100 protein-coding genes, 1 tRNA gene and 1 pseudogene are annotated in these 104,761 nt (G+C 33.6%); 77 read left to right on the top strand and 25 right to left on the bottom strand.

The window, feature by feature from the left end; translation table 11 throughout:
- A partial coding sequence (locus tag ACKI44_RS06250; RefSeq protein WP_407422604.1) for an RNA-guided endonuclease InsQ/TnpB family protein occupies positions 1-372 on the top strand: 372 nt, incomplete at its 5' end.
- 233 nt (positions 373-605) lie between these two features.
- Positions 606-797, top strand: coding sequence for a hypothetical protein (locus ACKI44_RS06245; RefSeq protein WP_407422602.1), 192 nt, complete (start codon positions 606-608; stop codon positions 795-797).
- A 17-nt stretch (positions 798-814) separates the two neighbouring features.
- Here ACKI44_RS06245 and ACKI44_RS06240 read toward each other — a convergent pair whose 3' ends face one another.
- Positions 815-1,219, bottom strand: coding sequence for a hypothetical protein (locus ACKI44_RS06240; RefSeq protein ID WP_407422600.1), 405 nt, complete (start codon positions 1,217-1,219; stop codon positions 815-817).
- A 157-nt stretch (positions 1,220-1,376) separates the two neighbouring features.
- On the opposite strand from ACKI44_RS06240, the gene ACKI44_RS06235 reads away from it, so the two are divergent.
- The 6 genes from ACKI44_RS06235 to ACKI44_RS06210 all read left to right on the top strand — a co-directional run bounded on the left by ACKI44_RS06235 (position 1,377) and on the right by ACKI44_RS06210 (position 4,716).
- Positions 1,377-1,766, top strand: a complete 390-nt coding sequence (locus ACKI44_RS06235; RefSeq protein ID WP_407422598.1) for a hypothetical protein — start codon at positions 1,377-1,379, stop codon at positions 1,764-1,766.
- Positions 1,767-1,861: 95 nt separating this feature from the next.
- Positions 1,862-2,320: a deoxycytidylate deaminase gene (locus ACKI44_RS06230; protein ID WP_407422596.1), complete on the top strand. Its 459-nt coding sequence runs from the start codon at positions 1,862-1,864 to the stop codon at positions 2,318-2,320.
- Between the two features lie 126 nt (positions 2,321-2,446).
- Positions 2,447-2,761, top strand: coding sequence for a TfoX/Sxy family protein (locus ACKI44_RS06225; RefSeq protein ID WP_407422594.1), 315 nt, complete (start codon positions 2,447-2,449; stop codon positions 2,759-2,761).
- 127 nt (positions 2,762-2,888) lie between these two features.
- Positions 2,889-3,512 (top strand): TetR/AcrR family transcriptional regulator, encoded by a 624-nt coding sequence (locus tag ACKI44_RS06220; RefSeq protein WP_407422592.1) that lies wholly within the window; start codon positions 2,889-2,891, stop codon positions 3,510-3,512.
- The gene (locus tag ACKI44_RS06215; protein WP_407422590.1) at positions 3,513-4,538 is read left to right on the top strand and encodes a DUF116 domain-containing protein; all 1,026 of its coding nucleotides are present in this window, start codon (positions 3,513-3,515) and stop codon (positions 4,536-4,538) included.
- Positions 4,539-4,587: 49 nt separating this feature from the next.
- Positions 4,588-4,716, top strand: coding sequence for a hypothetical protein (locus ACKI44_RS06210; RefSeq protein WP_407422588.1), 129 nt, complete (start codon positions 4,588-4,590; stop codon positions 4,714-4,716).
- Between the two features lie 57 nt (positions 4,717-4,773).
- Here ACKI44_RS06210 and ACKI44_RS06205 read toward each other — a convergent pair whose 3' ends face one another.
- Together ACKI44_RS06205 and cobQ are read right to left on the bottom strand one after the other, a co-directional pair.
- On the bottom strand, positions 4,774-5,016 hold the full coding sequence (locus ACKI44_RS06205; RefSeq protein ID WP_407422586.1) for a hypothetical protein: 243 nt from the start codon (positions 5,014-5,016) through the stop codon (positions 4,774-4,776).
- A 58-nt stretch (positions 5,017-5,074) separates the two neighbouring features.
- The gene (gene cobQ, locus ACKI44_RS06200; protein ID WP_407422584.1) at positions 5,075-6,604 is read right to left on the bottom strand and encodes a cobyric acid synthase CobQ; all 1,530 of its coding nucleotides are present in this window, start codon (positions 6,602-6,604) and stop codon (positions 5,075-5,077) included.
- 193 nt (positions 6,605-6,797) lie between these two features.
- On the opposite strand from cobQ, the gene budA reads away from it, so the two are divergent.
- Positions 6,798-7,601 (top strand): acetolactate decarboxylase, encoded by an 804-nt coding sequence (gene budA / locus ACKI44_RS06195; RefSeq protein WP_407422582.1) that lies wholly within the window; start codon positions 6,798-6,800, stop codon positions 7,599-7,601.
- Between the two features lie 86 nt (positions 7,602-7,687).
- On the opposite strand, the gene ACKI44_RS06190 is transcribed toward budA, so the two are convergent.
- The 3 genes from ACKI44_RS06190 to ACKI44_RS06180 all read right to left on the bottom strand — a co-directional run bounded on the left by ACKI44_RS06190 (position 7,688) and on the right by ACKI44_RS06180 (position 10,984).
- On the bottom strand, positions 7,688-8,143 hold the full coding sequence (locus ACKI44_RS06190) for a DUF308 domain-containing protein (RefSeq protein WP_407422580.1): 456 nt from the start codon (positions 8,141-8,143) through the stop codon (positions 7,688-7,690).
- A 144-nt stretch (positions 8,144-8,287) separates the two neighbouring features.
- Positions 8,288-10,249, bottom strand: coding sequence for a phage holin family protein (locus ACKI44_RS06185; protein ID WP_407422578.1), 1,962 nt, complete (start codon positions 10,247-10,249; stop codon positions 8,288-8,290).
- Between the two features lie 51 nt (positions 10,250-10,300).
- Positions 10,301-10,984, bottom strand: coding sequence for a hypothetical protein (locus ACKI44_RS06180; RefSeq protein ID WP_407422576.1), 684 nt, complete (start codon positions 10,982-10,984; stop codon positions 10,301-10,303).
- Positions 10,985-11,079: 95 nt separating this feature from the next.
- Between ACKI44_RS06180 and ACKI44_RS06175 the strand changes: the two genes are divergently transcribed.
- The 3 genes from ACKI44_RS06175 (at position 11,080) to ACKI44_RS06165 (ending at position 14,918) form a co-directional block, all read left to right on the top strand.
- Positions 11,080-11,247, top strand: coding sequence for a hypothetical protein (locus ACKI44_RS06175; protein ID WP_407422574.1), 168 nt, complete (start codon positions 11,080-11,082; stop codon positions 11,245-11,247).
- 286 nt (positions 11,248-11,533) lie between these two features.
- Positions 11,534-13,414, top strand: a complete 1,881-nt coding sequence (gene lonB / locus ACKI44_RS06170; RefSeq protein WP_407422609.1) for an ATP-dependent protease LonB — start codon at positions 11,534-11,536, stop codon at positions 13,412-13,414.
- Between the two features lie 82 nt (positions 13,415-13,496).
- Positions 13,497-14,918, top strand: coding sequence for a Mur ligase family protein (locus ACKI44_RS06165; protein WP_407422572.1), 1,422 nt, complete (start codon positions 13,497-13,499; stop codon positions 14,916-14,918).
- Here the strand turns inward: ACKI44_RS06165 and ACKI44_RS06160 are convergent.
- Genes ACKI44_RS06160 through ACKI44_RS06150 form a run of 3 tightly spaced genes read right to left on the bottom strand, consistent with a single transcriptional unit; the run spans position 14,908 to position 16,498 of the window.
- The gene (locus ACKI44_RS06160) at positions 14,908-15,390 is read right to left on the bottom strand and encodes a hypothetical protein (protein WP_407422570.1); all 483 of its coding nucleotides are present in this window, start codon (positions 15,388-15,390) and stop codon (positions 14,908-14,910) included. The genes ACKI44_RS06165 and ACKI44_RS06160 overlap by 11 nt on opposite strands.
- Positions 15,377-16,291: an ADP-ribosylglycohydrolase family protein gene (locus tag ACKI44_RS06155; protein ID WP_407422568.1), complete on the bottom strand. Its 915-nt coding sequence runs from the start codon at positions 16,289-16,291 to the stop codon at positions 15,377-15,379. The genes ACKI44_RS06160 and ACKI44_RS06155 overlap by 14 nt, the downstream gene beginning before the upstream one ends.
- Before the next feature lie 54 nt (positions 16,292-16,345).
- The gene (locus ACKI44_RS06150; RefSeq protein WP_407422566.1) at positions 16,346-16,498 is read right to left on the bottom strand and encodes a hypothetical protein; all 153 of its coding nucleotides are present in this window, start codon (positions 16,496-16,498) and stop codon (positions 16,346-16,348) included.
- A 170-nt stretch (positions 16,499-16,668) separates the two neighbouring features.
- Between ACKI44_RS06150 and ACKI44_RS06145 the strand changes: the two genes are divergently transcribed.
- The 4 genes from ACKI44_RS06145 (at position 16,669) to uvrB (ending at position 20,282) form a co-directional block, all read left to right on the top strand.
- Positions 16,669-17,034 carry a zinc ribbon domain-containing protein gene (locus tag ACKI44_RS06145; RefSeq protein ID WP_407422564.1) on the top strand — a complete coding sequence of 122 codons (366 nt, stop codon included), beginning with the start codon at positions 16,669-16,671 and terminating at the stop codon, positions 17,032-17,034.
- A 74-nt stretch (positions 17,035-17,108) separates the two neighbouring features.
- On the top strand, positions 17,109-18,023 hold the full coding sequence (locus ACKI44_RS06140; protein ID WP_407422562.1) for a ribose-phosphate diphosphokinase: 915 nt from the start codon (positions 17,109-17,111) through the stop codon (positions 18,021-18,023).
- Between the two features lies 1 nt (position 18,024).
- Positions 18,025-18,324: a hypothetical protein gene (locus ACKI44_RS06135; RefSeq protein WP_407422560.1), complete on the top strand. Its 300-nt coding sequence runs from the start codon at positions 18,025-18,027 to the stop codon at positions 18,322-18,324.
- A complete protein-coding gene (uvrB, locus tag ACKI44_RS06130; RefSeq protein WP_407422558.1) occupies positions 18,321-20,282 on the top strand; it encodes an excinuclease ABC subunit UvrB in 1,962 nt (653 codons plus the stop codon). Before ACKI44_RS06135 ends, uvrB begins: the two co-directional genes overlap by 4 nt.
- Positions 20,283-20,288: 6 nt before the next feature.
- On the opposite strand, the gene ACKI44_RS06125 is transcribed toward uvrB, so the two are convergent.
- Complete coding sequence (locus ACKI44_RS06125; RefSeq protein WP_407422556.1) at positions 20,289-21,290, bottom strand: acyltransferase; 1,002 nt, start codon at positions 21,288-21,290, stop codon at positions 20,289-20,291.
- Positions 21,291-21,396: 106 nt separating this feature from the next.
- On the opposite strand from ACKI44_RS06125, the gene ACKI44_RS06120 reads away from it, so the two are divergent.
- From ACKI44_RS06120 to ACKI44_RS06095, 6 genes are all read left to right on the top strand, one after another.
- Positions 21,397-22,041: a YczE/YyaS/YitT family protein gene (locus ACKI44_RS06120; protein ID WP_407422554.1), complete on the top strand. Its 645-nt coding sequence runs from the start codon at positions 21,397-21,399 to the stop codon at positions 22,039-22,041.
- 86 nt (positions 22,042-22,127) lie between these two features.
- Positions 22,128-25,010, top strand: a complete 2,883-nt coding sequence (gene uvrA, locus ACKI44_RS06115) for an excinuclease ABC subunit UvrA (protein ID WP_407422552.1) — start codon at positions 22,128-22,130, stop codon at positions 25,008-25,010.
- A 211-nt stretch (positions 25,011-25,221) separates the two neighbouring features.
- Entirely contained in the window at positions 25,222-26,037 is an 816-nt protein-coding gene (locus tag ACKI44_RS06110; RefSeq protein ID WP_407422607.1) for a DUF368 domain-containing protein, read from the top strand.
- A 150-nt stretch (positions 26,038-26,187) separates the two neighbouring features.
- Entirely contained in the window at positions 26,188-28,770 is a 2,583-nt protein-coding gene (locus ACKI44_RS06105) for a DUF5814 domain-containing protein (protein WP_407422550.1), read from the top strand.
- A 4-nt stretch (positions 28,771-28,774) separates the two neighbouring features.
- On the top strand, positions 28,775-30,325 hold the full coding sequence (locus ACKI44_RS06100; protein ID WP_407422548.1) for a helicase HerA-like domain-containing protein: 1,551 nt from the start codon (positions 28,775-28,777) through the stop codon (positions 30,323-30,325).
- A 5-nt stretch (positions 30,326-30,330) separates the two neighbouring features.
- Complete coding sequence (locus ACKI44_RS06095) at positions 30,331-30,813, top strand: hypothetical protein (protein ID WP_407422546.1); 483 nt, start codon at positions 30,331-30,333, stop codon at positions 30,811-30,813.
- Here ACKI44_RS06095 and ACKI44_RS06090 read toward each other — a convergent pair.
- A complete protein-coding gene (locus ACKI44_RS06090) occupies positions 30,785-31,210 on the bottom strand; it encodes a GIY-YIG nuclease family protein (RefSeq protein WP_407422544.1) in 426 nt (141 codons plus the stop codon). The genes ACKI44_RS06095 and ACKI44_RS06090 overlap by 29 nt on opposite strands.
- Positions 31,211-31,381: 171 nt before the next feature.
- Here ACKI44_RS06090 and ACKI44_RS06085 point away from each other — a divergent pair, with 171 nt between their 5' ends.
- The 4 genes from ACKI44_RS06085 (at position 31,382) to galU (ending at position 33,825) form a co-directional block, all read left to right on the top strand.
- On the top strand, positions 31,382-32,317 hold the full coding sequence (locus ACKI44_RS06085) for a tetratricopeptide repeat protein (protein ID WP_407422542.1): 936 nt from the start codon (positions 31,382-31,384) through the stop codon (positions 32,315-32,317).
- A gap of 15 nt (positions 32,318-32,332) precedes the next feature.
- Entirely contained in the window at positions 32,333-32,749 is a 417-nt protein-coding gene (locus ACKI44_RS06080) for a DUF371 domain-containing protein (protein ID WP_407422540.1), read from the top strand.
- Positions 32,750-32,805: 56 nt separating this feature from the next.
- Positions 32,806-32,889: transfer RNA gene (locus tag ACKI44_RS06075), tRNA-Leu, on the top strand.
- An 81-nt stretch (positions 32,890-32,970) separates the two neighbouring features.
- Positions 32,971-33,825 (top strand): UTP--glucose-1-phosphate uridylyltransferase GalU, encoded by an 855-nt coding sequence (galU, locus tag ACKI44_RS06070; protein ID WP_407422538.1) that lies wholly within the window; start codon positions 32,971-32,973, stop codon positions 33,823-33,825.
- A gap of 46 nt (positions 33,826-33,871) precedes the next feature.
- Here galU and ACKI44_RS06065 read toward each other — a convergent pair whose 3' ends face one another.
- Complete coding sequence (locus ACKI44_RS06065) at positions 33,872-35,002, bottom strand: TIGR04083 family peptide-modifying radical SAM enzyme (protein ID WP_407422536.1); 1,131 nt, start codon at positions 35,000-35,002, stop codon at positions 33,872-33,874.
- 4 nt (positions 35,003-35,006) lie between these two features.
- Entirely contained in the window at positions 35,007-35,213 is a 207-nt protein-coding gene (locus tag ACKI44_RS06060) for a TIGR04165 family Cys-rich peptide (protein WP_407422534.1), read from the bottom strand.
- Between the two features lie 190 nt (positions 35,214-35,403).
- Between ACKI44_RS06060 and ACKI44_RS06055 the strand changes: the two genes are divergently transcribed.
- The 3 genes from ACKI44_RS06055 (at position 35,404) to ACKI44_RS06045 (ending at position 36,397) form a co-directional block, all read left to right on the top strand.
- Positions 35,404-35,547 (top strand): hypothetical protein, encoded by a 144-nt coding sequence (locus tag ACKI44_RS06055; protein ID WP_407422532.1) that lies wholly within the window; start codon positions 35,404-35,406, stop codon positions 35,545-35,547.
- 103 nt (positions 35,548-35,650) lie between these two features.
- Complete coding sequence (locus ACKI44_RS06050) at positions 35,651-35,947, top strand: hypothetical protein (RefSeq protein ID WP_407422530.1); 297 nt, start codon at positions 35,651-35,653, stop codon at positions 35,945-35,947.
- A 108-nt stretch (positions 35,948-36,055) separates the two neighbouring features.
- Positions 36,056-36,397: a hypothetical protein gene (locus ACKI44_RS06045; protein ID WP_407422528.1), complete on the top strand. Its 342-nt coding sequence runs from the start codon at positions 36,056-36,058 to the stop codon at positions 36,395-36,397.
- Between the two features lie 5 nt (positions 36,398-36,402).
- On the opposite strand, the gene ACKI44_RS06040 is transcribed toward ACKI44_RS06045, so the two are convergent.
- Positions 36,403-37,626, bottom strand: coding sequence for an aldo/keto reductase (locus ACKI44_RS06040; protein WP_407422526.1), 1,224 nt, complete (start codon positions 37,624-37,626; stop codon positions 36,403-36,405).
- Positions 37,627-37,977: 351 nt separating this feature from the next.
- Here ACKI44_RS06040 and ACKI44_RS06035 point away from each other — a divergent pair, with 351 nt between their 5' ends.
- The 4 genes from ACKI44_RS06035 (at position 37,978) to ACKI44_RS06020 (ending at position 42,521) form a co-directional block, all read left to right on the top strand.
- Positions 37,978-39,996, top strand: a complete 2,019-nt coding sequence (locus ACKI44_RS06035) for a heavy metal translocating P-type ATPase (RefSeq protein WP_407422524.1) — start codon at positions 37,978-37,980, stop codon at positions 39,994-39,996.
- Between the two features lie 160 nt (positions 39,997-40,156).
- The gene (locus ACKI44_RS06030; protein WP_407422522.1) at positions 40,157-41,059 is read left to right on the top strand and encodes a CBS domain-containing protein; all 903 of its coding nucleotides are present in this window, start codon (positions 40,157-40,159) and stop codon (positions 41,057-41,059) included.
- 9 nt (positions 41,060-41,068) lie between these two features.
- Entirely contained in the window at positions 41,069-41,992 is a 924-nt protein-coding gene (locus ACKI44_RS06025; protein ID WP_407422520.1) for a deoxyhypusine synthase, read from the top strand.
- A 1-nt stretch (position 41,993) separates the two neighbouring features.
- The gene (locus ACKI44_RS06020) at positions 41,994-42,521 is read left to right on the top strand and encodes a hypothetical protein (RefSeq protein ID WP_407422518.1); all 528 of its coding nucleotides are present in this window, start codon (positions 41,994-41,996) and stop codon (positions 42,519-42,521) included.
- Between the two features lie 20 nt (positions 42,522-42,541).
- Here ACKI44_RS06020 and ACKI44_RS06015 read toward each other — a convergent pair whose 3' ends face one another.
- Together ACKI44_RS06015 and pyrF are read right to left on the bottom strand one after the other, a co-directional pair.
- Complete coding sequence (locus ACKI44_RS06015; protein ID WP_407422516.1) at positions 42,542-42,787, bottom strand: DUF5654 family protein; 246 nt, start codon at positions 42,785-42,787, stop codon at positions 42,542-42,544.
- Positions 42,788-42,883: 96 nt separating this feature from the next.
- Positions 42,884-43,522: an orotidine-5'-phosphate decarboxylase gene (pyrF, locus tag ACKI44_RS06010; protein ID WP_407422514.1), complete on the bottom strand. Its 639-nt coding sequence runs from the start codon at positions 43,520-43,522 to the stop codon at positions 42,884-42,886.
- Between the two features lie 221 nt (positions 43,523-43,743).
- Between pyrF and cbiM the strand changes: the two genes are divergently transcribed.
- The 18 genes and pseudogenes from cbiM (at position 43,744) to ACKI44_RS05920 (ending at position 55,828) form a co-directional block, all read left to right on the top strand.
- Positions 43,744-44,421 (top strand): cobalt ECF transporter S component CbiM, encoded by a 678-nt coding sequence (cbiM, locus tag ACKI44_RS06005; RefSeq protein WP_407422512.1) that lies wholly within the window; start codon positions 43,744-43,746, stop codon positions 44,419-44,421.
- Positions 44,422-44,423: 2 nt separating this feature from the next.
- Positions 44,424-44,711, top strand: a complete 288-nt coding sequence (locus ACKI44_RS06000) for an energy-coupling factor ABC transporter substrate-binding protein (RefSeq protein ID WP_407422510.1) — start codon at positions 44,424-44,426, stop codon at positions 44,709-44,711.
- Positions 44,712-44,751: 40 nt separating this feature from the next.
- The gene (cbiQ, locus tag ACKI44_RS05995) at positions 44,752-45,456 is read left to right on the top strand and encodes a cobalt ECF transporter T component CbiQ (RefSeq protein ID WP_407422508.1); all 705 of its coding nucleotides are present in this window, start codon (positions 44,752-44,754) and stop codon (positions 45,454-45,456) included.
- Complete coding sequence (locus ACKI44_RS05990; protein ID WP_407422506.1) at positions 45,456-46,280, top strand: ATP-binding cassette domain-containing protein; 825 nt, start codon at positions 45,456-45,458, stop codon at positions 46,278-46,280. The genes cbiQ and ACKI44_RS05990 overlap by 1 nt, the downstream gene beginning before the upstream one ends.
- Positions 46,281-46,416: 136 nt before the next feature.
- Positions 46,417-46,875 (top strand): riboflavin synthase, encoded by a 459-nt coding sequence (ribC, locus tag ACKI44_RS05985; RefSeq protein ID WP_292874556.1) that lies wholly within the window; start codon positions 46,417-46,419, stop codon positions 46,873-46,875.
- 9 nt (positions 46,876-46,884) lie between these two features.
- Positions 46,885-47,589 carry a glycosyltransferase family 2 protein gene (locus ACKI44_RS05980; RefSeq protein WP_407422504.1) on the top strand — a complete coding sequence of 235 codons (705 nt, stop codon included), beginning with the start codon at positions 46,885-46,887 and terminating at the stop codon, positions 47,587-47,589.
- A 9-nt stretch (positions 47,590-47,598) separates the two neighbouring features.
- Entirely contained in the window at positions 47,599-47,946 is a 348-nt protein-coding gene (locus ACKI44_RS05975; protein ID WP_407422502.1) for a DUF2304 domain-containing protein, read from the top strand.
- Positions 47,947-47,951: 5 nt separating this feature from the next.
- Entirely contained in the window at positions 47,952-48,611 is a 660-nt protein-coding gene (locus ACKI44_RS05970) for a (Fe-S)-binding protein (protein WP_407422500.1), read from the top strand.
- Entirely contained in the window at positions 48,612-49,814 is a 1,203-nt protein-coding gene (locus ACKI44_RS05965) for an LUD domain-containing protein (RefSeq protein WP_407422498.1), read from the top strand.
- Positions 49,815-50,113: 299 nt separating this feature from the next.
- Positions 50,114-50,827, top strand: a complete 714-nt coding sequence (locus ACKI44_RS05960) for a (5-formylfuran-3-yl)methyl phosphate synthase (RefSeq protein ID WP_407422496.1) — start codon at positions 50,114-50,116, stop codon at positions 50,825-50,827.
- Positions 50,828-50,840: 13 nt separating this feature from the next.
- Positions 50,841-52,322, top strand: coding sequence for an IMP dehydrogenase (gene guaB / locus ACKI44_RS05955; RefSeq protein WP_407422494.1), 1,482 nt, complete (start codon positions 50,841-50,843; stop codon positions 52,320-52,322).
- A 187-nt stretch (positions 52,323-52,509) separates the two neighbouring features.
- Positions 52,510-52,779, top strand: coding sequence for a 50S ribosomal protein L37Ae (rpl37A, locus tag ACKI44_RS05950; protein ID WP_292874571.1), 270 nt, complete (start codon positions 52,510-52,512; stop codon positions 52,777-52,779).
- A 3-nt stretch (positions 52,780-52,782) separates the two neighbouring features.
- Positions 52,783-52,908, top strand: a pseudogene (locus ACKI44_RS05945) (DNA-directed RNA polymerase subunit P); the annotation flags it as partial.
- Positions 52,909-53,122: 214 nt separating this feature from the next.
- Positions 53,123-53,503: a ribonucleotide-diphosphate reductase subunit beta gene (locus ACKI44_RS05940; RefSeq protein ID WP_407422492.1), complete on the top strand. Its 381-nt coding sequence runs from the start codon at positions 53,123-53,125 to the stop codon at positions 53,501-53,503.
- Positions 53,496-53,765, top strand: a complete 270-nt coding sequence (locus ACKI44_RS05935) for a KEOPS complex subunit Pcc1 (protein WP_407422490.1) — start codon at positions 53,496-53,498, stop codon at positions 53,763-53,765. Before ACKI44_RS05940 ends, ACKI44_RS05935 begins: the two co-directional genes overlap by 8 nt.
- Before the next feature lie 16 nt (positions 53,766-53,781).
- Positions 53,782-54,138, top strand: a complete 357-nt coding sequence (locus ACKI44_RS05930; protein ID WP_303737637.1) for a prefoldin subunit beta — start codon at positions 53,782-53,784, stop codon at positions 54,136-54,138.
- 24 nt (positions 54,139-54,162) lie between these two features.
- Positions 54,163-54,447 carry a DUF3194 domain-containing protein gene (locus ACKI44_RS05925; RefSeq protein WP_407422488.1) on the top strand — a complete coding sequence of 95 codons (285 nt, stop codon included), beginning with the start codon at positions 54,163-54,165 and terminating at the stop codon, positions 54,445-54,447.
- Between the two features lie 694 nt (positions 54,448-55,141).
- Entirely contained in the window at positions 55,142-55,828 is a 687-nt protein-coding gene (locus ACKI44_RS05920; RefSeq protein ID WP_407422486.1) for a HisA/HisF family protein, read from the top strand.
- On the opposite strand, the gene ACKI44_RS05915 is transcribed toward ACKI44_RS05920, so the two are convergent.
- Positions 55,825-56,004 carry a hypothetical protein gene (locus tag ACKI44_RS05915; RefSeq protein WP_407422484.1) on the bottom strand — a complete coding sequence of 60 codons (180 nt, stop codon included), beginning with the start codon at positions 56,002-56,004 and terminating at the stop codon, positions 55,825-55,827. The genes ACKI44_RS05920 and ACKI44_RS05915 overlap by 4 nt on opposite strands.
- A 182-nt stretch (positions 56,005-56,186) precedes the next feature.
- Between ACKI44_RS05915 and ACKI44_RS05910 the strand changes: the two genes are divergently transcribed.
- The 5 genes from ACKI44_RS05910 to ACKI44_RS05890 all read left to right on the top strand — a co-directional run bounded on the left by ACKI44_RS05910 (position 56,187) and on the right by ACKI44_RS05890 (position 67,903).
- Positions 56,187-57,050, top strand: coding sequence for a cation diffusion facilitator family transporter (locus ACKI44_RS05910; RefSeq protein ID WP_407422482.1), 864 nt, complete (start codon positions 56,187-56,189; stop codon positions 57,048-57,050).
- Positions 57,037-57,867, top strand: coding sequence for a PfkB family carbohydrate kinase (locus tag ACKI44_RS05905; protein ID WP_407422480.1), 831 nt, complete (start codon positions 57,037-57,039; stop codon positions 57,865-57,867). The genes ACKI44_RS05910 and ACKI44_RS05905 overlap by 14 nt, the downstream gene beginning before the upstream one ends.
- Positions 57,868-57,943: 76 nt before the next feature.
- Positions 57,944-65,527 (top strand): DUF3320 domain-containing protein, encoded by a 7,584-nt coding sequence (locus ACKI44_RS05900; protein WP_407422606.1) that lies wholly within the window; start codon positions 57,944-57,946, stop codon positions 65,525-65,527.
- A gap of 9 nt (positions 65,528-65,536) precedes the next feature.
- Positions 65,537-67,288: an excinuclease ABC subunit UvrC gene (uvrC, locus tag ACKI44_RS05895; RefSeq protein WP_407422478.1), complete on the top strand. Its 1,752-nt coding sequence runs from the start codon at positions 65,537-65,539 to the stop codon at positions 67,286-67,288.
- 87 nt (positions 67,289-67,375) lie between these two features.
- The gene (locus tag ACKI44_RS05890; protein ID WP_407422476.1) at positions 67,376-67,903 is read left to right on the top strand and encodes a zinc ribbon domain-containing protein; all 528 of its coding nucleotides are present in this window, start codon (positions 67,376-67,378) and stop codon (positions 67,901-67,903) included.
- Here the strand turns inward: ACKI44_RS05890 and ACKI44_RS05885 are convergent.
- Complete coding sequence (locus ACKI44_RS05885) at positions 67,900-68,199, bottom strand: hypothetical protein (RefSeq protein WP_407422474.1); 300 nt, start codon at positions 68,197-68,199, stop codon at positions 67,900-67,902. The genes ACKI44_RS05890 and ACKI44_RS05885 overlap by 4 nt on opposite strands.
- A gap of 72 nt (positions 68,200-68,271) precedes the next feature.
- On the opposite strand from ACKI44_RS05885, the gene ACKI44_RS05880 reads away from it, so the two are divergent.
- The 10 genes from ACKI44_RS05880 (at position 68,272) to ACKI44_RS05835 (ending at position 77,951) form a co-directional block, all read left to right on the top strand.
- Positions 68,272-69,978 (top strand): ATP-binding cassette domain-containing protein, encoded by a 1,707-nt coding sequence (locus ACKI44_RS05880; RefSeq protein WP_407422472.1) that lies wholly within the window; start codon positions 68,272-68,274, stop codon positions 69,976-69,978.
- Positions 69,979-70,404: a universal stress protein gene (locus ACKI44_RS05875; RefSeq protein WP_407422470.1), complete on the top strand. Its 426-nt coding sequence runs from the start codon at positions 69,979-69,981 to the stop codon at positions 70,402-70,404.
- 125 nt (positions 70,405-70,529) lie between these two features.
- A complete protein-coding gene (locus ACKI44_RS05870) occupies positions 70,530-70,697 on the top strand; it encodes a 4Fe-4S binding protein (RefSeq protein WP_303735777.1) in 168 nt (55 codons plus the stop codon).
- A 4-nt stretch (positions 70,698-70,701) separates the two neighbouring features.
- Positions 70,702-71,880, top strand: coding sequence for an NAD(P)/FAD-dependent oxidoreductase (locus ACKI44_RS05865; protein WP_407422468.1), 1,179 nt, complete (start codon positions 70,702-70,704; stop codon positions 71,878-71,880).
- A 10-nt stretch (positions 71,881-71,890) separates the two neighbouring features.
- Complete coding sequence (galE, locus tag ACKI44_RS05860) at positions 71,891-72,859, top strand: UDP-glucose 4-epimerase GalE (protein ID WP_407422466.1); 969 nt, start codon at positions 71,891-71,893, stop codon at positions 72,857-72,859.
- A gap of 12 nt (positions 72,860-72,871) precedes the next feature.
- Positions 72,872-73,765, top strand: coding sequence for a hypothetical protein (locus tag ACKI44_RS05855; protein WP_407422464.1), 894 nt, complete (start codon positions 72,872-72,874; stop codon positions 73,763-73,765).
- 65 nt (positions 73,766-73,830) lie between these two features.
- Entirely contained in the window at positions 73,831-75,252 is a 1,422-nt protein-coding gene (purF, locus tag ACKI44_RS05850; protein ID WP_407422462.1) for an amidophosphoribosyltransferase, read from the top strand.
- Positions 75,253-75,261: 9 nt separating this feature from the next.
- Positions 75,262-76,503 carry a peptidase U32 family protein gene (locus ACKI44_RS05845; protein ID WP_407422460.1) on the top strand — a complete coding sequence of 414 codons (1,242 nt, stop codon included), beginning with the start codon at positions 75,262-75,264 and terminating at the stop codon, positions 76,501-76,503.
- 2 nt (positions 76,504-76,505) lie between these two features.
- Entirely contained in the window at positions 76,506-77,297 is a 792-nt protein-coding gene (gene cfbC, locus ACKI44_RS05840) for a Ni-sirohydrochlorin a,c-diamide reductive cyclase ATP-dependent reductase subunit (protein WP_407422458.1), read from the top strand.
- A gap of 9 nt (positions 77,298-77,306) precedes the next feature.
- The gene (locus ACKI44_RS05835) at positions 77,307-77,951 is read left to right on the top strand and encodes an HAD family hydrolase (protein ID WP_407422456.1); all 645 of its coding nucleotides are present in this window, start codon (positions 77,307-77,309) and stop codon (positions 77,949-77,951) included.
- A gap of 42 nt (positions 77,952-77,993) precedes the next feature.
- Here ACKI44_RS05835 and cobM read toward each other — a convergent pair whose 3' ends face one another.
- Positions 77,994-78,746 carry a precorrin-4 C(11)-methyltransferase gene (cobM, locus tag ACKI44_RS05830; RefSeq protein WP_407422454.1) on the bottom strand — a complete coding sequence of 251 codons (753 nt, stop codon included), beginning with the start codon at positions 78,744-78,746 and terminating at the stop codon, positions 77,994-77,996.
- A gap of 118 nt (positions 78,747-78,864) precedes the next feature.
- Here cobM and ACKI44_RS05825 point away from each other — a divergent pair, with 118 nt between their 5' ends.
- From ACKI44_RS05825 to ACKI44_RS05810, 4 genes are read left to right on the top strand one after another with little or no spacing between them, the layout of a single operon-like run.
- Positions 78,865-79,260 carry a hypothetical protein gene (locus ACKI44_RS05825; protein WP_407422452.1) on the top strand — a complete coding sequence of 132 codons (396 nt, stop codon included), beginning with the start codon at positions 78,865-78,867 and terminating at the stop codon, positions 79,258-79,260.
- Positions 79,257-79,757, top strand: a complete 501-nt coding sequence (locus ACKI44_RS05820) for a class III signal peptide-containing protein (protein ID WP_407422450.1) — start codon at positions 79,257-79,259, stop codon at positions 79,755-79,757. The genes ACKI44_RS05825 and ACKI44_RS05820 overlap by 4 nt, the downstream gene beginning before the upstream one ends.
- A 25-nt stretch (positions 79,758-79,782) precedes the next feature.
- Positions 79,783-80,166, top strand: coding sequence for a carboxymuconolactone decarboxylase family protein (locus ACKI44_RS05815; RefSeq protein ID WP_303735788.1), 384 nt, complete (start codon positions 79,783-79,785; stop codon positions 80,164-80,166).
- The gene (locus ACKI44_RS05810; RefSeq protein ID WP_407422448.1) at positions 80,166-80,534 is read left to right on the top strand and encodes a hypothetical protein; all 369 of its coding nucleotides are present in this window, start codon (positions 80,166-80,168) and stop codon (positions 80,532-80,534) included. The genes ACKI44_RS05815 and ACKI44_RS05810 overlap by 1 nt, the downstream gene beginning before the upstream one ends.
- On the opposite strand, the gene ACKI44_RS05805 is transcribed toward ACKI44_RS05810, so the two are convergent.
- The 3 genes from ACKI44_RS05805 to mtxX are packed head-to-tail and all read right to left on the bottom strand — an operon-like array spanning position 80,531 to position 82,826.
- Positions 80,531-81,292, bottom strand: coding sequence for a TatD family hydrolase (locus tag ACKI44_RS05805; protein WP_407422446.1), 762 nt, complete (start codon positions 81,290-81,292; stop codon positions 80,531-80,533). The two genes, ACKI44_RS05810 and ACKI44_RS05805, sit on opposite strands and share 4 nt — an antisense overlap.
- 3 nt (positions 81,293-81,295) lie before the next feature.
- Positions 81,296-82,060, bottom strand: coding sequence for a polyprenyl diphosphate synthase (gene uppS, locus ACKI44_RS05800; RefSeq protein WP_407422444.1), 765 nt, complete (start codon positions 82,058-82,060; stop codon positions 81,296-81,298).
- Between the two features lie 49 nt (positions 82,061-82,109).
- The gene (gene mtxX / locus ACKI44_RS05795; protein ID WP_407422442.1) at positions 82,110-82,826 is read right to left on the bottom strand and encodes a methanogenesis marker protein Mmp4/MtxX; all 717 of its coding nucleotides are present in this window, start codon (positions 82,824-82,826) and stop codon (positions 82,110-82,112) included.
- 151 nt (positions 82,827-82,977) lie between these two features.
- Here mtxX and ACKI44_RS05790 point away from each other — a divergent pair, with 151 nt between their 5' ends.
- On the top strand, positions 82,978-83,253 hold the full coding sequence (locus tag ACKI44_RS05790; RefSeq protein ID WP_407422440.1) for a transcriptional regulator: 276 nt from the start codon (positions 82,978-82,980) through the stop codon (positions 83,251-83,253).
- 10 nt (positions 83,254-83,263) lie between these two features.
- Here the strand turns inward: ACKI44_RS05790 and ACKI44_RS05785 are convergent, their stop codons facing one another.
- From ACKI44_RS05785 to ACKI44_RS05775, 3 genes are all read right to left on the bottom strand, one after another.
- Entirely contained in the window at positions 83,264-84,643 is a 1,380-nt protein-coding gene (locus tag ACKI44_RS05785) for a 2,3-diphosphoglycerate synthetase (RefSeq protein WP_407422438.1), read from the bottom strand.
- Between the two features lie 77 nt (positions 84,644-84,720).
- Positions 84,721-85,008, bottom strand: coding sequence for a UPF0058 family protein (locus ACKI44_RS05780; protein WP_407422436.1), 288 nt, complete (start codon positions 85,006-85,008; stop codon positions 84,721-84,723).
- Positions 85,009-85,282: 274 nt separating this feature from the next.
- A complete protein-coding gene (locus tag ACKI44_RS05775) occupies positions 85,283-85,999 on the bottom strand; it encodes a UPF0280 family protein (RefSeq protein ID WP_407422434.1) in 717 nt (238 codons plus the stop codon).
- A 75-nt stretch (positions 86,000-86,074) separates the two neighbouring features.
- Between ACKI44_RS05775 and comA the strand changes: the two genes are divergently transcribed.
- The 6 genes from comA to ACKI44_RS05745 all read left to right on the top strand — a co-directional run.
- Positions 86,075-86,848: a phosphosulfolactate synthase gene (gene comA / locus ACKI44_RS05770; protein WP_407422432.1), complete on the top strand. Its 774-nt coding sequence runs from the start codon at positions 86,075-86,077 to the stop codon at positions 86,846-86,848.
- Between the two features lie 11 nt (positions 86,849-86,859).
- The gene (locus ACKI44_RS05765) at positions 86,860-88,110 is read left to right on the top strand and encodes a methanogenesis marker 16 metalloprotein (protein ID WP_407422430.1); all 1,251 of its coding nucleotides are present in this window, start codon (positions 86,860-86,862) and stop codon (positions 88,108-88,110) included.
- 9 nt (positions 88,111-88,119) lie between these two features.
- Positions 88,120-88,722, top strand: coding sequence for a ferredoxin:CoB-CoM heterodisulfide reductase subunit HdrC (gene hdrC / locus ACKI44_RS05760; RefSeq protein WP_407422428.1), 603 nt, complete (start codon positions 88,120-88,122; stop codon positions 88,720-88,722).
- The gene (hdrB, locus tag ACKI44_RS05755; protein WP_407422426.1) at positions 88,719-89,660 is read left to right on the top strand and encodes a ferredoxin:CoB-CoM heterodisulfide reductase subunit HdrB; all 942 of its coding nucleotides are present in this window, start codon (positions 88,719-88,721) and stop codon (positions 89,658-89,660) included. The genes hdrC and hdrB overlap by 4 nt, the downstream gene beginning before the upstream one ends.
- Positions 89,657-91,966: a ferredoxin:CoB-CoM heterodisulfide reductase subunit HdrA gene (gene hdrA / locus ACKI44_RS05750; RefSeq protein WP_407422424.1), complete on the top strand. Its 2,310-nt coding sequence runs from the start codon at positions 89,657-89,659 to the stop codon at positions 91,964-91,966. Before hdrB ends, hdrA begins: the two co-directional genes overlap by 4 nt.
- A gap of 390 nt (positions 91,967-92,356) precedes the next feature.
- Positions 92,357-104,761, top strand: a 12,405-nt coding sequence (locus tag ACKI44_RS05745; RefSeq protein WP_407422422.1) for an Ig-like domain repeat protein, incomplete at its 3' end; no start/stop codon positions are given.

Raw genomic sequence — 104,761 nt, 5'->3', positions numbered from 1 at the left:
ATTAAAAGCAACCTAAGCAGAAGCATACACGAAATCGGATGGGGAAAACTAGTCGAAATGATAAAATACAAAGCAAAATGGTACAACAGACAATTCGTACAAATCGACAGATGGTTCCCATCAAGTAAAAAATGCTGGGCCTGCGGTGAAATAAATGATGACTTAGAACGTGGAGAAAGAGAATGGGAATGCCCAAATTGTCACGCTCCTTTATTAAGGGATTTGAATGCGGCATTAAATATTTTAGACGAAGGTCTACGCGCCGTTGGTTCACCGGTGCCAAGCTTAGTAGATTTCGTACATATGTTTCCACAAAAATACTTAGAAATATTTCTAAGTAATTGTGAAGTAAAAACTATATGTACGGCCTAAGAATCTCCGGCTTCTACAAAGCCGGAGAGGTTCATTTTTTCAATAGGTAATCATTGAATAACATTCATATTTAAGAAAGGACGACAAAATATTTACAATGAATGAAAAAATTGATATGCATTCACTAGCTAAAAAAATCTTTCCAGTATTCAAGCATGCCAATAATTGATATCACTGATTACAAAAAAATTATTGAGAAATATTTTAATATAAAAAACTGAGGATTTGTTGATATGGGGGATATTAAAGTTTCAATAGTGGTGCCGGTTTATGGGTTCTACATTAACTATCGGATAATATTTGCTAATCTTATTGGAGGAAATATTCTTCAGCTATATGATGTTCATTTACTGCTTGTTATATTGGTAATTCTTACAGTTATCGGCTGTATATTTGCATTTGCAACATTAAAGTTTGATAAGTGAATATGATAATCTATTTTCTAATCAATGAGGTTATCAATCTTATCAAAAAGTTCTCCATAGTTTTTAAAGAGATTTTTCATTTCCTCATCATTTTTAGACATTAAAGTCATGTTCAGTTGTTTATCCGTTTCAGTGATTTGCGACTGACCTTTATCAATAATCAATGATTTAATTTCGTTATATGCATCTTCAGTTAAATTGTATTTTCTGTTGTGGTTTAACATGTCCATTGCATGAAAAAGGCCATTATCCGGTCTGTCAATACATGATGAAAGTTTAATTTTACTGATCATATAATAAGGAGCTTCTATTTTGTCTCGGCGAAGCACAATTGTGATTTTTGATATGATATGCTCATCACTGCAGTTTTCATTAATGATTTTAAGCAGTTGAAACTGTTTAATATTTGCATCACTGTTCATGAAAGTCATGGTAATATATTCTTTTTAAAAATATTTAAATTTTAGATATATAAAAACTATTAAATATTTAAAAATTCTAAAATAATTCATGACTTATATTCTTTACATATATTAGGGGAGTGATAATATTAATGCAAATAAAAATACTTTCAATTTGATGCCTATTATTAAATTTACACTTTTAGCTTTAATCTGTTCATTAGTATTGGGCCTGATATTCTATAATCTGGCTCAGTTTACAGTATTTCAATATAGTTATTATGGAACAACCGGATTAACTATTCTGGCTTTTCCATTTGCAGTCATGATTTCTGTCGGACTATTTTCCGCATATTTGGAAAGTAAAATGGATGCAGTTATAATGGCTTTAATTGTAGCTATATTAACCGGATTTTTACAATTCCATGTCATTTCTCTTGTTATGGGCAATATGGCACTAGGATGGTTTGAAGAGTTTATCGACAATCAGACACTTCTTTTAATAATTTTTGCAATAGTTGGTGCTTATTTGGGCAATGTCTATTTGAAAAAAAGAATTAATAAATGAAAAGTTAATTAACATTAACTCCAATAATATAACAAGGAAGTATGAAAACTATTATGTTTTCACATTTTAATATTATTTTTTAAGGAGATATGGGCATGGAAAATGAAAAATCTATAGATACAAATCGTATGAGTAAAAATGAATATTATCTAGCAATCGCTCTTGCTGTTTCAAAAAGAAGCACCTGTTTAAAAAGGCGCTATGGTGCTGTAATTGTCAACAATGATGAAATAGTCAGTACAGGTTACAATGGAAATCCTAGGGGAGAGGAAAACTGCTGTGATAGAGGGGACTGTCAAAGAATGAACCTTCCATCCAATTCAGGTAACTACAATGACTGTTTTTCAGTACATGCCGAACAGAATGCAATGATTAGTGCAAGCAGAAACGAAATGCTTGGATCAACTATCTTTTTGGCAGGTGAAATGTATGTTGATGGTGAATGGGTAGATATAGAAGATGCCGAACCATGTCCAATATGCTTTAGAATGATAAAAAATTCCGGAATCGATAAAATAGTCAGTAAAAAAGGAGTTTTAGAACTACGCAATTAATTGGTGTAGTTCTTTTCCCAATATTAATCGGAGTTTTAATTCTTAAAAATATCTTAATTTAATTTTCATTGTTCATTTCAATTTATGTTCATAATGGAACTTTAAAAATTTCTTGGGGGAATTAATGTGGCATCAAGCAAGGAATATCTTGAATATATGTTGGAGCAGTTATCTGCTTTGGAAGACATATCCTACAGGGCAATGATGGGTGAATACATTATATACTATCGCGGAAAAATCATCGGAGGCATTTACGATGACCGCTTTTTAGTCAAACCTGTTAAAGCAGCTATGCAGATGATGCCTGACGCAAATATGGAGCTGCCATATGAAGGTGCAAAGGCAATGCTGCTTGTTGATGATGTGGAAAACATGGAGTTTTTAGGGCAACTGCTTGAAGCAATGTATGATGAACTTCCAACTCCAAAAAAACGTAAGTAACAATGGTTTTGACCTTAAATTATTGCTTTTGATAAAAGACCTGATGTAATATTTTCATCTATTTTTTTAGTTACATTTATATGCTTTGAAGTATAATATTTACCTAACGAACGGTAGGTAGGTAATCATGAATACTAAAGAAAAAATATTTAATGTATCACTTGATCTGTTTTCACAAAAAGGTTATGACTCAGTTTCACTTAGAGAAATTGCAGAAGAAGTTGGAATTAAAAAAAGTTCAATTTACAGCCATTATCCATCAAAAGAATCTATATTAATGGATATCTTTGATTATTTTACACAACAATTTGAGTATAATCCAATAGTAAACAATGATAAAATAAAACTGGATGAGAACAATCCCTTTTTAGAAGATCCCATATTATTCTATCACATGGGTTCAGAAGCAATAAAACAGATGGTATTTCAGGAGACAAACTTAAAGATTTGGAAATTGATTCTCATTCAGATGCATCACAATGAAACCATAAAATTGTTTTTCCAAAATGAAATACTCGTAAAGCCTCTGGTATTCTGGAATGGATTTTTCACTCTTTTAAAGGAAAAAGGAATTATTCGGAAAGATTCCAATCCGAAATTATTGGCTAAGCAATATTTCAGTTTCCCCATTTATTTGCTGCTGGAGATTTGTGCAAAGTATGATGACATTCCTCAGGAAGTATTGGAGCATTTCTTTGAAGAGACAGAAGAACATGCCAATTTCCTTTTAGAAAGTGTAAAGGTGAAATAAATGGAGGATATTATTTTTCCTTATATGCTAAATGAGGATTATTATGATAATGTTAAATCTTTCGCCGATGATTTTTTGGATTTTTCTAAAAAATTTAACTTTAAGGATGATGAGGAAACTTTAGCGGCATTATGTATTGGTGTTTACTGGTATCTCTACGGTACCACTGCACTTGATTTAAACAGCAATATCCATCAGGCTTTGGCCAACTTATCAGAATATAGAAGAGCATTTCCGGAAGATAAGCTTTTCATTGATGAATTGAGGGGAAAACTTTTAACAAGATTTCTTTTTAAGCCATTTAAGAAAAATAATGAGAAATTAACTGAGGAAAATTTGGAATTGCTCATTAATTTTTTAGAAGCCACTGGTGATTATGTAGACCAGATTCCGCACTTTAGAAATTTCAGTCATAATCTGGACGATTGTCTTGGCTTGACTAAATGGTTCTGCAAAAATAGCAGTAATTATCTTGGTGAGTATACATCTAACTTGGAAAATTATCTTGAAAAAAACCATACTAATCATTTAATGGAGGAAGATGTGATATTTTTCCATGGTCATGAACTTGAGTATCATTTAAACATGCTTGGAGCTGAGATAATGAATAGGTTATTCAAAGCAGATTTTGAAAAAAGACCAAGAAAAGCAATAATTCTTCCGGGATGCATGTGTTCAAACACTAAGAAATGCAAAGCAAAAGAAGATAGGCTGGGTAATGTCTGCACATTCTGCAATCCTGAATGCAATGTTTTTAAAATAACCAGACAATATGATGATTGTGAAGTGTATATTGTTTCCCATGAATCTACAGCATTTAAAGGTGCAAAAAAAGAGGATATGGACGAATTGGGGATTATTGGTATTACATGTGTGTTGAATTTAATTTCTGGTGGTTGGAAATCAACAAATCTTTCAATACCTCCGCAGTGTGTTTTATTGAATCATGTTGCCTGTAAAAATCACTGGCTTGATGAAGATATTCCTGCCAGTATTAGTAATAATCAGTTAAAAAAGTCAATTTAAAATACCGAGTATGCAAGTCCTTATTTTCCAATTTTCAATGGTATATGATATGCAGTTGGAAGATAATCCTCTTGTTCATTTGCAGGTAATGGGTTATGAAAACGGTCAATGGAATGTATTCGCCGTATATGAAGACGGTTATATGATGGATTGGTGGCTGGAAAATTTGATTTGGTAATTATCCAAAAAAATATTTGTTAAAATAAAAAAAGAGTAAAAAAAGAGCTGAATAAATCTATTCAGCATTAATTTCTATATCGAAAGACATTCTTTCAAGTTCAGCACTTTCACCAGATTTAATGGTGTATAAAGGTGAATCTTGTAAAATTAAAGTATTATTAACTTCTCTGATTTTGTTATCAGCTACTTCTTGCATGTGGGTTCCTTCATAGAAGAATCCTGCTGCAGAATCCCCTTCCAATTTGTATGAAATTACTTCACCATTATGTTTATTTGTTGCTTTTACATTTACAATCATATTTTAAATCTCCATTAATTGGTATATACTATTATTTATGTTAAACTATTATAAATAGTTAATTTGAAAATATCAATTCATCAATAATGTTCATATCGAGATTTTCTTCAACTATTTCAGCTAATTTATTTAATGAGTAACTCTTTTGAGCCTCATATGGATCTTCGCCGGTCTGGAGTTCAAGGCCTTTTTTAGCCCTGATGTAGTTTAAAAATTCCCTTCTGAAGTTATAGTTATTGAATATTCCATGGAAGTATGTTGCAAAGATATTTTCATGACATGCTCCGTCAACATCTCCCTTTTCATCGTTTCCCTGTCCCTTTTCAATTTCCAAAAGGGCTTTACAGTTTATGAGGTTGCTTGTTCCTTCATGAATTTCATATCCTGTTACCTTTTCACCAATAATATTTTTAAACATTTCACCAGCTATTCCTTCCAAATTATCCGGAATAATAGCTTCAGACTGTGTAACGATTTTTTCTTCACGTTTAAATTCAGAAGTTATTGGAAGCAGACCAAGACCTTTGATTGTTCCCTGTTTGGATTCCTTTTTTTCCTCATCGATGATTTCTTCACCGAGTATCTGAAATCCTCCGCATATTCCAATTATCGGTATTTCACAAGCTTTTTCAATAATTTTTTCTGCAAGACCACTTTGGTGAAGCTCATAGGCATCCTGTGTTGAGTTACGTGTTCCCGGAATGATTATTGCATCAACGTCACCAATATCATCGTTGATTCCAATCATTTTTAGTCCAACATCACTTTCAGCTTCAAAGGGATCGATATCTGTGAAGTTAGCTATTTTTGGAAGACGGATTACTCCTATTGTAATGTCTTTTCCCTCATCGAAAACATGTGTAGTAAGGGATGCTGAGTCCTCTTCAGGAAGTCTTAAAGTCTCATCATATGGTAAAACTCCTAAAACTGGTTCGCCGGTAATCTCTTCAATTCTGTCAAGACCTGGCTTTAGGATATCAAGGTTTCCCCGGAATTTATTGATAACTGTTGCTTTTAAGCGTGAACGGTCATAATCATCCAATAGCACATAGGTTCCGGCAATGGCTGCAAATACTCCTCCCATTTCGATGTCAGCTATTAAAATAACGTTGGCATCTGCAAGGTGAGCTATTTCCATATTTGCAATGTCCTGCTCTCTCATGTTAATTTCTGCCGGTGAACCTGCACCTTCAATTATTATTATGTCGTATTCATCATTCAATCTGTTGAAACTGTCTTTTATGGCGTCAAATGCAGTGTCGTGATATTTATGCTGATAATCGTAAAAATTCATGTCTCCAATAGATTTTCCCTGAATGATAACATTTGATGTAAAGTCACCCTTTGGCTTGAGCAAAACTGGATTCATATGGATGCTCGGTTCAATCATTGCTGCTTCTGCCTGAAGCATCTGTGCTATTCCGATTTCCCCATTTTCAAATGTCGTATAAGAATTTAAGGACATATTCTGGGATTTGAAAGGAGCTACCTTATATCCTCTGTTTTTATAAATTCTGCATAATGCTGCTACAAGCATACTTTTTCCAGCATTTGATGATGTTCCCTGAACCATAATACATTTAGCCATAAAAATCACTTTAATTAATTTTAAATATTATTTATAATATTCCTATTATAAGTTATTTTTTGAAAATATTTTCTGATATACTATTGTGCAATATTTTTTATAATATTTGTCTTTAAAAATCAATTAATTTGCATTAAATTTATTTAATATTTTCAATATAAATTTTATTATCAAATTATGGGAGGATAATTCAATGAATAGAAAGATATTGTTTGCATTAATTATTGTGGGATTGCTTGCTGTTTCAGCAGTTAGTGCTCAAAATTTTGGATTTCTAAATAACAATAATGATGATTCAATGTATCAGGTCTCCTTAATGCAGGCTTTCATGCATGGTGAATATAATGGAGTAATTTCTGTAGGTGACCTTAAATCACATGGAGATACTGGTCTTGGAACATTTGAAGGAGTAAATGGTGAAATGATAATTTTAGATGGTGTTGTTTATCAGGCTGCCGCTGATGGAAGCATTAATGTTATGTCAGATAATGAAACAGTGCCATTTGCTACAATCACCAGTTTTGATGAAGATGGAAATATAGCTAATATAACTGCCAAGAACTTTGACGATTTAACCGGTCAATTGGATAAGACAATTGAAAAATATGGTACAAACAACATGTATGTAGTTAAAATCAAAGGTGATTTTTCAAATATTACAGTCAGAAGCGTTGAGAAACAAGAAAAACCATATAAAGAATTCACTCAAGTTGCAGCAGTAGACCAAAAGGTATTCAACCACACTGACCAGACCGGAACAGTTGTGGCAGTATACTTCCCAGAGTACATGAATGAGTTGAATATGCATGGTTGGCATCTTCATTTCTTATCTGATGATAAGACAAAAGGAGGACATGTATTAGGATTCAGTAACCTTAAAGGATCAGCTCAAATTGATGAAATTCATGAATTCAACATGATTCTTCCAACAGATGATACATTTGCAAAAATGAATTTCACTGAAGACATGTCAAGTAAAATAAGTAGTGTGGAATAATTCAAAAAAGAGTTATTTCATTTTTATTTTTTTTCTAATACGTAAAAATTTTTTAAAAAAAATAAAGCAGTCAAAAGACTGCTTGTTTATTCTGAAATGTATAATATTATACCTTCAACGATTAGGCTGATGCCTATAAGGAGTATAGCATAAATTGGGTTGTTAATTGAGAGTCCTCCAAGGATAAATGCTATAATACCTAAGATTATTATCACTACTGAGGATTTTTTGGATATATTGTCTCCTGCAAAGAAACCGGTGACACCGATTAGAACTAATAGAATAGCAATTATGTAGAATTGGAATCCTAAAAGGAATGATAATGCAGAGATGTTTAATATAAAGATTAAACCACATATGATGGATATAATCCCAATAATGATATTAACTGTTGAAAAGTTAATTAATATTGCTGCAATACCTAGGAATATTAAACTTAATCCAATAAAGACAGATACTAATGCGGTACTGAAAATAGGAAAAATCATAAAAATTAATCCTAAGACTATTGATAATATTCCGGCAATTTTATTAACTTCCATATGTTTTCCCTCCAAATTTTGTTATGTTCACTTTTTCAAGTGAAAAATAAAATTGTAAATGCAATTTGCTTTTACATTTTAATTTATCTTTTATATTGTATTTAATATTAACTATGGATTAATTATTGCCATTTATTAAAAATATTATTTTTTTAATTCAGCCAAATTCTCTTTTAAGAGTTTATAGATATTTTCTGCACCAACGATTTCATCATCACTAACTTTCCAGCTTGAAGGGTACAATATGAACGGTTTTGACTGATCTCCGCCTGCTCCACCGTGGCTTCCGACCAATTCTTCAAAAGCACATACCTCATCGGCTTCTTCATCATAAAAACTGTTAACCAGAATATCAGGGGTATGTTCAAATGAACTGGTTCTTTTCAAGTGTCTAGTGATATTTTTTCCAAATCCTTCAAGAGGGTTTTCACCTTCAATTTCACCGCTGTCCAGGTAATAAGTTCCATTTTTGCCGATAGCCAAATCACCGTGTTCTTTGGATTTAACTAAAATAAAGCCTACATATTCATTATTTATAATGCCCGGTATCAATTCGGGGAAATAACTGTTGAGTTCCTCGTATGTTAATCTTTGACTCCATTGTGTCAGATAAATCATTGCAAGGTTACCTGAAGCAAGAACGATGACTTCAGAGTCACTTAATTCCTGTTGTTCTTTTTCTTCTTTTTTCATTTTTTTCTTGTCACTTGAAAATGGAATAGATCCTGTAAAGTGGTCTTCATCTGAACTCATTTTTGCAAACATGTGCATGTCTTCGGGAAGTAATGATTTGACAAAGTCTTCGAATGTCTGACCGTATCTTTGGGTAAACGTAGCACCGTTTGTCTGACCGTGATCTGATTGAATGACAAACTGATAGTCCCTAGGACAGTATTTATTTGCGTCAGTCAAATGTTTTATCTGTTTGTCCATTTCTCTTAAAGCATACCATGCATCATTATCCCTAACTCCGGAGTGGTGAGCTATTTCATCATAACCAAGGTATGTTGAGTATGCAACATCAATATCTCCAACCATCATATCTCCAATTAATGTTGAAGTGTTAATTTCTCTCATAAATACATTTGTAGCTGCTCTTGTTGGAATGTATACTATTCCACGGCTGATTCTTGGTCTAATATCTTTTACTGAATGTATTATTTGTGAGTAGATTTCACGTATAATGTCTCCAATAAACAAAGCGACTATACGTGCAAAATTGCTCGGATTGGAAAATACTGAGTACCATGCCTTATTGTATAGTTTTTTAAAGTCCATGATTTTACTGAATGTAAATATTACATTGTCAGTGTCCCCTGAGAATAAATTTGATCTGCTCGCTCCATTGTCAACAAGCAATCCGTTTCCATCTGAAATTCTATGTTCCAATTCAGGCACTTTGCTGATTCCGGAACATTGCATCATCTGATTATTATTGCTCTTTTCTATCCATCTAAATGCAACAATGCCTTCGTTATTTCCATGAAGGATTCCTGCCTGACTTGCACCGGTCTGTGAAGACAGGTCAGTTTCCCACATTCTGAGATTATAATTGTCACTTTCAATCATTTCTTTAAGGGTAGGCATGTCTCCTCTTTCGACCGCTTCACATAATACTTCATAAGCAAGTCCATCTATTTCAACAATTATTACGCCAGGATAATCTTTAATTTCATCTTTTCTTTTCTTTTCCGCATCTCTTAAAACAGACCGGTAATATGAACTGTCATCTTCGATTGTTATTAGTGATGATAGTATGGTTGTAACTGCAGCCATAGCTAATGGGGCAAGAATTATCGCTCCACCATTAATTTCTATATCAAATGCTGGTCCGAAAAATTGAAGAAGGAGTCCGTTTAATATTAATGCTCCTACACCGAAGGTTAAAACTAAAAATGGCATTGCTATTCTTGTTAAAATAGGCCAGAGTATTGCATTAATTAAACTGATGAATAACACTAAAAGCAATATGTCATCAAAATAACTGAATTTGACTCCCAATCCTAAAAAACTTATTAAGTATATTCCTAAGACATTTCCAATAAATACAATCAAACTTCTTTTTAAACTTCTTTTTGGAGTTTGTTTTTCATTAATAATTTCCATATTGATCACAGGTACTATTATTTCTTTTACAATTAAATTTTCATGAGGATATTAAACATATATCTTTCTGGTGTATTGATCTATTTGGCTTTTAACATTATCTAAATTAACTCCGGTTTTTTCTTCAACAGTGGATTTAATTTGGCTTAAATTGCTATTGTTTAAATAATCATTCGCTTTTGACTGCAAATCTCCAGTTATGTTTTCCAATTTATTATTGTCCGGAAAAACATTTTTGTAGATTACGGATTTGGCCATATGGACTGCCACGTCCTTGTCCTTACAGCAGATTATGATATTGTCGTGACTAGTTTCATTTGATAAAGGAATGCAATAAAATTTGCCGTTATAATTCACTTTAATGAAATCAAATATGTGAACTTCCAGTAATTTGTCAGCATTTACCACATAACATGTTAAACCATCAATTTCTTGCTTTTCTCCATTTTTTACCAGGTTATTCAGTGCATTAAAACCTAATTCAGTAACTTTGATAATACTTTTGTCTTCGTTACTATTGTATGTGACCAATACTCCGTCGTTCCAATTCCATATTTTGGCACCCTCAACATTTCCGTTATATTTGGTTTGATCGGAGGGAACTTCTATGCTTGTTCCGTTTGGCGTAATATCAATTCTATCATAATTCACTGAAGTTAACATTACTAGAATAACTCCCACTATGATGATTAAAAGGATTATTCCAATTATAATTATTATTTTTTTGTTATCCATTGTTCATACCTTTAAAGCATTACTATGTTAATAAGATTGTATTTCCTACTATATTAATAATATGTATATTAAAAAGATAATGTTGTATTGATAAAATGGGAAGCTTTTCTATTTTTAAATTATATTTTGATGATTTTAAAAATGATAATGAATCATTCTTAAAAGGAAAAGATACTAGGGATGCTATAAAATTCATGGAAGCATTCCCTCAAAAAAACTCAAAAGTAGAGGGTATGTTCTTGAGAAGTATTTTCGGATGTTAATTTTTTGATATCAATGATACATTAAAAAATAATTTTTATCTTCATCGATTCGAAAACATAATTCTTTTAGTTACTTTAGTTTACTAAATTAGAAAACTTTTTATATATAATAAAGTCAATATAATTAGTAGTAGGAAAATGATTTTTATATATGTTGAATTTTAATTTAAATAGTGAGGTTTTTTTAATGAAATTTGAAGAACAAGAGCCTATTGGTGATTCATCCAATGATGTTGTTTTGGAACCTGAAATTGCACAGGAAGCTGAAGGTGAAGAAACAAAACCGATGTTGGATTATGATAATATCAAAAGTTCAAAAGACATTGATGTTCCTCCGTTATTAATTGATCAGGTTATCGGGCATGAAGAGTCCATTGAAACAATTAAAAAAGCAGCCAAGCAAAGAAGAAATGTTTTGTTAATTGGGGATCCTGGTGTTGGAAAATCAATGCTTGCAAAAGGAATGGCTCAGATATTGCCACACGAATCTCTACAGGATGTTTTAATTTATCCGAATGTTGAAGATAATAATCATCCGCTTATAAGGACAGTGCCTGCAGGGGAAGGTAAAAAAATAGTAAAAGCAACTAAAGGCTCTGCTCGTGGTCATGAAGAACGTAAAACTCTTATTACCACATTAGCTATAGGGGGAATTTTAGTAATCGGATTTTTCTATGGAAGAATCCTTGAATCAATTATCGCAGCAGCATTAATTTTACTTATTTCAATTCAAATCAAACCAAAAAATAATACAATGTCTCCAAAATTATTGGTTAACAATGAAGAAAACAGATTTGCTCCATTCATGGATGCAACAGGTGCACATGCGGGAGCTTTACTTGGAGATGTACGTCACGACCCATACCAGTCAGGAGGATTGGGAACTCCGGCACACGAACGTGTGGAAGCAGGTATGATTCACAAAGCAAATCGTGGAGTATTATACATTGACGAAATAGGTACAATGTCAATGAAAACCCAACAAGAACTTTTATCTGCAATGCAGGAAAAGCAATACGCAATTACAGGTCAAAGTGAAAACTCAAGTGGTGCAATGGTAAGATCCCAGGCTGTACCATGTGACTTTGTTCTTGTAGCATCAGGTAACATTCAGGTTCTTGAAGGAATGCATATTGCAATGAGATCACGTATCAGAGGTTACGGTTACGAAGTGTTCATGAAAGATTATATGGACGATACAACTGAAAACAGAGAAAAATTAGTCCAGTTCGTAGCTCAGGAAGTTAAAAATGATGGAAGAATACCTCATTTTGCTCCGGATGCATTAGATGAAATTATCATGGAAGCAAAACGTAGATCAGGTAAACAAAATGCATTAACATTAAGATTAAGAGATCTTGGTGGTCTTGTCAGATCCGCTGGTGATGTAGCTATTGAAAAAGGTGAAGATTTAGTTAAATCAGAGCATGTGCTTGAAGCAAAAAGATTTGCAAGAACCCTGGAACAGCAAATGGCTGACAGATCTATTATTCAAAGAAAAGAATACAGTATGGTTAATCCTGAAGGTGGAAGAGTCGGTCTGGTAAACGGACTTGCAGTAATTGGTGACAGAAGCGGAATCGTATCTCCAATTGCAGCTGAAGCAGCACCTTCACAATCCAAAAACGGCGGTCAAATCATAGCAACAGGTAAACTTGGTGAAATTGCATCCGAATCAGTTCAAAACGTAAGTGCATTGATTAAAAAATACACCAACAAGAACTTGGCTGATTATGATATTCACGTTCAGTTCATTCAAACTTATGATGGAGTTGAAGGTGATTCAGCAAGTGTAAGTATTGCTACTGCTGTAATATCTGCTGTTGAAGAAATTCCAATTGACCAGACTGTAGCTTTAACCGGTTCACTAAATGTTCGTGGAGATGTAATGCCTATTGGTGGTGCTACAGCTAAAATCGAAGCGGCAGCTGAATCAGGAATGAAAAAAGTTTTAATTCCAAAATCAAACTTAAAAGATGTTATGATTGAGAAGAAATATGAAGACATGATTGAGATTATTCCAACAGAAACATTAAGTGACGTTTTAGAAAATATCTTAATCAGCGGAAGCAAAAAGGACCAATTGATTGAAAAGATGAAATCCCTCGGTTCAAAAGTTGCTGAAAAAGTTCCTCAATCAACTATAAATAATCCAACTACCAACTAGTTGGTATTATTTTTCTATTTTTTTTAAATTTTTAGCGATTTTTCCAAAATTATTATATATTTTATTAAATAATTATTATATTATGAGTATTAAAGTGAGTATTGCAAAGGCATTAGCAAAAATTGGGGGGCCTGTTTCGAAATTAGGTTCCGGAAGTGGAAAAAGTTTTGCGGGAATTATTTTCTCAAAGGTTGCGGGAATTGACGCAATTTCTGAATTATCTGATGATTTGGCTATTGGTTCAATAATATTGACAGGAACCAATGGAAAAACAACAACCACGACTCTTTTAATCAAATTATTATCTAATGATATTGAAATTAGAAGTAGTTTTGAAAGTAATACAATAAATGCAATAGCTACTGCTTTAATTCAACAGAAAGGAGATATCGGAGTATTTGAATATGGTATCCGTAACATCAAGTATGGAATTCCAGATACCGTTCAAAGGGTTGTAGATCCTGTCGGTGTTGTTTATACAACAATTTCACCAGAACATGCTCAGGTAGCTGGTGTAAAAAATCCTTTTAAAGATTATTATAAGGCTAAGGAATTATTGTCACAAAATATGGATAAAGGATTCATCATTACAAATACTGACGATCCAAGAACTGCTTTTTTAGGATATAAAAAACGTGAGGACGTTAAAGTCCATTATTATGGTCTTGAAGTCGATGATATTCATGACTTTTTCGATGCGGAGACTATAGAATGTCCTTCCTGCGGAAAGGAATTAACTTATGAAAAACGCTTTTTAAATCACAGGGGAGTTTATTCATGTGAATGCGGATTTAAACGTCCTGAACCACATGTAAAATTAACAAATATCGAATTTAGAAATGAAAAATGGATGTTAACAATTGAAGGTAATTTATTTAACTATCCAAACAAGCATGACATTTCCTTTAAGGTTGATTTAACTGTCCCACCATTCGGATTCCACAATATTTACAATACTCTAGCTTCAATTACTACCTATGCAACATTCACTCCAAAAATAGATAATATTGAAAGCACAATTCATGCAGTCTTTGACAATCTGGACATGTCATTTATACCTCCTGGAAGATTTGAAGTGGTAAGGCATGGAAATAAACTGATAGGTTTGGGTCAGGGAGATAACGGTGATGCAGCCAAAATCAATGCGCTATTTATGAATCAGTTCATTGAAGGGCCACTGGAGTTTATCTACACAACACCGGATGTTGATGAGGAAGAAATATTCGATGACCACTTTGAAGTCATTAAAGCGCTGAATCCTGCTCACGTGATTGTTGTTCCTGGAAGAAAATCAATCGAAAAGGCTGAAGAATATTATAATATAATCAAAAAAGAATATCCTGATGCTGAATTTTACCCGTTAAGTTATGATGAAATGACAAAAAGAATTAATAAGCTATATGAACTGGCTATTGAATCAGAATATGATTATGTCATCATGACAGGCTGCGGTGAAGAGCAGGCAATGTGGGAAAATATCAAGCAAAAGTTAATTAAGAGATAATCATTTCACTAATTATCTCATCTAATTTTTTATAAAATCCGCTGTCACTTTTTTTAACCGGTCTGAAAGAGGATCCGACCTTACAGTTGCATAAATCTATAATGCCTATTTGGTATTTATCACTATCTTTTTCAATCAATATTCCGAAAAATACTTCCTGTTCCTCACAGTTTTCATCAAATTCCTCTTGGGTAATTTGGATAGTGTCATCGTTTAATGAAAATATGTCACATTCATTGATAATAGGTATGAAGTTAAGCATTCCGCAGGAAATAAAGAGATTTTCCTTTTTTAGAACTTTCATGAATCTGTCTTCATATGATTCATCATCTGAAAAGTCATAGCCTTCAAGTTCGGCAATGTTATTTTTTCCCATGAAGTTATTTTCATCAATGATCGTAGCCACCAAATCAGGGTCTATGTAATTATCACAAAAAGACCTGATATTTTTAATAGTTTCATAAACATCCATCACAATACGCCTCGTATCTTTCACATAATTGAAGTACCTTGTCAATTTTAGGTATTGCATCAATCCAATATATAGGTATTGCATCAAATCCATAAAAGATTCCTGCCAGTCCACCACAAATTGCACCGACGGTATCTGTGTCAAGGCCTAAATTAACTGCTCTCAAAACAGCATCCTTAAAGTTATCTGTTGTTTTAAGTGAGTAAATGATACTTTCAAAGGTATCTATAACATATCCTCCACTTTTTATAGTGTCAACATCATCCAATTCATCATTGAAAATCCTATTGAAATGATGTAATTCGCCGGAATCTTTATAATAATCTTTTATTTTATCTGATGCCAATTTAATATGTTCATCAATACCCAAATCATTTTCCATCATTGATTTGGCAATTTCTATATAAAAAACGCATGCAATTTTTGATCTTAAGTGTCCGTGAGTTAGTCCGGAGACATTTTCAATCGTTTCATATTCAATATCTGGAATGAATGCAAGAGGCAGTATTCTCATTAATGAACCGTTTCCATTGTCTCTTTCACCTGTTCCTCCGCATTCCAAAGGGTCCATTCCATTTTTATAAGCATAAATTCCATTGGCTGTTGTTATTCCATAATCAAAAGTATCATCATATTGCGTGTATTTTCCATTGTAAATCCATTCAATGAACTCGCACATTAAATCATCGTAGTCAATTGCCTGTTTATTAACGATACTTGCCATGGTAGCTATTGCCATTGATGAATCGTCAGACCAGGTTCCCGGAGGCATATTGTATGTTCCATAACCAATCATATCAGTAACAGGGTCTTCTTCTAGCTCTTCTCTTGAAGTAAACTCTACAGGCACGCCTAAAGCATCGCCTATTATCAATCCAATCATGCCATCTTTAACTTTCATGGTAATATTTTGTGTTAAAAGAGTATATAAAGTCTATCGTTGGTGAGGTTAATGTTAATCTATTTTAAACATTGGAACATCTCTTTTATTTCGAATTCTTTCTTTAATTTCTTTTTCTTCTTCAGTTATGGGACTATTTAAATATTCTTCGAATTGTTTTGCTGCTTCTCCTCTTAAAATAGGTGTTGGTGCTATTGGTGTAGCCATTAAATCACGTCCTTGATAGTTAATTGTTTTAAGTGTGTTAAGTATGTATTATTTTTAATTTTAAATTATATAAAATTAACTTATGACTCAGAGCAATTTTCATTACTCATATCCATTTTTTGTCTTGAAAAATAACTTTTATATAGTTTTAAGAATTAACTAATTAGTGTATGACAAGAATTTGTTCTAATTGTGAATTTGTTAATCAGGATGATTATGATTTCTGTGCTAAATGTGGAACTCCATTAATCGAAGGAGTCCAGCCTAAAAACGTTTTAGTATATAAAGCACAGCCAAGAGTCAATAAAAACGCCATTATACTATCTTATATTGTTACTATTTTTCTTTCATGGAGCGGTTTTATTTTGGCTTTATTGACAAAACGTTCTCCTGTCGGTGTTTTCACGTTTTTCGGATTTTTCTTACCGTTTTATTTAATCCAATCTCCAGTTAAGGAAATTAAACGTCATGGTTATATCCAACTGCTTATTTCCGTTGCGGGAGTAATATCTTCAATATATGTCATGACACATTAACTCTGCCAATACTATAACTTTTTAATGTTGGAAAATCATACTAAATATTGTATAAAAATTTCTTGGTGATATATATGATTATAGGTGGTTCAGCTTCTCAGGATTTGGCTGCACATGTTGCAAAAGAATTGGGAGAAGAATTATGTTATGTGGAGATAAAAAAATTCCCTGATGGAGAAAAATACTTGCGTATTGACGGTAATGTTGAAGATGAGGTAACTGTTATCCAATCCACGGGATATCCTCAGGATGAAAACTTGATGGAGCTTTTGTTTTTAATTTCCACCCTTAAAGATCTCGGCGCTAAAAAGGTTCGTGTAGTCGTTCCATATATGGGATATGCCAGACAGGAAAAGAGATTTAAAGACGGTGAATCTGTTTCTGCAAAGATTATTTGTCAATTGATTGAATCTGCAGGTGCTGATGAATTCATAACATTCAATATTCATGAAGCATGTGTTTTAAACTTCTTCAATATTAAAGCTAGAAACATTTCTGCAATGCCTGCAATTGCCGAATACTTGGATAAGAAATATTTCAGAAAAACTGATGAAAAACCATTGATTATTGCTCCGGATAAAGGTGCTTATGGATTTGCACAGGAAATGGCGGAAATTATCGGCTGTGAATGTACATATTTATCTAAAGTTCGTTTAGGACCGGATAAAGTAGAAACAAGAATTGTTGATGTCAGATGCGAAGGTGCAGGTGAAAACACTGTCAATGTGGACTCCGTAAAAGGCAAACATGCAGTTATCATTGATGATATTATTGCAACAGGGGGAACCATTGTCAATGCAATAAATATTTTAAAACAATACGGTGCAGAAACTGTAGATGTATGCTGCGTACATCCTATTTTAACCAATAATGGTGCTGTCAGAATTTATGCTGCAGGCGCTCAAAAAATCATCGGAACAAACAGTTTATCTTCCGATACTTCACGTGTATCCATTGCAAAAAGTATTGCAGATGCATTGAGGGAATAAAATGCCAATTGATAAAGAAAAAATTAAACTAGAATTAATCAATGAATCAAATACTATTTTAAATAATTGGAATGAGCCTTATGAAGTTGACACTATTTCTGTAATGAACATGCAGGGCAAGGTAACTTTTTTAGGTTCACTCAGAGTTTTTGATGAAAGAAACGCTCCTGCTATAATGCGTGAGGTAGAATCTAAACTGGCCAAATATGGAAAATTGAGCGTTAGGGATGAAAGGGTTGTTCCATGCTGCTCTCCAAAATACACCCATATTAGCTTTAATATTACTGTTGATAATTCATGAAGGAATTTAAACTCAATTCGCAATATAAACCGCTTGGTGATCAGCCAAAGGCTATTGAATCACTCGTAAATGGTATTAATAATAATGTACGTGAACAGACATTATTGGGTGTAACAGGTTCTGGAAAGACTTTTACAATGGCAAATGTCATTGAAAAAGTCCAAAAACCAACTTTAGTTATTTCACATAACAAGACATTAGCTGCACAGTTATATGAGGAATTCAAGGAATTTTTTCCCGACAATGCAGTCGAGTATTTTGTCAGTTATTATGATTATTATCAGCCGGAAGCTTATGTGCCAAGAACAGATACATTTATAGACAAGGAAGCATCCATTAATGAAGAAATTGATATGATGCGACACTCAGCAACACAGTCATTGCTTTCAAGGGATGATGTGATTGTTGTAAGTAGTGTAAGCTGTATTTATGGTATCGGTTCACCTGAAGATTATGGTGAGTTTGCATTCGGAATAGCTGTCGGCGACATTTATGACCGTTCAGAAATCATCAAAAAACTAGTTTTCATGCAATATGAACGTAACGACATTGAATTCGACCGTGGACACTTCAGGGTTCGTGGTGATGTCATTGAAATCAATCCGGTTCATGGAACGCCGCCTATAAGAATTGAACTTTTCGGCGATGAGATTGATGCAATTAGCATTATTGACAAAGTCACAGGTAAAAAGAAGGAAAGTCTTCCAAGATACATGATTTTCCCAGCAAAGCACTTTGTTGTAGGTCAGGACAAGATGGATGTGGCTTTAGCAAACATTAAAACAGAACTTAATGAAAGATTAAATGAATTGAATGCAACCAATAAACTCCTGGAAGCTCAAAGACTTGAGCAGAGAACCCGTTTTGACATAGAAATGCTTCAGGAAATGGGATACTGTCCTGGTGTAGAAAACTATTCAATGCACTTGTCCGGACGTAAATGGGGAGAAAAACCATACTCATTATTGAAATACTTCCCTGATGACTTTTTAACAATCATTGATGAATCACATGTAACTGTTCCTCAAATCAGAGGAATGTATAACGGTGACCGTGCACGTAAGGAAACATTGGTTGAATACGGATTCAGACTGCCGTCAGCTAAAGAAAACAGGCCTTTGAGATTTGACGAGTTTGAATCTAGTGTTGATAAGGTAATTTATGTTTCAGCAACTCCCGGACCTTATGAACTTGCAAAATCCCGTAATGTTGTTGAGCAGATTATTCGTCCGACTGGTCTGGTTGATCCTGAAGTGATAATAAGGCCTGTAAAGGGTCAGGTTGAAGACTTGCTTGGTGAAGTTAAAAAACGTGCTGAAAGAGACGAACGTGTACTTGTAACCACATTAACCAAAAGAATGGCAGAGGATTTAACCGATTACTATGCAAAAATAGGCATAAAGGTTAGATACATGCACTCTGAAATCGATACTCTTGAGAGGATTGACATTGTTGATGACTTAAGAAGAGGAACATTTGATGTGCTTGTAGGTGTAAACCTTTTAAGGGAAGGTCTTGATTTGCCTGAAGTCTCTTTAGTAGCTATTTTGGATGCTGATAAGGAAGGATTTTTAAGAAATGAGACATCATTGATACAGACAATCGGACGTGCTGCAAGAAACGTTAACGGTCAGGTTATAATGTATGTTGATGAAATGACCCAATCTGTTAGAAATGCAACGGATATCACCAAAAAACGCCGTTTCCTCCAGATGAAATATAATGAAGAGCATGGAATTGTTCCTAAATCAACTACAAGAACCCTTAAGGAAAAAACCGAAGCCGAAGAAAAGATTGCATCGGGTGCAGACATCAGCAAGATGCCTAAAGACGAGTTAAGATTATTAATTAAAGACGTTGAAAGTGACATGAAAGAAGCTGCAGCCAGACTTGACTTTGAACGCGCAGCTGAACTTAGAAATAAACTATATGCACTCAAGGGCTTTGATAAAAACTAGTTTTCATTAGCTGTATCCGCAGATTTTATTTAAAATCGGAATTTTACTCATTATCACAATTATTATCCAGGATATTAAAAATACTGATATAATCAATATTAAAATCAAAATTAAAGTCTGTGTGCCGGTTAAACTTAAAGTCATGAATAGAAGTTTAGCATAATATAAAATCAGTATGTGCTGGATAAAAAACATCCCGTAGGATGCTCTGCTAACGGATAAAATGAATTTTTTAATTGCATTTTGATTTAAAATTTTATATAATATATTGTTTTCACTGTAAATTGTTTTAATGAACAGGAAAACGGAACTGGCCTGAATTATTTGGAAAAAGCTTAAATCAAGATAAGTGTCAAAATCATGAGTGTAATAATAGTTTCCGATAGCTATCTTTAATAAAGTTGATATTGCAAACAATAGGACACATAGGGTTATTGTTTTTTTAAATGAATAATTGTTTTCACGGTTAAAAAGGTAATATCCCAATATCAGATAAGAAATTGGGGTATAAAAGAATGATATGTCCAAAGCATTATAAACCTTTAATGTGTGGAAGATTTGAGTTAAAATGGAAAATATGATAAATATTACCAGATAATACTCAATTTCCCTATCGCTTGAATGCTGAATGAACTTGTTTATGATTGGAATGGCCAAGACCACACCAACTATCATCCATGCATACCAGTAGAAGGAAAATACGAATTCGTAAAGTGTAGTAAATACCAGCAGTACGATTGTAAAAAATATTAATGGATAACAGATTCTTTTTAAACGTCTATTCAAGTACTTTTTTAGTTCAATTTCCTTATTTAAAAGTAGGGAACCGGTAATCATTAAGAATAATGGTACTGCAAATCGGAATAGATGTTCGAAATTAATTATTTTAAAATGCAGTATTTCTGCTTCATCTGCCAAAGTGAAACAGTGAATTGAAATGACAGCGAAAATGGCTAAAAATTTCAAAGCATCGATATATTCGATTCGTTTGGTTAATATTCTAATCATCCCCAAATAATTCAATAAAATATATTTTGTTTTGATAATTATAAATTATTTGTTTTTGAGAGATTTGAATGAAATTTAATATATAATTAAATTCATATTGTTAATCATGGAATGGAAAAAAATCAATAGATACGTATTGTATTTACTTTCATTATTCATTATATCTTTAGGGGCTTCCCTATCAATTAAGGCTAATTTGGGGACTTCTCCATTAATATGCCTTCCATACGTTTGCAGTTTAATCTCAAAGTTAAGCGTTGGAGTAGTTATTTTTATCTTCACTGTTTTTTACATAATTATTCAGATTGTACTTCTGGGCAAAGGTTTTGAAAAAAGACAATACCTGCAATTCATCATTGGTTCCATTTTCTCTTTTTTCATTGATTTTACGTTGATGCTGGTTAATTTCGTTAATCCTGTAGGTTATCTCAATCAATTTCTTTTGCTTTTGTTCAGCTGTCTGGTGGTTGCTGTTGGGGTGCTTTTGGAAATTCAAACTGAAGTCGTTTATCTTCCGGCGGATGGTGTTATTGTAGCCATATCTAAAGTGCTTAAAAAGGAATTTCCTAAGGTAAAACCTTTTGTAGATACATCGATGGTTATTATGGCAGCTATCCTATCAATTGTATTTTTAGGATATCTTGCAGGTGTTCGTGAGGGTACAATCATTTCAGCATTGATAATAGGGCCAATCGTTAAAATACTTCAAAAGTACTTTGATTCACCAATTTCCAGACTCTTTGAAAAATAAATATTTCTCGTCAAATGCTCTCTCTCTAATAGTTTAAATACAATAGAACAAAAATATTATATTACTTAAAATTTTAGGAGATTATTATGACAGATGAGTCTAAAAAGCAGATTGTCATCAAAGGGGCAAGAGAGCATAATTTACAAAATATTGATGTCAGTGTCCCTCGTGATGAATTTATAGTTATTACGGGGCTTAGTGGTTCCGGAAAGTCTTCACTGGCTTTCGATACGATTTATGCTGAAGGACAGCGTAGGTATGTCGAGTCATTGTCAGCTTATGCAAGACAGTTCTTAGGTCAAATGAAAAAGCCTGAAATGGATTATATTGAAGGGTTATCTCCAGCTATTTCCATTGATCAAAAGACAACCAGAGAAAACCCCCGATCAACGGTAGGTACCATTACGGAAGTTTATGATTATTTAAGATTATTATTTGCAAGAATAGGTATTCCTCACTGTCCGAACTGTGGCCGTGAAATATCAAACCAGACGATAGGTCAAATTGGTGATAGTATAATAGAAGAGGGAGAAGGCCTTAAAATCCAAATACTGTCTCCAATTGTAAATGATAGAAAGGGTCAGCATAAGGATGTCCTGGATGATTTAAGAAATAAGGGTTTTGTCCGTGTAAGGGTTGACGGTGAAGTTCGTGAATTGGAAGAGGACATTGAACTTGCAAAAACCTATAGGCATAGCATTGATGTTGTTGTTGACCGTTTAAAAATCAGAAAGGATGTTGATTTTAAAAGAAGATTAGTTGACTCTTTAGAAACCGCAGCAAATTTTTCAGAAGGCTTAATCACAGTTTTGTTTGATGATGGCAAAGAAGAATATGAAAAGAAATATTCGGAGCATTTTGCATGTGTTGACTGTGGAATAAACTTTCAGGAATTGACTCCACGTATGTTCTCCTTTAACGCTCCACAGGGTGCATGTCCTGAATGTAACGGTATTGGTTCTAAAATGGAAATTGACCCTGATTTGATAGTGCCGAATCCTAATCTGACATTGAATGAGGGAGCTATTGCGCCATGGTCAAAATCATCCAAAAAGGAAAATTACTATTATCAGATGCTTGAAGCGGTTTCAAATCACTTTAACTTCAGTATGGATGTTCCATTCAATGAGTTGCCTCAGGAATATCAGAATACAGTATTGTATGGATGCAATGATAAAATACCGTTCACTTTTAAAAGAAGAAACAAGTCATACATGGTCAACCGTAAATTTGAAGGTGTTATTCCAAGAATGGAAAGATTATATCTTGAAACCAAATCAAATTACTCAAGACATTATATTTCAAAATTCATGAGTGACAGAAAATGTCATGTATGTAACGGTAAAAGATTGCGTCCTGAAATACTTGCAGTCACTGTTGGAGGAAAATCCATTGCAGATGTGGTAGAGCTTCCAATAAAAGATTCTTATCAGTTTTTCCTTGATTTGGAATTAACTGAAAGAGAGCTATTCATTGCTAAAGAGGTTTTAAAAGAAATCAAAGAAAGATTAAAATTCCTGGTTGATGTGGGGCTTGACTATTTGTCCATGGAGCGTTCATCAGGTACATTATCCGGAGGAGAAGCCCAGAGGATAAGATTGGCCACCCAAATTGGATCAGGTCTTGTTGGAGTGTTATATATTCTGGATGAGCCTAGTATCGGTCTTCACCAAAGGGATAATGTCAAGTTAATCGGAACATTGAAAAGGCTTAAAAACCTTGGAAACACTGTTGTGGTTGTTGAGCACGATGAAGAGACAATTTTATCAGCAGACCATGTTGTGGATATAGGTCCTGGTGCTGGTGAACATGGTGGTAAAATAATAGCTCAGGGGACTCCACAGGAAATCATGATGTGTGAAGATTCAATCACGGGAAGATATTTATCAAGAAAAGAAGTGATTGATGTACCTAAAACACGCCGTGAAGGAAATGGTGAGTTCATTACAATAAAAGGAGCTAAACAGAATAACCTGAAAGATATTGATGTTGAAATTCCTTTAGGTAAATTCACTTGCGTTACTGGTGTGAGCGGTTCCGGTAAAAGTAGTCTGATAAATGAAATTCTCTATAAGGGAACTAAAGGAGAATTGTCCAATAAATTCACTTTTGCAGGAAAATATGATGAAATCGAAGGATTAAAAAACATCGATAAGGTAATAGCTATTGATCAAAAGCCTATTGGACGTACGCCAAGGTCAAATCCTGCAACATACACTGGTGTGTTCACTGATATCAGGGATCTATTTGCCAACACTCCGGAATCAAAGGCACGTGGATATAAACCGGGCAGATTCTCTTTCAACGTTAAGGGTGGAAGATGTGAAGCATGTTCCGGTGACGGTATAGTTCAAATTGAAATGCACTTTTTGGCTGACGTTTATGTTCCATGTGAAGTCTGCGGCGGTAAAAGATACAATGACGAAACTTTAGATGTTCGTTATAAAGGTAAAAATATCTATGAAGTCCTTGAAATGACTGTTGAAGAGGCATTAGAATTCTTTGAACACATTCCTAAAATACATAAGAAACTTAAAACATTATATGATGTAGGATTAGGCTATATGAAAATAGGCCAGCCTGCAACAACTTTATCCGGTGGGGAAGCTCAAAGGATTAAACTTGCTAAGGAATTGTCAAGGACAAGCACCGGTAAAACATTATACATTTTGGATGAACCTACTACAGGTCTTCATTTTGCAGATATTAAGAGATTGCTTGACGTATTGGAAAGACTCACTGATGCAGGCAATTCCATTGTAGTTATCGAGCATAACCTTGATGTTATTAAGACTGCAGACCATATCATTGACTTAGGTCCTGATGGTGGAGACGGTGGAGGGCGTGTTATTGCAACAGGAACTCCAGAAGAAGTATCTGAAAGCGGAACATATACTGGTGACTTTTTAGATAAAATACTCAATGAAAACATAACTCCTTATGCAAAGGAATTAATGGATGCTAAATAATTCTTTTAGCATTTATTTTATATTTTTTAAAATTCATTGAGATAAGTTATTTCTGTTTTGATATTATTAATTATTTAAATATTTTTTCTGATTGTATTTGTTATCTAATCCAAAGCATTATAAATGAAGATTATATAAAACTAATAGTTGAGGAGATAATGTGAATTTTGATTTTTATGAAGCATTTTTAATTTTTATTCGTGGTATATTAATGGGTTCGGCAGATATCGTTCCGGGTGTCAGTGGAGGAACCATAGCATTAATTACAGGAATTTATGAACGTTTAATCTATTCAATCAGTAAGATTAACTTTAAATTTATTAAACCATTAGTTAAATTGGATTTGAAAGGATTTTGGAGAGAACTTTTAGATGAAATAGATTTCGGATTTTTCATTCCTTTGGTTTTGGGTATTGGAATTGCAATGCTTACCATAGCTAAAGTTGTAACTTATTGTATGGATGTTTACACTGCACTGACCTATGCATTTTTCTTAGGTCTGATTATAGCTTCAGCTTATATTTTACTTAAGAAAATACCTAAATTGCAAATCAAACATGTTGCTTTTGTGATTATAGGTTTAGTTTTGGCTTATATCTTTGTCAGTTTAAATCCTATAGCTGCAAATCATTCCTTGCCGGTAATATTCATTTCAGGTTTAATTGCAATCTGTGCTATGATTTTACCTGGAATTTCCGGATCATTTTTATTATTGCTTCTTGGGCAGTATGAATATATGTTAACGGCACTTCATGAGTTGCATTTCACTGAATTAATAGTATTCATCGTCGGTGCAGTTATCGGTATTTTAGGATTTTCAAAGCTTTTAAATTACTTGCTTAAAAACTATGAGGAATTTACAATGGCATTTCTCATTGGTGTAATGCTCGGTACTTTAAAAATCCCTGCATTGGAAGTTGTGAGCAATGTTACTTTGAATGTTTCAGGTTTGCTTCCATGCGTAATCGTTGCTGTCATTGCATTTGTTTTAATAATCATTTTGGAAACTAGATTTACAAAAGAATAAACCTCCAACTATAAGTTGGAGTAATTCACTTTTTTTTTAAAAATAAATAAATGGATGGTTTAATTTTAAATTTAAGCTGTAACTGTTATTTTATTTTAATATGATTTTCATGCTCAAATTTATTAAGAATTAAATCTATATTTAAATATAATGCTGGTTTTAAAAAAAATAAAAAAACAGTGGAGATTATATCCAATCGGTTCTCCAAAAGGTGCATTAAATCATAAACGGGAACCGGAATATGTTGGTAATATTAAATTTACCCATAATGGAGATTCTCTAGCTATTTCCAGATTTATAGCAGATTATAATTTTAAAGATAATTCGACCTTAAACGAAAAACTTGTCCCTCCGGGTGAAGTAAATAAACTTCTTCGCTCTCAAGCTGTTTTTTTAGCAACCCATGATGAAAAAGTGGAAAATTTCCTGAAATCCCTTAATGTTAAGGTTAGACACACCAGAGTATGTGATTATTGTGCCTATGATGGAAAAATCACTATTGTAAACTCTGACTTTTCATATAATTTTCAAAATCAATTATTATGCAGAAACTGTGCATTGGATACAATTAAAAATGAAATCAAGCTTCAGGGATTTGATAAAAATATTTTCAGGAACCTTAAATCAATTCTTGAAAAAACTGATGATTTGGAAAAGACATTATCTGTTCTTGATCCTCATTTCAATCCATTGAAAAATAAAAATCTGACGTTATTTGACAGAACTTCCACCAAATCAAGGCTTAAGATTCCAACTGTTGAAATGAAGCGTTTAAAAATAAATCATGATTTTAGAGATATTTTAATTAAAAACGGTAACGACAAGCTGTTGCCTGTCCAATACCTGGCCATTCATGAAGGATTACTTAAAGGCAAGGATTTGCTTGTTGTAAGTGCAACAGGAAGTGGAAAAACATTAGTTGGTGAGCTAGCTGGTATTTCAAAGGCGCTTGAAGGCAAAAAATTCATTTTCCTCACTCCTTTGGTGGCACTGGCCAATCAGAAATATCGTGATTTCAAAAAGAAATACAAAAAACTAGGTTTAAATGTAGCCATTAAAGTCGGTCGAAATCGTGTAAAGGCAAAAGGTGAATTAAAACTTCCCGACAGTGATGTGTCTAAAGCTGACATTGTTGTTGCCACTTATGAAGGAATAGATTTTCTTTTAAGAAACGGAAATTCAAATGCGTTAAGCAATCTCGGTGTTGTTTTGATTGATGAAATCCATATGATTGATGATGAGGACCGTGGAACAAGATTGAACGGTCTGATTAAAAGAATTAAAAACTTATATCCTCAAACTCAAATCATTGGCCTTTCAGCTACGGTTAAAAATCCTGAATTTTTGGCAAACGAATTCAATATGAAGCTTGTGGAGTATCCCGACCGTCCGGTACCTTTGGAGAGACATTTGGTTTATATGAGAAGTGAATCTTCAAAACGTCATTTGATGGCTAAATTAGCTAGAAAAGAATTCAATACCAAATCAAAGAAAGGTTATCGAGGTCAAACCATAATATTTACTAATTCAAGGCGTAAAACCCATAAAATTGCTAATTTCCTTCAGGAAAAGCATATTAATGCTGCCGCTTATCATGCAGGGCTTTCATATTATAAGAAAGAAAAAATAGAAAAGGACTTTGACAGGGCAAGATTGTCTGTTGTAGTAACGACTGCCGCATTGGCTGCAGGTGTTGATTTTCCGGCTTCCCAGGTAATATTTGACTCTTTGGTTATGGGAAACAAATGGATTAATCCGAATGAGTTTTCCCAGATGCTGGGTCGTGCGGGAAGGCCAAGCTATCATGATAGGGGTATTGTATATCTGCTTCCTGAAATCGGCAATGACTTTGCAGGAGAAAGTGAAGAATCAAAAGCTTTAGAATTACTTGAAAGCAATAGTGAGGATGTATTTATTGAATATGATGAAGAAAGTTCCTATGAACAGATTTTAGCAGACATATCATCAACATCCATTAAAAATATGGACGAATTAAAAAAATTTTATAAGGACATCGATGTGCCGATTAGTTTGGAAATTGCGGTTCGTGAAATGTGTGAGTTAGGTTTAATAAGTGATGACTTTAAAATAACTAAATATGGAAGGGCTACATCAGTTTCATTCTTAAGTATTGATGATGCTGAATTCATTAGAACTGCCTTGGATGATTGGGATTATTTAATTAATTATGTTAGATTGTCCCCAATGTATAAAAATAAACAGGAATATGATAAATTACAAGTAAAGATTATTGCTATGGCTTTGGATTTGGAATTATTTGAAAACGCATATTTGTCTTCAGTTATTCACAATCAAATAGCCAATGCTTTAAAAATCAAGTTTTCGACAAGGTTATTTGCAGAGTCCACTTTGGATATTATTTCATCAGGTGAAGCTTTGGAAAAATTGGATTCCAAATTCCAGGATGCTTTAATACGCCTTCAAAGTGACTTTTTAAAATGTAACTGTCAGGACAGGCCATTTTGCAGATGTCTGCAGCTTGGAATTTCAGAAGTGATAATTCATGAACGTCTAAAGGGCAAGGATCCTGTTGACATTTCAAACAAGCTCTTTAGAAAGTATCAGATTCAGGTCTATCCTGGAGACATATTCTCATGGCTGGACAATTTTGTTAAAAACTTGGATGCTATTAAAAGAATAGCTAAAGCTTTTAATCGCAGGAGTATTGAACGTAAAACTTCTTATTTAATTAAAAAAATAGAAAACGGGTAGAAAAATGTTTGTAGAAGATAAAATTTTAATCGGTGGGGATGTTTATTTACTACCGAAAATGGCAAATAGGCATGGTTTAATTGCAGGTGCAACAGGAACCGGTAAGACTATAACTCTTAAAACACTGGCTGAATCTTTCAGTGACATGGGAGTTCCGGTATTTTTAGCCGACATGAAAGGAGATATTTCTGGTCTTGCAAAGGCAGGTGAAATGAATGATAATGTGGCTAAAAGAATTGAAGGATTGGATTCTTTCAGGCTTAAGTCATATCCTGTTGAATTTTGGGATTTATTTGGTCAAAAAGGTTTACCTGTACGTGTAACCTTATCTGAAATGGGTCCTACATTATTATCTAAAATTTTAAACCTTACAGAAGCTCAAAGCGGAGTTTTAAATATTGTATTTAAGGTCGCTGATGAAGAATCTTTATTAATTATTGATATTAAAGATTTAAAATCAATGATTAACTATGTGGTTGAAAATAAGGATACTTATGAACCAGTTTATGGTGCAATTGCCGCAAAATCAGCCAATACAATTTTAAGAAATCTGATTACCTTAGAAGATCAGGGAGGAAACGATTTCTTCGGTGAAATTGCTTTGGACTTGGAAGACTTTATAAGAGTCGATGATTCCGGATGTGGAGTAATCAATATTTTGGATGCTCAAAAATTGTCTTTATCTCCTGAAATCTATTCATCATTTTTACTTTGGATGTTATCCTCTCTATATGAACAGTTACCTGAAGTGGGTGATGCTGATAAGCCTAAATTCGTATTTTTCTTTGATGAAGCACATTTGATATTTGACGGTATGGGTGCAGAGTTCTTAAAGAAAATTGAACAGATAACTCGTTTAATCCGTTCAAAAGGCGTTGGATTGTACTTTATTTCACAGTCCCCTTCAGACATTCCTGATGAAATCTTAGGTCAATTGGGTAATAGAATTCAGCATGCGCTAAGGGCTTACACTCCAAAAGACCAAAAGGCAGTTAAAGTTGCAGCCCAGACATTCAGACCAAACCCGGAATTTGACACTGCTGATGTTATTTCCAATTTGGGTATTGGTGAAGCTTTGGTTTCTGTTTTGGATGCTGACGGTGTTCCGGGTATCGTTCAAAAGGTTAATATAGTTGCTCCTCAATCTTATATTGGTCCTATTGACGACAGCTTAAGAGCTGAGTTAATTAACCTCTCTGAATTTAAGGATAAGTATTCACAAGCCATAGACAATGAATCCGCTTATGAAATCCTTGCAAATAAAATAAATCAGAATGAAAATATCGAAACTGAAGTTCCTGCTGCGCCTCCGGTAAGTGAAGAGGTACCTCCTCAGGCACAGGAAGCTCCTCAAGATCAACAGGAGCCACCTTTATCAATTGGAGGATTTGATTTGGGAAGCATTTTGGGTGGAGGACAAACTGCTTCAGGCAAAAGAGCTAAAAAGACTCCTCAACAAAAAGCAGTTGAACAGGCAGCTACAGCTGCAGCAGGTACTATTGCACGTGAAGTTTCAAAAGGTATTGTTAGAGGACTCTTCGGTCAGATGAAGTGATTGATATGGCACACCCTCATGTTGATGCAATTTCTTCAATGGAAGATGCATCTAAATTGATAGATATTATTAGTGAATCTAAAATAAATTATGTTCGAAGCAATTTAAGCATACATCTTCATGAAAGTCAAATAAAGTTATTGAAGAATGTAGATAAACACTCTAAAAAACATCACAGGAAAGCAAGAGTAAGACATTACGCTAAAATTTCAGATGATGACAAACACTTCAAACTTCACTCAAAATTATATCTCAGAAAATATGAAAAACTGGCTAAAAAAGATCTGGTGGAAATTTTGGATGCCGATGATTTGCCATACGATGTCGTATTAACTGAGTATGGTGAAGAAGTATTATCAGAAATCAGGTCATTGGAAAGTGATTGGGCTCAAATTGCCGACTGTGATATCAATGAGTTAAGAAAAATTGCGCTGAACACTTTTGAAATTTCATATAAGTTCAAGAAAACTCAGAAATACCAATTCTAAACGGACATGCTATTGAGTTGTAAGCATTAATTACTTCATCAATAGCCTCTTTTCTATTTTTAAAGTAATACAGGTGGCTATTGCATTCACAGTCACTGCATCCGAAGTCCTGTATATAATCATTTCTTTTAGACAGTTCCTTTGATAATTCACATTCCACTTTTTGGTTGATGTTGTAAATCACTTCTACGACTTCACAATATCTTAATAAGTAATCTATGTGCCAATGGAGCTTTTTTGATTTGGACAGGTGTCTTTTAACACGGGATTCCAAACCGTTCATGGCCGAGCCGATATAGACGTAAAAACCTTTTTTAAATTCAACTTTCAGTTTTTTGCCTATTTTCAGATTTTTATTTTCTTCAGTTTTGATAATAAGACAATAGCAACCTTTCATTAATTAAATTATTTTTTCACTTGCTTTAAATATTTTTTACCTCATAAAGTAAATATTGCTTTCACCTTGTTTTTTTAATTAAAGAGAGTTATATTGTTTAAAGAGGTAATAGATAAATTTAAAAACTATATATTATAAATTAAGTAATATGATTTACTTTTGGTGAAAATTATGAATTTTTATGAATACGGTGATGAGAAAATTGATGTGCTTGATAATGTAATTTCTTTAATCAGTACCAGGCAATATGACAGTGCACTTGAATGTATGGATAATTTGGATTCAGGTGAATTCAGTGATCCTTTGCTTCTGATGAGTAAGGCGCAGTGTCTTTTAAGGTTGGATGAAAAAGAAGAAGCTCATAAATTATATAAAAAAACTATTGACGTTTGTGATGAAAAGTTAAAAGTTGAAAAAGACCCTTTCATTTTAAACATTAAGGGAAACTGCAATCTGATTTTAAAAAACTATGTTAAAGCTATTGAATGCTATGATGAAGTATTGGCTATTGATGATAAAAATTCTCTGGCATTAAGTTTCAAATCAGTTGCGTTAATTAGACTGGATGAACAGGATGCCGCTTTTGACTGTTTTGAAAGGCTTTTGGAAATTGATTCTGACAATAATGATATTAAACTTTTTAAGGTACAGTATCTAAACACTATTGAAAAGTATGACGAGTCAATGAAGATACTGGATGAGGTAATTGGGGGTCCTTTTGAATATCCTCAGGCATATATGCTTAAAGCCGATGCACTCTTTGAAACTCATAATATTGATGAAGCATTGGTCAATGTCAATAAAGCTCTTGAATTAAATCCGGACATTTCATATTCCTGGTATTTGAAGGCAAAGATTTTCATGGCTAAGGATAATTATACAGATGCCCTGATATATTTTGATAAGGCTTTAGGTATTGATGCAAACATTGACTGTTATCTGTTTGATAAGGCATCCTGCTATTTGAATTTGCTTGAATATGAAAGTGCGTATAAGACATATGAAAAGGCTTTCAAGATAAATCCTCATAGCGGTGGAATTGCAAACCCAGATATATTTCTTGATTTCATTAAGGATTTGGAATCCATTGATTTAATTAAGGATTAAAATAAATATAATATTATGGAATTTAAAATCAAATCAAAAGGGCATAAAAATGTATCTTCCGAGCATAAATCAACATTTGAGATAACAAAGGATTCAGAAATCGGACCGACTGCTGACTGTATAATTGGAGTGGCCATGGATGAGTCCATGTTGGATTTTTCCGAAGAGTTTAAGGATAAAATTGCCGATTCCAATACGAAAATTGCTGTTTTATTGGATACTCCTAATGCTCATGATGAAATAATAGGCTATGGGCATGAAGATTTAACTTTAACTCATCCTACGGATATTGTCTGCAGAACAAGTGATTACACGTGCTCCCGTACATTGATGATAAAATCTTCAAAAGCTGCCCGTGATCTTGATTCGGATTTAATTAATGATTTAAAAAATGAAGAAATGTTGGAAGTTACTATTAAAATCCTTGAATAATAGATAACTTTATATAATAATTAAAACATAATTATTTATAACCACTTTTGTTTTATGCGGGGGTGGTCGAGCGGTCAAAGGCGCTAGGTTGAGGGCCTAGTGGGTTAGTCCCTTCGCGGGTTCAAGTCCCGTCCCCCGCACTATTCTGAACTATTTTTAAGTAACTATTTATTATATTAAAATTAAAGATATATTTAATAATCAAATGTATGGTGATAAATATGAAGGCTGTAATTCCCGCAGCAGGTTTTGGTACAAGATTTTTGCCTGCTACAAAAGCGCAACCTAAAGAGATGTTGCCTGTTTATGATAAACCGACTATTCAGTATGTTATTGAAGAAGCCGTTGCTTCTGGTATAGATGATATTTTAATTGTTACAGGTAGAAACAAACGTTCTATTGAAGACCACTTTGACAAATCCTTTGAGCTTGAGCAAACTTTGCAGAGTGCAGGTAAAGACGACCGTTTAAAACAAGTCCGTGCAATCACTGATTTGGCTGATATTTGTTATGTAAGGCAAAAAGAGCAAAAAGGACTTGGTGATGCAATTTACTGTGCTAAAAAACATATTGGCGGAGAAGCATTCGCAGTACTTTTAGGAGATTCCATTACTAAAGGCCCTACACCATGTACAAAACAATTGATTGATGTTTATAATAAATATGGTGCATCTGCAATTTCTCTTGAAGAGGTTCCTAAAGAAAAAGTAGAAAGATACGGTATTATTAAAGGAAGTGAAGTGGAACCTGATGTTTATAAAATTGATAAACTTGTTGAAAAACCACTGGCTCATCAGGCACCATCCAATCTGGCTATTATGGGCAGATATGTGTTGACTGGAGATATCTTTGATAAAATTGATGAGACCGAACCTGGTGTTGGTGGAGAAATTCAGTTAACTGACGCTTTATCAAAATTGGATGCAATTTATGGAAATACATTTGAAGGAAAAACCTATGACATAGGAAACCGTTTCGAATGGCTTAAGACTTCCATTGAATTTGCACTGGATGATGATGAATCTAAAGATGCATTGATTGATTATATGAAATGCATGATAAATAAATGTGAATAAATCCCAAAAAGGGATTATTTCCTCTTTTTTTTAAAAAAATAAATAATTAAGGTTTCATGGCCAAATCCATTATGCTGAATGGATCGCCTTCTTTTTTAACGCTCGGTTCCTGAAATCCTGGAATTGCACTTTTCATAAATTCCTTGTTCATTCTTTTTGAAACTTCGCCGAATATCATTTTATATGCCGTACACTGCGGATCTACTGCTTTTGGTGTTTGATGTGCTACAACAGCATTGTAAGGACATCCCCCTTCACAGTATTTAACATATTTGCAGCGTTTGCAGTTTTCACCAACATATTCCCTGAATTCCTGAAGCTTTTTCCATGAATCGGATTCCTTCAAATCATCGAAACTAGGGTTTGTCTTAACGTTTCCGAGCACATATTCAGGCATTCCAACGAATCTGTAACACGGATAGATTGATCCTTCAGAGCCTACGGCTAGTGTTGTTCCGATACAGTCTGCAAATGTACATAATGTTCCTCTCCGCCTTAAAGTGCTTTTGCAGATATGGTCTAAATCCATTACGCTGAATTTATCCAAATCGTAGAGGTATTTGTCAAGCCAGTCAACTAAGAGTTTTCCGTGTTCTTCCTGGTCAAGCGCCCAAGGGTCTGCATTGTCTCCTCTAAGTGATGGAAGAGCCGCATGAATTTTAAGGCTCATTCCGTTTTCCTTAAAGAAATCGTATAATTCGTCACTGTAATCTTTTGAGTAGTCAGTTACCGTCAATACAAAGTTAATGATTAGTCCTTTTTCTTTTGCCCTATTGAATCTTTCCATAGTTTTATCGAAGTATCCGTCTCCCCTTTGATAATCGTTAATTTCTTTGGGACCATCTATACTGGTACTTACAACAACATTATATTTTTTAAATAGGTCAATTAACTCGTCAGTAAGTAGCCAGATATTGCTTTGAAGTGAAAAGCCTTCAAAATTATCTAGTCTAGAAAGCTTTTCCAGTGCTGTTTCATAAAAGTCATAGCCTGCAAGCAATGGTTCTCCGCCATGGAAAGTGAAATGAACTTTATCCTCTCTGAAATCCTCAAGCCATGTGATAATATCATCTATAATGCTCAAGTCCATCATTTCTTTTTTATTTTCAGAACCCCAGCAGTATTTGCAATTGGATGGACAGTTTAGGGTTGGAATAATCATTACGTGAAATGTCATTTTATCAGGCAATTTTATTTAATTCTTTTAACAGTTCTTTTTTCTCATCTTCTTCCATATTCTCATTTACAAAGAATATGTAACCGCATTCTTCACATTTGAAAGTATCGAGTTCAGCATGTGCACGATGGTTGTCTAAAAGTCTTCTGTGTGCGATTTTATCTTTGGAACCGCATTTTGGACATGGTTCTAACAATTCTTCAAGTTTCATTTTATCACCTTAATTAATTTTTTGGTTTTTTAGTTATTTATGTTTTTTATTTATATATTTACTGGTTTTTAATTAACCGTTAAGTTTAAATAATATGTTTCAGTCACGACAATTTTTATCAGTGAGCTCAACAAGCTTTAAATACTAAATAATTAAATATAATTTTGTTAATTAACTATCCGGTGATATTATGCCAAATGATTGGTATGACTTTTTTAGAAAAATAATAAGCGATGAAACACTCAAAGAATCAAGCGACTATGTAAGGGAAAAAATTTGGAGAGAAACACAAGACGTTAGAAAATCTCAAGATTGGCAAAGGCGCAGGAGGTGAAATTATTAAAATATTATGGGTTTGTTAAATGTTTTATTACAATTTTGATTTAATTTCTTTTTTAATTGGAATTTTAATGGGATATCTGCTGTCTGAAATGTTAATGGAAAAACAAAAGAAGAAACTGTTGAAAAATACTTTTAAAAGATATTATAATACTTTAGTGCTAGAATTTCATGATATTTTTAACACTGAATCTGAGGATTTTTCTGAAGATAATTTCAAAATTAGGGAAAAACAATATAAGAACACAATCAATCAATTAAAAACTGAAAATAAAAAGCAAAAAAAGCTTTTAGAGGATTTGAAAAAATCCAACAATTCATATAAACAGTCAGTAAATGATCTTAAAAAGAATAATAAAAAGTATAAAACGGAAAATAGCTCAGTTAAGCTATGAATCATTTTTATTAGATGAGGAAAATTGATTAAAGTTTGAAGATTGCTTTTTCTTGGAGTATTTTTTCATATATTAATAATTATAAAACATTATTAAAAGGTGATTTAAATGACATATGTTTCTACTCAGTTGGATTCATGGTTAGATAAAGATTATTTAATTAGTATTTCTGATAAAATTGTTGAACTAAATGATTTGGTTCCTAAAATCATAGAAATGCATTTACCGAATTATGATGATAGAAAAAAATTTTTAAATTCTAATTTTGAGTTAATTGATAGTGATGAATTTCAACTCAAACAAATTTTGGATCAAAGAGCAGGTGGAACTACTTGGGAGGAGCATGTTACAATATATGATGATTTCTTTAAAAGACATCCTGAGTTTTCTAAGTTAATTAAAGATAAAGAAGCTTATGAAAAATGGAAACTTGAAGAGGTCCCATATTAAAATTATTATCTGTCCATTATCTTATTAAACATTGTAAATAATGGCAATCCAATTTTTGTAATAAAACCTACTTTTAAACCAAAGAAGTGTCCTTCAAATGCCTTTTCCACTTTTTTAAGCTCTTTCGGTATATCTAGATTTTGAGGACATTTTCTCAGGCATTTTCCACAACCGTTACATCTGCCTGCATTTCTCGGTTTGTTCATAACACCTCCGACATACTGGTAGTAGTCAAATAATGATGGTGAAATCAATCCTTTCTGGCTAAACAGGTATTTTTCATTGTATATCTTCATGCATTCCGGAATATTGACTCCCTGTGGACATGGCATGCAGTATCCGCAGGTTGAACAGTTTATTTTCAGTAAACGATTTATTACTCTTTTTACCAATTCAATGCTTTCCATATCTTCAAAGCTCATGGATAACGGTTCGGTATTATTTGCCACTTTCAGATTTTCTTCAATCTGTTCCATTGTGTTCATTCCAGAAAATACTGTTGTCACATTTCTGTTGTTTAAAACCCATTCCAAAGCCCATTCGGCATTGCTTTTATTTGGATTTGCTTTTTTGAATATTTCTTCAGCTTCTTCAGGCATTTTTCCAGCTAGAATTCCACCTTTTAAAGGTTCCATTACAAATATTCCAATACCTTTTGATGCTGCATATTCAATTCCGTCACGGCTCGCCTGAACGTTTTCATCAAAGTAATTATACTGGACCATCACCACATCCCAGTCATATCCGTCTATTAATATTTCAAATTCTTCTTTTGCTCCATGATATGAAAAACCAACATGTTTGATTTTACCTGTTCTTTTAGCATCATTTAAAAATTCGATTAATCCTTTTTTTAACAGTTTATTTGTCGTTTTCAAGTCTACTGAGTGAACCAGATAATAATCTATGCTTTCTCTGTTTAGTCGTTTAAGCTGTTCGTCCAGGATTCGGTCCATGTCTTCTCTTTTTTTGATTTGAAATGATGGCAGTTTGGTCATTATTTTTACTTTATCCTTATATTCTCCTGTTAATACTTCTCCAAGAAATTTTTCACTATTTCCATAGATATATGCTGTATCAATTATATTTACTCCATTATCTATTGCATAATAAATCTGTTCTCGGGCTTTTTCGTAATCTATTTTGCCGTTTTTCTGCGGCAGTCTCATTGATCCGAAACCCAATGGTGAAAGTTCATCTCCTGTCTTCGGGATTAATCTGTTTTTCATAGTTTTACTTTAAATCTTTTTAAATATATACTCTTTTTGTAATACTTTTTGATAAAATGATATTGAAAAGAAGTAATAATTTTTTTAAAAAAACTCCTAAAAGTAATACTGGGTATATAAATGAATGCAAAAAAAGTAATACTTTTATATGGGAAGTTACAAAAAGTAATACAGGGTATTTAAATGAATTCAAAAAAAGTAATACTTTTGGCTGTTGGTATTACTTTGTGTTTTGACCGGTATTTATTTTTTCAATTGGGTCTCAGAATATGGGATTTCAATTGAAAAATTTTTCAGTAATACTGGGTATATAAATGAATTCAAAAAAAGTATTACTTTCAGGTGAAAAATATGATAGATGAAATAACAGATTTTCTCTTTGGACTTAAAATGACAATAATTTCAGGAGTATTTTTATTAATAGCCATTATTTTCATGATTTTTGGAATTGATACTCCGATTTACTTAAACCCTGCATGGGGAACGGTAATAATCAGTGGAATTCCAATGTTATTGTTGGCTATGACAAGACTGGTGCGTGAAAAATGGATTTCATCAGCACTATTGATTGCAATAGCTATGGTTGCTTCCCTATTGATTGGGGAAGTATTTGCTGCAGGTGAAGTGGCATGGATTATGGCACTTGGAGCTTTACTGGAAGACTGGACTGTTGAGAGAGCGAAAAAGGGTTTGAAAAATTTAATTGACTTAACTCCGCAAACTGCAAGACTTACTAACGGGGATGTAATACCTGCAAGTGAGGTCAAATTAGGTGATAACATAAGAATTTTACCTGGTGAAAACATTCCTGTTGACGGTGAAATAATTAAAGGTACAAGTTCAATAGATCAATCAGTAATGACTGGAGAGTCTTTACCTATTGATAAGACAGTTGGTGATGACGTATTTTGTGGAACTACAAATATGTTTGGTGCTATTGACATTAAGGCAACAAGCTTATCTGAAGATTCCTCTCTTCAAAAGTTAATCGATTTGGTCAAGGCAGCAGATGAAAAACAGGCACCAACACAAAGGATTGCTGATAAATGGGCAACATGGCTAGTTCCAGTCGCATTATTGATAGCTATTGCTGCATGGCTTGTTACAGGTAATATTGAACGTGGAGTTACAGTTTTAGTAGTTTTCTGTCCATGTGCTTTAATTCTTGCTACTCCAACTGCAATCATGGCAGCTATCGGTCAGGCAACAAAACATGGTGTATTAATCAAATCCGGTGAAGCCTTAGAAAAACTAGGCGGTCTAAATACATTGGTATTTGATAAGACCGGAACATTGACTTATGGTAATTTGGTTGTATCCGATATTATTCCATATGATGTATCCGAAGACGAATTGCTGCATTTGACTGCATCATGTGAAAGCTTTTCCGAACATCCCTTGGCTAAAGCTATTGTCAGTAAAGCAAAAGATGACAACGTTGAAATCACTGATGTGGAAAACTTTGAAATGTATCCTGGTTTGGGAGTATCATGTGAAATTAATTCCAGTAAAATCTATGTGGGAAACCTTAAATTCCTAAATGAAAATGGATTTGATGATGATATAGAAAGTGACCTGGATAAACTTAAAAATGAAGGTAAAGCAACGGTTATTGTTGCAAAAAACAATTCTATCATTGGTATTATTGCACTATCCGACATGATTCGTGAAGATGCTCCTGAAATGATCAATAACCTGCACGATATTAAAACCAAAACTGTACTGCTTACAGGCGATAATAAACAGGCTGCTGATTATTTCGCCTCAAAAGTAGGTATCGGTGAAGTTCACGGTAATTTGCTTCCAGAAGAAAAGCTCGATTGGATTACCAGATATCAGGAAAATGGCGAAAATGTCTGTATGGTTGGTGATGGTGTTAATGATGCTCCGGCACTTAAAACAGCTAATGTGAGTGTGGCAATGGGATCCATGGGTAGTGATGTGGCTATTGAAGCGGCAGACATCGCTCTTTTAGGGGATGAGATTTCAAAAATCCCATATCTTAAAAAATTATCCAATTCCACATTGTTTACTATTAAGGCCAATATTATTATTTCAATGGCAATTAATGCAGCCGCTATAGTCTGCTCAGTTTTAGGTCTTTTAAATCCTGTTACTGGAGCTATTGTTCACAATGCAGGGTCTTGTCTTGTTGTTTTAAATGCGGCACTGTTGTATGATAGGAACTTTGATAAGAAAAGTAAAAATTCTAATCACAATCACTATCACACACATGAGGATGGCATTCACACCCACAGTCATGATAATGTGGAGATCATTGATGAAATTCAAACGGAAAGTGGAGTTCGTCATTTGCATGCCCATACTCATCCGATGAATAGACACGCATGTGAAAATTATCATAACTAAACGATTTAATTTAAATTTAATGATTAATTAAATATTAATCATTTTTTCTTATTTTTTATAAACTTCATGTTCTATTTTTCTAATATATCATGATAAATCATTATATTTATAAGGTATCCTTTACAAATTTATTATTAATTTTAATTATGAAGTGGATATTATGTTAACCTCTGTTCAAAAAGAAATATTACAAACACTAATAAACCTATATCAATCTTCAAATGGAAAATCTATTAAAGGAGAAGACATCGCTGAGGTTATGAATAGAAATCCTGGAACAATTCGTAACCAGATGCAGTCACTTAGAAGTCTAAGTCTCGTTAAAGGGGTTCCTGGTCCAAGAGGAGGATATAAACCAACAATCGAAGCATATCATTCTTTAAATATTTCTATTTCTGATAAGGAAATCAAGGTTCCGATTTATAAAAATAATGAAAGACTGGAAGATATTTCTGTTGCGAAAATTGAATTTACTTCCGTTCCCCAGCCTGCTGAATGTGAAGCTGCCATTAAGGTGCTTGGAAGCATTAAAGATTTAAATCTTGGAGATACTGTTAAGATAGGTCCGACACCCGTCAATAATCTAAGCATTATCGGCGAAATCGTTGGAAGAGATGACATGGATAATATTTTGCTCATTGATACAAATACCATAAGAAGCATTCCAAAATTAACTGTAGGTGATATTGCAAGCAAAGACGTTATTTCCTTAAAAATTGACTGCAATATAAAAGAAGCTGCAAAAATATTTTCACAAAATGCAATTGACGGTGCACCTGTAATGAAAGACGGAAAGGTCGTTGGTGTATTTACCGCTACTGATTTGGTACATGCCATTGCTGAAGATAATGCTGATGCTACTGTTGGAGAATTGATGTCAACAAAGGTAATTATCATTAATGAAGATTTAAAACTTGTTAAAGCAATAGAAATACTTTTTAGAAAATCTATTTCAAGATTGATTATAGCTGACAATGATAATAATTTACTTGGAATTGTTACAAGAACAGATTTGATAGAATCAATAACTAATTTTAAGCAGTTCCCTATTCATATTAATTAGTGTGATTTAATGGATAAAGTTAAGCAGTTGGACGTTAAAAAAGACATGAAAGTGTCTGAATTAATAGAGCAGTTCGATAAGTCAGGTGTTTTGGGTTCAGGTAGAGTAGCCAGGGCTTCAAACATTTTATGCGATATGATTAAAGATGAGGAAATGAGCGTTTTCATGAGTCTGGGAGGTCCATTAATACCTGGAGGCCTTAGAAATATCGTAACTGATATGATAAGAAATAAACATGTTAATCTAATCATTTCAAGCGGAGCCAATATTACTCATGATATGCTTGAGGCATTCGGCGGAAGTCATTATCGTGATGAGGGACGTGACGATGAGGATTTGAATGCTGAGGGAATTGGAAGGATTGCCGATATTAATGTCGGATCTGATGATTTTACAAAATTTGAAAGTGAAATAATTAAAATTTTTGAAGATATTTCTGCACGTAAACCTAAAATATCAATTCAGGAACTGTTATATGAGGTTGGATTACTTATTGATGATGAAAATTCATTTTTAGCAACTGCAGCACGTATGAAAACACCTATCTTTGCGCCAGGTTTAATTGACAGCATGTTCGGTTTGCAGTTATGGATGTTTACACAGGATCATGATTTTACCGTTGATGCGGTAGGGGATATGCATTATCTTTCTGATCTGGTATTTGACAGTGAAAGAATCGGTGGAATTCTTTTGGGCGGTGGATTGACTAAGCATTATACATTAGCTTCAACATTGCTTAGAGGAGGGCTTGATTCAGCTATTCAAATAACAATGGACAGACCTGAAGCGGGCAGTTTAAGCGGAGCACCCTTGCAGGAAGCAAAGTCCTGGTCCAAAGCGAAATGCGGTTCAACCCTTGAAACTGTAATCGGTGATGTTACTGTTATATTTCCATTAATATATGCTTCAGTTTTGGATAATCTGGGTGATTAGATTGAATTATCTTTTTTTGGGTATTCTATTTATTTTAGCTGGTTTTTTCATGAAGTTATCCGATGATGCTTATGATGAAAATGATGATTTGCTTTTAGCCACTGTTCTTGGAATATTCTGTTCACTGGCATGTGCTATTGCAGCCGTGTCTTATACTGGGGCGGCATATATATTCTTTGGAATTTTAATAGGTAATCTGCTTGCATTCAAGGTGGATGGTATTCATCATATTATAACACTGATGATTTTTGTCCTGTTTTGTTTGATTTGCGGTATTCCTGAAATAAGTATTGTAGTTTTACTCATCGTGATTTTAGGCGCATTGACTGATGAGGTAGGTCATGAGTTAATAGCTAATTATACAGAAAATAATTTTATCATATTATTTTTTGAATATCGCTTTGTAATGAAAATAGTGATATTTACATTGGCTTTGTGTGGTGCTTTTTCATTTTGGACATTTATCCTATTCATTCTTTTTGAACTGTCCTATGTGACGGCTGGTGTAATTTTTAAAAAAGAAGATTAAAAAGGAAAAATTTTTCCTTTCTAGTCGTCTAATTCAATACCCATTTTTGCAGCAAATCTTGCTAAGAGTACAGTAACAACAACTGCAATAATGGTAACAATGATTGCATAGGTAAATAAGCTTGATAATGCGCTTCCGGTACCGACAAATTCTTCAATTAATTTTTGAATCGCATCATTCCATGCTAAACCTGCAACGAATGCAAAAGCAGTAGTAATTAAACCTAAAATGGTTTCCATAATTAATTTTCCTACTTCGGATGCCATGTATTTTCCCTCCTTTTGATTTTTTTGTTCTTTAGCTAATTAGAACATATTATTTTATATGATTAATTATTAAAATAGTTTTAGTTTAAGTTAACATTATTTTAGTAAATTTTCACAGGCCTGTTTTGGATCTTGTGCTTCATAAATACTTCTTCCAACTATAATTGCATTAGATATTTCCAAGGTTTTTTTGCCGTCTCCGCCCTGTTTTCCAACACCTGGGGATATGATGTATGCGTCATCACCAACAATGTTTCTTATGTCTTGCAAACGGTCAAGACGTGTTGCAGGTGCCACATAATTAGTAATTCCCATTTCAACACCCATCTTTGCTATTTCATCAGCAGCAGATTGGAGGAATTTTTTAGCTCCTGGATGTGACATTTCTGTGAGCAAAAACAGCTCTTTTCCATATTTGTTTGCAACATCAAGACATGCCTGTACGCTGTCCTCACCTACAAATCCATGACAGATTATTGCATCTGCACCTGCCTTGAATGTTTCTTCACAGATTTTTTCATTGGTTGCATCAATATCTGCTACTTTAAAATCACATATTACCTTAAATCCGAACTTGTCCTTTAATTTTTGAATTATTTCAAGGCCTTCGGCAAGTGCAAGGGGATAGCCTATTTTTATGGTGTCCAAATTGTCCTCAATTTTTTCACATATCCTTATTGCTTCACTTTCACTACCTACATCTAATGCTAAAATTAAATTGTTTTTTATATTCATGTAAATTATATTTGTAAATGTTACAATAAGTATTTTATTAAAATGGGCTTGTATAATCAATGAATTTATTCAAGTTAAATTGAATATATATTAATTAAATATTATATATTTAAATACTAGAATGTACAAAAAGTTACATGTCAAATCAAATTTAAATTATTTTAATTTAAGTTTGCCTAAATTTGATATCGAATAAAATTTAAATAAGAGAGGAATTTATCATGCATATTATGGAAGGATTCTTACCACCATTTTGGTGTGCTGTATGGTATGTTATAGCAATACCGGTGGTTGCTTACGGAATCTATAAAATTAAAAAAGTGGCAGATGAACAACCTGAATCTAAAGCTTTACTTGCAGTAAGTGGTGCATTCATGTTTGTTATTTCTTCATTGAAATTGCCATCTGTAACAGGAAGTTGTTCTCACCCTACAGGTAACGGATTAGGTGCAGCATTATTTGGACCTGCTGTTACTGCAGTATTGGCAACTATTGTTCTTCTTTTCCAAGCAATTTTACTTGCTCACGGTGGATTAACAACTTTAGGAGCTAACTGTGTATCTATGGGTATTGCAGGACCTCTTGCTGCATGGATTATATACAAATTATGTAACAAAGTTGGTATTCCATCTAAAGTTGGAATATTCATTATGGCATTTGTAGCTGACTTTGCAACTTATCTTGTAACTGCTATACAATTAGGTGTAGCTTTCCCAGAGCCAACTATGGCTGCTGCAATTACAAAGTTCTTCTTAATCTTTGCTCCAACTCAATTACCATTAGCAATCGCTGAAGGTTTATTAACTGTAATTATTTGGAACGGATTAATGAGTTACAAACCTAAATTGTTAAATCAGTTAGGTGCAATTTCAGACAGTGAATTAGCAAAAGGTGAATAAATATGAAACATGAAAATATTATATTATTTGTAATTGTACTTATTATTCTAATAGTGCCTCTTGCATTGTATTCTGGATTAGGTGAAGAACAGGGTTATTTCGGTGGATCTGACGATCAAGGTGCAGATGGTGTATCTGAAACTGGTTACAAACCATGGTTCAGTTCAATTTGGGAGCCACCTAGTGGTGAAATAGAAAGTTTATTATTTGCTGTTCAGGCTGCCATTGGAGCAATTATTATTGGTTACTTCTTTGGTTACTGGAGAGGATCTGTTAAAGAAGAGGAATAATCTTCTTTAATATTTTTTTTTTTAAAAAGAGGGATGATAATTGAAGTTTGATATTGATAATATTGCTCATAATAATAAGTTAAGCGAAACTAATGCATATGTTAAGATTATAATATCAATTTCAATAATGCTCATTACATTATTTATGAATAATCTTTATTTGGATTTATTCGTTTTATTATTGATGAGTGTTTTAGTGGTTGTTATTGCAAGAGTATCTTTAAGAAATTATCTTAAATTTTTATCAATTCCTGTGGCTTTTGCAGTTATTAGTTGTATATTTTTAGTATTCTTTTTTACTAATACTAATACCAGTACAGTAATATATGATACAGGTTTTTGGGGAATTGTAGTAACTCAAAATTCTCTAGATTTGGGAGTTAATACTTTCTTCCGTGCTATGGCATGTTTTTCATGTTTAGGGTTTTTAACTTTAACAACGCCAATAGCTAATATCTTACAATGTTTATATAAATTAAAAGTACCTGTAATTTTCATTGATATTTCACTTTTAATGTATAATACTATATTTATTTTCTTAGACCAGCTATTTACTATGAGAAATGCACAGGAAACTAGATTAGGTTATGTGGGAACAAAAAGTACTTATAAATCTCTTGGATTTTTATTTAGTAATTTGTTTTTCAGATCTCTTGATAAAAGTGAAACATTACAATGTTCTTTGGATTCAAGATGTTATCAAGGTTATTTACCAGTATATAAACCTAAAAGGAGGAATAAATAATGTTAAAAGCAGAAAATTTGAGTTATTCTTATGATGATGGTACTCAAGCTCTTAAAAATGTTAATTTGGAAGTAAAGAAAGGAGAAATTGTAGCTCTTCTCGGAAAAAATGGTGCAGGAAAATCAACATTATTTTTACACTTTAATGGAATTTTAAAACCTACTAAAGGTCGTATTTTAATCGAGGGCGAAGAATTAAAATATGATAAGAAGAATTTAGTCAAATTCAGACAAAAAATAGGTATAGTTTTCCAAAATCCTGATGATCAGTTATTTGCACCAACTGTAGAGGAAGATGTTGCTTTTGGTCCTTTAAATTTAGGTTTGGAGATGGATGAAGTTCAGGACCGTGTGGAAGATGCCTTAAAGAAAGTGGGTATGGATGGTTTTGAGAAAAAAGCACCGCATCATTTAAGTGGGGGGCAAAAAAAGAGAGTAGCTATTGCAGGAATTCTTGCAATGAAACCTGATATTATGGTTTTAGATGAACCAACTTCCGGGCTCGACCCTAAAGGTGCTTCAGATATACTTAAGTTATTATATGAGTTAAATGGAGAAGGAATGACTATTATAATTTCAACACATGATGTGGATTTAGTGCCAATATATTCATCAAAAATCTACGTAATCAGTTCAGGTGAAATTATTAAAAGTGGAACTCCAAAAGAAGTATTTTTCGATGTTGATTTAATAAGAAGTGCAAATTTAAGACTTCCACGTGTAGCACACTTATTTGAAATATTGGAAAAAAGGGATGGCTTTAATTTTAATGGTGAGTACCCATTGACTATTTCGCAAGCTAGACGATTAATTAATGGAAATTAAATTTTTTTTTTAAATTACTCATTTTAATAAAAATTATTACGATTTTATTACGGGTGTAATACTTTTTTTCTAAAAACTATTTTTACAAAATATGTATATATTAATATTTACATATTTCATTAATAAGGTGAAGTTTATGAGGATTGGAATTTGTGATACTACATTTGCTCGTTTTGATATGGCATCAGCTGCTATCGATGAGCTTAAAAATAACGCTTATGATTTAAAGATAATTCGTGAAACAGTTCCTGGAGTAAAAGACTTACCGGTGACCGCTAAAATCCTCATAGAAGAGGAAAATTGTGATATTGTAATGGCATTGGGTATGCCGGGACCTATGGAAAAAGATAAGATGTGTGCTCATGAAGCATCAACAGGCCTTATCAATGCACAGCTAATGACAAATACTCATATATTGGAAGTTTTTGTTCATGAAGATGAAGAGGAAGACCCTGTCGAGCTAAAAAAACTTGCTGAAAACAGGGCTCGTGAACATGCTCAAAATTTAATCAAGATGATGTATCATAGAAAAGCTATGAGAAAAGAAGCAGGAATGGGAATGCGTGAAGGAAAAGAAGATGCAGGCCCATTATAAAGGTGTAAAATGGAAAATGAAATAACTATGGAAGATAAAAATGCAACTTATGTTGTTCTTCCTGCATATAATGAAGCGACAAGAATCAGACCAGTTCTTGAAGATATAGCTCGTAAAGGTTATAATATGGTCATTGTTAATGACGGATCTTCAGACAACACTTTGGAAGTCATTAAACAGGCGAAAAAAGAATTTCCCGATAAAATTCATATTTTTTCTCTAATGCTTAATCGTGGAGTTGGAATAGCTACTCAAACAGGTTTTGAAGCCGTTTTAAAATTCAATCCAAAATATGTTGTTAGTATGGATTCTGACGGACAGCATTCTGCTGATGATTTGGATGAAGTAATAAAACCTCTGGTCTCCGGTGAGGCTCAAGCCGTAATTGGTGTAAGGCCTTTTAAAGACATGCCGAAAACTAGAAGTTTTGCAAATTCAATCATGAACATTTTAACAAGGATATTCTATAGGGTTAATGTAAGTGATTCCCAAACTGGCTTTAGAGCAATAACCGTTGAGGCATTAGATAAAATTTCAATTAACGCTACAGGTTATCTTATATCTTCCGAATTTATACGTGAAATTAATGATAATGATATTCCATTTGCAGAAGTACCAATTCAAACAATTTACACTCCTGAAACTCAGGCTAAAGGAACAAATATCAAGGTAGCATTTAAAATTCTGTTCCAAATGATAAAACATCAATTTTAAGGTGAAAAAATGTATTTATATGCTTTAATATTTCCAATAATTTCTATAATTGCCATTCTCTGGTTTATTACTAGATACTTTAAAGGAAAAAATTCATTCATGACTGTACTTTTATGGTCACTATTTTGGATTGTTGTTAGTCTATTTGCAATTTTTCCAAATATAAGTATTACATTTGCACGATTATTTGGTATAACCCGTGGTTTGGATTTCATAATTATTTTAGTATTTGTCGTATTGTTTTACACAGTTTTAAAATTATATTTCATCGTTGATAAAATGCAAAATGACATAAATACTCTTGTTAAGGAAATTGCATTAAATAATGAAATTAATTTAGATGATGAGGAAGAATAATATTTATGATTTATTTTAGAGGATGCACTGCACGCGAAAAAGAAACATCAATCTCTGATGCTACTGAAGAATTATTAAAGCTGGCTGGTGTTGAATATAGGGTTTTGGATGATGAAAAATGCTGCGGATCAGTATTGCTCCGAACAGGCTTTATTGAAGAAGCTCAAGAACAGATTCAAAAAAACACTGAAATTTTATCAGATGAACTAATTTTAACATCCTGTGCGGGATGTTATAAAACCCTAAAACAGGATTATAATAATTTGGATGTAATTCACATTTCTCAATTTTTAAGTCAATTGATTGATGAGAACAAATTAAACTTCCATAAAAAGAATTTGAATGTTACATATCATGATTCCTGTCATTTGGGAAGACACTGCAATATATTTGATGAGCCGAGAAATGTCATTTCAAAAATAGCTAATTTGATAGAAATGGAAAATAATCATAAAAACAGCTTTTGCTGCGGTGCCGGCGGTGGAGTAAAATCTGCCTATCCTGAAATTGCATCTCAAATGGCAGATTCCAGAATTTCTCAGGCAATTGATACTGGTGCAGACTTATTGGTTACACCATGTCCATTTTGCAAGCTTAATTTAAAAGACCGTGGTCTTGATGTTTTGGATTTAACTGAATTTTTAGTAAAATACGGCGGTGATTAGATGAAAAGCAGTGAACTTGAAACGATGAGAAAATCATTCAATACTGTCAAGTCAAGATCATCTGAAATTAAGGACTCACCTCAAGTTAAACGACTTGAAAAACGTGTCCGTGAAATCAAAAAATATTCCATTGAAAATTCTTCTGATTTATATGAAGAAGCTGTTGAATCATTCAAAAGAAATGGAATTGACGTTGAGTTTGCCGAAAGCAAAGATGATGCCATTGATATTATTTTGGATTTGATTAATGATATTGATAATAAGGTCATTGCAAAAGCAAAGTCTAATACTTTGGGTGAAATTGATTTAAAAAAGAATTTGGCAGATAAAAATTGGGATGTTGTAGAAACTGATCTTGGTGATAGGATATTACAACTTAAAAAAACCGATAATAAACCGGTTCATCCAACAGGACCAGCTTCTCATTTAAATATTTCCGAGATAACTGATATTGTAAACGATTCACTTGACAGCAATGTAAATCCTGTTGCCCGTGAAATCATGGAACTTGTAAGACAAGATGTGCTAAATCGTCTTGAAAATGCAAGTGTAGGTATATCAGGTGCCAATGCTATAGCTGCCGAGGAAGGGTCATGCATAATGGTTCACAATGAGGGTAATATTTCAATAGTTTCACTGAAAGATTTACATATAATCGTAGCTGGAATTGATAAAATTGTACCTTCTTTGGAAGATGCAGTTTCTGTTTCAAAACTTGAAACTGTCTATGCTACCGGAAACTATGTAACTTCATATATGAATGTAATATCCGGACCGTCAAAAACTGCAGACATTGAAAAGAAATTGCTTAAAAATATGTATGGTGCCGAAAAGGTTGTTGTTATACTTCTAGACAATGGACGAAGTTCTGCAAGTGAGGAATGCCTGTGGTGTATCGGCTGTGGAAACTGTGTAGTTCACTGTCCGGTCTATAATGCAGTCGGAAATGAGTTCGGATTCAACAATTACCTTGGGGGAAGAGGTGTTGCAATGTCAAAATTCATTGAAGATGATGAGACATGTTATAATTCAGGCCTTTACATGTGCACATTATGTGGTTTGTGTACGCTGAATTGTCCAGTATCTATTCCAACCAATGAAATAATCGAAAACATGAGAAAATTATCTTCTGAAGTCGGATTTTATCCTAGAGTTCATGGAAAAATAAAAGATAATGTCACTAAAAACGATTCTCCTTATTAATGCAATATATTAGTTATTTTTTCTACAATCTCTTTTAACTGTTTTTTTTCGCATAATTCGATTAATGCCAAGTGAATTCATTATCATATCGGTGCATGTCAGTTCAGTGACAGCCAATAAAATAACCGTAGTTCCAAAAAGAGGTTTTTAATAATCTCTTAATTAAATCTTTTCTTCTTTTGAAAAGAATTCATCAAAAATCTCGATTTCTTTTTAACTTTTCATAAGGCATACACTTATAAAGAAAGAAAACCAAATATAAATATATTATATTTTAATATTATAAACGGAGGAAATACATGCTTCTATTAATTAGTCCTATAAACCATGAAGAAGCTCTTGAATCTATTAAAGGTGGAGCAGATATTGTTGATGTAAAAAATCCTAAAGAGGGATCTTTAGGTGCTAATTTCCCTTGGGTTATTAAAGAGATTAGGGAATTAACTCCTGAAGACAAGTTAGTCAGTGCTACTTTAGGTGATGTGCCTTATAAACCAGGTACAGTTTCTCTTGCAGCAATGGGAGCTCACGTTTCAGGAGCAGACTATATTAAAGTAGGATTATATGGAACCAAAAACTACGATGAAGCTGTTGAAGTTATGAAAAACGTATCTAAAACTGTTAAAGATGTAAGTCCGGATACTATTGTAGTAGCTGCCGGTTATGCTGATGCTCATCGTGTTGGTGCTGTTGATCCTATGGAAATTCCAAAAATAGCTCGCGATGCAAACTGTGATTTGGCAATGCTGGATACTGCTGTAAAAGATGGCCATACTTTATTTGATTATTTAGATATGGATAAGTTAACTGAATTCGTTGAAGAAGCTCATAGTTATGATTTAAAAACCGCTCTTGCAGGATCTGTTAAAAAAGATCAATTAAAACCATTACATGATATTGGTTGTGATGTGGTTGGTATTAGAGGAGCTGCCTGTGTTGGCGGTGACCGCAATACCGGTAAAATCCATCATACTGCTGTAGCTGAGTTAAAAGAATTATGTGATTCATTTTAAGTAGGTGTTTTTAATGTTTTCTAAAAAAGTTCAAGAAGCAAGAATGTCTTATACATTTGATGATTTTTTACTTACTCCTAATGCTAGCCGTGTAGAGCCAAAGGATATTGACACTACTGTTGAATTGTCCAAAGGTATAAAGTTAAATATCCCTATTTTAAGTGCTGCTATGGATACCGTTACTGAATCCGACCTTGCTATAGCTATGGCACAGGAAGGTGGTATTGGAGTAATTCACAGAAACATATCATTGGAAAAACAAGTTGAAGAAGTTAAAAAGGTTAAAACTGCTGAAGACTTAACTATCCGTGATGTTGTAACCATTACTCCTGATTCAACTATCATGGATGTTCAAAATAAAATGCAGGACGAATTAATCAGCGGTCTTCCTGTTGTTGATGGTGATAAGATTATTGGTATTATCTCCAAAAGAGATATCAGGCCAGTTTTAAAATCAGAACCTAACAAAACAGTTAAAGACATAATGACCTCTGATGTTGTTACTGTTGAAGAACCGATTACTGCTGAAGAAGCTTTAAATATTGCTTATGAAAACAAGGTTGAAAGATTGCCTGTTCTTCATGATGGAAAATTGGTAGGAATCATTACAATTAAAGATATTTTAAATCAGGCACAATACCCTAATGCTGCACGTGATAAAGACGGGAATTATTTGGTTGCTGCAGCCTGTGGACCATTTGATTTGGAACGTGCAATTGCACTTGATGAAGCAGGTGCAGATATCATTTCAATTGACTGTGCTCACGCTCACAATTTAAATGTTGTTGATTACACTCAAACCATTAAGGAAAATATCAATGCTGAATTATGTGTCGGTAACATTGCAACTGCTGAAGCGGCTGAGGACTTAATAGCTAAAGGCGTAGATGCTCTAAAAGTCGGTATCGGTCCGGGTTCAATGTGTACCACCCGTATTGTTGCAGGTGTTGGTGTACCTCAGCTCACTGCAATTTCTGATGTTGCTGATGTGGCAGCTGACCATGGCATTCCTGTTATTGCAGACGGAGGTATAAGATACTCAGGTGATGTAGCTAAAGCTATCGGTGCAGGTGCAGATGCAGTAATGTTAGGTAATTTGCTTGCAGCATCCTACGAAGCTCCAGGTGACGTTGTTGTTATGAACGGTAAACAATACAAAAAATACCGTGGAATGGGATCAATGGGAGCTATGACCAGTGAATTTGATGGCGGTGCTGACAGATACTTCCAAGGTTCTAAAAGTAAAATGAACCACACAAAATATGTTCCTGAAGGAATTGAAGGTGCAGTACCATACAGAGGAACTGTTTCAGAAATTTTATTCCAATTAGTTGGTGGTTTAAAATCTTCAATGGGATACTGTGGAGCTGAAGATATCGCTGACATGCAGAAAAAAGCTAAATTCGTAAGAATTACCAGCAGCGGTATTAAAGAGTCACATCCTCATGATCTGTTAATCACTAATGAAAGTCCTAATTATCACTCTTTCGATTAGGATATCAGGTTTATATCTGATGGTATTTTGAGAAAATACATTATTTTTCTTAAAATTTCCATTAACTTTAAATATAATGTAATACAATATTATTACATTAGATAATTTTATGATTGTTTTTAATCATGGTAAATCTAAATGATTTACATTTTTTATTATTATTTTTATAGAATGGAGAGAAATTAAAATGGCAAGAACTAAAAAAGTTGGTATTACAGGTAGGTTCGGTGCAAGATACGGAAGAAAAGCAAAAAGATCTGTTAAAATCATCGAAGAAAACATGAAAAAAAATCATGTTTGTCCTAAATGTGATAGACCTTACGTAAAAAGACAAGCTGCTGGAATTTGGAAATGTAGAAAATGTGGTGCTGTATTCACCGGTGGAGCTTATGTTCCTCAAACCCCTATGGCTAAATCTGCAGCACGTAGTATCAGAGACATTAAAGTGGAGGAATAGTCCTTGTATAAGTGTCCACGCTGTGGAACAGAAGTAGATCAAAAAAGCTACATGGACAATAAATGTCCTAACTGTAGATATAGGATTTTATTCAAAAATGTTCCAGAAGTAACCCGTTGGGTATCTGCAAGTGTTCCTGACGGAAATATGGTCAACAGAGTCGGCCTTAAAAAATAGATTTAAATCAAGATTTTTATCTTGTTTTATCTATAATATTTTTTTACTATTTTTGATTTAAATGTTAATTTCAACTTCTAGAAAGCCTTCTCAAAAAACAAGAAAGTTTTGTAAAAATTTAGCTCATTCAACGGATTCCACATCTGTTAATAGAGGAAAAATGAATATGAGAGAACTTTTATTAAGGGCTCTCGATGAAGATGAAGTTAATTTAGCTATTGTTAATGAGATTAAAGGAAATCCCAGTAGGATTACTTTTTACTCCAATAAAGGAGAAGTATTACTTACTATTTTAATCAGTGTTACAACCACAAACGAAAGAATCAATATTTCTCCGTCACAATTGAAAATAGTCAGTGAAGTTCAAAAGTTAAACTGCTTAAGTGATATTTTGGGCTTTGAATTAGTTGATAAGGCAGACGGTAATTATATTCATATTACTAGTGGATATGAGGACTTAATAGCTAAAATAAATTTCATTAATAAATTTGGAGATAAACTTGATTTCCAGATTAATGTTAAGAAGATTTTAGATAAAGATGATTGATAATAGTCCTTTAGAGTCTGTAAAAAGTCAGATTAATATTGAGTTTGATAATTCCGCTCAAGCCAAAATCATTTATGATTCAATTATTTTGGAATTTGAAACGGCTCCTGATTACAGATCCTCTATGAATTTAACTCTTGATGATAACAGCATCATTATTGATATTGATGCTCAGGATTCAACATCATTTAGAGCTTCCATAAATTCTGCAATTAAGTGGATTAATTTATCATTACAAATAAATAATTTAACAAATATATAAATTAAAAGGTGATTATATGGAAATTCCTGAAAATATACAACAGCAATTAAATCAGTTTCAACAGTTACAACAACAGGCTCAAGCTGTAACCATGCAAATTCAAACTGTTGAAGTTCAAATTCAAGAAACTGAAAAAGCATTAGAAGAATTAAAAAATACTGATGAAAATACTGAGGTATTCAAACAAGCGGGTAATTTACTCATTAAAGTAGATTATAAAGATGCTTTAGATGATGCTGAAGATAAGTTAGAAACTCTCAAGTTAAGAAAACAGACTATGGCTCGTCAAGAAGAAAGAGTCATGAAAAAACTTGAAGAAATGCAAACTAACATTCAAGCTGCTATGCAAGGAATGGCTCCTAATGGAGCTTAATTTCTATTCTTTTTTTAGATTATTATGTCCAAACTTAAAAAATTATCCTCTGAGGATTTAGATACCATCTCAACAGATTTTGGAGAAATTCTTGAAGTTGAAGTTTCCAAAGTCATTTCAACCAAAGAACTTGAAGACCTGGATTTGGATATTGAAATCAATTATGAAAATGATCAGCTGGATGTTGATGTTGATTTAGGCGTTTCATTTGATGAGTTATCTGAAATCAATCAGGATATGTTAAATGAAGCTATTGATGAAGCTTATTTGAAGTTTGATTCATATATAGATGAAAATTTCAGAGAATAATTATTTTTTTTAAACCATGTAGTATTACTTATTATTATTTTTTTATTATATTAAGTAATACTTTTTTATAAAAAAGTATTTATACTATTAAAACAAACTATAATATAGGTTTGAAGTCAATTATTAACAGATAGCTTAGCAATCGGATGAACACAAAATTTTTTCTGTCTTTCAAAATTCCCTCTTTCGAACTTCAAACTTTTTCTTATTTTTTTATTTTTATTTTACAAGTTGGTTTTAGTTTTTTCAATTAATTTTTAAAAAGTATTACTTTTGAATAAGATTTTACATACCTAATGACTTTTTTCAAGAGAACTTTATAGATTTTCGGTATTTTTAAAGTACGATTTTTTAAAAAATATATTGTATGTTATATATTTCTTTAATTTGTTTAAAAAAAATATTTAATTTTATATAATAATTTATAATTTTTTGATTTAATTAAAATTTATTTATTCAAGTATAATTTAATTTTTTTAAATTATAGGTAACTTTATATACTATGATATTATACATATTATACAAGGGTTAAAAATCATATTTTTTATACTCTCCCCTAAATTGATCATTATTTTTAATTTTCAAAATTAGGCTAAAATTTATTTTTTAGTCTAATTTTCCTCCTATTGTTTTTTGCTTTTTTTTTAAAAATATTAAATACTGCATTAATTAAATTAATAATTAAGGTGATAATTTGATTAAAAAGATACCTGTTTTAGATTTAAAAGATGGTCAAGCAGTAAGTGGTAAATCTGGTTTAAGAGATACATATCAACCATTGCAAACAGTATTCGCACCATCATCCAATCCTGTTGAAATTGCTCAGGGATTAAAATTAAATGGGGCGGATGAACTATATATTGCAGACTTGGATCTTATTGAAAGCAATGGCCACAATATCAATGAAATCAAAATGGTCAACACAATCATTCCTGTAATTTTGGATGCGGGAATAAAAAATGCAGAATCATTTCCGTTTTTCCTGGATTATGCCTTTAAAATCATCATCCCAACCGAAACATTGGAAAGCTTAGATGACTTATATGAAATCTGCGCCAAATATCCAAAAGAAAGAATTGTCATAAGCGTTGATGTTAAAAATGATGAATTATATTCCAAAAACCTGGATTTAACTCTTGAGGAATTTAAGGATGTATTAATTGATATTGATGTATCACAAATAATTCTTTTAGATATCAGTGGTGTTGGAACTGAAAAAGGATACAATGAAAAATTATTAAAAGAATTCGATGATTTAAAAGATAAGATAATAATGGCCGGCGGATTGAATAAGGACTCCATTGATGAATTGGAAAAATTAGGTATAAAAAAAGTATTGGTAGGAACAGGCCTACATTCAGGTGAAATAAATATTATCTAAATCAGTGCACTTAAAACAACATAAGGGAAGGCACACGCTACAACAAATAATACAATGCCTAATCCAAGTTTAGGGTTGTTATCATCCAAGATACCGGACATTACAAATAATAATCCGAAAAATCCGAAAAATACAGGTAATATGTGAGAAAATATTGTTGTTCCAGTTATCGCCATTTTTAATCACTAATATTCTTTTAATTTTTAAATTATATAAATCTAATCATATATTCATTATCTTTAATCTTTTTCTTTTATTTGTAAGTTGCTTGATAATTCTAATTATTAAAACATCTGGATAATAATTAATTGTTATTTGAACTAACTTTTTTATTCTATTAATGTTAAATTAAATAATTATGAGAATTGATACGCATCATCATCACAAAAAAGCCGGAAAGAACCTGGCTTTTGTATTTTTCATGAATCTTGCATTTAACATAATTGTCATTGCCGGGGGACTTGCAACCAACAGTATGGCAATTCTGGCAGACTGTATTCATGACATGTCAGATACGATTTCAATAGCTATTGCATGGCTTTTAGAGAAAATATCTCAAAAGGATTCATCTGATAGCTATTCTTACGGATATCAAAGATTTTCAATTCTCGGTGCGGTCATCACTTCTATTTTTGTAATCATCATGGCATTTGTAATACTTTCGGAGGCAATTCCAAGACTGTTTAATCCAGAAGGCGTTGATGCCGGAGGAATGCTTGTAGTTGCCATTATCGGATTAATATTTAAATCAATTTCTGTCTGGAAGCTTCATGATGGAGAGACATTCAATGAAAAGGCTATTCTATTCCATCAGCTTGGAGATGTATTTGAATGGGTTGCAATTTTAATACTGAGCATAATTTTAATCTTTTGGGATGGAGCGCCTTATTTGGACCCCTTCATTTCAATTGGTATTGCATTGTGGTTAATATTCAACCTGGGAAGAAACCTGTACAAATCAGTTCAGGTATTGCTTCAAAAAACGCCGGATAATTTTGATGTTGATGAATTTAAAACCAGTATCCTGGCAATTGAAGGAATTAATGCAATAGATGATTTTCATATCTGGTCACTTGACGGCATTGATTCAGTCATGACACTTAAAGTAGCTATTGATGAAACTCATAATCCGGAAAAGATTAAAAAAGAGATTTATAATATTTCAAATAAATATCATGTTGTAGATATTACAATAGAATTTGATTTTCATGACAATAGTTAGCATTGGTCCGGTTACTCAGGACCTAATAATCACAAAGAATAAAAAAGAATCAAAAACTGGGGGAGCCGTTTATTTCCAGTCATTTGTTTTTGAGGAGTTTTACCTAGACTATCTAATCGTCACAAACTGCTCAGATACAGGTTTAATCAAGGATTTTCCAGATAAAAGTAAAGTCAAATTAATTGAAAAAGACGAAACCCATTATTTTATCAATGATTATCCAAATAATGATGATTTTCGCATTCAGTCAAGCAATTTTGCAAATATTTCCATCACTAAAAAAGATTTGGAAAATGTTTTTCCTGAAAATATTGATGCTTTTATTATAAACCCATTGAATGCATTTGATTTTCCAAAAGAAACTATTGATTATTTAAAAAGCTTTAATGCACCTATCTTTATGTCTCTTCAGGGATTTTTAAGATATCCAAATGAAAAAATAGGCGATAAGTATTCCATAAAGCTGAAGTTAACCTCTGATGTTAAAGATATTATTCGTGATATTGACGGGCTTTTTTTAGATGAAAGTGAAGCATTAATATTATTTGAAAACAGTGACTGTAAAGAATTTAATATTAATGAAATTATTATTACTAACGGTTCTAAAGGCTCAAGAGTCATTTCAGATGATGAATATAAGATTGAAGCTGTCAAAAATGATAATGTAGTTGACTCCACAGGTTGCGGAGACACTTATATGGCAGCCTATATTTCAAAAAAATTAACCAGCAAATCCATTTTAAAATCAGCCAATTTCGCATCAAAAATAGCCAGTGATAAACTATCCTTTTTTGGACCATTTAAAAGCGATAATTAATAATAAGTAAACTTTATTAATTACTGTGTTAATAATTATATATGATTTAAAGAATTTTTAAAAATAAATGATCATCATGTTGTCCAATTCATCTAATAATAATAAAATTGAAAAGGAGTTTGAAAACTTACGTAAGGAGTTACTGGATTTAACTTTAAGAAATCAGCTGCTTAATTTCAAGTCCAGGGCTAAAACTATCAAAATCAATAACCAAACTCCGATTAATATCTTCCAAACATTGGTTTTACAGGAAAACAAAATGTATTTCGTATCCAATAAAAAGGATAAGAAGGAAGAGAAATCTTCAGTTTGGGACCATATTCCATTTGATTTCAGTAAGTTTTCAGAAGGAAATAAAAAGCTTGAGGTTGATTTAACTCCAAATGAGCTCCAAAAGAGATTGTATTATATTAATAACCAGGCTAAAACAATGCTTCAGGAGCAGGGTTACAATATTTTATACCTGGCTGTCGGTTTTTTAGAATGGATTGACAAATCCAAACCAAGACAAACTAATAAGGCTCCTTTGGTTTTGATTCCGGTTTCCATGGAGAGAAAAAAAGTAGGTGAATCATTTAATTTGGAATGGACTGGAGAAGATATTCAAACCAACATTTCCCTTAAGGCAAAACTTCTTGAAGGGGGCATTGAACTTCCAGATTTTGAATTCAAGAAATATGGTGAAGTGATAGATCATTATATTGAAAAAGTAAAACATGCTGTTCACAAGATGGAAAACTGGAGAGTCAATCATGAAATAGCCTTAGGTTTCTTTAGTTTTACAAAATTTGTAATGTATAATGATTTAAATCCTGATAGCTGGGCTGCAAATGTTGATTTAACCAAAAATGAATTGATTCAGGCAATATTCAACCCTGCAAAAAATAATGTTGAAGCATTCAATGAAGAGGATATTGACTCACAGCTTCAATATCAGTCAATGTATCAGGTTTTAGATGCTGATTCATCACAAATTGCTGCAATACAGGACGTTAAGGCAGGAAGAAATCTCGTTGTGGAAGGACCGCCGGGAACAGGTAAATCACAAACTATCGTTAATTTAATCGCTGAATTGCTTGCAGAAGGCAAATCAGTCTTATTCGTATCAGAAAAAATGGCAGCATTGGATGTTGTAAAAGACAGACTTACCAATGTGGGTCTTGGAAAATTTGTTTTGGAGCTTCATTCACACAAAACAAGACGTAAAAAGTTCCTAAAAGACCTTCAAAAGGCAACTACAGTAAGGGCTGTCGACACTTTAAATATCGACCAGACCATAAGAAAGCTTGAAACCTTAAAAATACAGCTGGACGATTATGCAAGTGTTATTCACAGACCAGTATCTGCTGTTAATTTATCCGCATTCCAATTATATGGTATGAAGGAAGCGGCTGACGACCATTTTTCACGCAAACAAAGCATAATGCCTTTGGTGAGATTCAACAATCCAGAATCAATAACGTTAAAGGATTTGGATGACATTATCTTGTCTTTGGAAAGTGTTGCTGAGTTGTATCAGACCATTTCAAAGGAAAATCCTTGGAGCAAATGCTCTCCTAAGAGTTTGCTTCCAGGTGATTTAAGAGAAATAGAAATGTTAATTAACGATACATTAAAATCTCTTGATGCATTCCTGGTTGAACGTGGAAGAGTTTATGACATTTATGGTATTAAAAAGCCAGAAACCTTAAATGAATTTAAGAAATCCCTTTCCGCATTTGATATTATTAAAACTCAAAATTCAGAATTGATTGATGCTCAAATATTGAAATCCGGTGCATGGGACAATAATAATGATGACCCTTACAGATTAATACAGGAATTGGCCAAATATCAAAGGGTTGCAGGAGTATTGGATAAGTTCAATCCAAATATATACCATGCAGACATCGACAGGATAATCTATGAACTGAATGAACTCTCTCATAAGAAATTCCGTTTCTTTAAGGGCAATCAGCATCTTGAGCTTGTTGAAAGATATTATAACTATCCTGTTCAGGACGATATAGGCACTATCATTGATGACTTAACTCGAGCGAAAGCAGCCATAAGACTTAAAAAGAATTTGGAAGCTAATGAACAATTGGCTAAAAGATATTATGGTGGATATTGGCATTTAAATGCTGATGTTAATGATTTAAAAGCTATTGCCCAGTGGATGACTCAGTTTACTTCACTTACAAACGAAGGAATATTTTCACAAAATACTATTGACATTTTATCAAAAGATTTATTTGACATTAATCCGGAAAGAGATTTGGTTGACTATATTGATTCAGGAAACGAATTCAGCAATGATTTGGATAAATTAAAATCAAAATTAAACCCAAGAAGTAAATTAATATTTAAAAAAGGTGCAAACGACGTTGCATTTGAAGAATGGCAATCACAATTATACAATTGGAGAGGACAGCTTTCAAGTCTCCATTTATGGTCCCAGTATCTGAATACTAAAAATTCACTCAAGGGAACCACTGCGGAGTTATTTGTTGATTCAATCGAAAAAAGAAACATTAAAAAAGATGATGTCAAATCACTGGTTGAAGGAAACTTTGCAGATTCCATGCTCAATATTTTATTTGTGGAAAACCATGAATTGGCCACATTTATCGGAGAATTGCATGAAAATAGAATTAGAGAGTTTAAGGATTTGGACAGAAAGATTTTAGTCCTGAACCGTAAAAGAATTTTCCATAAGTTAAACAGCAATATTCCACAGATATTCGGTGCAACCGAAAATCCTCAGGCAAAAGTGCTTGCAGGAGAGTTTACCAGAAAAAGCGGACATCTCCCTGTTAGAAAATTATTGGAAAAAGCAGGAGGAATGATTAAACAGATTAAACCATGTTTCATGATGTCTCCGTTATCCGTTGCACAGTATCTTGATCCAACCAACGAAGAATTGCAGTTTGATGTAGTTATTTTTGACGAAGCAAGTCAGGTAAAACCAGAAGATGCATTAGGTGCATTCATGAGAGGAAAAACTGCGGTTGTAATGGGAGATACCCAACAGTTACCTCCAACTTCATTCTTTGATCAGATGGCCAGTGGAGAAAGTGACGAAGAGGAGGCAACTTCTCTTGATATGGAAAGTATTCTGCATTTATGTAAATTATCCTTCCCGGTTAAAATGCTTAAATGGCACTACAGAAGCCGTCATGAATCATTAATTAACGTTTCCAATAAGGAATTTTATGATAACGAATTGCTCGTATATCCTTCACCTTCACATAATGACTCAGAATTGGGATTAAAATTCCATTATAATCCTGATACCGCATATGATAGAGGTTCATCATCTGCAAATCCGAAAGAAGCAGAAGATGTTGTTGAAGCGATATTTGACCATTTTGATAGATATGGTGATACTAAAAGTTTAGGTGTCGGAACATTTTCCGTTGCTCAAAAGAATGCGATTTTGGAAAAATTGGAAGAAAGACGCCGTGAAAGACCTGAATTCGAACCCTTATTCTCAGAAAATAAAGATGAAAGATTCTTTGTTAAAAACCTTGAAACCATTCAGGGAGATGAAAGGGACGTTATTTTAATCAGTGTAGGATACGGTTTTGACAATGAAAGAAAAATGTCCTTAAACTTCGGTCCGCTAAATCAGGATGGTGGTGAGAGAAGATTAAATGTACTGATTACACGTGCAAGACAAAAATGTGTTGTATTTTCCAACTTTAAAGCTTCAAGCATGAAATTAACTGCAAATCCTCCTCACGGTGTAAGGGCATTGAGAGAATTTTTGGAGTATGCTGAAAACTTAACTATGGGTACTCATACTGGAGAAGAACATACTTCAGCACCATTTGAAGATGCTATAGCAAGTTTTCTTGAAGAAAACGGTTATATTGTTGATAAACAGATTGGATGTGCAGGATTCAGGGTGGATTTAGCTATTGTTGATGAAGAAAACCCTGGAAAATATATTTTGGGAATCACAACTGACGGAAAAATGTATGCATCCAGTAAAGTTGCACGTGACCGTGACAGACTCCGTGAACAGGTACTTGAAGGCCTGGGATGGAAACTTTATCATTTATGGTCTACTGACTGGTATAGAAACCGTGATTTGGGACGTAAAAAATTATTGGAATTCATTGAAAAATCCATTAAAGAAACCCGTAAAGAACAAAAAATAGCTCGTGAAAAAGAAGAAAAACGTAGGATTGAGGCTGAAAAAAGAGCTGAAGAATTAAGAAGAAAACGTGAAGCGGAGCTTGAAGAACAAAAGAAAAAAGAAGCTGAAGAAAAAGCAGCAGCTCTTGGAGACAATGTGGAAGTAATATCTCCGGACGGCCTTGACTTCGATGATGATATAATATTTGTAAGCAAAGATTCTGAAGATGACTTTGATGATGACGGCATAGAATTTATCCATGAAGAGTCTCCTAGTGAGTTTGTTGAAGCGGAAGATGAACCTAAGGAAGATATTAAAGTAAAATCTCCTAGTGAGTTTGTTGAAGCTGAAGAGGATGTTAAAGATGATATTAATGCAGCAGCCCCTAGTGAGTTTGTTGAAGTGGATGAAGAATCCAGTGCCTTTGATGACTTTATATTCAAAGATGATTTAGAAGAACCTTCAGATGATGATAATCAAACTTCAGATATTGATGATGATTTAGAAGTCACTGATAAAGATGATTCTGATGATGGTATTGATTTGGAATCTGGTGATGATTTAGAAGTCGTTGATAAAGATGATTCTGATGATAGTATTGATTTGGAATCTGGTGATGATTTAAACGAACCTGATTCTATTGCGGATATATCTCTTGAAGATGATGAAATATCTGAAATTATAAATGAAAATTTAGATGAAAGCTTTGATAAAATTAACTCTTCAAATGGTGATGAAGAGGAATTAATTGATGAAGAAGAATCTGATGATATAAATATTGATGAATTTCTTGAAGAATTAACTGATGATGACTCAAATAATCATTTAGATGATGGTGGAGAAGATGAAGATACACTTGAAAGTGATAAAGACAGTAGCGAAGATGTTCCGTATACAGACGAAGAACTCACAGAAGAAATCCAAGAAGAATCCGAAGAAGAAATAGATGTGGATTCAGATTCTCCAAAAGTTAAATTTGGATCCAGCATTTCTAAAGTTGCTGGTGGTGGAATATTATCTTCAATTAAAAATAAATTTTCACGCTTTAGTGATGATGAAACTTCAGATGAAGAAGCAATGGACGAAGTGAGTGACATAATTAAAGATAAGCTAGAAAATGATGATGGCTTTATCTATGTTGACCACGATGATGACGAAATCATTGAAGATGATGATGTAGAGGACTCCATTGATGAAGAAATTATTGAAACTCCTGAAGAGGATATTGATGAAGAAATTACTAAAGAAAGTTCTGTAGATGATGAAATCATTGATGATACTCCTATAGAAGAGGAAATTGTTGAAGAGGAAATCATTGATGATACTCCTGAAGAGGAGGATATCGTTGAAGTTGATGATGTTGAAGAGGAAATCATTGATGATACTCCTGAAGAAGAAATTATCCCGGAACCTGTTAACAAAACAAGTAAAAAGCCTAAAGTTACTTTCAACAAATCCGCAGACAGTATAGATTTGGATGAACTCTCACCTGTTGAAGAAGAAGTTATTCATGATAATTTGGATGTTGAATCTGATGATGAAAAGATTGATTTAGATAAAGATTCTGATATTAAACATTCAAAAGACGAGGAAACTGTTGATTTGGGTTCTGACGATGATTATATTCATGTGGATCATGATGATGTTGAAACTGATGAAGAAATATCTCCAGATAATGAATCTGATGATGTAAAACCTGATGAGGATAAGGTTGATTTGGGTTCTGATGATGATTATATTTATGTAGATCACAGCAATGATGAAGAAAGTATTATTGATTATTCCGAGGATGAAAATGAACCTCCTGTTGTTGAGGTAAATCCTTTGAAAAATATTCTTTTCGGCGATAGAAAGCCAAAAAATCCGGATGGAATAAGTGAATCTAAATTTGCAAATGCCATTAAAGGCACTACCAAACTTAATTTAACTAAAGAAGAGGTTGAAACAGTCCATGGTGAGATTATTGATGATGATATGATTGACAATAGGCCTGCTCCTGAAGATGATGACGTGGTTGAAGTTGAAATCCTCTCCGGAGATTATAAAAGCAGGAATGTGGATGTCAATCCTCTTAAAGATATGAATGATGATGTAACTGAACAGGAAAATAATGACTTTGAAAATAGGAATAGGGTTGTGTTTAAAAGAAATGTTGATGGTGTATCTGAAATGACAAGAAAGAGAACTGTTAATGAAAATGATTTTAATCGTATAATTGATGAAGCTATTGATAACCATCCGGACGGCAGTCTTGATGATGAAGATATTTCTAATCTTGCTTCTGCATTAGTAAGTAAGGCATTTGATGATGTAATTTCTGATGCATTTAATGTAAAAGATGATGGATATAATCCAAGATATGAAGACAACTATGAAGATAATCAAGAAGATATTGTAAATAATGACATTAATGACGAGGATAGTCAAAAAGTAAATCCGATATCTACATCACCTGATGGAGTTACATATTATAAGGGCATTAATGACGTAAACAGCCCTTTAAGAAAAAATAATTTGTATTATGATGAGGACAAAAACAAAAATAAATCAGTTAAGGACTCCATCAGAAGCGGTATACGTGATATAAAGTATATTCGCAAATCCTTAAACGAAATCGAAAATCCGACACAGGTAGGATATGTTTCTGTTGTAGATAGAACTGAAGAATATGATGAAAGCGAATATCTAACTCCAATTCAGGATTATGAAGGCGAAGAATATGTCCCTCAGGATGAAGGATTAACATTTGCTGAAAAAGAGGAATTAAGATACGAACGTGAACTTCAAATGGAAAGACTTAAAAAAGAATTGTCCAGTGATGATGATACCATAGTCACTATCCATGAAGAGGAAAGGCGTGAAGATAGAAAAGATCAGGCTTTGGAAGACATTATTCAAATAGCTGATGAAGATTACAAGGAAATTGAAAAAGAGAGATTCAAAAGCAATAATACTTTAAAGGCCTTTGATGATAATAAGATTCCAAAAAGAGGTAAGGTTGAGGATGAAATTGTTGATTATAAGTTTGCAAGTGATTTTGGACTGAATTCACAGGACGATTTATTCAACAGGCCGATTGAAAAAGTATCCGAATCAATTAATGAAATCATATCTGTAGAAGGTCCTATTCATGTTAATGAGGTTGTAAAAAGAGTTAAAGACAGCTGTAATATTAAAAGAGCAGGCTCTAAAATGAAAAAGCAAGTTCAAAAAGCTATTAAAGAATCTGAAAAATCAGGAAATATTATAAGAATTGGAGACTTTTTATATGATGCCTCAAGCAATGACGTTGTTATCAGAAGAAGGGTAAAACCGAAAATAGATTTGATTTCAGATGAGGAAATCGCCAAAAACATTGAAACTATTCTCTCCCACAAGCAAAGTCTGACAACAGCCAGCTTAACAAGAGAAGTTTCACGCAATTTCGGTTTCAAATCAACTTCCCATAAAACATCATTTAAAATAAAAAGTGTACTGGACTCCATGATTGCAGAGGGTACTGTTAAATTATATAATGATATTGTTGAGCTCAATTAGGTATTTTAAATGTCAACAAAAATTACATCTCCCGAAAATTTGCCAAAAAAGCCCGGCGTTTATATAATGAAAAACGCTGAAGGCGAAATTATCTATATAGGTAAGGCAAAAAACCTTTTGAATAGGGTTCGTTCTTATTTCAGGGAAAAGCTGGACAGGCCAAAAACCCAAATATTGATGAGTCATTTTGACAGTCTTGAATACATTTTAACCAACTCTGAAAAGGAAGCTTTAATTTTAGAGGCCAATCTGATTAAAAAGCATCATCCACGTTACAATATTCAATTGAAGGATGATAAACGTTATCCTTATGTTAAAATAACCAATGAGAAATTCCCACGTCTGGTAATTACAAGAAATATCACTAAAAATGGGGTCTTTTATGGGCCTTTCACTGATGTGGGTTCTGTAAGAAGAACTGTTAAGTTTTTAAAGTCACTTTTTAAAATCAGAACCTGCCGTAACATGAACGGGCCATGTTTAAATTCCCAGATTGATTTATGCTATGCTCCATGTGATGGAAAAATCACTGAAGAAGAATACGCTGAAATAATTAATAAAATTGACCTATTTTTCCAGGGAAAGTATTCCGTTATTGTTAAAAATCTTAAAAAGGAAATGAAAGAAGCGGCTGAAAAAGAGGAATATGAAAAGGCGGCCGTTTTAAGAGACCAAATTGAATCAATAGAAGAAATCATGGAAAAGCAGTTTGTTGATTTGGTCGATGATGATTTGGACCAGGACGTAATAGCTATTGCAAAGGGAAAAACTGACATTTATGTTGTAATAATGCCCATTAGAAACGGAAAAATCACAGGCCGTGATGACTTTTTGATGAGCGGATCTGAGGATGATTCGACATCAGAGATTCTCTCTTCTTTCATTCAGCAGTATTACGGTTATAACAGACATGTTCCAAAACAGATTCTTTTGAGTGAGGAAATTGATGATAAGGAATTGCTTGAAGAGTGGTTAAGTGACCTTAGAGGCAATAAGGTTCATATCAAGGTTCCTCAAAAAGGCGTTAAATTAAGGCTTGTCAAGATGGCTGAAAAGAACGCTGAAATTATCCGCCATCAAAAGAAAAAACTGGAAAATTCATTAATCGAACTTAAAAAATATTTAAAGCTTGAAAAGGTGCCTCGCGTTATTGAAGGTTATGACATAAGTAACATTTCAGGCAAATTTGCAGTCGGCTCAAAGGTATCCTTTAAAGATGCAAAACCAAATAAAAAGATGTATAAACATTTTAAAATGGAAACTCCCGGACCTAATGATTTTGCAATGATGAAAGAATTGCTGACCCGCCGTTTAAAATTAATCGAAACAGACCCTGAACCTGATTTGATTGTCATTGACGGAGGTAAGGGTCAGTTGGGTATGGCATGTGACGTTTTGGATGAACTGAACTTAACCCACATCCCGATTATCGGTCTTGCAAAGGAATTCGAGGAAATCTATCTTCCAAACTCAAAAAGACCCATTATAATTCCTAAAAATAACCGGGCTCTCCATCTCCTCCAGCAGGTAAGGGATGAATCTCACCGCTTTGCCATTACATATCACAGAAAGCTTAGAAGTAAAAATATCTCTGAATCCAGTCTTGATGACATTAAAGGCATTGGCAAGAAGCGTAAAATCAATCTTTTAAAGGAATTTGGAAGTATTGAAAATATTAAAAATGCAAGTCTGGAAGAGTTAAACAATGTTGAGGGTATGAGTAAAAATTCTGCCCAAAACGTTTTCGATTACTATCATTAATGGCTAAAATTCGTCTTTTTTGGCATTAACTTTATATATAAGGACGTTAATAATTACTTTTAAAGAATTGTTAAATAGGTTTATATTATGGTAAAATGTCCAAGATGTGGTCATGACAATCTTTCGTCAACCACATATTGTGAAAACTGTTCCTATATTTTAAAAGGTTCACCTACTGGTCAAAAAAAGGGTGGATGGAAAATGGGAACAGTTAAAAAAATAGCTTTAATTATTGGAATAATTGCTATTGCGTTGATTTTATTTTCAGTTATTTATAATTTCACACAGCCTTCCAATGAAGAATCCTTAAATGTTATTGTAGCGGACTCTAATGTCCAGGAAGGCTCATCTCATCCTTACGAAGTAAAAGTGCTCTATGATGGAACATGGTATTCCAAATCAGGAGAACCATCTTCACTTCAGGAACAGTCCAATCAGGGTAATCATACATTTGATCTTGACTGTGCCGCATGGGATAAGGTTTATGTTTTAGCTGAAAAGACTGATGGTGCATCAGGTATAATGAAAGTACAACTCATAAGAAATGGTGAAGTTGTAGCTGAAAATTCAACTACTGAAGGTACTAATCAGATAACAATTAACTATCAAAGTTAATTTTCAATTTCATTAGCTTTTTGGTTCAATAATTCAACAAGTTCATCAGTTTTGTAGATTCTGATTTCTTCAGTTTCAGGTCTGAAGATTTTCATAAATGTAATCAAATCGTTGCATAACTGGTCGTATTGAATATTTAGTGTGTTAAAGTTAGACAGTAGTCCGATTAACTGGTCACGTTCTAATTTTTTATTTTCCCTAGTTACCTTTTCCATGTTTGCAAAATGTGTTTCTATTAGCAATTTGTCATTTTCTAAAGTGTCAATATATTCTTGAATTTTATTTTCACAACTCATATTTATCACTTAATAAATATTTTTAAATAGTGTCATTTATAAAAATTTGTATAATATAACGGGGCAAAAACTATGATTAAAGTTGAAAATGTAAGTAAATCATACGAATTAGATGACGGAAATTCCGTTGTAGGTCTTAAAAATGTTAGTTTTGAAGTTAAAGAAGGAGAAATACTTGGAATCATGGGAAAAAGTGGTTCAGGTAAAACTACACTTTTAAGGGCTTTAAGAGGTGTTGAACATATTGATGAAGGTAAGATTACAGTCGACACCGTAAGCGTAGATGGAGACTCCTCACAGTTTTATTATAATGAACTTAAAAAAGTAACAGCCATTCATCTTCAAAGGTCATTCGGATTATGGCCTGATACAGTTCGTGAAAACGTTTTAAGGAAATTGTATTCCCGCAGATATTTTGATGAAGGCGGAACTGATTTTGACGTTGCCGAAAGTGAATTCGGAGAAGAAGCAGACAAAATTTTGGAATTGGTGTCATTAACTCATAAAAAAGACCATTACGCTTCTGTTTTAAGTGGTGGTGAAAAACAAAGATTAATCATAGCTCGTCAACTTGCAAAACAGCCTAAAGCATTACTTTTGGATGAACCTGCAACAATGGCATGCCCTAAAACAAAACAAGAAATTCTTGATGCAGTTAAAAATATCAATAAGGAATTGAATATTACAGTAGTTTTAGTTTCTCACCTGCCTGAAGTTCAAAAATACCTTGCAGACAGAGTAATATTGATGGAAGACGGTGAAATTAAAAAAGAAGGCACTCCGGAAGAGATTACCGAAGAATTCATGAGTGGAATGGATCCTATTGTGGATATTGAAAATATTTCCACTGACGAAGACGTCATTGACGTTAAAGACATTTATAAAAGATTCTATTTACTGACCGGAGGCGAAGTTCTCCAAATTGAAGACATTAATTTCAAGGTACAGAAAGAAAATATTTTAAGTTTAATCGGTCCTAGCGGTGCTGGAAAAACGGTTCTGCTTAGAATGCTTGCAGGATTGGATGATTCAGATAAGGGGGATGTCCTCTATCAGGTTGACGGTGAATGGCATGATATTGCTATTGCCGGAATCGGACGTATGAAAATCCGTTCAAAATTAGGTTTCATGCACCAGGAATTCTCTTTGGTACATTATGCTACAGTATTTGATCAGTTAGCTACCAGATTAGGTTATAAAAATCAAAATATTGTAAAAGAAGCTCGTGCAAGGGCTGAAAGAATGGGCCTTAGTGATGAATTGCTTGATTCTCTTTATCTGCTCACAGATTTACAGGAAAATGAAGCAAGAGCCCGTCTTGAACAGGTTGGACTTGCACCGGACATTCTCGCTGACTTGTTCCCTAAATTCCCGGAAACCGCAACCCGTGAAGCGGTAAAGGATATTTTTGAAAGCCTTGACTTGGATATGGACATTTTACACAGAAAATCCTATGAACTGTCCGGTGGACAAAAGGTACGTGTAATGCTTGCATTGATATTGGTTTCAAAACCGGAATTCCTTCTTTTGGATGAACCGTTTGGAGATTTGGACCCTATCACATTAAGAACTGTTACCAATTCCCTTAAAAAGATATCCAAGAAGTATAAGATTACAATCATCATGATTTCACACAACACTGACTTCATCAAGGAACTGTCCAACAGGGCACTCTTTATGGATGACGGTAAGATAATCGATGACAGTGAGGATATGGAAAAAATAGTCGATGACTTCATTGATTTCTGTCATGCAAGCTATTTAAAAGAGGATGAATAAATGTTTGATGTTATATGTGTCCCTGTTGATGGGTCTGAATATGGATATAAGGCAGCTGATGTAGCTATTGAAATAGCTGAGAAATTTTCATCAAAAATAGCTGCCGTTCATGTTTTGGAGGAATTTTCCTTCAGCAGCTATGATTCCGAAGAGGACAGCGGTGATGCGATTTTAGCCAAGATTACCGAAAAGGCGGCCGAACACAATGTGGAAGTTATCGAACATCTGTTAACTGCTGATGCTTTAAGGGACATGAAGTTCATTGTTAATCAAACTGGGGCTGATTTGGTTGTTATTCATAGATACGGTTCTGATAATGAAAGATTTGTGTCTTTTGAAGAAAACAGTGTCAGCGATCACCAAATCGGTTCAGTTGCAGAAAGACTTTTAAGAATTTCTGATGTGCCAGTTTTATTAATTAATTAATTTATTTTTATATTTTTTTTACTTATTTTAAGATATGTGTAGTTTTTACTAAATATTTAAATAGAATAAAAACATTATTATTAATAACTAAACTTTTTAGTTTGTTTTTTAAGAAAGGAGATATTATGATAGTTAAGGAATGGTGCTCATTCTGCGGTGAATGCGCAGGAGTATGCCCGAGAAATTTAATACAAGTAAGAGAATATGCTTTAGTTTTTAATGAAGATGACTGTAAAGATTGTGACACTTGCGTTAAAGCTTGTCCAATAAACGCTTTAGAAAAGGAGGACTGATTTTATGATTGAAACTGATGTAATAGTTGTTGGTGCAGGACCTGCCGGTTCAAGTGCAGCTAAACATGCTGCCTTAGGCGGAGCAAAAGTTATTTTGATAGATAAAAAATCTGAAATTGGATCTCCAAAAAGATGTGCTGAAGGAGTTTCAATCGAAGGACTTGAAAGATTGGGAATTAAACCTAATCACCGTTGGGTTACCAAAAAAATTGAAGGTGTAAGGATACAATCCCCTGACGGAACCGATATTTGGTTAACCGAAGATCAGGTAAAACTCCCTGAAGCAGGTTACATTCTTGAACGTAAAGTATTTGATAAATATATGGCAATGGATGCTGCAAGAGCAGGTGCTGAAATCAGAGTCAAAACTTTAGTAACCGGCGTTGAAAAAATTAAAGACGGTTATATTGTTGAAACCGAATCCATGGGAAAAGAACAGACCTACAAATGTAAAATATTAATTGCTGCTGACGGTCCTGAAGGACATGTCGCAAGATGGGCAGGCCTTAAACCAGCTGCAAAAGCAAAAGAAATGGAATCCGGTGTACAATACGAAATGTGTAATGTGGAATTTGAAAAACAGGGAGTCATCGAATTCTATTTAGGTTCATGCGCACCTGGAGGTTACGTATGGATTTTCCCTAAAGGTGAAGATATTGCAAATGTCGGTTTAGCAGTTTTACCTCATAAGGCTGAAAAAACCGCAATAGAATATTTGGATGATTTCGTTGCAAACTGTCCTTATTTGAAAAATGCCCAGGCTGTTGAAATCAACGTTGGTGGAGACCCTGTCGGCGGAATGACTAAAAAACTTTATGATGATAATATTATGGTTTGTGGAGATGCAGCAGGCCAGGTTAACCCATTGACTGGTGGAGGAATTATAAGCGGAATGACTGGTGGAATGTGTGCAGGTCAGGTTGCTGCAGAAGCTATTAAAGAAGACTGTTCTAAAAAATTCTTAAAACAATATGACCAAATGGCTCACGAAGCACTGGACCATGAAATTAAAAGATATAAAAAAGTACAGGAATACTTACTCACTTTATCCGATGAAGAATTGGACAGTATTGCCCACGCATTTGAAGATGAAACTTTCGAAAAAATATCAACCACTGAAATTGTTAAAAAATTAGTTAAAATTTCACCTAAAGCTTTATTGAAACTAGGTAAATTCGTATAGGGTGTTTTAAGTGATTTTAGTTACTGGTGGAGCAGGTTATATTGGTGCACATACTGCCAAAGCATTGCATAAGGCAGGCTATGAGACTGTTGTAGTTGATAATTTGTGCAAGGGTTATGAAACCTTTGTAAAATGGGGAAACTTTGAAAACTATGATTTCGGAAGTAAAGACCTACGTGAAGTCTTTGAAAAATACGATATAGATGGAGTGTTGCACTTTGCTGCTTTTTCATCTGTTGCAGAATCTGTTGAATTTCCTCAAAAATATTTCAAAAACAATTACAAAAACACACTGAATCTCTTGCAGATTATGAGAGAATTTGGCGTTGACAAATTCATATTGTCTTCAACCGCTGCAGTTTACGGCAATCCCGAAAAAGTCCCGATTACAGAAGATCAGGAATTAAAACCTATCAATCCTTATGGTCACTCCAAATGGATTACAGAAAAGGCTTTGGAACGTGAAGCTGAAAAAGGAGACTTTAATTACGTATCCTTAAGATACTTTAATGCTGCAGGTTGTGACTTTGACTGTGAAATTGGTGAATTGCACGACCCTGAAACTCATCTGATTCCATTGGTTTTGGATGCGGCTATCGGAAAAAGGGATTCAATTTCCATATTCGGTACTGATTATGATACTCCCGACGGTACCTGTATCCGTGATTATATTCATGTTAATGATTTGGCCAGTGCCCATATTGCAGCTTATGAATATTTATGTGAAAAGAATGAGTCAAACATTTTCAATTTAGGTAATGGACAGGGATATTCTGTCCGTGAGATTATTGACATGTGTAAAAAGGTTACTGAACGTGATTTTAATGTTGAAATAGCTAATCGCCGTGAAGGTGATCCTGATATTTTAATTGCAGATGCATCCAAAATCGAAAGGGAATTGGGCTGGAAACCTAAATATGATTTGGAATGCATTGTTTCATCTGCATGGAAATGGCATCAAAAAGTAAACAGTATTTAAAAAGGTTTTATTATGGAAAACAACAACTACGGATCTAAAATTGACGTTAGAATAATCGTGTCCAATCTGGATATTGCCGGACTGGTTTCAAAGGCTGTTGACAGTGCTCAACTTGAAAGGGATTATAATGTTGTTGTTTCTTCGATAATACCTACCACTGATTTGGAACTGGCTAAAAAAGTAGCTGACGGTGCCGATATTATCCTCATAGGTGGATACGGGCAGGACGATAACTTCAACATGTTATTCAATGATTTAAAAACAGATTTTAACCATATAGGTTTATTCGATTACAATAATGTTCTGTTTGAAAGCGAAGAGGTAAATGCCGAACTTGCTCAAAAGGAAATATTGAATTCAATCATCAAGTCAACACTTTCCTATTCTTTAAATTTAATTAATATCCATACTTTAGAAAACAAACTGTTAAAACTAACACACAATTATAATAACTTGCTTGATGATTACAATAAACTTATTAAGGAAAATGAAGTATTGTCTATGGAAAACAATGATTTGCATGAAGACATCAATACTTTAAAGTCTGATTTCACCAACTTCAAAAACAGGTTTGAGGATATTCACAATAAGGATTTTCTCGAAATTTACAGGCTGGATGAATTGTGGTATGAAGTTTTCAGGCAGGATTTGGTCGATGATGAAAAGATTGTAATAGCTACAAATAAGTTCAAGCCCGATAATATTCTTGTTGGTCAGGGTTTTATTGCAGCACAATCAAAAAATCATGCTGTTGACTGGTTAAAAATTATTAAAACCGCTTTAATTTTTGTAGAAGATAATAAAGAAGAATTGGTTGAGGAATTATCTTCAAAACGTCCTACTAAACCTCCTGAAGTTCGTGAGGACTATGATTTGCCGAACACTTTTGAAAATTTCTGGGAGTAAAAACATCATTATTTTTATACTAGGTTAAAGAAAAATAATAATTGATAATTATATGGTGTTTGCAAATGCAGGGTGAGATGGAAGATAAGTGTGGTATAGTAGGAATTCATTCCAAAGACATGTCTAGGAATGTTTCTTCTTTTGTTTATTATTGTTTATATGCTTTACAGCATAGAGGTCAAGAATCCGCTGGAATAGCTACTTTTAATCAGGATAAAGGATTGAATTATTACTGCGGCATGGGTTTAATCACTGATGTTTTTAAAGATTATGAAATTAATAATCTTGATGGGAATATTGCAATTGGTCATGTAAGATACTCTACAACAGGCCAATCCAGATTAGAAAATTCTCAGCCTTTTGTTACTGATTTTGATGATGGTTTTATTGCCATGGCTCATAATGGTGATATTGTTAACTCTGGTGAATTAAGAGAAGAACTTATAAAAGACGGTTATGAATTTAAATCAGACACTGATTCTGAAGTAATCTGTTATTTGCTTAAAAAAGAACATCATGATAACAATAAAAGTATTCTTGATGCTATTGAATCTGTTTCTCGCCAGCTTGTTGGATCTTATGCATTAGTTATCCTCGTTAATGGTGATTTGTATGGTGTACGTGGCCCTATGGGCATTAAGCCGTTAGCCGTTGCAAAAAGAGGGGATGATTTTGTATTGGCTTCTGAAACTGTTGCTTTTGATGTAATCAATGCTAAATTCATAAGAGACATCGTTCCTGGTGAAGTTGTTTACTTTGAAAATGATGAAATTAAAAGCCATATGTTGGAAATAGCTGATGAAACTGACTTATCTCACTGTATGTTTGAATATGTTTACTTTGCAAGACCGGACAGTACAATAGATGGCATTAATGTTTACCAAACCAGATTAAACATTGGTAAAGAATTACATAAATTATATCCTATTGACGCTGATGTTGTCATTCCAGTACCTGATTCATCAATTCCTGCAGCTATAGGTTATTCAAGAGCTTCCGGAATTCCTTATGGTGAAGGTTTAATCAAAAACAGGTATGTTGGAAGGACATTTATTATGCCAACACAGGAAGAACGTGAGTTGGCTGTTAGACTTAAATTAAATCCTATTAAAGAAGCTATTAAAGGTAAAAAGATTATTTTAATCGATGACAGTATTGTTAGAGGAACCACATCTAAAAAATTGCTGGATTTGGTTAAAGAAGCGGAACCTGCTGAAATTCATTTCCTGGTAGGTTGTCCTCCTGTAATAGCGCCTTGTTTTTATGGAGTAGCTATGGCTACCAAAAAAGAATTGATTGCTGCTAATTTCAGTGTTGAAGAAATTAAAAAGCAGTTAGATATTGACACGTTAGGTTATATTACCTTAGATTCTCTTATAGATGCTATTGGAATGCCTGCTGAAGATTTATGTTTGGGCTGTCTGAATGAAGAGTATCCAACTGAACTTCCTGATGACATTGAGGCTGAAACCTATTATAAACCTTAAGAGATTAATATGCCTGAACTATTAGCTCCTGCCGGAAACTTCATATCACTGCGCGCTGTTTTGGAAAACGGTGCTGATGCAGTTTATTTTGGCTTGGATGAATATAATATGAGAGCGAATGCTCGAAACTTTTCTATAGATGATTTGGCTAAAATATCTGAGATTTCTGAAGAATATGGGGCGAAAACTTATTTATGTACTAACATTATTTTAAAGGAGTCCCAAATAAACGAGCTTAAAAATAATCTGGAAAAGATTTCATCTTCAGAAATTGACGGGCTTATTTTATCGGATATTGGATTAATAGAGGATACTGTATCACATGGCCTTGAAGCGCATGTAAGCGTTCAGGAAAACGTAACGAATTCACACACATTAAAGACTCTTCACAAACTCGGTGCCAAAAGGGCAATTTTATCCCGTGAACTGTCCATTAAGGAGATAACAGAAATCACCGCCAAATCTCCAATTGAAACTGAAATATTCATTCATGGGGCAATGTGCATGGCAATTTCAGGCAGATGCTTTTTAAGCTATGGCCTTTATGGAAGAAGTGCAAACTGCGGGGACTGTCTCCAGCCCTGCCGTAAAAACTGGACTTTAACCTTTGAAGAATCGCAAAATGATGCAGTTTCAAATACTTCCGATGTTGCAGATGAGTCCTTTGTCATTTCACAGTCTTATGATGACTCCTACAGAAGCAACTTCTTTTCACCAAAGGACATGTGCATGATAGAATACATTCCTGAATTGATTGAGACCGGCGTTTCATCATTTAAAATTGAAGGAAGGGCACGCAGTCCGGATTACGGTGCAATGGTAACATCCGTTTATCGTGAAGCCATTGATTCCTATTTGGATAATCCTGATGAATATGAATTCAATCCTCAATGGATGGAGGAACTTGGAAGTGTTTTCAACAGGGGATTTGACACAGGTTTTTACTTCGACATTCCCTTTGAGACCAGTGAAACCAACCAGTCCAAATACGTTAAAAAGGACATTGGTCAGGTCGTTAATTATTATAATAAAGTTAAGGTTGCAGAATTAAGGATATGGGACGATTTAAAGATTGGCGATAAAATCATGGTTCAGGGTGAAACTACCGGTTCCATTACCCATACAATTGATTCCATGCAGATTGAAGGTAAAGACGTTAAAGAGGTATCAAAAAATTCAAATGTGGGAGTTTTATTGCCTCATAAAGTTAGAAAAAATGATTTTGTTTATAAATTAATTGAGAGGTCATAGCAATGATTAAAAAAATAGCAATTTATGGAAAAGGTGGAATTGGAAAAAGTACAACTGTAGCTAACTTGTCTGCTACATGGGCCAATGAAGGTTTAAATTGCCTTGTCATAGGCTGTGATCCAAAAGCGGATACAACACGTACATTATATGGTAAAAGAATTCCGACTGTTGTCAACACTTTAAAGGACAATAGAAATCCTGAAAGGGATGACTTGGTTTTTAAAGGTTTTAAGGATATTTTATGTGTTGAAAGTGGAGGTCCCGAACCTGGTGTTGGATGTGCCGGACGTGGTGTAATCGTTGCAATGAAAAGGCTTGAAAAGATTGGCATTTTCGATGAAGACCTTGATGTTGTCGTATATGACGTATTGGGTGATGTTGTCTGCGGAGGTTTTTCCGTGCCTTTGCGTGAAAAATATGCTGATGAGGTATTGATTGTAACATCAGGCGAATATATGTCACTTTATGCTGCAAACAATATTGTCCGTGGAGTTAAAAAACTTAAAGGAAACTTAAGCGGTATTATCTGCAATTGCCGTAATGTTGAAAATGAAGAAGAAATTGTCAATGAGTTTGCTAAAAAAATAGGCACTCATGTTATTGGTACAATTCATAGAAGTAATTTGATTCAGGATGCTGAATTAGATGCAAAAACCGTTGTAGAAAAATACCCTGAAAGTGATGAGGCTGGTGAATACTTCGAGCTTGCTTCAAGTATAATGAATAATGAAAACATCTCAATTCCTGAACCTATGGATGATGAGGAATTTGAGGAATTTTTCAAATCGTTTTAGATGATTAATATGAAAAAACTTTGTATCTTTGATTTTGATGGGACATTATTCGACTCAGTAGAGGATGTTGTAATATGCTTTAATGAGGCATTGTCAGAATATGGATTTCCTACTTTAACAAGGGATGAGTATATTCCCTGTTTGGGTGGAAACATTGATGATATTGTTTCTAAAGTACTGGGAGTAAATAGTAATCCTCAAAATATAGAAAGCTTTAAGAAAACATACTTGGATTTATATGATTCCTCTAAAAAGGAAAAAACAATTCCGTTTCCAGACAGTAATGAAGTTTTAAGAAATCTTCAGGATAATGGCATATTGCTTGCTATCAATTCAAATAGACTTACTTATTCCTTGAATGAATTCGTTGAAAAATTTTTTTCTGATATTGACTTTGTAGCTATTGAAGGCCACAACATTAACTGTCCGTCCAAACCAGATCCATTTGGAGTAAAAAATATCCTCAACAAGACAAATTTAAGTTCAGATGAAGCATTCTATATTGGGGATTCCATAACCGATATTAAAACGGCTCAAAATGCTGATATGGACTGTGTAATTGTCGAATGGGGATATGGTGATGAAAAGACATTCAATCATGATTATCCATTAAAGGTCATTAATGAATTTTCACAATTATATGAACTGTTTTGATTATTTTTTAAAAAAGGAGAAGAAAAATTATAATTTTTTCTTCTATCGATATTCGTGTTTAAAGTTAGCATCATATAACTTGGAAGGAGTGAAATCACCTGGGTCTAAGACATCTCCAACTACAATCATTGCAGTCTTTGTTATATTTGCTTCTTTAACTTTACCTGCAATATCCTTTAAGGTTCCTCTGATTATTTCCTGGTCCGGCCAGGTAGCCTTTTTGACTACTGCAACAGGGGTGTCTTCAGTGTAGCCTTCAAGAAGTTCATCAACAACCTTGTCAATCATTGATATTCCGAGGAATATGCACATGGTCGCATTATGCTTTGAAAAGCTTCTGATACTTTCAAGCTCTTTTTTAGGAGTTCTTCCTGCAGGGCGTGTAATGATAACACTTTGTGAAACTTCAGGTATTGTCAGTTCCGCTTCAAGGACACTTGCCGTTCCAAATAGTGAACTTACGCCCGGAATAATGTCATATTCAATATTGAGTTTTTTCAACTCACGAATCTGTTCGCCAATAGCTCCGTAAATTGCAGGGTCTCCGGTATGAACACGTGCAACAAGTTTATCTTCTTCAATTGCCTTTGCCATAATGTCAATAGTTTCTTCGAGATTTAAATAAGCGCTGTTGTGAACATCACAATCTTCTTTTCTTGGAGCCAACACATCTTTGTTAACAAGGGAACCTGCATAAATAATAACGTCTGCCTTTTCGATAACTTTTCTTCCTTTAACAGTTATCAAATCAGGGTCACCAGGACCGGCTCCAATAAAAATAACTTTAGCTGTCATAAATAGTATTTTATTTAATCTAGTATATAATTATTAACCGGCACAGTATAACCTAATAAAAGCAATATTGCTTTTAAAAATGAGTAAACTTTATTAATTTCAAAGATAATTTAAAATTATGGACAATCAAGGTTTTATATCTGTGGAATTTTTATTTTCACTATTTATAATATTAATAGTGGCCGCTGGTTTACTTGTTTATTCTCAAAATACAATTAATTCAACTTTGAATATCGAATCTGACCTTAACCACAGGCTGATTTTAGATAATGTGGCAAATACAATAAATCAGGTAGATTCTCAGGGAGAATTCTATTCGAAATATGTGAAATTGCCTGTAACCGATAAGAATTATGTATTGAAATTGGAAAAGAATAAACTAACGATTGAATATGACAATAAAAAAGGAGAAACGATTGTTCCTTTCATTGATCCATATTCAACATATAAAATGTATCCGGGCCACATTTATGAAATTGAAAAAACGCATGAAGGGAAAATACTGATAAAATGAAATTGGAAAATAATGGACAGGCCAGTGCTGAGTATTTGCTGCTCTTTGGAGTGCTTATTGTAATTTTAATGATTTCAATATCATTCATAGCATCACAGAATGAATTGACGATGGCAATGGCAGCTGCAAAAAACGGCGTTAACGATGGAAGTCTTTATGCATCAAGTGCCATTTATCCGTCAGATACCTATAATGAATACTCCAGGGCAAATTATGAACTTTTAATTCCGTCTTCGGTTGAAATAGTTAATGTCAGCTATGTCAATATGGGATATGATTCCAATTTTGAAAAGGAAAAAATCCAGTTTAAGGTTTATGCCCACTCTTCAAAAGACTTGAGTAAAAAGGAACTGGATTCAATAGGGGATAGAATTAATTATAACTTAAGAAAGTCAGTTGCCTTAACTTTTGAGTCAACAAAAGCAACCAATAAACTCTACAATCCCGTCTTTTCCAATCATTATATTTTTACAACAGCAAATGTTAAGTGGGTTTGAAGCCTATAATTATATAGGTGAAAAAATGGAAGATAGATTTGAAAAAGGAATGGGTGTATTGAAAATAACCAATGAAGTAACAGTAGAAAATCTTTTCAAAGAACTTGAAGATATAGCGCCAGATTTAGGTCGTTTTGTTGTTGAGTTTCCATACTCTGAAATATATACAAGAGAAGAAGTGGATTTGAAAACCCGTGAGCTATGTACTGTTGCAGCATTAACTACACTTGGAACGATCCCACAACTGAAAGATCATATTAATGCAGCTTTGGCAGTAGGAAACACTCCTCGTGAAATTGTAGAAATCATAATGCAGATGTCTGCTTATGCAGGTTTTCCAAAAGCAATCAATGGCGTAATGGCTGCAAAAGAAGTCTTTAAAGAAAAAGATTTGCTTCCGGTGGAATGATGTATTCGGAAGATGAAAAGAATAAACTGATGGAAGAACTAAAGGAAATGGAATCTTTGAAGGTGGATACCGGAGACGAAGGTAAAATTCTTCAAAATGATTTAATTGACTTTATAGTTAACGGCAACGGGGACAAAGAGGATTTAATATTCAGAATCGAACTGTTTACTTATGCTTTCAAACTCTTTTCAAGAAAGGAAGTCAAGTTTGAAAAAAACCAGTTTTTTGTATATCTTAATGATTCAATTTTGGATTTTGAAAAAATCGATTTGATAAAAAAGGATTTGGATAAATTTGAATTGGTGATAGAAGCGGTTAAGGATAATGGCGAAGTATTAATTAATTTGAATTTCACTTACCATTATTAGATTTTAAAAACTTTTCGGGCATTGTTGGTAGTTATTCTATCAACAGTTTCCAAATCTTCATTTTGAATTTCAGCTATTTTTTTAACAGCATTAACCACATTTGCAGGTTCATTTCTCTCTTCTTTAGTCATGGCAAGATAAGGGCTGTCGGTTTCAGTCAGAACATGGTCAAGAGAAATGTTTTCTATTAAATCCTGATGTGCTTTTGAATAGCACAGCATTGTAGAAAAGCTCATAAAGTAATTGTCCCTTTCCATTATGCGTCTTGCGGTTTTCATGCTTCCGCTGTAGCAGTGAAATATTACATAAGGAATGTCATCATAATCCAGAACGATATTGAGTGCTTTTTTTTCACAGTCCCTTACGTGCATGAGCAGCGGAACTTTATATTCATTGGCTATTTCTATAAAGCTTAAAAAGATTTCTCTTTGTTTTTCTCTTAAAGCTTTGTCCTTAACATAAAAATAATCCATTCCGACTTCGCCGATTGCAGTAATATTGTCTATATTTTCAATTAAATGCTCATGTGCAAGTTTCAATTCTTCGTCGCTGCAGTTCTGTGAAGAAACTGGGTGATAACCGAATGAGGGGTAAATAAAACCTTCATGTTTGGAGCATAAATCCAGAACGCCCTGATTGCTTTCATAACCTATGCCGGATACAATAACCGCATCAAGTTTGTCCTGTGCTCTTTTAATGATTTCGTCACGGTCCTTATCGTATTCTTCAAAATCAATATGGCAATGTGTATCAATCATTTTCTATACTCCGAATCTGCGTTCTCTAGCCTGATATGATCTTATTGCTCTTAAAAAGTCGACTTTTCTTAGCTCAGGCCATAATGTTTCACAGAAATATAATTCTGAATATGATGATTGCCATAAGAGGAATCCGCTTAGACGTTCTTCACCGCTGGTTCTTATGATGAGGTTAGGGTCATCAATTCCTCCGGTGTATAGGTTTTTACTTACCAATTCTTCATCAACGTCATCTACTGTGATTTTTCCTTCCTGAACATCATTAATAATCTTTTTAAATGAGTCAATAATTTCCAGTCTTCCATCATAACCGATAGCTAAATTAAAGAAACGTTTGTTGTAATGTTTGGTTGCTTCTTCTGCTTCTCGTATTGCTTCTTTTACATCATCTGGAAGTAATTCTGTTCTTCCAACAACTTTTACCTTAACTTCGTTTTTATGTATTTTTTCATGATCGACCAGTCTTTTGAAGTTAAAAATGAATAGTTTCATCAGTCCTTCCACTTCTTTTTCAGGTCTGTTAAAGTTTTCTGTTGAAAATGCATATGCTGTAATGATTTCTATTCCAAGTTCAATACTCCAGTCCAAAACCTTTTCTAAAGTATCTGCTCCAAGTTCATGTCCTTTAATAACATCAGTATTTCCTTGAAGCCTAGCATATCGTCTATTACCGTCCATAATGATAGCGACATGTTTTGGCATTTTATCAGGGTCCAAATCCCTTGATATATACCAGTCATATAGTCTATAAATTATATTCTCGCCCATTATAATTACCCGAAGTTTTTATTAATTTAATGTTTGTATTTTAATCTTATTAAATATTGGCTAATTTGTGTGCTAATTTTAGACTTCTTAAATATCCTTCAACATTCTGGTCTCGACTTGTATCGATATAAACACCGTCAATTCCGAATGTCACTGCCCCACAGCTTGGCCAGGAATTAACTAAAACAAGTGTTCTAAAAATAATATTTCCAATAATTCCGTCAGGAGCTATAATGACATTGCAGTTATCTTTTATGGCCTGTTCAATCAGTATATAATGGTTTATCACTTCAAAATCAGTATTTTTTCTAATCATTTCCGTTAATTTTTCGCTGTCATCTATGGATTTGGATATTTCATCACTTCTTCCGTAATCTCCTTTTCTTCCGCAGGCCATAACTGCTATTTTAGGTTTTTTTGATTGTTTCTTAAGAAATTCTGCGCAGTGAACTGCTATTTTTAATTTATCATCAAGTGTCGTTCCCTCATCGATTCCAACAGGAGTCAGTAAGAATTCGACATCGCTGCCGTTAATATATGTGGCTCTTGAAATGTCTCTGAATTTGCTTTTCAGCTCTTTCATAACACTTGATGCAGGCAGTGATCCTCTTATTACCGCATCAACATTATTGTTTAATATTGCATTGACTAATTCATCATCATTATCAACCAATGTTATTTCAACATTTTTATTTTCCTTTTTAAAGGCTTCACATGCCTTTAAAATATTTTTATTTTCTCCAAGTCCTACTGTAATATTTGTCATTGTTATTATTTGTGCCTAAAATATTATTTATATATATTTAAAATTATCTTTTAATTTTGTTTTATTATTATTGAACATTTTTAGGCATTATATGTCATATTATTGACAGTGTATAATAAGTTTAAATACTATGATGATTAATATTAATATTATGGAAGAGGAAGAAATTTTGGATACATTAGGTTATGTGATGGCTTCAACATATAGACTTGCTGTATTAGAATATATTGGAAAAGGTGTTAAAATACCATCGGACATTGCAAGAACAATAGGTGTTAGGACTAACCACATATCAAATGTTTTATCTGATTTAAAAGAACATGGTTTGGTTGTTTGTTTAAATGAGAATGCTCATAAGGGCAGATTATATAAAAATACGGAATTATCTTTGGAAGTTTTAAAATATTTAAAAGAAATGAATGAATAAATAAAAAAAATTATGATGATTTGTTAAAATCATCAATTGCGCTGTCAACCAATTCAATGACGCTGTCTCCTAAGTCAGGATACTTGTCACTAATGGCAACAGGTATATTATCACAATATACTACTTCAAGGCCAGCTGCAATAGCATCTTTTGTTGCAACATCTACGGCCGCTGCCTTTAGTTCAGTTAACATCACATCTGCTTTATCCATATATTTTGCCATATCTTCTTTTAAAAGAGGTCTGTTTGACAGATGTGCGGTAGTTCCAACAACTTCGCAGTCAAAATTCTCTTCAAGATAAGTAACCAGTTTGTCTTTAACCTCTTCAGGTGCGGTTGTTGCAAATAAAACTTTTTTTCCTGAAATATCCTCTAACGGTTTTGGCCTGAATACCGTTGATATGACTGTGGCATCAGGATTTATTTCATTTATGAATCCTTCTATTTCAGCTATTTTTTCACTGCTTGCCATAGGTTCTTCACACATGGTTAAAATTACCATATCACCTAAAGATATTCTGTAAGGTCCGAAGTATGTTGTTAAATTGCTGGTTGGCTGGTTTGCACCTATCAATGCAATCTTTTTATTTGTCTTGATTGGAGGAATTGCAGCTCCGCTTCCTTCAAAGATTGCGAATTTTGAATCGACTTCATTAGCAAGGCGAGCTCCTTTTTTCATATTGGTCAAGAATACTTCACCTGCCATACCTCCGCCGCAGCGTCTGCATCCTATAGTCAATATTCTGCTCATCAATGCGTCTTCCCAATGATCACTTGCTGCGTGAACTCCTTTTTGTGACTGTTCCAGCAGGAATTCTGCTGAAATTTCAAGTTCTTCACCGTGAACGATTTCAGGCTCTTCAGGTCCTCCCCTTCCCATAGCAATAACGCATGGTTCATAACCTTTTTTATCAATAAGTCTTGATACAAAACCGGAAACTGCTGTTTTTCCAATACGTTTTCCGGTTCCGAGGATGGTGATTGAAGGCTTTTCCATAACGTCGTATTCACTGTGAGGTTCGAATTTAAAGTCCGGTCCTTCATATGTAATTCCTTCATTTAAAACTTTACAAGCTATTTTAAATCTTTTAGGATAATCAAGAATAGGTTCATCACTCAAATCCATAACTGTATCGATATCATATTTTCTTATCATTTCAACAATGATGTCGTATGGAATATCCTTATCTTTTGCAAATTGAACGGGAACACCCAATACTTGGGAATATGATTCTTCTGTATCGTCCCTTAATTTTTCAGTTCCGCCAATAAAAACAACGGCAGAAATATCAATGTGTTCTAAATTATTTAAGGTATCTATTGCTTCTTGAGTGACCGGCAGGTAATGTTCGCCGTCAACAAGACAAAGCATTTTGGTTAAATTAGTCATGATTTAATATCTTTAAATAAAATTATATAAATGTTAATGATGGTGTTAGAAGTGTAAAAAAAGAGTAAAAAAGAAAATTAAGCTACATTAATTTCTTTTTCAGAACGAGTAACTAAATCTGCTAAAGAATTACATACATTGTCTGGAATGGAATTGTTATCTTTATCAGCAATTACTTCGGAAATTACTTTACAAAGAACAAAGATTGCATGTTTATGTTCTGCTTTAGTTTTATGAATGTGGTGTGGACTGATTTTTAGTGATATGTATTCACTGCAGTCGTTAGTTATTTGATTATCTTCTGCTAAGTATTTTAAAACATAAACCAAAAATTGATGTAATTGTATCATTTCATCCTTATACATAATTATCTAACCTATAATGAGTTAATTAATTCCGGTTATAATTGAATTAATTGTAATTTTAACCTATATTTTTTGTAATAATATAATATTATTTTTAATCATATTTAAAGATAAGCATTAAAGCAACTTATTTTAGATTAATTATTGTAGTTTACGTTGTGAATTTCCCATTATATATTATATTATAAGAATTATTTTGAAATAGTTAATTTTTTAAAATGAATTTGTAAAAACCTTTTTTATTTTGATGTATTTTATAAAATAGCTATTTCAGTTAAAGTTTTACATCAAAATCCTTGCTTTCAACGATTTTAGGTAATTTGCCAACAGTTCCAATATTCTCATCAGATATTATTAGAACTCCTTTAAAATATTCTTTATAGTTTTCAGCAGTTTCCAGAGCATTTGAAACTTTGCTTTCAGAGTCGTTGCCTTCAACATCATTGGCAATTCTTGTTGCAAGTCCGTCGGCAAGTGAAGGGCTTTTTGAAATAACGCTGACGCTGTCTGATGTACCGAAACTTATTGAATGGCCAATCTTTCCCGAAGAGGTGCATATGCCGAGGGGATGTTTTCGGGCTTTAATCCTAAATGCAATGTTGTTTCCCAAAATCTCATTGTTTGAATAAATTCCACAAAGGACATCCCTGTCGTTTATAAGAGCAATGTCTCCGCCATTTTCAACAATGGAATAATAAGAATCGTTTTCAATTAAATAGTCAAGACACATTTCAGAAATCGTTCCGGCAACACATGCCATAGGACCGACATCCGCTTTAGCTGATGATTCATACATTTTCAAAACTATGTCCGGTAAGTTTTCTGCGCTGTATTTTAAGGGCTCTAAGGACAATAAAAAATCCCTGTTCTGGGAAATATATCTTTTAAGTTCAGATCTGATTTTTAGGATATATCCCTTTAAGTTAACATTATCCAAATCACTTTTAAGGCGGATATGTGTCTGGTCAATATTGATTTCTTCAAAGTGCATATATAATATTATATAGTATTATTTTAAATAATATTTTAATATATTATATAATATAATTTATAAGAATGTGATAATTTGAAAGCATTTGATTTTTTATTAAATAAAAGAGAAGAAAAGCCTAGAGTGAAAGGAATCACAATGGTTCTTGATAAGGGCTTAGGTCTTGAAACAGCAGAAAGTCTAATGGATATCTCAGGAGAATATGTCGATTATATGAAATTCGGATGGGGAACTTCCATTATCCATGATGAAGAGATTATTAAGGCCAAAGTTGAAATGTATAAAAATCATGATATTATTCCATATACCGGAGGAACATTATTTGAATTGGCATTCATGAACGATAAACTGGATGAATTCTTTAAAAGAGCTCAGGAATTAGGTTTTCCGGCTATTGAAATATCAGACGGTTCTATAAATTTGGCTCATGAGGATAAATTGGATTCAATTAAAAAGGCAAAAGAGGAAGGTTTCATTGTACTTTCCGAAGTAGGTAAAAAAGACCCTGCTTTGGATAAGGAACTTTCACTTGATGAGAGAATTGAAAATATGCAGTCAGAACTTGATGCCGGATCTTCTCTAATCATTGTTGAAGCAAGGGAAGGCGGAAAAAACATTGGAATTTTTGATGAATCCGGAAAAGCCAAAGAAGATGAAATAGATTATATCTTGGATAAGATTGATGGAGATAAAATATTGTGGGAAGCCCCAAACAAAGACCAGCAAGTCTTTTTTATTTTAAAGCTTGGAAATACAGTTAATTTAGGCAATGTTTCCAGTGATGATATTACTTCTCTTGAAACTTTAAGACAGGGTTTAAGGGGAGATACAGTAGGAAAAATTAATTAGAAGGTTTTACATTGAAAAAGAGAGATTTAAACCAAATCAATCAAAAGATTGAAAATGGTGAAGCCAATATTTACACTGCTGAAGAGTTTAAAAAGCTCATAAAAGAAGATAATGCTCCAAGTTTCGAAGAGGTTGATGTGGTAACGACAGGAACATGCGGTGTTATGAGCGGAACGGCAGCTATTCTTAATTTTATTGTTTCAGAGCCTGGTGAATTTATCAGAGCTCAAAATGTATATTTAAATGGAGTTCCAGCTTATGCAGGTCCTTGTCCCAACGAATGGCTGGGAGAAGTTGATGTAATATTGCATGGAACCGCACATTCTTTAAATGATAAAAACTATGGTGGAGGATTCCTCCTCAAAGAGATAATGGAAGGTAAACCAATTGATGTGGGAGTGGAAAGTGTTGACGGTAAAATAATAGAAAATACAATCACTCGTGATGACATTAACAGGGCTCAAATTATAGGTTCACGTATGGCATTTAAAAACTATACTGCATTTACAAATCCCGGTTCAGAAGCAGTCTCATCAATATTTGCTGCAAGACCTCTTGAAGGAAAGCTTTCCGGATTGACATTTTCCGGATGCGGTGATTTAAATCCGCTTCAAAACGATATACCTCACAATGTAATTAAAACAGGTAAAAAGGTATTGTTGAATGATGCGGAAGCCTTTATTTTAGGTGACGGTACAAGATCAAATCCTCAAAAACCAAATCTAATGCTTTCAGGTGATTTGATTCAAATGGACCCTTATTATTTCGGAGGATTTAAAACAGGTGAAAGTGGAGAAATATTCAACACCGTAGCTATACCTATTCCTGTACTGACAGAAGAAATTTATAACAATCTGCTTATTCAGGATAAAGATGTCATGATTCCTGTTGCAGATATCAAAGGCCGTCATTTGCCGTTAACTGAAACCAATTATAATGAGTTGTGGGGAGACTATGATTTAAGACCTCAATATTCAAGTTCAAAATGTGTGGAATGTGACATCTGTGAAGTCGAAAAAATCTGTCCTACCAACGCATTTTCACAAAAGCGTCTTGATTTAAGCCGCTGCTTTGGATGTGGAATGTGTGCTAATTTCTGTACTCATGACGCATTTAACATGAATACCGGTAGTGTTGATTTAAGAATTAATGATGAAGACGTTAACATACCGATTATCTGCAGACAATCAGATAGATTAAGGGCGAATAAATTATCACTTAAATTAAAGAAAAAGATTAAATCCGGCGAATTTAAATTGTGAGGTAATTCAATGACTTCAAAACAGAATATTGATGATTCACCAATTGACTTTGCAGAACAGATCATTCATGATGTCAAAAATTCCAAAGAGGAAGGAGTATTGAAATGCGTTCAGTGCGGAATGTGTACATCAACATGTCCTGCAGCACGTCACTCCGATTATAATCCTCGTGACATCATTGAAAGGGTTTTAGAGGGTGACACATCAATTTTAGAAGATGATTTGATTTGGAACTGTTTTTACTGTTATACCTGCCACAGCGTATGTCCTGTTGGAAATAGCGTGTGTGAAGTAAATCAGATTCTAAAGCAAATTGCAATATCAAATGGAATCGGTTATGATAAATTATATGAATATATGGGTTTTGCAGACTCATATTTCACTGCAGCTATTGGGGCAATCCCTGAGATATTTTTTGATGATATTGGCCGTGATGTTCCTGGATGGTGGGAATTCAGAAAAAATCTGGGAGAGATTAGGGATGAGCTGGAGCTGGACCCTCCATTAATGCCGCCAAAAGATGTTATTGATGAAGTAAGTAAAATATTAACGATTACAGGATTTAAAGCTAAAATTGAAAAAATAAGAGCATCCCAGGAGGCAGAAAAATGAAATCTATTCCGGATAAAGATATTTTACTTTTCAGGAGCTGTCTTGTAAGTGTAGAATATCCTGGTGTTGAATCATCTACAAAATTTGTTTTTGACAAATTGGGAATTGATTATGCAATATCCGATAAGCAAACCTGCTGTACAGGTCTCGGTCATTATTCCGATGTATTTGACCAGGTTGATACCTCAGCTATTGGGGCCCGTAACTTTAAAATAGCAAAAGAACTTGGAAGACCAAATCTTGTAATGATGTGTGCAACGTGCTATGCGATAAACAAAAAATCAGTAAAATTATTAAATAAAAAAGATGATTTAAGAAACCACATCAACCAGCTATTTGAAGAAAATGATTTGGGCCATTTAAAATATGAAAAGGACGATTTGCTTCCAACAGAAAACATTTTTCATGTTGTGGATATTTTATATAATAAGATTTCTGAAATTCCAAATCACATCAAATACGATTTAAGCGGCTATAAGATAGCTACTCACCACGGATGCCACTACTGCAAGGTTCACTATGAAGATACAATTGCAGGATTCAGAGACCCGAATATATTGGACGAACTGGTGAAAGCCTGCGGATGTGAAAGTATAGGCTGGTATGACCACAAAAGAGCAACCTGCGGAACCGGATTCCGTCAGAGATATTCAAATCCAGATCTCTCATTTACCGCAACTGCAGATAAGATGAATGCACTTGGTGATGAGGAAGTTGAAATTGTGGTTCATTTATGTCCTAACTGCCATATTCAGTTTGACCGTTATCAGCCGTTAATATCAAAAAGAGAAGGAAGAGAATTTAAGGCAATTCATTTAAATATAGCTCAATTTATCGCAATTGCAATGGGCGGCGATTTTGATAAGGTAATTGGTGTTAAAGCTCATACCACACCAATAGATTCAGTTATTAAGGAGTTAAAGGAGGTTGAAAAATGAGGGATGATTTAAAAGTTGGTGTATTTTTATGTGAATGTGGGGGAAATATTTCAGATATCATTGATTTGGATGAAGTAAGAGCCTCCCTTGATGTTGAATTCATTGGACAATTCGAGAATTTATGTTCCCTAAACGGACGTAAGATTATACGTGATGCAATATTTGATTATGATCTGGATAGGGTTGTAGTTGCAGCATGTTCACCGATAAGTCATGAAAAAACATTCCAGGATTATGTAAAACCTCTAAATCCTTATTTGATGGATATGGCCAATATTCGTGAACAGTGTTCATGGGTTCACTCCAATAAGGAAAAGGCTACACATAAAGCTATTACATTAATCAACGCTTCCATTGAAAAGGTCAAGCAATCCGATGCGGTTGACCCAATATTCTGTCAGACTCCTGATGAAGTTGCAGTTATCGGCGGTGGAATAGCCGGTATGAATGCTGCATTATCCCTTGCAAAACAGGGAACGAAAGTTACCTTAATCGAGCAGTCTCCTTCAATCGGCGGACACATGGCAAAAATCGGAAAAGTATTTTCTCCGGTAAAAATTGCTGAAGAATGTGGAATGTGTCTTTTAAATCCAATTTTAAATGAACTTGTCTGGAATGAAAATATTGAGGTTTTAACAAACTCCAAAGTAATTGAAGCGGAAAGGCGTGCAGGTACATATAATCTGATTGTTGAAAAATCTCCTAGATATGTCGATACCGAAAAGTGTATTGCATGCGGTAAATGTAAGGAAGTCTGTGAAGTTGAAGTTCATGATGACTGGAATGATGGCCTGTCAACAAGAAAAGCAATTTATAGGCCATTCGGACAGTCATATCCTGAAAGCTATGTAATAGACATGGAAAATTGTACCAAATGCAGTAACTGTGTAAAGGTCTGTAACATGAGAGCCATTAAACTTAGGGGAAGACCTGAAAGAATACCTCTCCAGGTAGGTTCGATTATTGTTGCAACGGGTCATAAGCTATTTGATATGGAAAAAAGACCTGAATACGGTTACACCCGTTATGATGATGTTATAACACAGTCTGAATTGGGACGTATCACTGGTGTTAACGGACCAACCAAAGGTAAACTACTGAAGGCAAACGGTGAAGTTCCAAAAAGGGTGGTAATGATACAGTGTGTCGGTTCAAGAGACGAAAAGCCTGACGGACATAGATACTGTTCCAAAATATGCTGTACTGTAGCTTTAAAAAATGCAAATATCATAAAGCATAAAAATCCTGATACTGATGTGGTAATATGTTATACTGATGTTAGAACTCCGGGAATGTTTGAAAAGTATTATAAGCACACCCAGGAAAATGAGGTGCGATTTATACGCGGAAGACCCGGTGAAGTCGTTAAGAAAGGCGATAGCTTTATAGTCAGAACTGAAGACACTTTAAAAGGCGAATTCATTGAAATCGAAGCTGATATGGTAGTGCTTTCAACTGCAATGGAACCTTCTGACGGTACTCGTGAGATTGCTGAAATATTGAATATCGGCACAACTGAAGACGGTTTCATAAAAGAATCACACCCTAAAATCAAGCCTGTTGCAACTGATGTTCAGGGAATATTTGTCTGCGGAACAGCACAGGATCCAAAAGACATTACCGAATCAATCATGCAGGCAACAGCATCAGCATCAAAAGTGTCTGAATACAATTACGGCGGTGTGGAAATCGAGCCGTTCATTGCCGAAATTGACAAGGAAAAATGTATTCTTTGCGGTGACTGTATCAGCAGATGCAAATACAAGTCCATGAGTATTCAGAATGATGAGGTCTACATTGATCCGATGGCATGTACCGGATGCGGAAAATGTCTGGTAGGATGTGCGCAAAAGGCCATTCATGTTAATGGTAATATTGACGAAAAAATTACGGCAACCATTAGAGGTGTTCTTGACAACAAAGAAGATGGCGAACGTATGATTTTGGTCTTTTTAGACAACATTGGTTATACTGCTGCCGATAATATCGGAGTAAACCGTTTGAAATATCCGGAATCTGTACATATTATTAAAGTAATTTCCGTTAACCGTGTAAGGCCTAATCATATCAAATATGCATTGGATAATGGAGCTGACGGAGTATTTATCGGAGAGTTTCCGGGCGATTTAATGTATGATGAAGTTGAACGTAAGGTTACTAGAATTAAGGAAACATTGGAAGAGCTTAATGAAAATCCGGATAGGATAATGTTTTCCAAGGTATATATCCCATACTTCACCGGTCTTGCCCGAAAGCTTAATGACTTCGACAAACAGATAGAAATTTTAAATGAGGAAGAGTATTGAAAAGATTAATTTTTCTCATTTTCTTTAACATTTTTTTAATAATATTTCATTTTGTATAATTTGATAATCTCATAAAAATTGGAAATGAGCAAAAATTCTTCAAAAAATTAAATTTTCGTATTTTTCTTTATTTTTTCTAATTTTTCTTTATTTTTTATAGATATTGTTTAATATTTTTTATTATATTTTGAATAAAATTTTATTTTTTATATTTTTTTACATAAATTTGCGAACAGTTTATGGCTAAACTATATATATTGATTACAACAAAAATTTAAATTATATCGCATATGTTATATTTTTTTAAAATTATGGCATATTGGTAGTATTATACACGTAAAATGAGGTGTAAATATTAGGTTAAAGAAACAATTTTTAATTATAATTATCATGTTATTGTTTATTTCAATAGCGGCAGTATCTGCAGTTAGTGAAGAACAATTAACTGATAATGTAACTGTATCCAATCAAAACAATGTTGTTTTGGGTGCAGCGATAGATGATATGAATATATCGTCATCTGGTGAAAATTCCTTTTTGGGTGCACCGGATTCGGGCGATAGTGTTTTAGGTGCTCAGGATGCTGGAACTTTGGCTAATTTGAGAACTAAAATCAATAATGCTCCTTCAGATTCTGAGATATTTCTGGAAAATGACTATAATTTTGGTTCATATAGTTCCGGCGCAGGTGTACAAATAAGTAAGAATTTGGTTATTGACGGTCAGGGATATACCATTGATGCAAATGAAATGGGAAGAATATTTTATATTCCAAGTATTGGTTCTGCATCTAAGATAGGTTATAATGTAACTTTAAAAAATATTGTTTTTAAAAATGCAAAATATGCTGCAGCCGCTGGAGGTGCAATTTATTTTGGAGGATATAATTTGACTGTTGAAAATTGTACTTTTGAGTCAAATAAGAATACTTTTGCTAGTAAAGGTGGTGGAGCTATATATGTTGCTTATCGTGAAAATGTTTTAGTTAATATTACTGATACCACTTTTACAAAAAATTCTGTTCAACATGGTGGGGGTGCTCTTTATTTTGATAATCCAAATAATCTACAAACTGACTTTAATATATATATAAATAATTCTGATTTTATAGAAAATAGTGCTGGTCCAAGTGGTTATGGTGGTGGAGCTATAATTAATTATAGGGGTGCTAATCTTTATATTGATTCATCAAGATTTGTAGCTAATACAGCTAATGGAAAAGATGGTGGAGCTATTAGATATTCTGGAACTACAACTATAACAAATTCAGAATTTTATGAAAATAAGGCTGAGTATGGAGCAGCAATTGGTTTCGGTCAATTTGTTGATTTAACTATAAAGGGTTCTATTTTTGCAAACAACACCGCAGTCCAGGAAGGTGGTGCTGTAAAAGCTCGTTATTTTACTATTGATGATGTAGATTTTATTAATAACACTGCTGCACGTGGTGGTGCTTTGTATTCTAGATCTAATGTTGCTACTCTTCAAAATTCCAGATTTACAAACAATACTGCAAGTATTTATGGTGGTGCATTATATGTAAATGAAGAGGTAAATAGTCTTTCAGTGTCCAATAATGATTTCATTGATAACAATGCTAATGAAGGTGGTGCTGTATATTCAAATTCAAAAAGTGTCACTACTACAAATTCTAATTTTTATAATAATTCAGCAAATAGTGGTGGTGCCATATATATTAACAAGGGCGAATTCACTATTTCTGGTTCAACTTTAGAAAATAACACAGCTACTATTGAGGGTGGTGCTGTCGATGTCCGTTCAAGTGATGGTGTTGAAATTAAAGGTTCCTTATTAAAAAACAACAGTGCTCCTTTGGGTGGTGCGGTTTACTGGTATGGAAATAACGGTAAAATCATAGAATCCCATTTCGTTTCCAACAATGCAACCAACGGTTCATCAGTTAATTGGAGAGGAAGTTCAGGTTCTATAGAAAAAAGTACTTTCAATGATTCAAATATTAATTTTGGATCTGTTTTCTGGCATGGACCTGATGGAAGTATTTCCGAATCCACATTCCTGACTCCAAAAGCGGTTTACATTTGTTCTTATGGTGATGTGCATTTTAAAGATAACACTGAATTATCTCCTGAATCAGGTGATTACATTATTTATGTTGCAAATAAGGCATCTTTCGATTCTAATGACTTTAACAATTTAATTTATAACTATGGACTGATTATTTCACCTACTTATATTGTCACATTAGATAATACTACTAAAATTTCAAACAGCAATTCTGTTGTTGTCTATACACAGGTATTGGATGACAATAATAATATAATCGAATTGGGTGACAATATTGTAAATGTTTATGATTCCACTAATTTACCTACAACTTATAACGGAACTCATTATGTGTCTTCCATAAACAATTTAAAAATAGGAGAACACAGAATTTCTTCTATTGGTTATAATGCAAGTAGATTCACTGATCTTACAGTTAAGACAGGTGGAGTTTTATATTTAGTTTTAAACTTAACAATCAATCAGACCAACTTTGGTGAAAAAGTAGTTATTAATGCTACTCTTGTAAACACTACATATAATGGTACTATGGATATAGCTTTAAATGATATTCATTATAATGTAACTCTCACTAATGGTACTGCTATATTAACTTTATATAATTTAGCTCCAAATACTTATGATATTGTTGCAACATATCAGGAGTTCAATCAAACAATATCTACTGATGTAATAATTAGTGTTGAACTACGTAATTCAACTATAAACATCACGGCTAATAATGTATATTATGGTAATATTACTACAATTAAGGTTAATGTTACTAATGGTACTACTGGTTTTGTATATCTGTTTGTAAATAATAAGATGTACACTATTCAATTAGTAAACAGTACTGGTGAATATAATTTAACTGGTCTGGCCGGTGGTAACTATACTGTATTTGGATTATATGCTGGTGATGCATACTTTGAAAGTTCCTATAATCAAACATCATTTAATGTATATAAATATGATACTCCAATTAATATAACTGTTAAAGACATTAATGTAGGTCAAATAGCTACTATTAAAGTAGATTTTCCTAGTGACATTAATGGTAGGGCATATGTTTTCATTGAAGATAGGGAATATGTCTTCTATAATAGAACTAGTGTTACAATATATGAAAGTAATTTAACTGCAGGTAACATAACTGTAAGGGCATATCATGATGGTAATAATAAATATAAGGAAAACACTACTGTTGCATACTTCAATGTAACTAAAAAGAATATGACCATTATAGTAAGAACTGCTGATGTTCCTGTAGGTGAAAATGAAACTATTTTAGTAGTTATTCCTGCTGATGCAAAAGGTGTTGTACTTTTAACTGTCAACGGTACTAATTATTTCCAATATGCTGACGGTAATTTAGCCAGATTTGTAATCAGCGGCCTTGCAAGAGGTTTGTATAATGTTACTGCCACATATGCTGAAGGTCCGATATATAACACTGCAAATGCAAGTTCTTCATTCAACGTTTTCTATGTTCGTGCATTTGACTTCAATGTTTCAACTTCAGTCGACAATGACCTAAATGTACTGGTTGATATATCCCTACCGAAGGATATTGATGGAGATGTGTATGTTGAAATAAATGGTACAAATTACACTGCACATATGAGTAAAGGTAAAGGTACCGTTTTGATTGCTGGACTTTCCGGTGGAGAATATAACGGTACAGTATATCTGGTAAATGATACTAAATATTTAAGTTCAAACAGAACATTCACCGTAAACCTTGAAAGAGTATCTCCAAATATCGTTGTTGATTATAACCATACGATCTATGTTGATGATGATGCAATAATTAAGGTAACAATTGATAATGATGCAGCAGGTAATATTACTATACGCATTAACAATACAAATTACACTCAAAAAATTGAAAATGGTGTAGCTAATTTCAACATAACAGGTTTGGCATGGAACACTTACCAGTTCAATGTGACTTATGCAGGTGACAGAAAATACTTGCCTGATGTAAAAGAATACACATTGGAAGTAAGCAGAATCCATAATTATTACTCATATCTTGAAATTCATGACATATACGTTGGTGAAAATGCAACCGTAAAAGTAACCTTTGAAGATGACACTACCGGAACTGTTACCTTATTGATTAACGGTTCTACCCATGTAATTCATCTTACTAACGGAACAGGAACAATCAACATTACCGGTCTTCCTGTAGGTAAGCACATAATAAATGCAACATACAGCGGTGATAGGAAATACGAACCATGTAACAGAGTATTTGAAGATTTCCACGTTAAAAAGATTATCAACTATGATTTCATCCCTAAAGGAAATACAAGTGATACTCACGCAGATATTAATGTAACCTTGCCAAGTGACGCTTCAGGTCATGTTAACATAACAATCAACGGCGTTACATATACTAATATTCCTGTAACAAATGGATTTGCCAATTATACTGTTTACAATCTCGAATCAGGTAAGCAGTATCCTACAAGGATTGATTACAGTGGTAATGAAAAATACGAAGCTGCTTCAAGAAACATCACTTTAAACAGTCAAAAAACTTTGGATTATGAATTCATTGTTGAAGGAGATTCAATCCATGTAGGTGATGTTGCTCATATTATAGTAAAATTGCCTAAAGCTACTGACGGTGACCGTGTAGTTATCAGAGTTGAAAATGTAACTAATCCATACAATACTTTTGTTGTAAACGGAACCATCAATCAATCAGTTATTAACTTAAAAGAAGGAGAATATCATGTCACTGTTGAATATGAAGGTAATAGTGAATTTGAAGCATCTGCAAAGTCAACTTATATTTACGTTTCAAAAATATCCTCATTCAGATTTGATGTAATAGCCAATGAACCTTATGTCGGTGAGAACCTGACTGTTGATATAATATTGCCTGATGATACAAAAGGAAATGTGACAGTAACCGTAAGCATTAACAATACCAATTACACTGCAAATGTTACAAACGGTACTGCACATGTTGAAATCCCTAATTTGCCTGCCGGCGTGTATAATACTACTGTATTCTACTCAGGTGATAACAAATATCATAATGCAACAAAAACAATTGAAGTAATTGTTCAAAAAATAGACGTTTATGAATTCACAGTCACTCCTTCAGATATTTTTGTCGGTGAAAACGAAACAATTAGAATTAAATTGCCGAAAGATATTGATGGTGACGTAACAATCACTATAGTTAATACAACTCACGTAAATAGAGCTGTAAATGTTGTAAACGGAACCGGATGGTATAATGTAACAGGATTGGCCAGAGGTCAATATGTTGCTTATGTAACTCTTAAAAACGATTCAAAATACGAAGAGGATACTGTTTTCGGTAACTTTAAAGTTTCACCTATTGCAGACTATCTATTCAATGTTACTGTAAGTGATCCAAACTACGTAAGGGATAACATTACATTTAATATTGAGTTACCTGAAAATGCAACCGGAAACGTGAGTGTTATCATATTCGGAAATGAATATCTCGGTAAAATTAAAGATGGTAATGCAACAGTCAATATTACTGCACCGTACTACGGTACATTCCCATATAGGGTAAGTTTCGAAGAGGAAGGAAAATACTCTTTAAAAACACAAACAGGAAGCGTTGTAATTTCCAAATTGTCTGTTGATTTAAATCCTGACTATCCAACTCCAGTTTATGTTGGTGAAAATGTAACATTCAAAGTTCAATTGCCTAAAGATGCAACAGGAAACATTACTGTAATTACCCGTATGGCAACTTATACTGTAAAATTGGTCAACGGTTCAGCTAACGTTACAGTTCCGGCTTATCCATTGGCACAAAACTATTCTCCATCCATTTCATATAGTGGTGATGACAGGTACTTTGCTAACACTACCACCTTGAATCTGGTTGTAATTAAAGTATCTGATTATAATTTAACCGTAAACGTGTCAGACATTCATGTTGGCCAGACTGAGATTGTTAACATTACACTTCCAAGTGATGCAACTGATGACGTGTTAATTTATGGTAACTTCAGTACAGACAGATTCTCCAAAGAAATCATTAAAGGTAAAGTGTCATTTGACATAGCTAACCTTAAAGCGGGAACCTATAATATTACTGTATTGTATCAAGGTTACAACAAATATGAAAGTAAAAACGTAACCAAAACGTTCACTGTAGGAAAAGTTAACTCAACAATTGCTATCGAATTGGTAAACGGTTCCAAAATTGTTGTAAGCGTTCCTGATAATGCTGTCGGAGAAGTGGAAATCAGCATTGACACCATTAAGGAAAACGTAACTATTCAAAACGGTAAAGCTATTTTGGATGTAAGTAACGTTGATCCTGGTGAATATCTAGTTAACGCTAGCTTTGCCGGAGATGAAAACTACTTTGGAAATAAAACCAGTAAGACAGTTGTTATACCTAAAATCACTGATTACTTAATTAATGTAACTGTTGAAGATATTATTGTTGGCGAAAATGCTACCGTTATTGTTCGCCTTCCTGGAGACATAAACGGATTTGCAAACATTACCGTTAACAATGTTCCATATAATAATGTTGAAGTTAAAAATGGTATTGCAAAATTAAATGTAACCAAGTTAGCTGTCGGTAAGTATGATGCTTCTGTTAACTTCACAAACAGTAAATATGCATTTAAAACCAATTCAACTGAATTCGAAGTATTTAAAATTAAAACAGTTTTATCTACTTCAATCAGCGTTGAAAATCAGACTGCTACTATTACAGTACGTATCACTGAAAATGCAACTGGAAACATTACTGTTTATATTGACAGTAAACCTTATCAAAGAGTGATTGAAAACAACCAAGTACAGGTAACTGTGGATTTAATGCCTGGAGACCATATTGTTCAGTCCCACTATGACGGAGATACCAATCACTCAAGTGCAGATACCTCATTATACGTTATTGAAATTGAAAAAATCAAGGATTATGATTTAAAGATTAATTTAACTGAATTAATCACTGTTATTGAAAACAATACCATTACAGTCACTTTCCCTGAAAAGGCATACGGTAGAATAACAATATATGTCAATGAGGACTTCTATAACGCAGAAATTAACACAACTACACATAACGCAACAGTAACTCTTCCATACTTAAAAGAAGGTGTTTACAATGTATCCGTTTCATATTCAAATGAATTATATGACTACATGTCAAACAGATCCTCATTCAGAGTAATAAAATTAAACACAACTATTGATGTTGATGTTGAAAACATTACCAAGGATTTAACTGAAGTCATTAACATTACTCTTAATGAAAATGTTACCGGTGATGTGTTAATTGATGTAAACGGAACAGTTTATCACAGAACTCTTGAAAATGGAAAAGTTAACTTAACATTAACTAACTTGAATGATGGAAAATACACTGTAATTGTAACTTATGAAGGCAGTGATTTCTTCAATGTCAATTCAACTTCAGTTAATTTCACAGTATCAAAAATACCTGTTGAGATTACTGTAAACGCTTCAGATATTGTTGTAGGTCATGTTTTAAACATCAAATTCAACATGTCAAGAGAAATCACAGACTTGGTAACAGTTCAGGTTGGAAAAACCAATTACACCTCCTTTGTATATAAAGGAAACGGTAGTTTGGATGTTTATGACTTGCCTATCGGCGATTATGATATTACCGTTTACTATGCAGGTGATAAGGATTATCTTGCATCTTCAAACAAGACAAGCATTTCAGTAACTGGTAAAAAATCATCTAAAATGAACGTAACTGTTGCTGACATTACTGTCGGCGATGACATCAGTGTTTACATTAATACTACTGAACCTATTAACGGTCCTGTTTACGTGACCATTGCAGGTTTAGCATACACTCGTGAACTTGTAAACGGTGAGGTCACTTTCAAGGTTTCAAATTTAACTGCTCGTGATTATACCATATCTGCATTCTTCATGGGTGATGATGACTATGAATTGTGTAACGCAACTTCAAACTTCACAGTCCATAAGAAAAACACTAATATTGTTTTAGATGTGGATGATATTAATATTGGTCAGTATGAGATTGTTAATGTGACTGTTAATGAGAATGCTACCGGTTATGTATTGATTTCTATTGGTACTATTCATGTGTATGCTAATATTACTGATGGTGTTGCTTCTGCGGTTATCCGTAATTTAGCAATTGGCAAATATAATGTGACTGTTGAGTATATTGGTGATGATAACTTTAACGGTAATTCCACTAAAGGATCATTTGTTGTGTCACAGCTTAAAACCAATATTACAATTGATGGATATAATATTTATGTTGGTCAGAATGTAACCTTTGATATTGCTACTTCTGCTAATATTACTGAGGTTGTAATTGTTAATGTGGCTAAAACTGGTGATGCTGCAGGTCAAAACTACACTACTTTCATTGAAAACGGTAAAGGTAATTATACCGTTTATGATTTGGCTGCTGGAGATTACACTGTAACTGTGTTCTTCCCAGGTAACACCCAATACGCTGCTGTAAACAATACTACTACAATTAAAGTTTATGCTAAGAAAGCTTCCCAGGTCACTGTTGAAGTTGATAATATTACTGTAGGTGAAGATGCGGTTATTTTCGTTAATGTTACTGACGGTGCTACAGGATCTGTTACTATTATTGTTGCCGGTGATTATTATACTAAAGAATTGAATAATTCAAAAGCTAATTTCACAATTTCCGGTTTATCTGCTCGTGATTATCATGTTTCTGCGGTTTATCTTGGTGATGATTATTACTTGATGGGTGAAGGCACTGCTAACTTTACTGTCAATAAGAAAGACACTGAAATCGACTTTGAAGTCGCTGATATTGATATCGGTCAGTATGAGATTATTAACGTGACTGTTAACAAGAATGCTACCGGTTATGTATTGATTTCTATTGGAACTATTCATGTGTACGCTAATATTACTGATGGTGCTGCTTCTGCGGTTATCCGTAATTTAGCTGTCGGTAAATATAATGTTACTGTTATGTACATGGGTGATGATTATTTCAACACCAATTCAACCAATAAGTCATTTACTGTATCACAGCTTAAAACAGATATTACAATCAACGGAACTGACATTTATGTCGGTCAAAGCGTAACATTCAATGTCACAACTTCTGCTAATATTACTGAGGTTGTCATTATTAATGTGGCTAAGGTTAGTGATGCAGTAGGTCAAAACTACACTACTTTCATTGAAAACGGTAAAGGTAATTACACTGTATATGACTTGCCTGAAGGTGAGTATATTGTAACCGTTTACTTCCCTGGTAACACTCAATACGCTGCTGTTAACAATACTACTACGATTAAGGTAAATGCTAAGAAAGTTTCCGAAGTCACTGTTAAAGTCGATGATATTACTGTGGACGAAGATGCAGTCATTTTCGTTAATGTTACTGATGGTGCAACAGGTACTGTTACTATTATTGTTGCTGGTGATTATTATACTAAAGAATTGAATAATTCAAAAGCTAATTTCACAATTTCCGGTTTAATTGCTCGTGATTATCATGTTTCTGCGGTTTATCTTGGTGATGATTATTACCTGATGGGTGAAGGCACTGCTAACTTTACAGTACATAAGAAAGTCACTTCAATCAATGCTACCGCTAAAGACATTAACGTAAGCGAAATCGAAACAATTAAGGTTAACGTTACTCAAGGCGCAACCGGTGTTGTATTAATCGATATCAACGGTACTAAATACTATGCAAACCTTACAGATTCCAAAGTAAGCTTGGACATTTCCAATTTAGCTGTTGGAAGGTATGATGTAACTGTTACTTACCTTGGTGATGACAAATTCCATTCAAATGAAACAAAAGCCACTTTCACAGTAAGCAAATTAGATCCTGAAATTTCCATTTCATTACATAAAATTTTATTTGCTCATGGTGAAGATGTAATCGTATACTTGACAGGTCCTAGCGATGTTACTGGTGTTGTAACCGTAACTGTAGGAAATATTTATGGAAATGATACCCACACAGCATACATCAATAATGGTGCAGGCACTTTGATTATTAAAAATCTTGACGTTGATTCATACAATGTTTCAGCATTCTATCATGAAAACTACAAATACATTGGTAAAAACACTACCAAAATAGCATTTGAGGTATATCATAACGGTACAAACATTTCCGTAACTGCCCATAATATTCATGTTGGTCAAAAAGAAACAATTATGGTAACCTTCCCTGAAGGTAAGTTTGAAGGTAATGTAACCATTTATGTAGATGGAAATCCTCACAATGCTACAATTGTATATAATGCTACAACCAATATGTCTAAAGCTATCCTAACTTTAGATGAGGATTATGCTGCCGGAACTTATGATGTGCAGGTCACATATGTCCATGAAACTGAAGGCAAAAAGGTTTTATACGAAGGATCAAATGAATTCACAGTTTCAAAAATCGAGTCCATTATTAAAATCAATCCAATAGCAGACATCAAATTCGGTGAAAACACAACTGTGGTAATGAAATTGAATCATGATGATGCTACCGGAGAGATTCACGTATATGTCGATGGTAAATTGCATGTTGTTGATGCAACCAATCCTGTATTGGAACTTGATAACTTAAGAAGGGATTATTATTATATTCAAGCATTCTACATGGGTGATGACAAGTACTTGCCTAGTGAAGCTGAAGTTGAATTCAACGTAACCAAAGCAACTCCTTCAATGAATATCATCATTGCTAATGACACTTATGATGTTGGCAGTGACGTAGAAATTAATGTAACTATTAACAAGACCGCTACAGGTTATATTAACCTTATTGTAGATGGTGCTGAAAACTTATTGGAAATTAATAACGGAATTGTTTCATACACTTTAGTCAATGCAACTCCAGGCAATCACACTATTGTTGCTGAATATCTCGGCGATAATAATTACTATAAAGCTTCAGCTGAACGTAACTTCACTGTTGGCAAATACACTCCTGTAGTTAATATTGCTGATATTAGTATTGATGAAGATACTCATGAAATTAACGTGACCGTTAAAGTTAATGATGATGCTACAGGCACCATTTTCATTATTTTGGAAAATGGTACAACTGTAGGTAGTGGAATCATTGACAAAGGTGTGGCTGTAATTACTTTAGACAGAATCTTAGATCCTGATACTTATAATATTGTTGCAAACTACACGGGTGATGATAATTACATGAACATGACTGCTTCTGCTTCATTCACCGTTCCGGACATAACCAACTATGTATTGCCGGTCAGTGCAAATAATATTACTTATGGTGAAGGTGTTGTAACTGTAATTGTTATTTTACCAGACGGTGCTAAACGTGAAAACTTAACTGTTAAAGTTGATGGAGTTGTCTACAACAATTATGTTGTTGATGGAAATGCTGTTAAAGTAACTCTCCCATCATTGAAAGCCGGTGATCACGTTGTTGATGTAACTTATGCCGATGACGGTTATTATGCAACCAAATCCAATAGTACTGTATTCAATATTGCTAAAGCAACTTCAGATGTAATCCTTGAAGTAAACAGCATTTATTATGTGGACGATGACATAGTCATTAATGTAACCCGTTTCAATTCCACTGGTGCTATTACTGTTAAAATCAATGGTAAAAACTATAATTTAACAGGCAATAATGTAAGCATACCTAAAGGTTTACCTAACGGCACATACATTGTTGATGTTATTTTAGATGGTGATGAAAACTTTACTGGCGCAGCTAAGAACGCTACATTTGCTGTTAATAAGTTAACACCTAATGTTACTGTGATTAATGTCGACCGCATTATTGTTGGCAATGATGCAGTAATTAAGATTGTCGGTTCCGATGACCGTGATGCTAATCTGGTTGTTAATGTTGGCGGCATTGATTATGCAGTTAACTTGACTAAAGGCAGCGCTGCTTTAACAGTTAAAGGATTGGATATTGGCAATAACTCAGTCACTGTTACTTACTTGGAAAATGATAAGTATGTTGAAACCGGTGCTAACGGTTGGGTGAATGTCGTTGACAAAGCTTCATCTGCTGTTGTTATTAAAGTTAACGATAATTATGATGTTGATGATACTGTTGAAATTACTGTAAAGGCTGTTAACTCAACTGGTAATCTTGTCGTTACAATTAACGGTAAAGTTTACACTCCTAAAGATGATAAGATTACTATCGATAAGGCTGTTTATGGTACTTATGACATCGTTGCTGTTTTAGATGGTGATGATAATTACTACGGATCATCCAATAATGCAACATTTAAAGTAAATAAAATTACTAAAAATATTTCAGCAAATAATGTCACTATTACTGTTGGAGAAGATGCAGTAATCACTGTAAAAGGTCCGCAAGACAGAACAGGTCAAATCATTGTTGAAGTTGGCGGAGAAAAATACCTCAAAGAAATGAAAGACGGTGTATCTGAAGTAACAATTAAGAAATTGGATGCTGGCGAATATCCTGTTGGAATAACATACTTAGAAAACGACAAATATCTCAGCACAGGTACAAATGCAAGCATAACTGTCAATTCTAAAGCCGATTCCTCTCCTTTAATGAACGTTACTGTTGATGTTCCTGCTAATTCAACTAACGGTACTGTTACTGTTGAGTTACCTGAAAATGCTACAGGTAATGTGACTGTGATTATTGATGGTAAGGAGTACACTGTTACTGATTTGATTAACGGTAGTGCTGTTATTCCTATTGATAACATATTGCCTGGTAATCATACTGTTGAAGTGATTTATTCCGGTGACGGTAATTACACT

The sequence above is a fragment of the Methanobrevibacter sp. genome (assembly GCF_045646205.1).
GTDB lineage: Archaea > Methanobacteriota > Methanobacteria > Methanobacteriales > Methanobacteriaceae > Methanocatella.
This window is presented reverse-complemented; position numbering and strand designations above follow the sequence as displayed.

Excerpts from the sequence above, each read along its gene's own strand:
- ACKI44_RS06145 (WP_407422564.1), top strand. The coding sequence starts at position 16,669 with ATGACAAGAATTTGTTCTAATTGTGAATTTGTTAATCAGGATGATTAT.
- ACKI44_RS06120 (WP_407422554.1), top strand. The coding sequence starts at position 21,397 with ATGGAATGGAAAAAAATCAATAGATACGTATTGTATTTACTTTCATTA.
- ACKI44_RS06000 (WP_407422510.1), top strand. The coding sequence starts at position 44,424 with ATGAAACATGAAAATATTATATTATTTGTAATTGTACTTATTATTCTA.
- ACKI44_RS05935 (WP_407422490.1), top strand. The coding sequence starts at position 53,496 with ATGATTGATAATAGTCCTTTAGAGTCTGTAAAAAGTCAGATTAATATT.
- ACKI44_RS05870 (WP_303735777.1), top strand. The coding sequence starts at position 70,530 with ATGATAGTTAAGGAATGGTGCTCATTCTGCGGTGAATGCGCAGGAGTA.
- rpl37A (WP_292874571.1), top strand. The coding sequence starts at position 52,510 with ATGGCAAGAACTAAAAAAGTTGGTATTACAGGTAGGTTCGGTGCAAGA.
- mtxX (WP_407422442.1), bottom strand. The coding sequence starts at position 82,826 with ATGACAAATATTACAGTAGGACTTGGAGAAAATAAAAATATTTTAAAG.
- ACKI44_RS06230 (WP_407422596.1), top strand. The coding sequence starts at position 1,862 with ATGGAAAATGAAAAATCTATAGATACAAATCGTATGAGTAAAAATGAA.
- budA (WP_407422582.1), top strand. The coding sequence starts at position 6,798 with ATGAATAGAAAGATATTGTTTGCATTAATTATTGTGGGATTGCTTGCT.
- ACKI44_RS06165 (WP_407422572.1), top strand. The coding sequence starts at position 13,497 with ATGAGTATTAAAGTGAGTATTGCAAAGGCATTAGCAAAAATTGGGGGG.
- guaB (WP_407422494.1), top strand. The coding sequence starts at position 50,841 with ATGTTTTCTAAAAAAGTTCAAGAAGCAAGAATGTCTTATACATTTGAT.
- uvrC (WP_407422478.1), top strand. The coding sequence starts at position 65,537 with ATGTCAACAAAAATTACATCTCCCGAAAATTTGCCAAAAAAGCCCGGC.
- ACKI44_RS05845 (WP_407422460.1), top strand. The coding sequence starts at position 75,262 with ATGCCTGAACTATTAGCTCCTGCCGGAAACTTCATATCACTGCGCGCT.
- ACKI44_RS05855 (WP_407422464.1), top strand. The coding sequence starts at position 72,872 with ATGGAAAACAACAACTACGGATCTAAAATTGACGTTAGAATAATCGTG.
- ACKI44_RS06090 (WP_407422544.1), bottom strand. The coding sequence starts at position 31,210 with ATGAAAGGTTGCTATTGTCTTATTATCAAAACTGAAGAAAATAAAAAT.
- ACKI44_RS05835 (WP_407422456.1), top strand. The coding sequence starts at position 77,307 with ATGAAAAAACTTTGTATCTTTGATTTTGATGGGACATTATTCGACTCA.
- ACKI44_RS06185 (WP_407422578.1), bottom strand. The coding sequence starts at position 10,249 with ATGGAAATTATTAATGAAAAACAAACTCCAAAAAGAAGTTTAAAAAGA.
- ACKI44_RS05980 (WP_407422504.1), top strand. The coding sequence starts at position 46,885 with ATGGAAAATGAAATAACTATGGAAGATAAAAATGCAACTTATGTTGTT.
- ACKI44_RS06060 (WP_407422534.1), bottom strand. The coding sequence starts at position 35,213 with ATGAAACTTGAAGAATTGTTAGAACCATGTCCAAAATGCGGTTCCAAA.
- ACKI44_RS06055 (WP_407422532.1), top strand. The coding sequence starts at position 35,404 with ATGCCAAATGATTGGTATGACTTTTTTAGAAAAATAATAAGCGATGAA.
- ACKI44_RS05930 (WP_303737637.1), top strand. The coding sequence starts at position 53,782 with ATGGAAATTCCTGAAAATATACAACAGCAATTAAATCAGTTTCAACAG.
- ACKI44_RS05915 (WP_407422484.1), bottom strand. The coding sequence starts at position 56,004 with ATGGCGATAACTGGAACAACAATATTTTCTCACATATTACCTGTATTT.
- cobM (WP_407422454.1), bottom strand. The coding sequence starts at position 78,746 with ATGACAGCTAAAGTTATTTTTATTGGAGCCGGTCCTGGTGACCCTGAT.
- ACKI44_RS05805 (WP_407422446.1), bottom strand. The coding sequence starts at position 81,292 with ATGATTGATACACATTGCCATATTGATTTTGAAGAATACGATAAGGAC.
- ACKI44_RS05990 (WP_407422506.1), top strand. The coding sequence starts at position 45,456 with ATGTTAAAAGCAGAAAATTTGAGTTATTCTTATGATGATGGTACTCAA.
- ACKI44_RS06205 (WP_407422586.1), bottom strand. The coding sequence starts at position 5,016 with ATGATTGTAAATGTAAAAGCAACAAATAAACATAATGGTGAAGTAATT.
- uppS (WP_407422444.1), bottom strand. The coding sequence starts at position 82,060 with ATGGGCGAGAATATAATTTATAGACTATATGACTGGTATATATCAAGG.
- ACKI44_RS05775 (WP_407422434.1), bottom strand. The coding sequence starts at position 85,999 with ATGCACTTTGAAGAAATCAATATTGACCAGACACATATCCGCCTTAAA.
- hdrA (WP_407422424.1), top strand. The coding sequence starts at position 89,657 with ATGAGGGATGATTTAAAAGTTGGTGTATTTTTATGTGAATGTGGGGGA.
- uvrB (WP_407422558.1), top strand. The coding sequence starts at position 18,321 with ATGAAGGAATTTAAACTCAATTCGCAATATAAACCGCTTGGTGATCAG.
- ACKI44_RS05885 (WP_407422474.1), bottom strand. The coding sequence starts at position 68,199 with ATGAGTTGTGAAAATAAAATTCAAGAATATATTGACACTTTAGAAAAT.
- hdrB (WP_407422426.1), top strand. The coding sequence starts at position 88,719 with ATGAAATCTATTCCGGATAAAGATATTTTACTTTTCAGGAGCTGTCTT.
- ACKI44_RS06025 (WP_407422520.1), top strand. The coding sequence starts at position 41,069 with ATGGATAAAGTTAAGCAGTTGGACGTTAAAAAAGACATGAAAGTGTCT.
- ACKI44_RS05810 (WP_407422448.1), top strand. The coding sequence starts at position 80,166 with ATGTATTCGGAAGATGAAAAGAATAAACTGATGGAAGAACTAAAGGAA.
- ACKI44_RS05780 (WP_407422436.1), bottom strand. The coding sequence starts at position 85,008 with ATGTATAAGGATGAAATGATACAATTACATCAATTTTTGGTTTATGTT.
- ACKI44_RS05905 (WP_407422480.1), top strand. The coding sequence starts at position 57,037 with ATGACAATAGTTAGCATTGGTCCGGTTACTCAGGACCTAATAATCACA.
- ribC (WP_292874556.1), top strand. The coding sequence starts at position 46,417 with ATGAGGATTGGAATTTGTGATACTACATTTGCTCGTTTTGATATGGCA.
- ACKI44_RS05890 (WP_407422476.1), top strand. The coding sequence starts at position 67,376 with ATGGTAAAATGTCCAAGATGTGGTCATGACAATCTTTCGTCAACCACA.
- ACKI44_RS06035 (WP_407422524.1), top strand. The coding sequence starts at position 37,978 with ATGATAGATGAAATAACAGATTTTCTCTTTGGACTTAAAATGACAATA.
- ACKI44_RS05900 (WP_407422606.1), top strand. The coding sequence starts at position 57,944 with ATGTTGTCCAATTCATCTAATAATAATAAAATTGAAAAGGAGTTTGAA.
- ACKI44_RS05875 (WP_407422470.1), top strand. The coding sequence starts at position 69,979 with ATGTTTGATGTTATATGTGTCCCTGTTGATGGGTCTGAATATGGATAT.
- ACKI44_RS06050 (WP_407422530.1), top strand. The coding sequence starts at position 35,651 with ATGGAAAAACAAAAGAAGAAACTGTTGAAAAATACTTTTAAAAGATAT.
- lonB (WP_407422609.1), top strand. The coding sequence starts at position 11,534 with ATGTTGGATTATGATAATATCAAAAGTTCAAAAGACATTGATGTTCCT.
- hdrC (WP_407422428.1), top strand. The coding sequence starts at position 88,120 with ATGACTTCAAAACAGAATATTGATGATTCACCAATTGACTTTGCAGAA.
- ACKI44_RS05975 (WP_407422502.1), top strand. The coding sequence starts at position 47,599 with ATGTATTTATATGCTTTAATATTTCCAATAATTTCTATAATTGCCATT.
- ACKI44_RS06105 (WP_407422550.1), top strand. The coding sequence starts at position 26,188 with ATGCTGGTTTTAAAAAAAATAAAAAAACAGTGGAGATTATATCCAATC.
- ACKI44_RS06220 (WP_407422592.1), top strand. The coding sequence starts at position 2,889 with ATGAATACTAAAGAAAAAATATTTAATGTATCACTTGATCTGTTTTCA.
- ACKI44_RS05940 (WP_407422492.1), top strand. The coding sequence starts at position 53,123 with ATGAGAGAACTTTTATTAAGGGCTCTCGATGAAGATGAAGTTAATTTA.
- ACKI44_RS05925 (WP_407422488.1), top strand. The coding sequence starts at position 54,163 with ATGTCCAAACTTAAAAAATTATCCTCTGAGGATTTAGATACCATCTCA.
- ACKI44_RS06190 (WP_407422580.1), bottom strand. The coding sequence starts at position 8,143 with ATGGAAGTTAATAAAATTGCCGGAATATTATCAATAGTCTTAGGATTA.
- ACKI44_RS05880 (WP_407422472.1), top strand. The coding sequence starts at position 68,272 with ATGATTAAAGTTGAAAATGTAAGTAAATCATACGAATTAGATGACGGA.
- ACKI44_RS06065 (WP_407422536.1), bottom strand. The coding sequence starts at position 35,002 with ATGACATTTCACGTAATGATTATTCCAACCCTAAACTGTCCATCCAAT.
- ACKI44_RS06015 (WP_407422516.1), bottom strand. The coding sequence starts at position 42,787 with ATGGCATCCGAAGTAGGAAAATTAATTATGGAAACCATTTTAGGTTTA.
- ACKI44_RS05910 (WP_407422482.1), top strand. The coding sequence starts at position 56,187 with ATGAGAATTGATACGCATCATCATCACAAAAAAGCCGGAAAGAACCTG.
- ACKI44_RS06175 (WP_407422574.1), top strand. The coding sequence starts at position 11,080 with ATGGGAAGCTTTTCTATTTTTAAATTATATTTTGATGATTTTAAAAAT.
- ACKI44_RS06215 (WP_407422590.1), top strand. The coding sequence starts at position 3,513 with ATGGAGGATATTATTTTTCCTTATATGCTAAATGAGGATTATTATGAT.
- ACKI44_RS06160 (WP_407422570.1), bottom strand. The coding sequence starts at position 15,390 with ATGGATGTTTATGAAACTATTAAAAATATCAGGTCTTTTTGTGATAAT.
- ACKI44_RS06040 (WP_407422526.1), bottom strand. The coding sequence starts at position 37,626 with ATGAAAAACAGATTAATCCCGAAGACAGGAGATGAACTTTCACCATTG.
- cbiM (WP_407422512.1), top strand. The coding sequence starts at position 43,744 with ATGCATATTATGGAAGGATTCTTACCACCATTTTGGTGTGCTGTATGG.
- ACKI44_RS05820 (WP_407422450.1), top strand. The coding sequence starts at position 79,257 with ATGAAATTGGAAAATAATGGACAGGCCAGTGCTGAGTATTTGCTGCTC.
- ACKI44_RS06150 (WP_407422566.1), bottom strand. The coding sequence starts at position 16,498 with ATGGCTACACCAATAGCACCAACACCTATTTTAAGAGGAGAAGCAGCA.
- ACKI44_RS05825 (WP_407422452.1), top strand. The coding sequence starts at position 78,865 with ATGGACAATCAAGGTTTTATATCTGTGGAATTTTTATTTTCACTATTT.
- ACKI44_RS06125 (WP_407422556.1), bottom strand. The coding sequence starts at position 21,290 with ATGATTAGAATATTAACCAAACGAATCGAATATATCGATGCTTTGAAA.
- ACKI44_RS06080 (WP_407422540.1), top strand. The coding sequence starts at position 32,333 with ATGGAATTTAAAATCAAATCAAAAGGGCATAAAAATGTATCTTCCGAG.
- ACKI44_RS06180 (WP_407422576.1), bottom strand. The coding sequence starts at position 10,984 with ATGGATAACAAAAAAATAATAATTATAATTGGAATAATCCTTTTAATC.
- ACKI44_RS06085 (WP_407422542.1), top strand. The coding sequence starts at position 31,382 with ATGAATTTTTATGAATACGGTGATGAGAAAATTGATGTGCTTGATAAT.
- uvrA (WP_407422552.1), top strand. The coding sequence starts at position 22,128 with ATGACAGATGAGTCTAAAAAGCAGATTGTCATCAAAGGGGCAAGAGAG.
- ACKI44_RS05815 (WP_303735788.1), top strand. The coding sequence starts at position 79,783 with ATGGAAGATAGATTTGAAAAAGGAATGGGTGTATTGAAAATAACCAAT.
- purF (WP_407422462.1), top strand. The coding sequence starts at position 73,831 with ATGCAGGGTGAGATGGAAGATAAGTGTGGTATAGTAGGAATTCATTCC.
- ACKI44_RS06155 (WP_407422568.1), bottom strand. The coding sequence starts at position 16,291 with ATGAAAGTTAAAGATGGCATGATTGGATTGATAATAGGCGATGCTTTA.
- ACKI44_RS06045 (WP_407422528.1), top strand. The coding sequence starts at position 36,056 with ATGACATATGTTTCTACTCAGTTGGATTCATGGTTAGATAAAGATTAT.
- ACKI44_RS06210 (WP_407422588.1), top strand. The coding sequence starts at position 4,588 with ATGCAGTTGGAAGATAATCCTCTTGTTCATTTGCAGGTAATGGGTTAT.
- ACKI44_RS05965 (WP_407422498.1), top strand. The coding sequence starts at position 48,612 with ATGAAAAGCAGTGAACTTGAAACGATGAGAAAATCATTCAATACTGTC.
- galU (WP_407422538.1), top strand. The coding sequence starts at position 32,971 with ATGAAGGCTGTAATTCCCGCAGCAGGTTTTGGTACAAGATTTTTGCCT.
- cfbC (WP_407422458.1), top strand. The coding sequence starts at position 76,506 with ATGATTAAAAAAATAGCAATTTATGGAAAAGGTGGAATTGGAAAAAGT.
- ACKI44_RS06235 (WP_407422598.1), top strand. The coding sequence starts at position 1,377 with ATGCCTATTATTAAATTTACACTTTTAGCTTTAATCTGTTCATTAGTA.
- ACKI44_RS05790 (WP_407422440.1), top strand. The coding sequence starts at position 82,978 with ATGGAAGAGGAAGAAATTTTGGATACATTAGGTTATGTGATGGCTTCA.
- cobQ (WP_407422584.1), bottom strand. The coding sequence starts at position 6,604 with ATGGCTAAATGTATTATGGTTCAGGGAACATCATCAAATGCTGGAAAA.
- ACKI44_RS06100 (WP_407422548.1), top strand. The coding sequence starts at position 28,775 with ATGTTTGTAGAAGATAAAATTTTAATCGGTGGGGATGTTTATTTACTA.
- ACKI44_RS06030 (WP_407422522.1), top strand. The coding sequence starts at position 40,157 with ATGTTAACCTCTGTTCAAAAAGAAATATTACAAACACTAATAAACCTA.
- pyrF (WP_407422514.1), bottom strand. The coding sequence starts at position 43,522 with ATGAATATAAAAAACAATTTAATTTTAGCATTAGATGTAGGTAGTGAA.
- ACKI44_RS06240 (WP_407422600.1), bottom strand. The coding sequence starts at position 1,219 with ATGAACAGTGATGCAAATATTAAACAGTTTCAACTGCTTAAAATCATT.
- ACKI44_RS06140 (WP_407422562.1), top strand. The coding sequence starts at position 17,109 with ATGATTATAGGTGGTTCAGCTTCTCAGGATTTGGCTGCACATGTTGCA.
- ACKI44_RS06245 (WP_407422602.1), top strand. The coding sequence starts at position 606 with ATGGGGGATATTAAAGTTTCAATAGTGGTGCCGGTTTATGGGTTCTAC.
- ACKI44_RS06135 (WP_407422560.1), top strand. The coding sequence starts at position 18,025 with ATGCCAATTGATAAAGAAAAAATTAAACTAGAATTAATCAATGAATCA.
- ACKI44_RS05960 (WP_407422496.1), top strand. The coding sequence starts at position 50,114 with ATGCTTCTATTAATTAGTCCTATAAACCATGAAGAAGCTCTTGAATCT.
- ACKI44_RS05865 (WP_407422468.1), top strand. The coding sequence starts at position 70,702 with ATGATTGAAACTGATGTAATAGTTGTTGGTGCAGGACCTGCCGGTTCA.
- ACKI44_RS06110 (WP_407422607.1), top strand. The coding sequence starts at position 25,222 with ATGGGTTCGGCAGATATCGTTCCGGGTGTCAGTGGAGGAACCATAGCA.
- ACKI44_RS05785 (WP_407422438.1), bottom strand. The coding sequence starts at position 84,643 with ATGACTAATTTAACCAAAATGCTTTGTCTTGTTGACGGCGAACATTAC.
- ACKI44_RS06095 (WP_407422546.1), top strand. The coding sequence starts at position 30,331 with ATGGCACACCCTCATGTTGATGCAATTTCTTCAATGGAAGATGCATCT.
- ACKI44_RS05970 (WP_407422500.1), top strand. The coding sequence starts at position 47,952 with ATGATTTATTTTAGAGGATGCACTGCACGCGAAAAAGAAACATCAATC.